At 71.4% G+C, this 110,839-nt stretch carries 115 protein-coding genes and 1 tRNA gene (1 of these 116 cut by a window edge); 61 read left to right on the top strand and 55 right to left on the bottom strand.

The genetic code is table 11. The features are described from left to right. The 14 genes from hpt to ASG28_RS12350 all read left to right on the top strand — a co-directional run. Positions 1-239, top strand: the final stretch of a protein-coding gene (gene hpt, locus ASG28_RS12415) for a hypoxanthine phosphoribosyltransferase (RefSeq protein ID WP_043593236.1). 313 nt of this gene lie to the left of the window's left edge; only the last 239 of its 552 coding nucleotides appear in the window; its start codon lies off the left edge, out of view; its stop codon occupies positions 237-239. Between the two features lie 125 nt (positions 240-364). Next, positions 365-2,356 carry an ATP-dependent zinc metalloprotease FtsH gene (gene ftsH / locus ASG28_RS12410; RefSeq protein WP_055975596.1) on the top strand — a complete coding sequence of 664 codons (1,992 nt, stop codon included), beginning with the start codon at positions 365-367 and terminating at the stop codon, positions 2,354-2,356. A gap of 781 nt (positions 2,357-3,137) precedes the next feature. After that, the gene (folP, locus tag ASG28_RS17110; protein ID WP_055977586.1) at positions 3,138-3,971 is read left to right on the top strand and encodes a dihydropteroate synthase; all 834 of its coding nucleotides are present in this window, start codon (positions 3,138-3,140) and stop codon (positions 3,969-3,971) included. Then, positions 3,968-4,417, top strand: coding sequence for a dihydroneopterin aldolase (gene folB, locus ASG28_RS12400; protein WP_235477780.1), 450 nt, complete (start codon positions 3,968-3,970; stop codon positions 4,415-4,417). The genes folP and folB overlap by 4 nt, the downstream gene beginning before the upstream one ends. Continuing rightward, positions 4,414-5,046 (top strand): 2-amino-4-hydroxy-6-hydroxymethyldihydropteridine diphosphokinase, encoded by a 633-nt coding sequence (gene folK / locus ASG28_RS12395; protein WP_235477779.1) that lies wholly within the window; start codon positions 4,414-4,416, stop codon positions 5,044-5,046. Before folB ends, folK begins: the two co-directional genes overlap by 4 nt. Then, positions 5,043-5,519: a DUF3180 domain-containing protein gene (locus tag ASG28_RS12390; RefSeq protein ID WP_055975593.1), complete on the top strand. Its 477-nt coding sequence runs from the start codon at positions 5,043-5,045 to the stop codon at positions 5,517-5,519. The genes folK and ASG28_RS12390 overlap by 4 nt, the downstream gene beginning before the upstream one ends. A gap of 122 nt (positions 5,520-5,641) precedes the next feature. Beyond that, positions 5,642-6,121 (top strand): PH domain-containing protein, encoded by a 480-nt coding sequence (locus ASG28_RS12385; RefSeq protein WP_055975590.1) that lies wholly within the window; start codon positions 5,642-5,644, stop codon positions 6,119-6,121. After that, positions 6,118-8,037: a PH domain-containing protein gene (locus tag ASG28_RS12380; protein ID WP_055975587.1), complete on the top strand. Its 1,920-nt coding sequence runs from the start codon at positions 6,118-6,120 to the stop codon at positions 8,035-8,037. The genes ASG28_RS12385 and ASG28_RS12380 overlap by 4 nt, the downstream gene beginning before the upstream one ends. Positions 8,038-8,117: 80 nt before the next feature. Beyond that, positions 8,118-8,849, top strand: a complete 732-nt coding sequence (locus tag ASG28_RS12375; RefSeq protein ID WP_055977580.1) for a Rossmann-like and DUF2520 domain-containing protein — start codon at positions 8,118-8,120, stop codon at positions 8,847-8,849. Between the two features lie 49 nt (positions 8,850-8,898). Further along, complete coding sequence (gene lysS, locus ASG28_RS12370; RefSeq protein WP_055975583.1) at positions 8,899-10,419, top strand: lysine--tRNA ligase; 1,521 nt, start codon at positions 8,899-8,901, stop codon at positions 10,417-10,419. Positions 10,420-10,532: 113 nt separating this feature from the next. Continuing rightward, positions 10,533-10,787: a hypothetical protein gene (locus tag ASG28_RS16145; RefSeq protein ID WP_082454628.1), complete on the top strand. Its 255-nt coding sequence runs from the start codon at positions 10,533-10,535 to the stop codon at positions 10,785-10,787. Between the two features lie 372 nt (positions 10,788-11,159). Next, positions 11,160-12,182, top strand: a complete 1,023-nt coding sequence (locus ASG28_RS12360; RefSeq protein WP_054145811.1) for a sigma-70 family RNA polymerase sigma factor — start codon at positions 11,160-11,162, stop codon at positions 12,180-12,182. 405 nt (positions 12,183-12,587) lie between these two features. Next, a complete protein-coding gene (locus ASG28_RS16480) occupies positions 12,588-13,640 on the top strand; it encodes a hypothetical protein (RefSeq protein WP_157485718.1) in 1,053 nt (350 codons plus the stop codon). Positions 13,641-13,952: 312 nt separating this feature from the next. Beyond that, complete coding sequence (locus tag ASG28_RS12350) at positions 13,953-14,798, top strand: serine protein kinase RIO (RefSeq protein WP_235477777.1); 846 nt, start codon at positions 13,953-13,955, stop codon at positions 14,796-14,798. 396 nt (positions 14,799-15,194) lie between these two features. Here the strand turns inward: ASG28_RS12350 and ASG28_RS12345 are convergent, their stop codons facing one another. After that, positions 15,195-16,193 carry an NAD(+)/NADH kinase gene (locus ASG28_RS12345; protein WP_082454624.1) on the bottom strand — a complete coding sequence of 333 codons (999 nt, stop codon included), beginning with the start codon at positions 16,191-16,193 and terminating at the stop codon, positions 15,195-15,197. Positions 16,194-16,375: 182 nt separating this feature from the next. On the opposite strand from ASG28_RS12345, the gene ASG28_RS12340 reads away from it, so the two are divergent. Further along, positions 16,376-18,865 (top strand): ATP-dependent Clp protease ATP-binding subunit, encoded by a 2,490-nt coding sequence (locus tag ASG28_RS12340; protein WP_055975577.1) that lies wholly within the window; start codon positions 16,376-16,378, stop codon positions 18,863-18,865. A 191-nt stretch (positions 18,866-19,056) separates the two neighbouring features. Next, the gene (locus ASG28_RS12335; protein ID WP_082454623.1) at positions 19,057-19,644 is read left to right on the top strand and encodes an amino-acid N-acetyltransferase; all 588 of its coding nucleotides are present in this window, start codon (positions 19,057-19,059) and stop codon (positions 19,642-19,644) included. Between the two features lie 124 nt (positions 19,645-19,768). Here the strand turns inward: ASG28_RS12335 and ASG28_RS12330 are convergent, their stop codons facing one another. From ASG28_RS12330 to ASG28_RS12315, 4 genes are all read right to left on the bottom strand, one after another. After that, positions 19,769-20,266 (bottom strand): dehydrogenase, encoded by a 498-nt coding sequence (locus ASG28_RS12330; RefSeq protein WP_235497084.1) that lies wholly within the window; start codon positions 20,264-20,266, stop codon positions 19,769-19,771. A 14-nt stretch (positions 20,267-20,280) separates the two neighbouring features. Continuing rightward, entirely contained in the window at positions 20,281-20,961 is a 681-nt protein-coding gene (locus ASG28_RS12325) for a hypothetical protein (RefSeq protein WP_055975572.1), read from the bottom strand. Between the two features lie 619 nt (positions 20,962-21,580). Then, the gene (gene radA, locus ASG28_RS12320; RefSeq protein WP_055975569.1) at positions 21,581-22,945 is read right to left on the bottom strand and encodes a DNA repair protein RadA; all 1,365 of its coding nucleotides are present in this window, start codon (positions 22,943-22,945) and stop codon (positions 21,581-21,583) included. A gap of 9 nt (positions 22,946-22,954) precedes the next feature. Further along, on the bottom strand, positions 22,955-23,881 hold the full coding sequence (locus ASG28_RS12315) for an SGNH/GDSL hydrolase family protein (protein ID WP_157485717.1): 927 nt from the start codon (positions 23,879-23,881) through the stop codon (positions 22,955-22,957). Between the two features lie 137 nt (positions 23,882-24,018). Between ASG28_RS12315 and ASG28_RS12310 the strand changes: the two genes are divergently transcribed. After that, positions 24,019-24,109: transfer RNA gene (locus ASG28_RS12310), tRNA-Ser, on the top strand. Positions 24,110-24,345: 236 nt separating this feature from the next. Here ASG28_RS12310 and ASG28_RS12305 read toward each other — a convergent pair. Genes ASG28_RS12305 through arsB form a run of 5 tightly spaced genes read right to left on the bottom strand, consistent with a single transcriptional unit; the run spans position 24,346 to position 28,411 of the window. Next, complete coding sequence (locus ASG28_RS12305; RefSeq protein WP_055977572.1) at positions 24,346-24,840, bottom strand: GNAT family N-acetyltransferase; 495 nt, start codon at positions 24,838-24,840, stop codon at positions 24,346-24,348. 17 nt (positions 24,841-24,857) lie between these two features. Next, positions 24,858-26,201, bottom strand: coding sequence for an FAD-dependent oxidoreductase (locus tag ASG28_RS12300; protein ID WP_055975566.1), 1,344 nt, complete (start codon positions 26,199-26,201; stop codon positions 24,858-24,860). Continuing rightward, positions 26,198-26,869 (bottom strand): arsenate reductase ArsC, encoded by a 672-nt coding sequence (locus ASG28_RS12295; RefSeq protein ID WP_055975564.1) that lies wholly within the window; start codon positions 26,867-26,869, stop codon positions 26,198-26,200. Before ASG28_RS12295 ends, ASG28_RS12300 begins: the two co-directional genes overlap by 4 nt. 23 nt (positions 26,870-26,892) lie before the next feature. After that, complete coding sequence (locus ASG28_RS12290) at positions 26,893-27,303, bottom strand: arsenate reductase ArsC (protein WP_055811500.1); 411 nt, start codon at positions 27,301-27,303, stop codon at positions 26,893-26,895. 22 nt (positions 27,304-27,325) lie between these two features. Continuing rightward, positions 27,326-28,411, bottom strand: a complete 1,086-nt coding sequence (gene arsB, locus ASG28_RS12285; RefSeq protein WP_055975561.1) for an ACR3 family arsenite efflux transporter — start codon at positions 28,409-28,411, stop codon at positions 27,326-27,328. 85 nt (positions 28,412-28,496) lie between these two features. On the opposite strand from arsB, the gene ASG28_RS12280 reads away from it, so the two are divergent. The 3 genes from ASG28_RS12280 to ASG28_RS16475 all read left to right on the top strand — a co-directional run bounded on the left by ASG28_RS12280 (position 28,497) and on the right by ASG28_RS16475 (position 30,976). Continuing rightward, on the top strand, positions 28,497-28,847 hold the full coding sequence (locus ASG28_RS12280; protein WP_043594596.1) for an ArsR/SmtB family transcription factor: 351 nt from the start codon (positions 28,497-28,499) through the stop codon (positions 28,845-28,847). A gap of 114 nt (positions 28,848-28,961) precedes the next feature. Beyond that, entirely contained in the window at positions 28,962-29,579 is a 618-nt protein-coding gene (locus ASG28_RS12275; RefSeq protein WP_055975558.1) for a hypothetical protein, read from the top strand. Between the two features lie 53 nt (positions 29,580-29,632). Continuing rightward, positions 29,633-30,976, top strand: coding sequence for a hypothetical protein (locus tag ASG28_RS16475; RefSeq protein WP_157485716.1), 1,344 nt, complete (start codon positions 29,633-29,635; stop codon positions 30,974-30,976). Positions 30,977-31,040: 64 nt separating this feature from the next. Here ASG28_RS16475 and ASG28_RS12265 read toward each other — a convergent pair whose 3' ends face one another. Next, complete coding sequence (locus tag ASG28_RS12265) at positions 31,041-31,280, bottom strand: hypothetical protein (RefSeq protein WP_055975552.1); 240 nt, start codon at positions 31,278-31,280, stop codon at positions 31,041-31,043. 130 nt (positions 31,281-31,410) lie between these two features. Between ASG28_RS12265 and ASG28_RS12260 the strand changes: the two genes are divergently transcribed. The 3 genes from ASG28_RS12260 to ASG28_RS16465 all read left to right on the top strand — a co-directional run bounded on the left by ASG28_RS12260 (position 31,411) and on the right by ASG28_RS16465 (position 34,097). Continuing rightward, a complete protein-coding gene (locus tag ASG28_RS12260) occupies positions 31,411-31,674 on the top strand; it encodes a hypothetical protein (RefSeq protein ID WP_055975549.1) in 264 nt (87 codons plus the stop codon). A gap of 744 nt (positions 31,675-32,418) precedes the next feature. Beyond that, on the top strand, positions 32,419-33,552 hold the full coding sequence (locus tag ASG28_RS16470; protein ID WP_157485715.1) for a hypothetical protein: 1,134 nt from the start codon (positions 32,419-32,421) through the stop codon (positions 33,550-33,552). A 200-nt stretch (positions 33,553-33,752) separates the two neighbouring features. After that, positions 33,753-34,097, top strand: coding sequence for a hypothetical protein (locus tag ASG28_RS16465; protein ID WP_157485714.1), 345 nt, complete (start codon positions 33,753-33,755; stop codon positions 34,095-34,097). A 125-nt stretch (positions 34,098-34,222) separates the two neighbouring features. Here the strand turns inward: ASG28_RS16465 and ASG28_RS12255 are convergent, their stop codons facing one another. Beyond that, positions 34,223-34,666, bottom strand: a complete 444-nt coding sequence (locus ASG28_RS12255) for a hypothetical protein (protein WP_055975546.1) — start codon at positions 34,664-34,666, stop codon at positions 34,223-34,225. A 160-nt stretch (positions 34,667-34,826) separates the two neighbouring features. Here ASG28_RS12255 and ASG28_RS12250 point away from each other — a divergent pair, with 160 nt between their 5' ends. Together ASG28_RS12250 and ASG28_RS12245 are read left to right on the top strand one after the other, a co-directional pair. After that, a complete protein-coding gene (locus ASG28_RS12250; protein WP_055975543.1) occupies positions 34,827-35,714 on the top strand; it encodes a helix-turn-helix transcriptional regulator in 888 nt (295 codons plus the stop codon). A gap of 77 nt (positions 35,715-35,791) precedes the next feature. Continuing rightward, the gene (locus ASG28_RS12245; protein ID WP_055975540.1) at positions 35,792-37,003 is read left to right on the top strand and encodes an MFS transporter; all 1,212 of its coding nucleotides are present in this window, start codon (positions 35,792-35,794) and stop codon (positions 37,001-37,003) included. Positions 37,004-37,122: 119 nt separating this feature from the next. On the opposite strand, the gene ASG28_RS12240 is transcribed toward ASG28_RS12245, so the two are convergent. The 4 genes from ASG28_RS12240 to ASG28_RS12225 form a co-directional block, all read right to left on the bottom strand. Beyond that, complete coding sequence (locus tag ASG28_RS12240) at positions 37,123-37,494, bottom strand: DUF2255 family protein (protein ID WP_055975537.1); 372 nt, start codon at positions 37,492-37,494, stop codon at positions 37,123-37,125. A gap of 107 nt (positions 37,495-37,601) precedes the next feature. Next, entirely contained in the window at positions 37,602-38,636 is a 1,035-nt protein-coding gene (locus ASG28_RS12235) for a zinc-binding dehydrogenase (protein ID WP_200925295.1), read from the bottom strand. Positions 38,637-38,774: 138 nt separating this feature from the next. Then, on the bottom strand, positions 38,775-39,113 hold the full coding sequence (locus ASG28_RS12230; protein ID WP_055975532.1) for a MoaF-related domain-containing protein: 339 nt from the start codon (positions 39,111-39,113) through the stop codon (positions 38,775-38,777). A 68-nt stretch (positions 39,114-39,181) separates the two neighbouring features. Beyond that, a complete protein-coding gene (locus ASG28_RS12225; RefSeq protein ID WP_055975529.1) occupies positions 39,182-40,129 on the bottom strand; it encodes a quinone oxidoreductase family protein in 948 nt (315 codons plus the stop codon). A gap of 89 nt (positions 40,130-40,218) precedes the next feature. Here ASG28_RS12225 and ASG28_RS12220 point away from each other — a divergent pair, with 89 nt between their 5' ends. Continuing rightward, complete coding sequence (locus ASG28_RS12220) at positions 40,219-41,139, top strand: helix-turn-helix domain-containing protein (protein ID WP_235477775.1); 921 nt, start codon at positions 40,219-40,221, stop codon at positions 41,137-41,139. A 157-nt stretch (positions 41,140-41,296) separates the two neighbouring features. Here ASG28_RS12220 and ASG28_RS12215 read toward each other — a convergent pair whose 3' ends face one another. Further along, the gene (locus ASG28_RS12215) at positions 41,297-41,641 is read right to left on the bottom strand and encodes a DUF2200 domain-containing protein (RefSeq protein WP_055975526.1); all 345 of its coding nucleotides are present in this window, start codon (positions 41,639-41,641) and stop codon (positions 41,297-41,299) included. A gap of 446 nt (positions 41,642-42,087) precedes the next feature. Here ASG28_RS12215 and ASG28_RS12210 point away from each other — a divergent pair, with 446 nt between their 5' ends. The 3 genes from ASG28_RS12210 to ASG28_RS12200 all read left to right on the top strand — a co-directional run bounded on the left by ASG28_RS12210 (position 42,088) and on the right by ASG28_RS12200 (position 43,995). Next, positions 42,088-42,888, top strand: a complete 801-nt coding sequence (locus ASG28_RS12210; protein WP_157485713.1) for a hypothetical protein — start codon at positions 42,088-42,090, stop codon at positions 42,886-42,888. A 5-nt stretch (positions 42,889-42,893) separates the two neighbouring features. Continuing rightward, positions 42,894-43,310 (top strand): hypothetical protein, encoded by a 417-nt coding sequence (locus ASG28_RS12205; RefSeq protein WP_157485712.1) that lies wholly within the window; start codon positions 42,894-42,896, stop codon positions 43,308-43,310. Positions 43,311-43,479: 169 nt separating this feature from the next. Next, entirely contained in the window at positions 43,480-43,995 is a 516-nt protein-coding gene (locus ASG28_RS12200) for a MaoC family dehydratase (protein ID WP_055975517.1), read from the top strand. Positions 43,996-44,124: 129 nt separating this feature from the next. Here ASG28_RS12200 and ASG28_RS12195 read toward each other — a convergent pair whose 3' ends face one another. The 7 genes from ASG28_RS12195 to ASG28_RS12165 all read right to left on the bottom strand — a co-directional run bounded on the left by ASG28_RS12195 (position 44,125) and on the right by ASG28_RS12165 (position 49,518). Next, positions 44,125-44,709 (bottom strand): DUF1349 domain-containing protein, encoded by a 585-nt coding sequence (locus ASG28_RS12195; RefSeq protein WP_055975513.1) that lies wholly within the window; start codon positions 44,707-44,709, stop codon positions 44,125-44,127. Between the two features lie 47 nt (positions 44,710-44,756). Beyond that, positions 44,757-44,978: a hypothetical protein gene (locus ASG28_RS12190; RefSeq protein WP_055975509.1), complete on the bottom strand. Its 222-nt coding sequence runs from the start codon at positions 44,976-44,978 to the stop codon at positions 44,757-44,759. Positions 44,979-45,152: 174 nt separating this feature from the next. Further along, a complete protein-coding gene (locus ASG28_RS12185; protein ID WP_055975506.1) occupies positions 45,153-45,563 on the bottom strand; it encodes a (R)-mandelonitrile lyase in 411 nt (136 codons plus the stop codon). Between the two features lie 8 nt (positions 45,564-45,571). Beyond that, the gene (locus ASG28_RS12180; protein ID WP_055975501.1) at positions 45,572-45,925 is read right to left on the bottom strand and encodes a carboxymuconolactone decarboxylase family protein; all 354 of its coding nucleotides are present in this window, start codon (positions 45,923-45,925) and stop codon (positions 45,572-45,574) included. 357 nt (positions 45,926-46,282) lie between these two features. Beyond that, positions 46,283-47,629 carry an ABC transporter substrate-binding protein gene (locus ASG28_RS12175; RefSeq protein WP_055975498.1) on the bottom strand — a complete coding sequence of 449 codons (1,347 nt, stop codon included), beginning with the start codon at positions 47,627-47,629 and terminating at the stop codon, positions 46,283-46,285. Between the two features lie 117 nt (positions 47,630-47,746). Then, positions 47,747-48,577, bottom strand: coding sequence for a carbohydrate ABC transporter permease (locus ASG28_RS12170; protein WP_055975495.1), 831 nt, complete (start codon positions 48,575-48,577; stop codon positions 47,747-47,749). Beyond that, on the bottom strand, positions 48,577-49,518 hold the full coding sequence (locus ASG28_RS12165) for a carbohydrate ABC transporter permease (protein WP_055975493.1): 942 nt from the start codon (positions 49,516-49,518) through the stop codon (positions 48,577-48,579). Before ASG28_RS12165 ends, ASG28_RS12170 begins: the two co-directional genes overlap by 1 nt. Before the next feature lie 239 nt (positions 49,519-49,757). Here ASG28_RS12165 and ASG28_RS12160 point away from each other — a divergent pair, with 239 nt between their 5' ends. Further along, entirely contained in the window at positions 49,758-50,597 is an 840-nt protein-coding gene (locus ASG28_RS12160) for an inositol monophosphatase family protein (RefSeq protein ID WP_055975490.1), read from the top strand. Here ASG28_RS12160 and ASG28_RS12155 read toward each other — a convergent pair. From ASG28_RS12155 to ASG28_RS12145, 3 genes are all read right to left on the bottom strand, one after another. Then, a complete protein-coding gene (locus ASG28_RS12155) occupies positions 50,583-51,599 on the bottom strand; it encodes a LacI family DNA-binding transcriptional regulator (RefSeq protein WP_055975487.1) in 1,017 nt (338 codons plus the stop codon). The two genes, ASG28_RS12160 and ASG28_RS12155, sit on opposite strands and share 15 nt — an antisense overlap. After that, a complete protein-coding gene (locus tag ASG28_RS12150) occupies positions 51,596-52,252 on the bottom strand; it encodes a hypothetical protein (RefSeq protein ID WP_055975483.1) in 657 nt (218 codons plus the stop codon). Before ASG28_RS12150 ends, ASG28_RS12155 begins: the two co-directional genes overlap by 4 nt. Positions 52,253-52,367: 115 nt before the next feature. Next, positions 52,368-53,387 carry a LacI family DNA-binding transcriptional regulator gene (locus ASG28_RS12145; RefSeq protein ID WP_055977566.1) on the bottom strand — a complete coding sequence of 340 codons (1,020 nt, stop codon included), beginning with the start codon at positions 53,385-53,387 and terminating at the stop codon, positions 52,368-52,370. A 326-nt stretch (positions 53,388-53,713) separates the two neighbouring features. Between ASG28_RS12145 and ASG28_RS12140 the strand changes: the two genes are divergently transcribed. Further along, on the top strand, positions 53,714-54,544 hold the full coding sequence (locus tag ASG28_RS12140; RefSeq protein WP_055975481.1) for an oxidoreductase: 831 nt from the start codon (positions 53,714-53,716) through the stop codon (positions 54,542-54,544). Positions 54,545-54,627: 83 nt separating this feature from the next. On the opposite strand, the gene ASG28_RS12135 is transcribed toward ASG28_RS12140, so the two are convergent. Next, positions 54,628-55,338 (bottom strand): SDR family oxidoreductase, encoded by a 711-nt coding sequence (locus ASG28_RS12135; RefSeq protein ID WP_055975478.1) that lies wholly within the window; start codon positions 55,336-55,338, stop codon positions 54,628-54,630. 125 nt (positions 55,339-55,463) lie between these two features. On the opposite strand from ASG28_RS12135, the gene ASG28_RS12130 reads away from it, so the two are divergent. Continuing rightward, a complete protein-coding gene (locus tag ASG28_RS12130) occupies positions 55,464-56,066 on the top strand; it encodes a TetR/AcrR family transcriptional regulator (RefSeq protein WP_055975473.1) in 603 nt (200 codons plus the stop codon). Positions 56,067-56,198: 132 nt separating this feature from the next. On the opposite strand, the gene ASG28_RS12125 is transcribed toward ASG28_RS12130, so the two are convergent. Further along, positions 56,199-57,194: an NADP-dependent oxidoreductase gene (locus tag ASG28_RS12125; RefSeq protein WP_055975471.1), complete on the bottom strand. Its 996-nt coding sequence runs from the start codon at positions 57,192-57,194 to the stop codon at positions 56,199-56,201. Positions 57,195-57,458: 264 nt separating this feature from the next. After that, positions 57,459-57,815 carry a VOC family protein gene (locus ASG28_RS12120; RefSeq protein WP_055975469.1) on the bottom strand — a complete coding sequence of 119 codons (357 nt, stop codon included), beginning with the start codon at positions 57,813-57,815 and terminating at the stop codon, positions 57,459-57,461. Between the two features lie 328 nt (positions 57,816-58,143). Here ASG28_RS12120 and ASG28_RS12115 point away from each other — a divergent pair, with 328 nt between their 5' ends. Further along, positions 58,144-59,190 carry an NAD(P)-dependent alcohol dehydrogenase gene (locus ASG28_RS12115; protein ID WP_055975468.1) on the top strand — a complete coding sequence of 349 codons (1,047 nt, stop codon included), beginning with the start codon at positions 58,144-58,146 and terminating at the stop codon, positions 59,188-59,190. Here the strand turns inward: ASG28_RS12115 and ASG28_RS12110 are convergent. The 6 genes from ASG28_RS12110 to ASG28_RS12085 all read right to left on the bottom strand — a co-directional run bounded on the left by ASG28_RS12110 (position 59,154) and on the right by ASG28_RS12085 (position 64,077). Continuing rightward, positions 59,154-60,161 (bottom strand): sporulation-delaying protein SdpB family protein, encoded by a 1,008-nt coding sequence (locus ASG28_RS12110; RefSeq protein WP_055975465.1) that lies wholly within the window; start codon positions 60,159-60,161, stop codon positions 59,154-59,156. The two genes, ASG28_RS12115 and ASG28_RS12110, sit on opposite strands and share 37 nt — an antisense overlap. Beyond that, positions 60,155-60,697 carry an SdpA family antimicrobial peptide system protein gene (locus ASG28_RS12105; RefSeq protein WP_055975462.1) on the bottom strand — a complete coding sequence of 181 codons (543 nt, stop codon included), beginning with the start codon at positions 60,695-60,697 and terminating at the stop codon, positions 60,155-60,157. Before ASG28_RS12105 ends, ASG28_RS12110 begins: the two co-directional genes overlap by 7 nt. Before the next feature lie 72 nt (positions 60,698-60,769). Continuing rightward, on the bottom strand, positions 60,770-61,444 hold the full coding sequence (locus tag ASG28_RS12100; RefSeq protein WP_055975457.1) for a hypothetical protein: 675 nt from the start codon (positions 61,442-61,444) through the stop codon (positions 60,770-60,772). Between the two features lie 257 nt (positions 61,445-61,701). Further along, positions 61,702-62,409: a hypothetical protein gene (locus ASG28_RS12095; RefSeq protein ID WP_055975454.1), complete on the bottom strand. Its 708-nt coding sequence runs from the start codon at positions 62,407-62,409 to the stop codon at positions 61,702-61,704. A gap of 97 nt (positions 62,410-62,506) precedes the next feature. Further along, the gene (locus ASG28_RS17025; RefSeq protein WP_157510471.1) at positions 62,507-63,421 is read right to left on the bottom strand and encodes a CPBP family intramembrane glutamic endopeptidase; all 915 of its coding nucleotides are present in this window, start codon (positions 63,419-63,421) and stop codon (positions 62,507-62,509) included. 35 nt (positions 63,422-63,456) lie between these two features. Next, a complete protein-coding gene (locus ASG28_RS12085; protein WP_055975449.1) occupies positions 63,457-64,077 on the bottom strand; it encodes a DUF3887 domain-containing protein in 621 nt (206 codons plus the stop codon). A 353-nt stretch (positions 64,078-64,430) separates the two neighbouring features. Between ASG28_RS12085 and ASG28_RS12080 the strand changes: the two genes are divergently transcribed. Continuing rightward, positions 64,431-65,354, top strand: a complete 924-nt coding sequence (locus ASG28_RS12080) for an EamA family transporter (protein WP_055975446.1) — start codon at positions 64,431-64,433, stop codon at positions 65,352-65,354. 122 nt (positions 65,355-65,476) lie between these two features. Here the strand turns inward: ASG28_RS12080 and ASG28_RS12075 are convergent, their stop codons facing one another. Continuing rightward, positions 65,477-65,917, bottom strand: coding sequence for a hypothetical protein (locus ASG28_RS12075; protein ID WP_055975443.1), 441 nt, complete (start codon positions 65,915-65,917; stop codon positions 65,477-65,479). A 253-nt stretch (positions 65,918-66,170) separates the two neighbouring features. On the opposite strand from ASG28_RS12075, the gene ASG28_RS12070 reads away from it, so the two are divergent. From ASG28_RS12070 to ASG28_RS12045, 6 genes are all read left to right on the top strand, one after another. Further along, the gene (locus tag ASG28_RS12070; protein WP_055975440.1) at positions 66,171-67,097 is read left to right on the top strand and encodes a phosphate/phosphite/phosphonate ABC transporter substrate-binding protein; all 927 of its coding nucleotides are present in this window, start codon (positions 66,171-66,173) and stop codon (positions 67,095-67,097) included. Between the two features lie 110 nt (positions 67,098-67,207). Beyond that, the gene (gene phnC / locus ASG28_RS12065; RefSeq protein WP_082454621.1) at positions 67,208-68,113 is read left to right on the top strand and encodes a phosphonate ABC transporter ATP-binding protein; all 906 of its coding nucleotides are present in this window, start codon (positions 67,208-67,210) and stop codon (positions 68,111-68,113) included. Then, positions 68,110-69,840 carry a phosphonate ABC transporter, permease protein PhnE gene (phnE, locus tag ASG28_RS12060; RefSeq protein WP_055975436.1) on the top strand — a complete coding sequence of 577 codons (1,731 nt, stop codon included), beginning with the start codon at positions 68,110-68,112 and terminating at the stop codon, positions 69,838-69,840. The genes phnC and phnE overlap by 4 nt, the downstream gene beginning before the upstream one ends. After that, complete coding sequence (locus ASG28_RS12055) at positions 69,837-71,096, top strand: TIGR03364 family FAD-dependent oxidoreductase (protein ID WP_082454620.1); 1,260 nt, start codon at positions 69,837-69,839, stop codon at positions 71,094-71,096. Before phnE ends, ASG28_RS12055 begins: the two co-directional genes overlap by 4 nt. After that, on the top strand, positions 71,093-71,869 hold the full coding sequence (locus tag ASG28_RS12050) for an HAD family hydrolase (protein ID WP_082454619.1): 777 nt from the start codon (positions 71,093-71,095) through the stop codon (positions 71,867-71,869). Before ASG28_RS12055 ends, ASG28_RS12050 begins: the two co-directional genes overlap by 4 nt. Beyond that, positions 71,866-73,047, top strand: coding sequence for an alcohol dehydrogenase catalytic domain-containing protein (locus tag ASG28_RS12045; RefSeq protein WP_235477773.1), 1,182 nt, complete (start codon positions 71,866-71,868; stop codon positions 73,045-73,047). The genes ASG28_RS12050 and ASG28_RS12045 overlap by 4 nt, the downstream gene beginning before the upstream one ends. Before the next feature lie 79 nt (positions 73,048-73,126). Here ASG28_RS12045 and ASG28_RS12040 read toward each other — a convergent pair whose 3' ends face one another. Next, positions 73,127-73,876 (bottom strand): GntR family transcriptional regulator, encoded by a 750-nt coding sequence (locus ASG28_RS12040; protein ID WP_055975433.1) that lies wholly within the window; start codon positions 73,874-73,876, stop codon positions 73,127-73,129. Positions 73,877-74,051: 175 nt separating this feature from the next. On the opposite strand from ASG28_RS12040, the gene ASG28_RS12035 reads away from it, so the two are divergent. The 3 genes from ASG28_RS12035 to ASG28_RS12025 are packed head-to-tail and all read left to right on the top strand — an operon-like array spanning position 74,052 to position 76,167. Continuing rightward, positions 74,052-74,981, top strand: a complete 930-nt coding sequence (locus tag ASG28_RS12035) for a helix-turn-helix transcriptional regulator (protein WP_082454618.1) — start codon at positions 74,052-74,054, stop codon at positions 74,979-74,981. Continuing rightward, positions 74,978-75,202: a hypothetical protein gene (locus tag ASG28_RS12030; protein ID WP_055975431.1), complete on the top strand. Its 225-nt coding sequence runs from the start codon at positions 74,978-74,980 to the stop codon at positions 75,200-75,202. The genes ASG28_RS12035 and ASG28_RS12030 overlap by 4 nt, the downstream gene beginning before the upstream one ends. After that, a complete protein-coding gene (locus ASG28_RS12025; RefSeq protein ID WP_055975429.1) occupies positions 75,199-76,167 on the top strand; it encodes an aldo/keto reductase in 969 nt (322 codons plus the stop codon). The genes ASG28_RS12030 and ASG28_RS12025 overlap by 4 nt, the downstream gene beginning before the upstream one ends. A gap of 10 nt (positions 76,168-76,177) precedes the next feature. Here the strand turns inward: ASG28_RS12025 and ASG28_RS12020 are convergent, their stop codons facing one another. Genes ASG28_RS12020 through ASG28_RS12005 form a run of 4 tightly spaced genes read right to left on the bottom strand, consistent with a single transcriptional unit; the run spans position 76,178 to position 79,621 of the window. After that, complete coding sequence (locus ASG28_RS12020; RefSeq protein ID WP_055975426.1) at positions 76,178-77,371, bottom strand: ABC transporter permease; 1,194 nt, start codon at positions 77,369-77,371, stop codon at positions 76,178-76,180. Next, positions 77,368-78,063 carry an ABC transporter ATP-binding protein gene (locus ASG28_RS12015; protein WP_043594658.1) on the bottom strand — a complete coding sequence of 232 codons (696 nt, stop codon included), beginning with the start codon at positions 78,061-78,063 and terminating at the stop codon, positions 77,368-77,370. Before ASG28_RS12015 ends, ASG28_RS12020 begins: the two co-directional genes overlap by 4 nt. After that, positions 78,060-79,118, bottom strand: a complete 1,059-nt coding sequence (locus tag ASG28_RS12010; RefSeq protein ID WP_055975423.1) for a peptidoglycan-binding protein — start codon at positions 79,116-79,118, stop codon at positions 78,060-78,062. Before ASG28_RS12010 ends, ASG28_RS12015 begins: the two co-directional genes overlap by 4 nt. Then, positions 79,115-79,621, bottom strand: coding sequence for a hypothetical protein (locus ASG28_RS12005; protein ID WP_055975421.1), 507 nt, complete (start codon positions 79,619-79,621; stop codon positions 79,115-79,117). Before ASG28_RS12005 ends, ASG28_RS12010 begins: the two co-directional genes overlap by 4 nt. Positions 79,622-79,825: 204 nt before the next feature. Between ASG28_RS12005 and ASG28_RS12000 the strand changes: the two genes are divergently transcribed. The 3 genes from ASG28_RS12000 (at position 79,826) to ASG28_RS11990 (ending at position 82,866) form a co-directional block, all read left to right on the top strand. Next, a complete protein-coding gene (locus tag ASG28_RS12000; protein ID WP_055975418.1) occupies positions 79,826-80,497 on the top strand; it encodes a response regulator transcription factor in 672 nt (223 codons plus the stop codon). Further along, positions 80,494-81,798, top strand: a complete 1,305-nt coding sequence (locus ASG28_RS11995) for a sensor histidine kinase (protein WP_055975415.1) — start codon at positions 80,494-80,496, stop codon at positions 81,796-81,798. The genes ASG28_RS12000 and ASG28_RS11995 overlap by 4 nt, the downstream gene beginning before the upstream one ends. Positions 81,799-81,966: 168 nt before the next feature. Beyond that, on the top strand, positions 81,967-82,866 hold the full coding sequence (locus ASG28_RS11990; RefSeq protein WP_157485711.1) for a helix-turn-helix transcriptional regulator: 900 nt from the start codon (positions 81,967-81,969) through the stop codon (positions 82,864-82,866). Between the two features lie 69 nt (positions 82,867-82,935). Here the strand turns inward: ASG28_RS11990 and ASG28_RS11985 are convergent, their stop codons facing one another. Next, on the bottom strand, positions 82,936-83,439 hold the full coding sequence (locus tag ASG28_RS11985; RefSeq protein ID WP_055975409.1) for a hypothetical protein: 504 nt from the start codon (positions 83,437-83,439) through the stop codon (positions 82,936-82,938). A gap of 290 nt (positions 83,440-83,729) precedes the next feature. On the opposite strand from ASG28_RS11985, the gene ASG28_RS11980 reads away from it, so the two are divergent. The 3 genes from ASG28_RS11980 to ASG28_RS11970 are packed head-to-tail and all read left to right on the top strand — an operon-like array spanning position 83,730 to position 86,384. Then, positions 83,730-85,283, top strand: coding sequence for an acid phosphatase (locus tag ASG28_RS11980; protein WP_200925293.1), 1,554 nt, complete (start codon positions 83,730-83,732; stop codon positions 85,281-85,283). A gap of 40 nt (positions 85,284-85,323) precedes the next feature. After that, the gene (cmtR, locus tag ASG28_RS11975) at positions 85,324-85,677 is read left to right on the top strand and encodes a Cd(II)/Pb(II)-sensing metalloregulatory transcriptional regulator CmtR (RefSeq protein ID WP_055975403.1); all 354 of its coding nucleotides are present in this window, start codon (positions 85,324-85,326) and stop codon (positions 85,675-85,677) included. Beyond that, positions 85,674-86,384, top strand: coding sequence for a cation diffusion facilitator family transporter (locus tag ASG28_RS11970; RefSeq protein WP_055975400.1), 711 nt, complete (start codon positions 85,674-85,676; stop codon positions 86,382-86,384). Before cmtR ends, ASG28_RS11970 begins: the two co-directional genes overlap by 4 nt. A gap of 120 nt (positions 86,385-86,504) precedes the next feature. Here the strand turns inward: ASG28_RS11970 and ASG28_RS16670 are convergent, their stop codons facing one another. The 4 genes from ASG28_RS16670 to ASG28_RS11950 all read right to left on the bottom strand — a co-directional run bounded on the left by ASG28_RS16670 (position 86,505) and on the right by ASG28_RS11950 (position 89,059). Continuing rightward, positions 86,505-86,993 carry a PIN domain-containing protein gene (locus ASG28_RS16670; RefSeq protein ID WP_055975397.1) on the bottom strand — a complete coding sequence of 163 codons (489 nt, stop codon included), beginning with the start codon at positions 86,991-86,993 and terminating at the stop codon, positions 86,505-86,507. Next, positions 86,990-87,196: a type II toxin-antitoxin system VapB family antitoxin gene (locus tag ASG28_RS16665; protein ID WP_162235709.1), complete on the bottom strand. Its 207-nt coding sequence runs from the start codon at positions 87,194-87,196 to the stop codon at positions 86,990-86,992. Before ASG28_RS16665 ends, ASG28_RS16670 begins: the two co-directional genes overlap by 4 nt. A gap of 181 nt (positions 87,197-87,377) precedes the next feature. Next, the gene (locus ASG28_RS11955; protein ID WP_082454616.1) at positions 87,378-87,977 is read right to left on the bottom strand and encodes a TetR/AcrR family transcriptional regulator; all 600 of its coding nucleotides are present in this window, start codon (positions 87,975-87,977) and stop codon (positions 87,378-87,380) included. A gap of 56 nt (positions 87,978-88,033) precedes the next feature. After that, positions 88,034-89,059, bottom strand: coding sequence for an SDR family NAD(P)-dependent oxidoreductase (locus tag ASG28_RS11950; protein WP_055975391.1), 1,026 nt, complete (start codon positions 89,057-89,059; stop codon positions 88,034-88,036). A 187-nt stretch (positions 89,060-89,246) separates the two neighbouring features. Here ASG28_RS11950 and ASG28_RS11945 point away from each other — a divergent pair, with 187 nt between their 5' ends. The 8 genes from ASG28_RS11945 (at position 89,247) to nhaA (ending at position 97,338) form a co-directional block, all read left to right on the top strand. Further along, a complete protein-coding gene (locus ASG28_RS11945) occupies positions 89,247-90,122 on the top strand; it encodes an SDR family NAD(P)-dependent oxidoreductase (RefSeq protein ID WP_055975388.1) in 876 nt (291 codons plus the stop codon). 161 nt (positions 90,123-90,283) lie between these two features. Continuing rightward, complete coding sequence (locus ASG28_RS11940) at positions 90,284-90,739, top strand: hypothetical protein (RefSeq protein WP_055975386.1); 456 nt, start codon at positions 90,284-90,286, stop codon at positions 90,737-90,739. After that, positions 90,736-91,038, top strand: coding sequence for a winged helix-turn-helix domain-containing protein (locus tag ASG28_RS11935; protein WP_055975383.1), 303 nt, complete (start codon positions 90,736-90,738; stop codon positions 91,036-91,038). The genes ASG28_RS11940 and ASG28_RS11935 overlap by 4 nt, the downstream gene beginning before the upstream one ends. Positions 91,039-91,231: 193 nt before the next feature. Continuing rightward, positions 91,232-91,927: a TetR/AcrR family transcriptional regulator gene (locus ASG28_RS11930; protein WP_055975381.1), complete on the top strand. Its 696-nt coding sequence runs from the start codon at positions 91,232-91,234 to the stop codon at positions 91,925-91,927. A gap of 111 nt (positions 91,928-92,038) precedes the next feature. After that, positions 92,039-94,678 carry an MMPL family transporter gene (locus tag ASG28_RS11925; protein WP_055975378.1) on the top strand — a complete coding sequence of 880 codons (2,640 nt, stop codon included), beginning with the start codon at positions 92,039-92,041 and terminating at the stop codon, positions 94,676-94,678. A gap of 427 nt (positions 94,679-95,105) precedes the next feature. Continuing rightward, positions 95,106-95,618, top strand: coding sequence for an FBP domain-containing protein (locus ASG28_RS11920; RefSeq protein ID WP_055975375.1), 513 nt, complete (start codon positions 95,106-95,108; stop codon positions 95,616-95,618). A 180-nt stretch (positions 95,619-95,798) separates the two neighbouring features. After that, positions 95,799-95,972, top strand: coding sequence for a hypothetical protein (locus ASG28_RS11915; protein WP_157485188.1), 174 nt, complete (start codon positions 95,799-95,801; stop codon positions 95,970-95,972). A 73-nt stretch (positions 95,973-96,045) separates the two neighbouring features. Continuing rightward, positions 96,046-97,338, top strand: coding sequence for a Na+/H+ antiporter NhaA (gene nhaA, locus ASG28_RS11910; RefSeq protein ID WP_055975370.1), 1,293 nt, complete (start codon positions 96,046-96,048; stop codon positions 97,336-97,338). Positions 97,339-97,520: 182 nt separating this feature from the next. Here nhaA and ASG28_RS16770 read toward each other — a convergent pair whose 3' ends face one another. Both ASG28_RS16770 and ASG28_RS11900 read right to left on the bottom strand, forming a co-directional pair. Next, complete coding sequence (locus tag ASG28_RS16770; protein ID WP_200925291.1) at positions 97,521-98,771, bottom strand: hypothetical protein; 1,251 nt, start codon at positions 98,769-98,771, stop codon at positions 97,521-97,523. Next, positions 98,761-99,303, bottom strand: coding sequence for an RNA polymerase sigma factor (locus ASG28_RS11900; RefSeq protein WP_055975366.1), 543 nt, complete (start codon positions 99,301-99,303; stop codon positions 98,761-98,763). Before ASG28_RS11900 ends, ASG28_RS16770 begins: the two co-directional genes overlap by 11 nt. A gap of 126 nt (positions 99,304-99,429) precedes the next feature. Here ASG28_RS11900 and ASG28_RS11895 point away from each other — a divergent pair, with 126 nt between their 5' ends. Beyond that, entirely contained in the window at positions 99,430-99,837 is a 408-nt protein-coding gene (locus ASG28_RS11895; RefSeq protein WP_055975363.1) for an arsenate-mycothiol transferase ArsC, read from the top strand. 197 nt (positions 99,838-100,034) lie between these two features. Here the strand turns inward: ASG28_RS11895 and ASG28_RS11890 are convergent, their stop codons facing one another. The 6 genes from ASG28_RS11890 to ASG28_RS11865 all read right to left on the bottom strand — a co-directional run bounded on the left by ASG28_RS11890 (position 100,035) and on the right by ASG28_RS11865 (position 107,863). Continuing rightward, positions 100,035-101,000: a carbohydrate ABC transporter permease gene (locus ASG28_RS11890; protein WP_082454615.1), complete on the bottom strand. Its 966-nt coding sequence runs from the start codon at positions 100,998-101,000 to the stop codon at positions 100,035-100,037. Continuing rightward, positions 100,997-101,956, bottom strand: coding sequence for a carbohydrate ABC transporter permease (locus tag ASG28_RS11885; protein WP_056228315.1), 960 nt, complete (start codon positions 101,954-101,956; stop codon positions 100,997-100,999). Before ASG28_RS11885 ends, ASG28_RS11890 begins: the two co-directional genes overlap by 4 nt. Before the next feature lie 58 nt (positions 101,957-102,014). Continuing rightward, complete coding sequence (locus ASG28_RS11880; RefSeq protein ID WP_055975358.1) at positions 102,015-103,370, bottom strand: ABC transporter substrate-binding protein; 1,356 nt, start codon at positions 103,368-103,370, stop codon at positions 102,015-102,017. A gap of 106 nt (positions 103,371-103,476) precedes the next feature. Next, a complete protein-coding gene (locus ASG28_RS11875; protein ID WP_055975355.1) occupies positions 103,477-105,714 on the bottom strand; it encodes a beta-galactosidase in 2,238 nt (745 codons plus the stop codon). Positions 105,715-106,259: 545 nt separating this feature from the next. After that, positions 106,260-107,258: a LacI family DNA-binding transcriptional regulator gene (locus ASG28_RS11870; protein ID WP_055975352.1), complete on the bottom strand. Its 999-nt coding sequence runs from the start codon at positions 107,256-107,258 to the stop codon at positions 106,260-106,262. Between the two features lie 125 nt (positions 107,259-107,383). Beyond that, complete coding sequence (locus ASG28_RS11865) at positions 107,384-107,863, bottom strand: SRPBCC family protein (RefSeq protein WP_235477772.1); 480 nt, start codon at positions 107,861-107,863, stop codon at positions 107,384-107,386. Between the two features lie 129 nt (positions 107,864-107,992). On the opposite strand from ASG28_RS11865, the gene ASG28_RS11860 reads away from it, so the two are divergent. From ASG28_RS11860 to ASG28_RS11850, 3 genes are all read left to right on the top strand, one after another. After that, positions 107,993-108,922, top strand: coding sequence for an aldo/keto reductase (locus ASG28_RS11860; RefSeq protein WP_055975347.1), 930 nt, complete (start codon positions 107,993-107,995; stop codon positions 108,920-108,922). A gap of 528 nt (positions 108,923-109,450) precedes the next feature. Then, the gene (locus ASG28_RS11855) at positions 109,451-109,903 is read left to right on the top strand and encodes an S-ribosylhomocysteine lyase (protein WP_043597358.1); all 453 of its coding nucleotides are present in this window, start codon (positions 109,451-109,453) and stop codon (positions 109,901-109,903) included. Continuing rightward, entirely contained in the window at positions 109,900-110,760 is an 861-nt protein-coding gene (locus ASG28_RS11850) for a 5'-methylthioadenosine/S-adenosylhomocysteine nucleosidase (protein WP_055975344.1), read from the top strand. The genes ASG28_RS11855 and ASG28_RS11850 overlap by 4 nt, the downstream gene beginning before the upstream one ends. Positions 110,761-110,839 lie beyond the last annotated feature (79 nt).

Raw genomic sequence — 110,839 nt, 5'->3', positions numbered from 1 at the left:
TCATCGACTCGGGCCTGACCCTGTCGTGGTTGCTCGAGAACCTGCAGAAGCGCGGCGCCGCGTCGGTCGAGATCTTCGCCCTCTTCCGCAAGCCGGCCGCCGCCAAGGTCGCGGTCGACGTCAAGTACGTCGGCTTCGAGATCCCCAACGACTTCGTCATCGGCTACGGCCTCGACTACGACGAGAAGTACCGCAACCTGCGCGGTGTCGGGGTGCTGGCCCCGCACGTCTACAGCTAGCGGTCCGCTCCCCGGCGGGGCGGATCAAGCCCTCGGCGAACACCCATCCAGGGCATAGCAGCCCCGATGTACCCTTTTGCTCACGTTCTTCCTGCAGAAAGGTGTCGGGCGTCGCCCGTACTGACATGGACTTCAAGAAACTCTTCCGCGGTCCGATCATCTACATCGTGATCGCGGTCATCGGCATCGGCATCGGGTGGAGCCTCATCAGCGGGGCGGGCACGACCCAGATCTCGACCCAGAAGGGCCTCGAGGCGATCCAGACCGACAAGGTCAAGTCGGCGACGATCTTCAGCAACGAGCAGCGCGTCGACCTCGTCCTGAAGGACGGCGACAAGGCCGAGCAGTTCTACTACGCGACGCCGCGTGGCTCCGAGGTCGTCGATGCCGTCAACGACGCCAATCTCGAGAACTTCGACGACACCGTCACGCAGACCAGCTGGTTCATGTCGCTGCTCAGCATCCTGCTGCCGTTCCTGATCATCGGCGTCATCTTCTGGTTCCTGCTCTCGTCCATGCAGGGCGGCGGCAGCAAGGTCATGCAGTTCGGCAAGTCCAAGGCCAAGCTGGCGTCGAAAGAGACGCCGCAGGTCATGTTCACCGACGTCGCCGGGGCCGACGAGGCGATCGAAGAGCTCGAAGAGATCAAAGAGTTCCTGAAAGAGCCGGCCAAGTTCCAGGCCGTCGGCGCCCGCATCCCAAAGGGCGTGCTGCTCTACGGCCCTCCCGGCACCGGCAAGACCCTGCTCGCGCGCGCCGTCGCCGGCGAGGCCGGCGTCCCCTTCTTCTCGATCTCGGGGTCGGACTTCGTCGAGATGTTCGTCGGCGTCGGCGCCAGCCGCGTCCGCGACCTCTTCGAACAGGCGAAGCAGAACAGCCCCGCGATCATCTTCGTCGACGAGATCGACGCCGTCGGTCGTCACCGCGGAGCCGGCATCGGCGGCGGCAACGACGAGCGCGAGCAGACCCTCAACCAGCTGCTGGTCGAGATGGACGGCTTCGACGTCAAGACCAACGTCATCCTGATCGCGGCGACCAACCGTCCCGACGTGCTCGACCCGGCCCTGCTGCGCCCCGGCCGCTTCGACCGTCAGATCGGCGTCGACGCTCCCGGCCTCGACGGCCGCAAGCAGATCCTCGAGGTGCACGGCAAGGGCAAGCCCCTGGCCGCCTCGGTCAACCTCGAGGTCTTGGCTCGCAAGACGCCCGGCTTCACCGGTGCCGACCTGGCCAACGTCCTCAACGAGGCCGCCCTGCTGACGGCGCGTTCGAACGCGCAGCTGATCGACAACCGTGCCCTCGACGAGGCGGTCGACCGCGTCATGGCCGGCCCGCAGCGCCGCAGCCGCATCATGAACGACCACGAGAAGCTCATCACCGCGTACCACGAGGGTGGTCACGCCCTCGCCGCCGCGGCGATGCGCCACACCGACCCCGTGACCAAGATCACGATCCTGCCCCGCGGTCGGGCCCTGGGCTACACGATGGTCCTCCCTCTCGAAGACAAGTACTCGGTCACCCGCAACGAGCTGCTCGACCAGCTCACGTACGCCATGGGCGGCCGTGTCGCCGAAGAGCTCGTCTTCCACGACCCGACCACCGGCGCCTCGAACGACATCGAGAAGGCCACGGCGACCGCCCGCAAGATGGTCACCGAGTACGGCATGAGCAACAAGGTCGGTTCGGTCAAGCTCGGCCAGGCGTCGGGCGAGATGATGATGGGCCGCGACGGCAGCTCGCGCGACTACTCCGAGAACATCGCCGAGACGGTCGACGCCGAGGTGCGTGTCCTGCTCGAGCAGGCGCACGACGAGGCGTGGCAGGTCATCAACGACAACCGCGACGTGCTCGACTTCCTCGCCCGCGAGCTGCTCGAGAAAGAGACCCTCGACCACGACGAGCTCGCCGAGATCTTCAAGGACGTCCGCAAGCTCCCCGAGCGTCCCCAGTGGCTCTCGAGCGACAAGCGTCCCGTGTCGGACCGTCCGGCCATCCCCATGCCGACGAAGTCGCCCGTCGACGCCGAAGCCGTCGACGGGGGCGTCGACTCCGAGCCGACGACCAAGCCGGCCCGCACGCGCCCGCCCCGCACGACGCCCGGCATCGCCACGGCCTGACGGACGATCGACCCGACCGGCTGCGCCGAGGCGCAGCCGGTCGCTAGCCTGAGGGCTCGTCCCGAGCACCGAACGGAGGTACCGCTTCGTGACCGACCCGTCCAGCGGCACCCCCGCCGCCTCCGGTGACGGCGGCCGCCCGGCCGCTGCGGCCCGAGAGGGAAGCGGCGCACCGACGAAGCGACCCCGCGGTCGTGAGCGCTACCCGGCCGACGTCGTGGTCGACGCGCCACCCGCCTCCGCCCGGGCGGCCGCCGACGAACTCGCCGCGGGTCCGATCACGCAGGGACGACTCGTCCTGGCGCAGAACGAGACCGCAGCCGTCCGTCCACCGGCCCAGTTGCCGCCCGTCACGCACACGCCGGCGACGACCCCCGCGACCAGCCTTCCCGCCGAGGTGCCGGCCGCTGCGCAACCTGTTGCTGCGCAGCCGGCCGCTGTGCAGTCGGCCGCCGTGCAGCCGCCCGCCGTGGCGGCCGACGCGCGCCCGACGACCGGCGACCTCGGTCCTGCGACGTCCGAGGCCCCCGCGGTCCGCTCGGGTCGTCGGCTCGTGGCCGGTGGCCGGTTCGAGGGGCCGCTGCACGAGCGGTCGTTCGACGACGTCCACCCCGTGCTCGAGACCCGGCCACGACCCGAGCGGCAGCGCAGCGGTTCGCACGCGGCACCCGCGGTGCGTGACCGGGTCGCGACCGGCCCGGGGTCGCACACCGCGCCTCCTGAACCGGTCCTCCGACGGTCGCGCGACCGGTCCACCGCCCGGCGGCCGGGCCCGGCCGTCATGGGCGTGCTCAACGTCACGCCCGACTCGTTCAGCGACGGCGGTCGCCATCTCGACCTCGACGCCGCTCTGGCCCACGCTCGCGTGCTCGTCTCGCGGGGGGCCGACATCGTCGACGTCGGCGGGGAGTCGACCCGGCCCGGTGCCGTCCGCGTCGAGCCCGCCGACGAGCTCCGTCGGGTGCTGCCGGTCGTCCGCGAACTGGCGTCCGAGGGGGTGCGCGTCAGCATCGACACGATGAACGCGTCGACCGCCGCCGCCGCGCTCGAGGCCGGTGCCGAGATCGTCAACGACGTGTCGGGCGGTCTCGCCGACGGTGACATGGCCCGGGTCGTCGCCGAGAGCGGCCGCACCTTCGTGGTCATGCACTGGCGCGGTCGGCTCGACGGCTCCGGGCACGCACCCGCCGCCGCGTCGCGTGACTACGACGGCGACGTCGTCGGCACCGTCGCCGACGAACTCGCCGCACGCGTGGACGACCTCGTGGCCCGGGGCGTGGACCCGTCGACGATCGTGCTCGACCCGGGACTCGGGTTCTCGAAGGACGCCCTGCAGAGCTGGCAGCTGCTCGCCCACCTCGACGTCCTCGGGCGGCTCGGCCTTCCCGTGCTCGTCGCCGCGTCGCGCAAGCGGTTCCTGGCCGACCTCCTGCCCGAGGGGGCGCCGCCCGTCGACCGCGACCCCGCGACCGCCGTGATCAGCGTGCTGGCGGCGCAGGCCGACGTCTGGGGCGTGCGCGTCCACGACGTCGCCGGCACCCGGGCCGCCCTCGACGTGCTGCAGGCGTGGACCGAGGCCGCCGCGGCTCCCCGACGACCGGCGAGGCACGCGTGAGCGGCGGCGAGCCCGGGCCCGTCGGTGCGACCGGTCCCGTCGGTGCGACCGGTCCGGCCGACGTGCCGGTCCTCCGCGCCCGTGGGCTCGACGTGCTGCGTCTCAGCGGCGTGCGGGCGACCGGCCACCACGGCGTCTTCGACCACGAGCGCCGCGACGGGCAGGAGTTCGTCGTCGACGTCGTCGTGCACCTCGACACCACGCCCGCGGCGTCCGGCGACGACCTCGGCGAGACGGTGCACTACGGCGTGCTGGCCGAAGAGCTCGTGGCCGCCGTCGAACGCGACCCGGTCGACCTGATCGAGACCCTCGCCGAGCGCCTCGCCGGCGTCGTCCTCGCACACCGAGCGGCCGTCGCCACCGAGGTCACCGTGCACAAGCCGGGTGCCCCCATCACCGTGCCGTTCGGCGACGTGTCGATCACGATCAGCCGGGAGCGCGCGTGAGCGGCCCGAGCGCGAGCGTGAGCATGGGCGGCCCGAGCGTGAGCGTGCCGCGCGTCCGCCGTGCCGTGATCGCCCTCGGCTCGAACCTCGGCGACCGCGACACCCTGCTGCGCGAGGCCGTCCGGGCCGTCGACGAGACGCCCGGCATCACGGTGGTCGCCGCGTCGGCCCCCGTGTGGTCGACCGCCGTCACGCTCGACGGCCTCGATCCGAGCAAGCCGACCTACCTCAACGCCGTGCTGCTCGCCGACGTCACACTCGACGACGACGCCCTGCTCGACGCGCTGCAGGCGATCGAGGCCACGCACGGTCGGACCCGCGACGTCCGGTGGGGTGACCGGACCCTCGACCTCGACGTCGTCGCCCTCGACGACGAGCGCATCGACACCGAGCGCCTCCAGGTGCCGCACCCCCGCGCCGCCGAGCGCGCGTTCGTGCTCGAGCCCTGGCTCCAGCTGGACCCGGAGGCGCGGCTCGCCGGGGCAGGGCGGGTCGCCGACCTCGCGTCCCGGCTCACCGAGCGCACCCGTCCCGTGCCGGGGGCGACCTCGCTGCTCGACCCGGCGCCGGACGCCTCGACCGACCCCGCCACCGACCTCGCCCCCGACCGCAGCCCAGGAGCCCCGTGAAGCACACCCGCCCCTCCACCCTGGTCGGCCTGATCATCGTGGCCGTGGCCGCCGGCTTCGTCCTCGACTCGGTGCTGGTCGCCATGCGTCAGCCGTCGATCGTGCTGCCCGTCGCGCTCGGCCTCGTGCTGCTCGGCATCGGCGGTGTCGTCGTCTCGATGGCCGTGCCCGTGCACCGCGTCGCGACCGGGTCGAGCAAGGAGCGTGTCGACCCCTACTACGCGACGCGCGTGCTGCTGCTGGCCAAGGCGAGCAGCCTGGCCGGTGCTCTGTTCGGCGGCTTCGCCGGGGGAGTCCTGCTGTTCGTCCTCTCCCGTGGCGTGGGGGTCGCTGTAGGCTCGCTCGTGCCCGCGATCGTCGCCGTCGTCGGCGGTGCGGGGCTGCTCGTGGCCGGCATCGTCGCCGAACGCATGTGCACCGTCCCGCCCGCCGACGACGAGCACGGCCAGGGCCCGGGGACGCAAGCGGTCTGACCGCCCGCGGCCCCACCGCCGTCGCACGACGAGACCGTCGCACGACGAGACGGCCGCAGGGCAAGACCGCGACACGACATCGCTGCCGCACGACACAGACGCCGACCGGAAGAGACGCCGACATGGACCGACTCGACATCCCCGACGCGCAGTGGACCCGCGTCTCGCCCCGGTACGTCTGGCCCGAGCTGATCGGCTACCTCGTCACCGGGCTGATCGTGGCCGCCGCCACCGTCCCGCTCTGGTTCATCGGCGAGTGGTGGTGCTACGGGATCACCGCCGTCGTGGTCGTCGTCACCGTGATCGTGGCCGCCCTGACCCCGCGGCGCGTGCGGGCGATCGGCTACCAGCTGCGCGAGGACGACCTGCTGCTGCGCAAGGGCATCCTGTACCTGCGGGTCGTCGCCGTGCCCTACGGGCGCATGCAGCTCATCGACATCAACCGGGGCCCGGTCGTCCGGGCGCTCGGTCTCAGCGACCTCAAGTTCGTCACCGCCGCCGCCGCGTCGGCCGTGACGATCCCGGGCGTCCCCGCCGACGAGGCCGAGCGGCTGCGCGACCGCCTCGTCGAGCTGGCCGAATCGCGGCGGGCCGGCCTGTGAGCGACCCCCGCACCGGTGCGGACGGGGGCGGGGGCCGACCCGCGCCTCCGGACGTCGCCGCCCTCACCGACGGCGAGTGGCACCGCCTGCACCCGGCCACCCCGCTGCTCAAGGGCGGCATCGCGCTGGCCGCGGTGCTCGTCATCCTGTTCAACAACGCGCGCGAGTACGTCGTCGAGCTGTTCGTGCCCGGCGGCCGGCGGGGCGACGAGGGCGACCCGTTCGGCTACGTCGTCGACCAGGGCTGGCTCGGCCTGCTGCTGCTGGCCGTGGTCGTCGTCATCGCCCTGTTCGTCGGCGGGTTCTGGCTGTCGTGGCGCATGCACACGTTCCGGGTCGGCGACGACGTGGTCGAGGTGCGCAGCGGCATCGTGTTCCGCACCAACCGGCGGGCACGGCTCGACCGCATCCAGGGCATCAACATCCAGCGCCCGCTCCTCGCCCGCGTCTTCGGCGCCGCCAAGCTCGAGGTCAACCAGGCCGGGCAGGACGCCAACGTCAACCTCGCCTACCTGCGCTCGGCGTCGGCGGACGACCTGCGTCGCGAGATCCTGCGGCGCGCGGGTGGGGCGCAGCAGCCGCACGCACCGGCCCCGAGCGCGGCCGGTGCGCCGGTCGATGCGACGGCCGGGGGCACGGGCGGTGCGACCCACGCCGCCGCGGTCGCCGGGACCGCGACCCCAGCAGCTCCCGGGCACCCCGACGCCCAGGCCCCGCACCGGCAGGGCTTCGGCGGCCTCGTCGAGCAGCGCGCGAACGAGTTCCTCGCGCCCGAGCTCGACCCCGACGAGGCGCCGCCGCAGTCGGTCGTGGCCCTCTCGCCCGGCCGCCTGATCGGGTCGACCGTCCTGAGCGGCTACACGCTGTTCCTCCTGGCCGCCGTCGTGGCGATCGTGATCAGCGTGGTCACGACGGGCGAGTGGTTCCTACTCTTCGTGCTGCTGCCGGCCGTGCTGGGCTCGGGCGGGTTCTACGTCAACCGCATCACGAAATCGCTGCGCTACACGATCGCCGGCACGCGCGACGGGGTCCGCATCGGCTACGGCCTGTTCTCGACCTCGAACGAGACGCTGCCGCCCGGCCGCATCCACTCGGTCAAGGTCAGCCAACCGCTGCTCTGGCGCCCGTTCGGCTGGTGGGACGTCAAGATCAACCGCGCCTCGCGCTCGAGCACCAAGGGTGCCGCCGGGCAGGAGAACACGACGATCCTGCCGGTCGGCGACGAGGACGACGTCCGCCGCGTCCTCGAACTGATCCTGCCCGAGCTGGTCGGCGTGGCCGCCGTGGGCGTCGCCACCGAGGAGGCGCGGGCCGGGTCGAGCGCGTCGGCCGACGTCCCCGAGGCGGTCGCCTCCGCGACGGGCGCGCCTGCGACGGGCGCAGCCACGGACGCCTTCTCGAACGACGAGGCCGCGCCTCCTGCCCTCGGTGGCGAGGTGCTCGGGGACGCGACGTCCGTGGCCGGCGAGGCCGCGCCTCCTGCCGTCCGCGACGCCGTCGAGGCGACGACCGAGCACACCCTCTCGCTCGTCGAGGGCGGCCTGAGGTCGAGCGGCACCGACGGCGGGTTCACCGTGTCGCCGCGGCGGGCCGCCGTGCTGCGCTGGTTCTCGTGGCGCCGCAACGGATTCCGCACGGCGCCGGGCGCGCTGCTGCTGCGCAAGGGCGCGATCTGGCGTCAGCTCGTCATCGTGCCGCTGCCCCGGGTGCAGAGCGTCGGGCTCGTGCAGGGTCCGTTGCGCCGCCGGCTGCGGCTCGCGACCGTGCACCTGCACACCGTCCAGGGGCCGATCGTGGCCGAGATCGGCGCGCTCGACCAGGACGACGCCCTCGGCTTCTTCACGACCGCCGGCCGCGAGGCGGTCGCCGCCGCCCACGCCGACCGAACCCACCGCTGGAGCGAGGAGACCCCGTGACCGACCCGTCCCCGCGTGACCCGCGCGACGACCCTCGCCGGCCCGCGGGCGGCTCCGACCGCCGCAGCGGCCGCCTCGGTGTGGGCATCGTCGGTGCCGGCCGCGTCGGGCCCGTGCTCGGCGCCGCACTCGCCGCCGCGGGTCACGCGATCGTCGGCATCTCGGCCGTGTCCGAGCGCAGCCGCGACCGGGCCGAGGCGATCCTGCCGGGCGTGCCCGTGCTGACCGTGCCCGAGATCGTCGAGCGCAGCGAACTCGTGCTGCTCGCCGTCCCCGACGACCAGCTCGCGGACCTCGTGCAGGGCCTCGCGGCGACGGGCACCTGGCAGCCCGGCCAGCTCGTCGTGCACACGTCGCCCCGTCACGGGCTCGAGGTGCTGCGGCCCGCCCTCTCGTCGGGGGCGATCCCGTTGGCGATCCACCCGGCCCTCGCCTTCACCGGCACGACCATCGACCTCGTCCGGCTGCGCGACGCCTGGTGTGCCGTCACCGCGCCGACCCCGGTCCAGCCGATCGGGCAGGCGCTCGTCGTCGAGATGGGTGCCGAGCCCGTCGTCGTCGCCGAGGCCGACCGGGCCCGCTACGCCGAGGCCATCGCGACGGCCACCGAGTTCTCGGCCGCGATCGTCGCCCAGTCGGTCGGACTGCTGACCGAGCTGGGCCTGCCCGAGCCCGGCCGCCTGCTCGCGCCGCTGATGCGGTCGGCCATGGACGCCGCCCTCGGCGAGGCCGGCGGCGCGGTCGGCCCCGGTACCATCGACATGGCCTCGTTCGACGACGGCCCCACCGCGTTCGGTGACCCGCGCGCCTGACCCGGCCCGCGCCTCCCGCCCCCTCCACCACCCCAGGAGCACCTGACACATGACCGCCGCGCCCGACCCGACCACCACCCCCGACGACGACGCGGCCACCGCCGCGCGCGAGGCGTCGGAGCAGAAGCAGGTGCGGCTGGACAAGCGCGCCCGCCTGCTCGAGGCCGGCGTCGAGGCGTACCCGGTCGGCGTGCCGATCACCGACACGATCGGTGCGGTCCGCGCCCGGTACGCCGAGCTCGAGACCGACAGCCGCTCGGGCGACGTCGTCGGGCTCGCCGGCCGCGTCGTGCACGCCCGCAACACCGGCAAGCTCTGCTTCGCCGCGCTGCAGGCGGGCGACGGCAGCCGCATCCAGGCCATGGTCTCGCTCGCCGAGGTGGGCGAGCAGCGCCTCTCCGACTGGAAAGAACTGGTCGACCTGGGCGACCACGTCTTCGTGAAGGGCGAGGTCATCTCGTCGCGTCGCGGCGAGCTGTCGATCATGGTCAGCGAGTGGTCGATCGCGGCCAAGGCGATCCTGCCGCTGCCGAACCTGCACTCCGAGCTCAGCGAAGAGACGCGCGTGCGCCAGCGCTACCTCGACCTGATCGTGCGCGACCAGGCCCGTGCGACCGTCCGCGCCCGGGCCGCCGCGGTCTCGTCGCTGCGCCGCACCTTCGACTCGTACGAGTACCTCGAGGTCGAGACGCCCATGCTGCAGACGATGCACGGTGGCGCCGCGGCCCGGCCGTTCCAGACGCACAGCAACGCCTTCGACACCGAGCTCTACCTGCGCATCGCGCCCGAGCTGTTCCTCAAGCGGGCCGTCGTCGGCGGCATCGACCGCGTCTTCGAGATCAACCGCAACTTCCGCAACGAGGGCGCCGACTCGACGCACTCGCCCGAGTTCGCGATGGTCGAGGCGTACCAGGCCTACGGCGACTACGACCAGATGGCCCGCCTCACGCAAGAGCTCGTGCAGAACGCCGCCATGGCCGTCTCCGGCTCGCACCTCGTCACCCTGGCCGACGGCACCGAGTACGACCTCGGCGGCGAGTGGGCCCGCGTGCCGATGTACGAGTCGCTCAGCGAGGCGGCGGGCGTCGAGATCACGCCGTCGACCGCGGTCGCCGACCTGCAGGCGCTCGCCGCCACGGTCGACCTGGTCGTGCCGCACGAGACCCACGGCAAGCTCGTCGAAGAGCTCTGGGAGCACTTCGTCAAGCCGTCGCTCGACCGCCCGACCTTCGTGGTCGACTTCCCGGTCGACACGAGTCCGCTCGTCCGCCAGCACCGCTCGAAGCCCGGCGTCGTCGAGAAGTGGGACCTCTACGTCCGCGGCTTCGAGCTCGCCACCGCGTACTCCGAGCTGGTCGACCCGGTCATCCAGCGCGAGCGCTTCGTCGAGCAGGCCGCCCTCTCGGCCCGCGGCGACGCCGAGGCCATGCGCCTCGACGACGACTTCCTCACCGCGCTCGAGCACGGCATGCCGCCGAGCGGCGGCATGGGCATGGGCATCGACCGCCTGCTGATGGCGATCACGGGTCTCGGCATCCGCGAGACGATCCTCTTCCCGCTCGTCAAGTAGGGTTCGCGCGTCGAGTGCAGGAGGCGCGGTGCCGGTCGGGCACCGCGCCTCCGTCGTCTCGTCGTCGAGAGGTGCACGTGGTTTTCCCCGGGAGGGCGACGTACCCTGGTCGGGTGCCTGAGTCCCTTGCCGGAGCCATCGTCTTCTCCGTGACGCCCACCATCGTCGTGGGCCTCATCTTCTGGTTCATCGTCCGGGCACTGCTGCGCTCCGACCGCACCGAGCGTGCCGTCTACGCGAAGGTCGAGGCCGAAGAGCGCGCCAAGGCCGAGGCCGAGGAGCGCGCCGAGTCGCGCGACCTGGCCGAGCGGGCCGGCGTCGCGGCTCGGGCCGACCGAGCCGACCGCACCGGCCGCAGCGCGGTCTGACCCCGCTCCGTCCCACCACCGGGGGCGTCGCCGACGCGCGCGTCCTCGGGTCACGGCACCGCGCCTCCCGGGCTCGCGGTGCCGTTCGTCGCACCCCGACAGATCAGCGGCCGAGTTTCCGGTGAGCAACCTGAGAATGTGTACCCCCGCCGTGCTAGCACCCGCCTATACCCGTTCCGGGCTGCTGTCAAACGTCGTTCGCCTTCGTACCCCGTCGGTGTCGAAACTCTGGATGTGCGCTCCGAGAAGTCCCGCGAGGGCCTGCGCCAGCTTTTGGCGGCCCGCTCCCGCACGCCAGACTTTGAGTACGCCGACGAGCTTCACGAACTAATCGACGCGACACCAGGTCAGTACTCGAGCAGGGAGAGAACGATGACGACCACTTCCGTCACCACGCGCAACACCACCACAGCGACCGACGACACCGAGGTCGAGGTCCTGTCGCAGGTCCGAGGGGCCTCCACCGACCAGGTCGGCGACTACCTCCGCCACATCGGTCGCATGCCGCTGCTCGACGCAGCCGAAGAGACCGAGATCGCCCGCCGCATCGAGGTCGGCCTGTTCGCCGGCGAGAAGCTCAAAGAGCTGCAGGCGGCCGACGCGGTCAAGAAGAACCGCACCAAGGCCCACGCCGAGATGCTCCGCGACCTCCGCTGGCTGCAGCACGACGGCGAGCGTGCGAAGGACCGCATGATCACCGCGAACCTCCGCCTCGTCGTCAGCATCGCCAAGCGCTACACGCAGCGCGGTCTGCCCTTCATGGACGTCATCCAAGAGGGCAACCTCGGGCTGGTCCGTGCCGTCGAGAAGTTCGACTACACGCAGGGCTACAAGTTCTCGACCTACGCCACCTGGTGGATCCGTCAGGCCATCGCCCGCGGCCTCGCCGACAAGGCCCGTGCCATCCGCATCCCGGTGCACACGGTCGAGCGCATCAACCGCATCTCGCGGGCCGAGCGCGACCTGACCGTCGACCTGGGCCGTGCGCCCACCGTCGACGAGGTCGCCGAAGAGGTCGCCATGGAGGTCGCCGACCTCATCGAGCTCAAGTCGCGGTCGCACGAGCCGGTGTCGATCCACACCGTCGTCGGCGATGCCGAAGACAGCGAGCTGGGCGACTTCATCGAGGACGAAGAGACCCCGTCGCCCACGCAGGCCACCGAGAGCTCGCTGCTCAACCGCGACATGCACGCCCTCGTGGCGACGCTGCCCGAGGACGAGGCGCGCGTGATCCGCATGCGCTTCGGCCTCGACGACGACCAGCCGATGACCCTCGACGAGATCTCCAAGCGCGTCCACTCGTCGCGCCAGGCGGTGTCGCGGGTCGAGAGCCGTGCACGCCTCCGCATGTTCGCGAAGGCCGTCAGCCAGGACCTGCAGCTGTACCTGCAGTAGGTCGCACGTCGCACCACGCAGGGGCCGTCGCCCCGGGTCATCCCGGGCGGCGGCCCTTCGTCGTGCCCGTGCCCCTCGCCCCTTGCCCCTCGTGTCGGCCCGCCTCGCCGGTCGTGCGTGGTCTCTCGCACCGCGCCTCCTCGGCCTCGGACCCTCGAGTGGGCAGAAACTGCTCTTCCGGGGTCGCCCAGCAGCATCTTCTGCCCACTCGTCATGGATCGGTCCTGCCAGCCGGGGCCCAGTTCTGCCGAGTGGGCAGATGGTGCTCTTCGGCGGGCACGGAGCAGCACCTTCTGCCCACTCGGGCGGTGGGTCGTCTGGTCCCCAGGGCCGATGTGCTCGCACCTGTCCCGAGGTGACGACCTCAGGAGGCGCGGGCCGCGTCCCAGCGGTCAGTCTCGATGGGTGCCGCGCATCGTCGTCCCCCTCCCGCTTGCCGATCGCCCCTTCGCCGTCGACGAGGCCCGCCGTGCAGGTCTCGGGGTAGGGCGTCTCCGGGGAGCCGACCTCGAGGCTCCGCACCGCGGCGTCCGGCGCCTCGTCGGCCGGGGCTCCGACCCGCACGACCCGTACGACCCGTATGACCCGTATGACCCGTATGACCCGTATGACCCGTATGACCCGTACGACCCGTACGACCCAGAGTCCGCCCTGCTGGCAAGTGCCCGGGCGTTGCTTCCGGTGATGCTCGACGACTGGCGTTTCTCCCGGGTAACGGCCCTGGGTCTCTGGGGGCTCCCGGTGCCGTGGCGGGTCCGCGACGGCAGAGAACCCCTGCACGTTACCTCGACCGACGGACGGGGTCCACGTCGGCCGGGCGTCGTGACGCACCGGGCGCGGTCGCCCCTCGACGTCCAGGGTGTGACGAGTGCGGGTGCGGCATCGACCGGGTCAGCTCGTCCCAGGTTGCTGGCCGACGGTCTGCCGGTCGACGATCCTGTCGTCGCCTGGGTGGAGAGCGGGTCTCTGGTGACGGTCGACGACCTCGTCCGTGCCGGTGATGCGCTCCTCGGCTCCTGGTCCGAGCACGACGTGGCGCGGGAGCGCACCGTCGACGAACTCCGACGCGCGGTGGCGTCTGCACGGGGTCGACGTGGTGTGGGCCGTGTGCGCGAGGCCTTCGAGCTCGTGCGGCCAGGGGTCGAGTCGCCGAAGGAGACCGAACTCCGCCTGCTCCTGACCCGGGCGGGGCTCCCTGAACCCGAGATCAACGTCCGCACGTACGACCAGGCCGGGCGATATCTCGGCAAGCCCGACCTCCGGTACGCGTGGTGCAAGCTCGCCGTCGAGTACGAGGGCGACGAACACCGCCGCGACCCGTGGAGGTTCCGCACCGACATCCTCCGCCGCGAGCGTTTTGCCGACGCCGGGTGGCGGACCGTCCGATGCACGGACGACGACCTCCGCGGCCGCCGGGCTGACGAGCTCGTCGCCCGCGTGCGTAGGTGTCTCTCGTGACCCGATCGAGTGGGCAGAAGATGCTGTTAGTCGGAGTCGAAGCAGCACCTTCTGCCCACTCGCGAGATCGTCGGTCGGCCTCTTGGGCCCGGACGACCGTCGACAGGGGAGGCGCGGGGCGGTACCGTGAGCGGACCAGGGCCACGAGGTGGCCGGGCCACGAGAGGCTCCACGAGAGGGGTGATGAGCATGACTGCCGTCAACGCACACCACGCGTACCCCACTCACCCCGAGACCCTCCGCCCGTAGCGACAGCCGCGCGACGCTCGTCGCGCCCGCCGGGCCGGTCTCACGCCTCCCCTGGAGCACCGCTTGACCTTCTCCGACGATTTCGTCGTACCCACCTTCTCCACCGTCGACCCCGACGCCGACCAGCGCTGGTCCACCTGGCCGGCCGCCACCCCCACCGAACGCGGGCCCCGGCCCTGGCCCGCCTGGGTCGTCACCTCCGCCGCCGCGATCGACACCGAGCTCGGCGTCGTCAAGAGCGGCAAGGAGGCCGACGTCCACCTGATCGACCGAGCCGTGCCGGCGGACGTCGTGCTGGGCGCCGGTGACGGAGCCCGCGCCTCCTTGCTGGCCGCGAAGCGGTACCGCGGGCCCGAGCAGAGCGACTTCCACCGCTCGTCCGAGTACCGCGAGGGCCGTCGCGTGCGCAACACCCGCGACGGCCGGGCGATGGCGCGCGGGTCGGCCCACGGGCGCCGGGTGCAGGCCGGACTCTGGGCGGCGGCCGAGTTCGACGCCCTGAGCCGCATGCACGCCCTCGGCGTCGCCGTGCCGTACCCGGTGCAGATCAGCGGCACCGAGATCCTGATGGAGTTCGTCGGGCACGGGACCGAGGCCGCCCCACGTCTCGCCCAGGTCAAGGACGACGGCGCCACGCTGTGGCCGTTGTTCGAGCAGGTGCACGAGATCGTGATCGGCTTCGCCCGGGCCGGCTTCGCGCACGGGGACCTCTCGCCGTACAACCTGCTCGTCCACGACGGACGGATCGTCGCCATCGACGTCCCCCAGCTCGTCGACGTCGCGAGCAACCCGACCGGACTCGACCTGCTCGAACGCGACTGCCGCAACGTCTGCGCCTGGTTCTCCCGACGCGGGTTCGTGCGTGACCCCGAGCAGGTCCTCGCCGAGGCGCTGGGCGAGGTGTACTAGCCGGGGGCCTGCCGGGGCCGGGGCCGGGGCCGGGGCTGGGGCCAAGGACGGGGCCGGTGCCGCAGGACTCGGGCAGGGCGGGCGTGTCCGTGGGAGTCGGGCGTGCGTGACCGCCCGTCGTCGCCGGACCCGCCCGGGTTCGTGGCGGGCAGCACGGGGCCGAGCCCCACGACGGCGGCAGACCGCAGGAGGTGCGGTGCGCGACCACCGCGCCCCGCGCCTCCTGCGGGCGGTCGCGTCCGAGCACCGGGAGTCACGCACGGCGGCGGCGGTCGAGTGGTCCCGAATCGTCCTTCACAGCCGGGCGAACGACGATTCGGGACCACTCGACCGGCGACCCGTGGCACGGACCCGTCGTGTCGCCTCCGTGCCCCGCGCCTCCTGCAGGCGGTCGCGTCAGTGCACGGGGCTGATGCCGGTGACGGCGGTGTCGTCGTCGTGGGCGACACCGGCGATGCCGCCGGCGCGTTCGGCGCGCTCGCGGAAGCGGGCTCGCACGTCGGTCGGGACGAGCTCGAGCAGCTGGTCTTCTCGCAGCGGCAAGTCGAGCAGGCTGAGCTTGAGGCGGCCCTTGCGACCGTGCCGGTCCGCGTCGAGCCGGATCACCTGGCCCGCGTCACGCCGCAGCACGAGCTTGATGACGCAGCCCTCGCTGACGTCGGCGACCACGCGGCCGTCGACCTCGAGCGCCGCCGAGTGGGTGCCGTCGCCGATCTCGAACCGCAGCTGCTCGCGCGGGCCGAGGACGACCGAGCGGTCGATGCCCGACATCGGCGCCACCGGGGTGACCACGACGGCGGCGATCGCGGGCGACAGGATCGGCCCGCCCGCGGCGTAGTTGTAGGCGGTCGACCCGGCCGGCGTCGCCGCGACGATGGCGTCGGCCTTGTAGTAGCCGTAGGGCGTCTCGTCGAGCACGAGGTCGGCCGAGACGACGCCCTCGCCCGGGCGGCGGGCCACCGAGGCGTCGTTGAAGGCCAGGTAGGTGTTCTCGAAGCCGGTCGTCGAGTGCGTGACCTCGAGGGCGTGGTGCGGTTCGAGCGAGAACTGCTTCTGGCCGACGCGGTCGAGCGCCTCGGGCAGTTCGTGCGGCTCGACCTCGACCAGGAAGCCCACGTTGCCGTAGTTGACGCCGAGCACGGGCACGGGCCGTTCGGCGACGAGCCGCATGGCGCCGAGCATCGTGCCGTCGCCGCCGAGGGCCACCACGACGGTGACGCGCTCACGGAAGGTGCGCTCGTCGACCAGCTCGACGCCGTCGCCGACCCGGGCCGCGTCGGAGGTCATGGCGACGAGGTGCGCCTGTGAGCGGGTCGTCCAGCCGCGGATGATCTCGACGCTGTCGAGCACCGACTTCGTGGGGTGCGGAACGAGGCCGACCGTGAACTTGCCCATGGACGCGAGGCTAACCGGTACCCCTGTCAGCCCGCCTGCGCACTGCTCTATGCCCCCAGCGAACAGGGGCAGATTAAGCCCCGAGGCCTGGTTACTCTCTCTGTAAACCGGTGCCGAACCCTGCGGGCGCCAGATGCACATTCGGTGGCGACAACCACCCCGCCACCTAGGGAGCAAAGAAGATGTTCGAGAGATTCACCGACCGTGCCCGTCGCGTCGTCGTCCTCGCCCAAGAAGAGGCGAAGATGCTCAACCACAACTACATCGGCACCGAGCACATCTTGCTCGGTCTGATCCACGAGGGCGAAGGCGTCGCCGCCAAGGCCCTCGAGTCGCTGGGCATCTCGCTCGACGCGGTGCGCGAGCAGGTGCAAGACATCATCGGCCAGGGCCAGCAGCAGCCGACCGGCCACATCCCCTTCACGCCCCGGGCGAAGAAGGTCCTCGAGCTGAGCCTGCGCGAGGCGCTGCAGCTCGGCCACAACTACATCGGCACCGAGCACATTCTGCTCGGCCTCATCCGCGAGGGTGAAGGCGTCGCCGCCCAGGTGCTCGTGAAGCTCGGCGCAGACCTCAACCGGGTCCGCCAGCAGGTCATCCAGCTCCTCTCCGGCTACCAGGGGAAAGAGGCGGTGGCCGTGGGCGGCGAACAGACCCAGGGCGCGCAGGGCGGCAGCCAGGTGCTCGACCAGTTCGGTCGCAACCTGACGCAGGCCGCGCGCGACAACAAGCTCGACCCGGTCATCGGGCGCGAGAAAGAGATGGAGCGGGTCATGCAGATCCTCTCCCGTCGCTCGAAGAACAACCCCGTGCTGATCGGTGAGCCCGGCGTCGGCAAGACCGCCGTCGTCGAGGGCCTGGCCCAGGCGATCGTCAAGGGCGAGGTTCCCGAGACGCTGAAGGACAAGCAGCTCTACTCGCTCGACCTCGGCTCGCTCATCGCCGGCAGCCGTTACCGCGGTGACTTCGAGGAGCGCCTGAAGAAGGTCACCAAAGAGATCCGCACGCGCGGCGACATCATCGTCTTCATCGACGAGATCCACACCCTGGTGGGTGCGGGTGCCGCCGAGGGCGCCATCGACGCCGCGTCGATCCTCAAGCCGCTGCTCGCCCGTGGCGAGCTGCAGACCATCGGTGCGACCACTCTCGACGAGTACCGCAAGCACTTCGAGAAGGACGCCGCCCTCGAGCGCCGCTTCCAGCCCGTCCAGGTCAACGAGCCCTCGCTGCCGCACGCGATCAACATCCTCAAGGGGCTGCGCGACAAGTACGAGGCCTTCCACAAGGTGTCCATCACCGACGGCGCGATCGTCGCGGCGGCGAACCTCGCCGACCGCTACGTCAGCGACCGCTTCCTGCCCGACAAGGCCATCGACCTGATCGACGAGGCCGGCGCCCGCCTGCGTCTGTCGATCCTGTCCGCACCGCCCGAGCTGCGCGAGTTCGACGAGCGCATCGCCGGCGTCCGCGGCCAGAAAGAGGGCGCGATCGAAGACCAGGACTTCGAGAAGGCCGCCTCGCTGCGCGACGAAGAGAAGAAGCTGCTCGGTGAGCGCCTCCGTCTCGAGAAGACGTGGCGCTCGGGCGAGGCCGGAGCCGGCGGAACCGTCGACGAGGGCATCATCGCCGAGGTGCTGGCCCAGGCCACGGGCATCCCGGTCTTCAAGCTCACCGAAGAAGAGACCTCGCGTCTCGTCTTCATGGAGAAGGCCCTGCACCAGCGCGTCATCGGTCAGGAGCAGGCCATCGCGGCCCTCTCGAAGACCATCCGCCGCACGCGTGCCGGCCTGAAGGACCCCAAGCGTCCCTCCGGTTCGTTCATCTTCGCCGGGCCCACGGGCGTCGGCAAGACCGAGCTGGCCAAGGCGCTCGCCGAGTTCCTGTTCGACGACGAGGGCGCGCTGATCTCGCTCGACATGTCCGAGTACGGCGAGAAGCACACCGTCTCGCGTCTGTTCGGTGCCCCTCCCGGGTTCGTCGGCTTCGAAGAGGGCGGGCAGCTGACCGAGAAGGTCCGCCGCAAGCCGTTCTCCGTGGTGCTGTTCGACGAGATCGAGAAGGCCCACCCCGACATCTTCAACTCGCTGTTGCAGGTGCTCGAAGAGGGTCGTCTCACCGACGGTCAGGGTCGTGTCGTCGACTTCAAGAACACGGTCATCATCATGACGACCAACCTCGGCACGAAAGACATCACGGGTGGCCCCGTGGGCTTCCAGATCGAGGGCGACACGGCGACCTCCTACGAGCGCATGCGGTCGAAGGTCACCGAAGAGCTCAAGAAGCACTTCAAGCCCGAGTTCCTGAACCGCGTCGACGAGACGATCGTGTTCCCGCAGCTCAACCAAGAAGAGCTGCTGCAGATCGTCGACCTGTTCATCAAGCGCCTGTCCGACCGCCTGCTCGACCGCGACATGACGGCCGTCCTCTCGCAGTCCGCGAAGGAGAAGCTCATCGAGATCGGGTTCGACCCGTCGCTCGGTGCGCGGCCGCTGCGTCGTGCGATCCAGCACGAGGTCGAAGACCGCCTGTCCGAGCGCATCCTGCAGGGTGAGCTCAACGCGGGCGACCACGTCCAGGTCGACTTCGTCGACGGAGAGTTCACCTTCGCCACCTCGCGTCAGCCGGGTCGCGAAGAGGTCCTCGTGGGCGACGCCCCCGAGATCGAGAGCTAGGCGCGACACCAGCACGACAGCGACACCAGCACGACAGCAACACCGAAGGAGGCGCGGGTCGCCTTCGACGCCCGGGGCGGTCTTCCACGACGGAGGCCGCCCTTCGGCGTACCCGGGGCCGGGTCGCGAACGCGTCGCTAGGCTGGGCGGCGGCCCGCGCCTCCTCGGGTCGTGGTCTTCGAGGGAGTCCCATGTCAGACGCGGCAGACGCGCCCACCGGTGCCGAACGGGTCGGCGACGCCGACCGACTCGGCGGTGCGGACCGACACGGCATCACGGTGCGGAACGCGGTCGTGAGCGACGTGCCGCACATCCAGCGGCTGTGCGAGCCGTTCGTGCAGAAGCGCATCCTGCTCGGCAAGGATCTCGTGACGCTGTACGGCGACGTCCAGGAGTTCCAGATCGCGGTCGGGCCCGACGGGGTGCCGATCGGCTGTGGTGCGCTGCACGTCATGTGGGACGACCTGGCCGAGGTGCGCACGCTCGCCCTCGACGCCGCGTGGATCCGCAAGGGGGTCGGCCACCGCCTCCTCGAGTCGCTCGAAGGGGCGGCCCGGAAGCTCGAGATCGGCCGGCTGTTCTGCCTGACGTTCGAGGTCGACTTCTTCGAGAAGCACGGGTACCTCAACGTGGGCGACGAGGGGCTCGTGCCGCCGGACGTCTACGGCGAGCTCGTCCGCTCGACCGACGAGGGTGTCGCGGAGTTCCTCGACCTGGCTCGGGTGAAGCCGAACACGTTGGGCAACTCGCGGATGCTGAAGGCGCTGCCCGCGCTGTAGTCGCTCGCGCGCGAACTCGCGTTCGTTGCGGCCGGTCGAGTGGTCCCGAATCGTCCCTCGTCCCGCTGGGAAGGACGATTCGGGACCACTCGACCCGCGCCTCCTGGGCTCTGGGGGTCTGGCGCTAGCCGAGGGCCTTGAGGAGGTCCTCGGGGTTGGCGGCCATGGTGTGCGGGCCGGCGATGTCGAAGAAGACCTGCTCGATGACGTCGAGGTGGGCCTCGAGGAAGGCGCGCAGCGAGAGCGCGTCGTAGAGCATGACCTGGCGGTTGGGGTCGTCGGGGACCATCGCGGCGTAGGTGTCGTCCGACGAGAAGAGCAGCAGGATGCGCTTGTCGGTGTTCTCGCGGCCGAAGACGCGGACCTGGTCGCCTTCGTCGGGGAGGGCTCCGTCGTCGGGGCCGCCGGTGGAGGGTGCGGCGTCGGCGGCGGCGGTGTCGCTCGTGCCGGTCGGCAGCACGAGCTTCGGGACGACGACCACGTCGTGACGCAGGGCGAAGGCGACGGCGGCGGCGTCCTGGGCGGCGAGGGCCAGCTCGAGCGACTCGGAGCGGAAGGTGCCGTTGCGGTCGGCCGGGTCGACGGGCTCGGAGGGCGTGGGGGCAGCAGGGGTGGCGTTCACAGGGTGGGTCACTGTCAGTTCAGGATCATCTGGGCGGTGTCGGCGGACGTGATGTCGCCGACCGAGACGGCGAGGCGGTACGTCGCGCCGCCGGCGGTGACGGGCTCACGCGAGGTCGACTCGCAGGTGTCGACGGACGAGCGCGTGCGGTCCCAGGCGATGGGGGGCGTGCTGAGGGTCTGGCCGGCGGTGAGCGTGACGACCTGGTTGGTGCCGTTGACCTGGCAGTCCTTCGACGACCAGTACTGCTCTTCGCCGCTCGTGATGACGAGCGTCTGCTGCGCGGAGCCGAGGTCGATCGAGCAGTCCGCGCGACCCGAGTTGGTGATCGACATCGAGATCTGCGGCAGCTCGGTCGCGGCGTAGCTCGTCTTGTCGGTGACCGGCTTGAGCTCGATGTCGCGGGTCGAGCAGGTCGCGGCGTCGGAGGCGCCCTCGGTCGAGGTGTCGGCCGGGTCGGCGGTGGCGTCGGCTGCGGGGGCGGTCTCGGTGGCGGCCGGTTCGCTGGGGGCGGCATCGGCCGGGGGTGCGGAGGTCGTCGCGGCGGCGCCGGGTTCTGCCGAGCCGGACCCGGGGCGGACGACGATCAACACGATGATGACCACGACCGCGATCAGACCGAGCGCGAGCACCGCACGACGACGCCAGTAGACCGAGGGCGGTTGCGGCCCGACCGGGTTCTTGAACGTCGACATGGGCACAGGTTAAGGGCCGGTCAGGGGGTTGGCCGGGACCAGCGCGGCGTGTGGGCTGAGAATCCGCGTGGAGCGGGGTGCAGGTGCCTGGTGAGGCGGTCGACCCGGGTGTACCCCGGTGTGGGAGATGTCGGGTGGGGGTGGGTGCTCGGGTCGTCGGGACGTGGGGCCGAGTGGGCAGAAGATGCTCGTCGTGTGCGGGGGAGGAGCATCTTCTGCCCACTCGTGCCCTGGCCTCGTGCGGGTCGGGCCGGCTTGGGCAGCTCTCGTTCCGGAGGCGCGGGTCGAGTGGTCGCGGATCGTCCGCCGGGTGCGTCGGAAGGACGGTTCGGAACCACTCGACGGGCTGGTGCTCGTGTGCGGGCGTGCAGGTGCGGGTGCGGCCGTCGAGTGGGCAGAAGGTGCTCGTCGGGTTGGTGGGAGCAGCAACTTCTGCCCACTCGCACCCGGCGTCGGACGTGCGGGACCGTACGTCCGCCGGCCGGCCCGGGCCCGGCCCGGGGCCCGGGTCAGGAATCACGGGACGCGTCAGCACACCCGAGTCGGCCTCGGGTCACGAGGCGCGGGTCGGGCCGAGAGACGCGGGTGTCCTGGGCGAGGAGGCGCGGGTCGAGCCGACTCAGAAGGCCCGGTCGAGCTCGCGGTCGCGTTCGGAGCCCGCGGCGCTGAATGCTCGGCGGAGCGCTTCGCGTAGGTTGCCCGATTCGGCGTCGACGAGCTGGGTGAAGCCGAGGCGGCGGGCTTCGGAGGCGCGCTGCTTGGGCGAGGAGACGGGGCGGATCTCGCCGGCGAGGCTGATCTCGCCGACGGCGGCCATGGTCTGGGGGAAGGGTTTCTCGCGGCTGGCGCTGGCGAGGGCGAGCGCGATGGCGAGGTCGGCGCCGGGTTCGGTGATCTTGATGCCGCCGACGGTGCTGACGTAGACGTCGGCGTCGCCGAGGCGGATGCCGGCGCGGCGTTCGAGCACGGCGAGCAGCATGGCGACGCGGGAGGAGTCGACGCCGTTGACGACGCGGCGGGGTTGGGGTGTCGAGCTGGCGACGATCAGCGCCTGGACCTCGACGGGGAGGGCGCGGCGGCCTTCCATGGCGACGGTGATGCAGGTGCCGCTGACGGGGGTGCCGTTGCGCGACATGAAGAGGCCGCTGGGGTCGGCGACTTCGGCGATGCCGTCGCCGGTCATCTCGAAGCAGCCGACCTCGTCGGTGGGGCCGAAGCGGTTCTTGTGGGCGCGGATGAAGCGGAGGGCGGTCTGCCGGTCGCCTTCGAACTGGCAGACGACGTCGACGAGGTGTTCGAGCAGGCGCGGGCCGGCGATCGTCCCGTCTTTCGTCACGTGCCCGACCAGCAGGACGGGCAGATTGCGGTCTTTGCTGACGCGGATGAGGGTCGACGCCACTTCGCGCACCTGGGAGGTGCCGCCGGCGATGCCGTCGATGGTCGATGAGGAGACGGTCTGCACCGAGTCGACGATGACGAGCTGGGGGTCGACCTGGTCGATCTGGCCGAGGATGACCGAGAGGTCGACCTCGGCGGCGAGGAAGAGGTTGTCGTGCATGGCGCCGGTGCGTTGAGCGCGGAGGCGGACCTGTGATGCGCTCTCTTCGGCGGTGACGTAGAGGACGCGGGCGCCGGTGGCGGCGGCGCGGGAGGCGACCTCGAGCAGCAGGGTGGACTTGCCGACGCCGGGTTCGCCGCTGAGCAGGATGGCGGCGCCGGGGACGATGCCGCCGCCGAGGACGCGGTCGAACTCGGCGATGCCGCTGGGCCAGTAGGCGACGCTGTTGGCTTCGACCTGGGTGATGGGTCGGGCGACGCGGTCGCCTTCGACGCGGACCGAGGCGGTGCCGCGCGCGCTGACGAGGGCCGAGGTGACGTCGACGACGGTGCCCCACTTCTGGCACTCGCCGCAGCGCCCGGCCCACTTGAGCGACGTCCACCCGCACTCGGTGCAGCGGAACGGGGGAGTGGTGGTGCGAGCCATGCCGTCAGCCTAGGAGGCGCCCCCGACATCGGCGGAGGCGTCCGTCGGGGACGTGGTGGCGCCTCCTGCGGTGTCCGTCGTCGGGGTGTCGCTGCTGGTGTCGGCGGTCGGGGCCGCGGCTGCTGCGGCCGTGTGGGCCGCGACGGCTTCGGCCTCGCGGGCCTCGTGGGCGGTGGCGGCCTCGTCGGCGGCGATGCGGGCGAGGCGGGCGGCGATGGCGGGTTCGAAGGCCGAGGCCCAGACACGGTAGCCGCGGTCGTTGGGGTGGAAGAGGTCACCGGCCGAGTTGCGGTAGGTGCGGAAGAACCCCTGGCGGCGGGTGGTCTCGTAGAGCGGGGCGACGGTGAGGCCGAACTCGCCGGCGACGCGGCGGACGATGGCGTTGGCCTCGACGAGCTTCTTCTCGCGGTCGGGAATCCACATGGCGGGCAGATCGCCGACGATCGCGTGTGAGGGCAGGGCGCCGTAGATGACGCGGAGGTTCTTCTCGAACGACTCGGGGTTGAACTGGATGATGTCGTTGGCGCCGATGGCCACGGTGACGACGTCGGGCTCGTACTTCTCGAACTTCGGCAGCTGGTCTTTGCGGCAGAGCCAAGTGGTTGAGCCGCTGACGCTGAGGTTGACGACGCGCAGAGAGGTGTGGCTCTGGCGGCGCATGTACGCCGAAAGTCGGCCGACGTAGCTGCGGGCCGGGCTCGAGGCGCCGATGCCCTGGGCGGCGGAGTCGCCCATCGCGACGTAGAGCAGCTTGCCCTTGCGGTCGAAGCGGTCGCGCCACCAGGCGGAGTGGACAGGCAGCAGCGCGTTCAGCTCGGAGGCGGCCGCGTTGCGGCGCTGCATGAAGCGGCTGACGCCGGCGCCGGCGGCGGCCGTGGTGGCGAGGGTGACGCCGACGCCCGAGAGGAAGGCGGTGACGGTGTGGCGTGAGGGCATGGGCCGAGGCTACGCCGGGCTTCGATGCCCGTGCCGGGCGTCAGTGCACCCTGTGCACAACCCCGAGGAGGCGCGGTGCGGTGGACGAGCAATCCCCCGGTTTCGTCCCTGCCGCCGGATGTACTAAACTCCTTCTCGGTACCGTGTCCGAGCGGCCGAAGGATCATGTCTCGAAAACATGTGTGGGGGTTAACTCCACCGTGGGTTCAAATCCCACCGGTACCGCCAAAGAAAACCCCTGCTGAGGCAGGGGTTTTCTCATTTCCTCATCGGCTCGTGGTGCACTTGTGGTGCATCCTGCAAGAAGGACCGCTCAGTCGACGCGTCGCGCGGCGGCAGCTGGGTGCCTCGCCTCGGCTTGAGATGCTCTCGGTTCTGAGCTCAGACGGTCTTGTCTCGTGCCGATCGAGTCGGGTCCTGAGCGCTCAGTCGAGTGAGCGGCACCGCGTCGGCCGGCGAAAGACCTAGGAGGGGTCAACGCGGCGACGTCGCTCGATGAAAACGGTGTCACGCCATATCCCGGCATACGGGCCCGTGTCGGAACGCGCGATCCGTTCCCGCGTCCCGATCCGGCGGAACCCCGCCCGGTCGTGGAGGGCCAAGCTCGCCCCGTTCTCGGGGAAGATCGTTGACTGAACGGTCCAGATGCCCCCGGCATCGACTGAGGCGAGGAACGAACTCAGCAGTTCACGCCCGATGCCTCGGCCCTGGGCCGAGGCGGCGATGTAGACGGAGTGCTCGACGACACCGGCATAGGCCGGCCTGGCCGACGTGGCGGACGCCGCCACCCAGCCGAGGACCGAGCCCGTGGTGTCGTCGACGGCGACGAACCGGTGCGCGGCGAGCTTGCCGGCATCGAACACCTCCCAGGTGGGGGTGTGGGTCTCGAAGGTGGCGTTACCGGTATCGATGCCCTCTTGATAGATCCGCTCGACAACAGGCCAGTCGCCCGGAGTCATCGCCCGGACGGCGACGCTCACGAGCAGCACGCACCTACTGCCGGCCCGTCGACGGCGCACCCGGAGGCGTCCGGGAGGTTCGTCGAGCAGACACCCGTCTCAGGGAGTTCGAGCTGAACCAGACGGGCGGCTTCGTGGTTGCCGGCGAGTTCGTCCGCGATGGAGCGGACCTGCTCGTAGCCAGTGAGGAGAAGGAACGTCGGGGCACGGCCATAGGACTTCATGCCGGCGATGTAGAAGTTCGGCTCCGGGTGCCCCAGCTCCGCGACGCCGTGCGGGTAGACGGTGCCGCAGGAGTGCAGGTTCGGGTCGATCAACGGCGCGAGCTGCCGGGGTGCTTCGACGATCTCGTCCAGGGACACCCGGACCTCACGGAGCATGTCGAGGTCAGGGCGGAACCCGGTCGCGTTCACCACCACGTCCGCAGCGACCGTCAGGGGCTCACCGCGGCGACGCCCGATGAGCTGCACGCCGTCGTTGATCTTGGTGACGTCGTCGACCTCGAACCGGTCCACGAGGGCGATCGCGCCCGCACGGACGAGGTCGCGGACGGCGCTGCCGAGGTCGCCGCGGCCTTCGAGCTGGTCGGCTGCGGACCCGTAGACCCGGGCGGGAGTGCTGCTGCGGATCGCCCACGTGATCGTCGTCCCGGGGGCTTCCTTGGCGAGGGCCGCGAGCTTGATGAGGGTGTTCGCGGCCGAGTGACCGGCGCCGACGACGACCGTGTGGCGGCCGGCGAACCGGTCCCGGTCCTGGCCGAGGACGTCGGGCAGGGCGTGGCTGATGCTGCCGGCGACGTCGTCGCCGTGGGAGAGGCCGACCCCAGAGGAGGTGAGGGTGTTGGGGGTCGTGTAGGTGCCGGAGGTGTCGATGACGGCGCGGGCGAGTTCGTCGCGCACCTCGCCGTCGTGGTCGAGGCGCAACAGGAACGGGGTCTCGGCACGACCGGTGGAGCGGGTGCGGTCCATGCCCTGCCGGGACACCGCGGCGACCCGGTGCCCGTACCGAATACGGCCGGACAGCTCAGGGGTCGCGGCGAGGGGTTCGAGGTAGTCGCGGACGAAGTCGGCACCGTAGGGGAGCTTCTTCGCTGCCGGGGCCTCCCAGTCGGTGGTGTCGAGGAGGCGCGCGGCGGCCGGGTCGACGAGGTGCTCCCACGGGGTGAACAGGCGCGTGTGGCCCCACGCACGGACCGCCGTCGCGGCGCTCGGGCCGGCTTCGTAGATCACGACGTCGACGCCACGTTCGAGGAGCTGCGCGGCAGCGGCGAGGCCGACAGGGCCGGCGCCGATGACGGCGACGGGGAGCCCGGCGAGGGTGGGGGCGTCGGTGCGGGGCGGGACAGAGAGGGTGAGGCTCATGCGGGGAGGCCCTTCGATTCGATGCCGAGTTCGGTCAGGAGCGATTCGACGAGCTTGCGAACGTCGTCGCGGATGAGGCGCACCTTCTCGAGGGGGAGACCTGCGGGGTCGGTGAGGTGCCAGTCGCGGTAGGTCTTGCTGGGGTAGATCGGGCACGCATCGCCGCAGCCCATCGTGATCACGACGTCGGCTGCCTGCACGACGTCGTCGGTCAATGGCTTCGGGAACGCCTCGTCAAGGTCGAGGCCCAGCTCCCGCATCGCTTCCGCGACGACGGGGTGGAGATCCCGGGCAGGCATCGACCCGGCCGAGCGGACGTGGACGCCACCGCCGGAGAGGACCTTGGTGAACACGGCTGCCATCTGGGAGCGGCCGGCGTTCTGCTCGCAGACGAACAGCACCTCCGGCACCGTCCGCTCGATGGCCCCGGTGGCCTGCCCGAGGGCGGTCAGCCGATCGACGGCGAACCGGGTCGCGTTGGTGGTCAGGTGCGCCCGGACCTGCGCTGTGCGAAGGAGCGCCGTGTAGGACTCGAGCACGTACCGCTCGATCGTCTCGGGCCCGAAGATGCCCTCGAACCGGGTGGCGAGGTCGCCCGCGGCACGCTTGAGTGCGTCCTCGGGGAAGGCAAGGCCCGGCAGGCCGCGCCTCGTGGTCAGGTCCGTCATCGTCGTCTCGTCGCAGCTCAGGGTCAGGCGGTCGCGGGTGCGATCTCGGCCAGGAGGGCCTGGATGCGGCCCTTGATGTCGTCGCGGATGGGGCGGACATCCTCGATGCCGCGGCCGGCGGGGTCGGTCAGCTCCCAGTCCTCGTAGCGCTTGCCGGGGAAGATCGGGCACGCGTCGCCGCAGCCCATCGTGATCACGACGTCGCTGTCCCGGACGGCCTCGGTGGTGAGGACCTTGGGCTGGTTGCCGGCGATGTCGATGCCTTCCTCGGCCATGGCCTGGATCGCGATCGGGTTGATCTGGTCCTTGGGCTCGCTGCCGGCGGAGAGGACGTCGACGCGGTCGCCGGCGAGGGCCTGCATGTAGCCGGCGGCCATCTGGGAGCGGCCGGCGTTGTGGACGCAGACGAACAGGACGGTGGGCTTGGTGCTCATGACGGGTTCCTTCGGGTGGGTGTCAGATCCGTTCAGCGATGCGCGCTGCCGGGGCGGGGGAGGGGAACAGGCGTGGCCGCAGCCACAGGGACAGGTACACCAGCGCCACGAGCGCCGGGACCTCGATCAGGGGGCCGACGATGCCGGCGAGGGCTTGGCCGGAGGTTGCCCCGAACGTGCCGACCGCGACCGCGATCGCCAGCTCGAAGTTGTTCCCCGCGGCTGTGAACGCCAGCGTCGCCGTCCGGTCGTAGGCGAGGCCGATCGCCCGTCCGGTGAAGAACGCGACGAGGAACGTGACGGCGAAGTAGACCAGCAGGGGCACGGCGATGCGGACGACGTCGAGGGGCCGGTCGACGACTTGCTGCCCTTGGAGGGCGAAGAGCATCACGATGGTGAACAGCAGCCCGTAGAGGGCGAAGGGGCCGATCTTCGGCAGGAACCGTGTCTCGTACCAGGTGCGTCCCTTGGTCGCTTCCCCGATGCGGCGGGAGAGGTAGCCGGCGAGGAGGGGGATGCCGAGGAACACCAGGACGCTGAGGGTGATCGACCAGATGCTGAACGACGCGCTCGTTGTGGGGAGCCCGAGCCAGGCGGGGAGGATCTGGAGGTAGAACCAGCCGAGGCCGGCGAACGCGACGACCTGGAACACCGAGTTCAGGGCGACGAGGAAAGCGGCGGCTTCTCGGTCGCCGCAGGCGAGGTCGTTCCAGATCAGCACCATGGCGATGCACCGGGCGAGCCCGACGATGATCAGCCCCGTGCGGTACTCCGGCAGGTCGGGCAGGAACACCCACGCCAGGGCGAACATCAGCGCAGGTCCCACGACCCAGTTCATGACCAGTGACGACACCAGGAGGCGCCGGTCACCGGCAACAGCTCGGGTGTCGGAGTAGCGGACCTTCGCCAGCACCGGGTACATCATCACCAGCAGCCCGACCGCGATCGGCAAGCTCACCTGCCCCACCTGGAACGAGTGCAGCAGCTCACCGAACGCCGGCACGAACACCGCCAGCAGCAGCCCCGCACCCATGGCGGCGAGAATCCACACGGGTAGGAAGCGGTCAGCGGTCCCGAGCCGGGCAGGCGCGGTGGTGGTGGTCGTCATGCAGCTCCGTAGATCGATGAGTGTCGATGTGTTGAGCCTGCCCCAACCCATCGACGACTGTCAATCTGTGTGGAAGAGTGTTCACATGCCCGTCGCCGAACTCCTGCCCCTCACGGACGTGACCGCGTGCTGCGCACCGCTGGCCCGTGAGGCGATGGACGCGGAGAACGCCGAGAAGTTGGCCCGCAGCCTGAAGGCGATCGCAGACCCGGCCCGGCTCCGGCTCATCTCGATGGTCGCTGCCCACGACGGCGCCGAGGCGTGCGTCTGCGACCTCACCGAACCCCTCGGGCTCAGCCAGCCGACCGTCTCGCATCACTTGAAGGTCCTCGTCGACGCGGGCATCCTCACCCGCGACAAACGTGGAATCTGGGCGTACTACGCACTCGTCCCTGGAGCTCTTGACTCGCTCGGGAAGCTCCTCGTCACCGCATAGGCCACAGAGCATCTGTGCGTCCGGGAGTCGATCGCCTATCGGACGTTCCTGGAGCGTGCTGCAAGCTCGACGTGTTGGTCGGAAGTCGAATGAATCTCGTAATAGCATCCGAGGGTGCCAGCACTGACCGACGACGTTCCCGGCGAACTTATCCAGAAGCTCGGAGAGGACGGCGCGCGCAGGGTGAAGGTGTGGCTCGATTCCACAACTCGCGTCACGTCCACCTGGTCGGTCTACGACCGCTTCGGAGCGGATCGCCTCATGTATCCGTGGCCGAAGGGCGGCAAGTCTTACTCCTACGACATTGGTGGACTCTTCTTTGGAGGCGACCTCCACCAACAGTCGTTTCTGGTTGAGTGCAAGAAGTACTCCAACCCGAATCAGGGTGGAGCCTTCGATAAGTTCCTGGCGCAGAGCTACGTCACGCTGAAAGATCATCCTCAGCTCGCGGATCATTTTCTTTGGGTCACTTGGCACCCGTTTAGGCAGACAACGTGGAACGACCTTGCGAGCGAAGACAACATTCGTACCGCCCTCATCGCCGAGAAAAGTCGGGTATTTGGGGACGTCACTGATGACGAAGCGCTCGACGCCGTTGACGCGTCGATCGTGGCTGATCTTGTGGACCGCGTGTGGGTAATTGTTCTCTCCGATAAGCAAGAGACTCTCGTCATCAGTCGCGAAGACCGGGCCGACCTAATGAGGATTCGCATACTCAAGGAAGAGCAGTAGCCACCGTGGACACCTCTCGTTCAGCACTTGACGCGGCTTCTTCCATCGATGCCGTGCAGCAAGAGATCATCGAGTCCTTCACGCAGGTGGACTCCAACGTAGGTGTGCACAAAACTGGATACTTCAACCACACATACACCCCTGACCTCGTGCTCCAGTGGCCGGGGCAAAAAGCCGAAAGGCACGTGTTCCTCCGAGCGTCTGACAACGAGGGCTACCTGCGAGAAGACATCGACCTCCTGGGAGATAAGGACCCGATTTTCGTGCCGCTCAACGGGTTGAGCGACCGAGACGAGGAGCAGCTCACCCATGCGTCGGAAGACGGGTCCGTCGCAACCCTTGAAACGGCCTCTCGGACCGCTCGCGCGCTCATTACAGAGCCGCGCAGTATTCGAGCCCTGGGTGAGACGACGCCGCAGGTCCAACGAATTAAATCACTTTCAGCCCGGGCAGTCCTGCAGGGAGGGGCAGGCGTCATCAGCCCGGAGTTCGCGAGCTCGTTCAACGAAGCAATAGCCGGCGGCTTCAGAGGAGCGCTTCTTGGAGACGAGGCTGCCACAAGCGACGCCGTGCGACTGACCTTCGACGTGCTAGATGAAACAAGAACAGCGCAGCTCAACGAACTGCTGCAGGCCGCTTGGGTCGGTGGTGGACAAGTCAGCTCGTCCTTCCCTGGTGTTGGCTTCCCCGGCAGTGCCCTAGAGCCCGAAGCGCTGCTCCTACTTCTCGACACAGTGAGTGTCGATGACAACGAGTTCTGGCAGCGACTCGCTCGCAATTTAGAGATGAAGCATTTCTCTGGCTTGACGATTGCTGGCCAGAACGAAGGTTTTCAGCAGCTCATGCGAGCCGCAGCGCCGCGTCTGCGTGCAAAGGCGGCCAGGACTGTAGGCGTAGATGCCTCTGCGAATGCCTCCGCGGCTGTATGGGCACTAAACAAAGGGGTGCTCTCGCTAGGGCTGGGCCGTGCCCGTCTCGACTTCGCAGCTCGAAGCGTCACAGATTTTGGTGCAGAAGGCTATGAGGCGTCTCCGTCAGTTCGAGCGTTCGTGAAGCGGGCGAAAGGCGCGGAGCTCGACGTTCGGCGCGTTGTCCTCAGCGACGGCGACCGAAGCCTCGAGTACGTCAGCGAGGACGGAACATCCGTTGTGGACGACGCTCGCATTCAGAGTATCGCCGAGGACTTCGACGGCTCCACCGTGGCAAGAGCAGTTGTGGCCGTGGAAGGCCGCGACCTCGGCATCGCCTTCGATTCGTCGACTGGCTCCGGGCACACGCGCTCAATTTTCTATGTGTCGACACTTGCGCAGGCACTTCTGCCGCTCGTCGTCGACCTCAGCGCGGAAGAGGTCAGTGAGCTACGGGACTTGTTTGAGGGGGACGAAGGCGACGAGTAATGCTGCCTGACAGGACGGCTGCCCCGAGGGGCGGCCGTCCTTGTGCTCAGGAAGGGTTAGGGGGCTACCTCACCAGTAGGTCGAGGAGGTTGTCGGCAGCGTTGGCGGCGGCAGGGCTTATGGACAACACCTGCCGGGCCTCGCTCAGGGAGAACACGGCTTTGCTATCAATGTCCGAGTCATCACTCAGAATCAGGTCACGCAGGGCGGAGTGGGCTTCTTCACGCGGCGCGTTTTGGTTAGTTGTGTCGTATGCCCGCAGGGCTTGCTTGGCGCGGGTAAGGGTCGCGCTGTCTCGGCTCATAGCTCCCGAGGCTAAGCCGGAACGATGCACCGACGCGGGAGCGACTTAGACCCCGGCCGTGGGAGTCCGAGGATCAGGTGAGGCAACGGGGTGGATTCTGCGCCGGCCGATCTCGACGTGCCCGCTGGCAGTGCCGCCGATCCCGGGTACGTTCGGTGTCTGGCAGGTCCGTTGGGACCGTGCCGCGCCTCTCGGCTACGTCTTCTCGAGCCCCGAGCCGGGCGGCATCGTCAACCACTGCTACGCCCATGCCCGAGACGACGCCGGTGGCCGCCCCCGGCTACGACGAGAGAACAGTCTGAACAGCGCCGTCGAGCGGATAATTCAGCACGAGCGCGAGCTGTCGGCCCTCAAGGGCCGGCTGCACCCCGAGCCGGACGAGTGGCCGTCATGACGACGGGTAGCGTTGAGTTATAAACTAATTCGTCAGTCACCGCCCCGAAGGGCGAAACGAGCTCCAACGCCGCGGTCGTTAGGGTGAACGCCCCGACGAAGGCCGACACGGGTCGCTCCCTTCTGAGTCCGAGAGGGTCACTAGGGGCCGCCGCTAGCTTGGCTCCGGTCAGCTCTCCCCCTAAGTTGGCCGAGAGCTGCCGGGCGGTCCCTGATCCGCTGGGCAGCAGCAGCCCTCGCCTTCCGAATCCCCCCGTCGGATAAGGGCTTCTTCGTGCGCGTCAACGGTTTTTCGAGTCAGGTGCCGGCGAGAGCTCGCGTCAGATGACGGCGTAGGCGATGGACGCGACCCCGAGGAGGCCAGCCGCGCAGTGCGTCATGAGGGTGGGCGAGACTTAAGGCGATTTGCGCGGATATCCAACATGACGTTTTCGCCTCACAGAATCGCGACTCGCATCATCACTGTTCGACCGTAGGGGACGGTCCGCTGCGCGGTCCGGGGGAGTGGCTTCGCTCCCGGGGCGACGTGGGCGCAGCTGGGCAGGCGGGAGAGTCAACCGCTAGTCGTTGCGAAAGTTTGATCGCTTCCGCGAGCTCAACTGCTACCGCCACCAGGGAATCCCAGTCGCAGGGATCGACCTTGCGGGGCCGGAAAAATAGGCTTGCACGATGGTTGGCGGCACCCAATAGCTTTCAACGGCGGCGAGCGCCTCGCGGTGTCTGAGGTGTTGCATACAATTCTGGCATGTCGAACTGGAGAGCACGCAGACCGAAGAGCCGACGTCTAAAGACCCAGCTGTTCGTCCCGCTCTCGATAACGTTTGTCGGGGTTGCATTGACCTACATCACGGTCTACTGGGTGCTGATCACGAGTGGATTGGCCGAGTCGACGTTCGAGAAGGCCTTCGAACGGCTGCAAAATCTTGGGCAACAGGTTGCTATTGATAGCAGTGCCCTGATCGCCATCGCGTGGCCCGTTGTGCTGTCCCTCGTCGCAGCGGTCTTTTTCGTCAGCCGGTCAAGCGGCCCGAAACGACATTCCATCGAGCGGCGAATCGTCGCCCTGATTTCGATTGTCGTCACAGGTGTAGTGCTGAGCGCGTTGCTCTTATCTCTTGTGGGTTCGATCGGCCATCAGGCGACCGCAAACCGACTGTGGCTACTCGTCATTGCGACCCTGTTCATCGGTGCCCTGGCTTGCTGGTTAGGCAACGATGCCCTCGCGACTCGTCGTAGGCTTCGGGCGAGCGCTCGATCGGACATGCGAAAGTTCAGTCGTTTGGTTCGACGTCACCGACCCGCTGTTGGCAGCACAGTGCAGAGTGCGGGGTGGTGGCTGGTGTTGCTGCCGACAGTTGCCGTCGTCCTCACGGTTTTGGCCGTGACCACGCTGTTGGCGTGTGCCTCGGGAGCGACTTTCCAGCAAGTCGCGAGGTCGCTCGATGCACTCGCCAGCTACGGCCGGTTCGCCCTCGGGTCCGCGGTCGCCGCCGTTGTCGCGTGCGCGTTGATCGCGACACGAAGCGCAGTTTCGACCGAAGCTAACAAGCGCCGACTGCTGGGTGGCGCCGTCATCACGCTGCTTCCCTCGTCCCTGATCCCGGTCCTGTTCGCGCTTCTGCAAGAAGATGGTCCGCTGGTATGGGCGGTTCGTGGTGCGCTGATCGTCGCGGGTTGGGCGCCTCTGCTGCTAGTAGCGGTGCCTGCGCGCTCCCGCTGGTCGATCATTTGGTGTGCCCGATGCGTTCAGATGCAAGCTTTCGCCAAAGCAGCGCACGATGCTCGTCGGGACTGGGCAGCGCTCCGGGGACGTGGAATGAGGAAGGGAGCGCGGCCGCGCCCACTTCGCACGACACCACGGCAACTTCGAGAACAATGAACCGTGGCCGCTCCTGTCCTCAAAGCGAATGCCAGTTCAACTGCAAACACCGTAAGAGGGCGAATGCGCGCCTATCGAAGCCATGCACCAGTTGTAGGAACGCCGAGCTCAAGGGCCGCACGACGCCAAGCTTCTCAGAACTCCGGCCGCGCCACCACCAAAGCGCGTTCGTAGCAAAGAAGCGCTGTCAGCTGCCCAGCATGCGTCGCCGCATCAAGCCGACCAGTGCTGTGCTTCTCCCCGCGCACGAGCGGTTCCCGCTCAGCCAAACCCGGCGTGAGGAAGCGGAAGTGAGGATGCGGGTGAGTATTGCGAGCAACAGGAGGGTGTCTAGCAGGACACTGCGTTTCGAACGTCCGTCGGTACGCGTGATCGCGCTGACGGTCTACTACGCGCAGATCAAGGGACCGCTCCTGAAGTCGTTGGCACCGCTGGTCGCCGATGTGAAGAAAGGCTGCGCAGTCGTCAGCGAACGATTCGCTGGGCTTGGAAGCTCCGCTGATCTCCACTTGGCTGTGCACTCGGGTCATCTCTTATTTCGCTGAAAGGCCCCGCCAAAACGGAGCACTGTAGAGAATTCAGTCCCTTGACTAGGCAGTCGAGCAGATGCCGTCCCGCCACTGGCTGGCAAGAAGTCCACCGCGCCTCCGCTCGGGATTGCTCACGCAGCTCAGCTGCAGGTGTAGGTGACTCCGTCGACGACGTGGGTGCCCGGGCCGAGGTCCGCGCAGGTCTCGAGGAGGGTCGAGGCGCCGACGATGGCTGCGACGATGAAGGCGAGGGTGAGCAGGAGCACCACGATCGAGATGATGATGCCGGCGAGCGAGAGGCCTCGGGGCTGACCGGCTCGGCCGAGGCGGCGGAACGAGATCGTGCTCATGATGAGGCCGGCGATCGCCAGGAAACCGAAGAACGACAGTACGAAACCGGCGATCTCGAACCCCCGCGACGGACGCTGGACCGCCCCTCCGTCGGGCCCCGCCCCGGGGGCCTGCGGCACGCCCCCATACTGCTGACCTCCGTCCTGCGGCCCGCCGTACTGCTGCCCCTGCGGCCCGCCGTACTGCTGGCCCTGCTGCCCCTGCTGTCCGTTGTAGTCGCGTCCGTCAGTCATCTCGGTCCCCCGTCGTCGAGTGGTGCTGCTGCCACGACCCTACCGAGGTCCTGAGCGAGCGTCACGACCACGGCAACTTCGCGACCCCGCCCCAGGCCTAGCCGAACCTGGCCCCGACAGGGCCTGGTTGCCCCGAACCACCGACCGTAGGGTCGAAGCCATGGACAACCGAGCCGAGGTCCGCGACTTCCTCGCCACCCGCCGCGCACGCCTCTCGCCCGAACAGGCCGGCGTCGTCAGCGCGGGCGGTCAGCGACGCGTCCCCGGGCTCCGACGCGACGAGGTCGCCCGCCTCGCCGGCGTCAGCGTCGACTACTACACGCGCCTCGAACGCGGCAACCTCGGCGGCGTCTCCGACAGCGTCCTCGACGCCATCGCCCGCGCCCTCGGCCTTGACCAGGCCGAAACCGACCACCTCTACGACCTCGCCCGCGCCTCCGTTCCCTCCCGCCGCAAAGCCCCGGTCACCGGCGTGCAGAAGATCGCCCAGTCCCCGGTGCAGCACATGCTCGACGCCATGACCGGCGCCGTCGCGATGGTCACCAACACCCGCATGGACCTCGTCGCCGCCAACGCCCTCGGCTTCGCCCTGTACTCCGACATGTACCGCAGCACCCTGCGCCCCGCCAACCACTCGCGCTACATCTTCCTCGACCCGGGCGCCCACGACTTCTACCCCGACTGGGAGCGCGCGGCCAACGTCAACGTCGCCATCCTCCGCCGCGACGCCGGCCGCAACCCCCACGACGCCGGCATCGCGGCCCTCGTCGGCGAGCTGTCCATCCGCAGCGACGAGTTCCGCGCCCGCTGGGCCGCCCACGACGTCCGCCGCCACTACACCGGAGCGAAGGAGTTCGGGCACCCGGCCGTCGGCCTGCTCGAGCTGGACTTCCAGGTGATGGAACTCCAGGACACCCCCGGGCACTCGCTCACGGTCTACACGGCCGCCCCCGGCTCCGCGTCCGACGAGGGGCTGCGCCTCCTCGCCTCGTGGGCGGCGACCGAGAACGTCGTCGAACGCGCTCGGTCCGCCGACCCCGTCACCTGACCCGCGCCTCCTTCTTCTTCCCGCACCACTGGACTCACCCCCAGGAGGCGCATCCCCGCGCCCGAAAGGACCTCACCATGTCGACAGCCCGCGTCCCCACCCGCGTGCCCCGCGCCTCCGTCGCCGGAGGGCCCGTCGAGCGGCTGCCGGTGTTCTCGCTGGTCGTCCTGGCGACGATGGGGTTCATCCTCGTCGCGATGGAGACGATGCCGGCGGGCCTGCTGCCCGTCATCGCGGACGGCCTCGACACGAGCGAGGGCGCCGTGGGGCTGCTCATCAGCGCCTACGCACTCGGCACCGTGGTCGCGACCGTGCCGGCCATCACGCTCACCCGGGGGATGCGACGCAAGCCGCTCCTCCTGATCGCGATCACCGGCCTGGTCGTCGCGAACACGGTGACGGCACTCTCGCCCGTCATCGCCCTCGCCCTGGTGTCGCGGTTCGTGGCCGGCGCGTTCTCGGGCGTCATCTGGGGCATGCTCGCGGCCTACGGACGCCGGATCAGCCCGCCCGACCGTGCCGGACTGTCGCTCGCGATCGTCTCGGCGGGTGCGCCCGTCGGGTTCGCGTTCGGGACGCCGCTGGGCTCGTGGCTCGGGATGACCTTCGACTGGCGGTGGTCGTTCGGCGGGCTGACCCTGCTCGGGGTCGTCGTCTTCGCGCTCGTGGCGAGCATCGTCCCCGACGCGGCACCGGCACCCGCGGGGGCACGGCTCTCGCTCGGGCGCGTGTTCCGCATCCCGGGGATCGCCGTGATCCTCGCCGTCATCGCCGCGTGGATGCTGGCGCACAACACGATCTACACGTACGTCTCGCCGTACCTGCGGGCCGGTGGGTCGGGGCTCGGCGTCGACGTCACGCTGCTGATCTACGGCATCGCCTCGATCGGCGGGATCGTCGTCACCGGGGCGCTGCTCGACCGGCACCCGCGGGCGCTGCTGCACGGCAGCGTCGCCGTGTTCGTCGTCGCCGGGGTCGTCCTGCTCGTCGGCCACGCGTCGGTGCCGGCGGTGGTCGTCGCCGCGGTGCTCTGGGGCGTCACGTTCGGCGGGGCGTCGGCCCAGCTGCAGGCGGCTCTCACCACCGCCGGAGGCGACAACGCCGACGTCGCGAACGCCTTCCTGCCGGTGGCGTTCAATGTCGCGATCTTCTTCGCCGGCATCGTCGGCGCCGCTCTGCTGACCATGGCCGATGGCCTCGTGTTGCCCGTGCTGATGATCGGGTTCGGGGTCGTGGCGTTGGCGCTGACGGTGTACGGGCGGCGGAACGCGTTCCCCGGGACGCTCTGACCGGCAGTTCCTCGACCCGGTGGTCCGGCGGCCCGGCGGGCTGCCGGGATCACGACGACGGCGAAGGGGCTCCGCAGATCGTGCGGAGCCCCTTCGTCGAGCCGGTGTCGCCGCGGCGGTCAGCGCGGGCTGATCTTCACCGTCGCCGCGATGGTCTTCGCGGTGAGCATGGGAGGCAGGTACGGGCTGCCGTGGTACTTCGCCTCGTACGCGGCGTCGACCAGGTCGTCGGCGACGCCCGCAGCGGCCTCGAAGGTGACGTCGTGTTCTTCGCCCGCGGCGCGGATGCGTCCTGCGCCCTGCTTCATGGCGGCCTGGTACCACCGGGACGAGGTCCCGTTGTAGGCGCGGACGAAGAGCGCGTCGTCGACGACCACGGACCAGATCCAGGTGGGGGTGCCGTGGGTGACGCCGTCGTCCCGCAGGGGAGAGACGTGCAGATCGTCGGTACCGCCGATGGCGGCCAGGGTGGCGGGGTCGAAGGTGGGCATCGTGAGACTCCTTCTGAGTTCGAGGGGAGGGGGAGGGGGAGGTGCGAGACCGTTCGTCCACGGGGAGGAGGAGGCGCCCGCTCGCTGGACAGGCGCCTCCTCGGTCGTCACGGGCGGATGAGCACCTTGAGTGCCTCGCGGGAATCCATCAGGCGGTAGCCCTCGGCGATCTCCGACAGGGGCAGCTCGCGGTCGAACACCCGGCCCGGGTCGATGGTGCCGTCGAGGACCTGGGGGATGGCGGCCTCGAGGTAGGCGCGCACCGTGGCGGGGCCACCGGTGAGGGTCGCGTTCTTGCCGAACAGCGAGGTGAAGCCGACCGGCGCCTCCTCGTATTGGGGCACGCCGACGCGGCTGATGGTGCCACCGGGACGGACGATGCCGTAGGCCTGCTCGTAGGCGGGCATGTGCCCGACGGCCTCGAGGACGACGTGCGAGCCCTCGCCGCCGGTGATCTCCATGACCTTCGCGACACCCTCGTCACCGCGTTCGGCGACGACGTGGGTGGCGCCGAACTCGCGGCCGAGGTCGGTGCGGGCGGTGTGGCGGCCCATGAGGATGATCGTCTCGGCACCGAGCTGCTTCGAGGCGAGGACGGCGGAGAGCCCGACGGCGCCGTCGCCGATCACGGTGACCGTCGTGCCCGGGCCGACCTGCCCCTGCACCGCGGCGTGGTAGCCCGTGAGGTAGACGTCGGACAGGGTCAACAGGCTCGGCATGAGCGCCTCGTCCGTGCCGGCAGGGACCTTGACGGCGGTGCCGTCGGCCTCGGGGACGATGAGCTTCTCGGCCTGGGTCGCCGAGGGCGCACCGTCGAAGAAGCCGCCGTGCACGCACGAGGTGGTGATGCCGTCACGGCAGAACGGGCAGGTGCCGTCCGACCAGGCGAAGGGCACGATGACGGTGTCGCCGACGGAGAGGGTGCGGACGTCCGCACCGATCTCCTCGACGACGCCGATGGCCTCGTGGCCCATGCGGCGGCCCTCGGGGGTGTCACCGAGGTCGTGGTACGGGTGCAGGTCCGAGCCGCAGACGCAGGCGTAGGTGACGCGGATCAATGCCTCGGTGGGCTTCTGGACGACGGGGTCGGGGACTTCTTCGACGCGGACGTCGCCGGCGCCGTACATGACTGTTGCCTTCATGGTGTTCCTTTCAGGGGTGTCGAGTCGGGCTCGACGGTAGGCGGGGCGCCACGAGGCAGGGAGGCCCGCTCAGGGCCTCCCTGCCTGGGCACGGGTGGTCGGCGGAGGCATCGGAACCAGTGCCGGTGCCGGCCGGGGTCAGCGGACGCGGGTCCAGGTGCCGTGCAGCTGCACGAACTCGCCACCGATCACCGAGCTGGCCATGCATGCACCGTTCGTGTAGTCCTCGATGTGGGTGACGTGGTCGCCCGAGTCGGGCTCGGTCCAGCGCACGACGTGCAGGCCGTCACGGAGCTTCGTGGTCGTGTACTCCATGGTCTGCTGGCGGCCCTCGATTGCACCGCCCGTGACGAGGAACGAGACCTGGGTCTCGGTGTCGAAGGTGATCTCGACGGTGAAGTGGCCGAGGGGGGTGTCGGGGCCGAGGTCGGCGAGCCAGGTCTGTCCGACGCTGGGGAGGGGTGCGGCGATGTCCATGGGATGTCCTTCTCTGGTGGTGGTGGTGGTGGTGGTGCTGGTGGGTCGGGGAGCGGGGATCTGGTGGGTCAGAACTCGAGGACCAGACGGCCTCGGACGCCGCCCTGCTCGAGCCGGGCGTGGGCGGTCGAGGCGTCGGCCGCCGGGAGGGTGCCGGCGACACGGGTCGCGATCTCACCTCGGTCGGCCAGCTGCGCGAGGGCGCTGATGACGTCGTGTCGACGGTGGGACCGCATCACGTACGACGAGAAGACGCGGACGCCGCGACCGGGGGTGCTGTCGGTCGGGAGGTAGAAAGCCGCCTGTCCACCATCGCGGACGGCGCCGAAGACGGACTCGCCGACGATCGCCGGGTCGGCGAGGGCGTCGGCGCCACGGCCGTCGGTCAGGGCGAGGACTCCGGCGGCGAAGTCCTCGCCGCGGTCGATGACGTGGGTCGCCCCGAAGCCCCGGACGAGTTCCGCTTCCGCCTCGGATGCCGAGGCGATGACGGTGACGCCCCGGCGGGCGGCGAGCTCGACGAGGTAGCCGCCGACGGCTCCGGTGGCACCGGTCACGGCGAGGGTCGAGCCGGGGCCGAGTGTGAGGTGCTCGAGCGTGATCTCGGCGGTCAGGGCGTTGGAGAGGAACGACGCACCCTCGACGAACGTGAGGTCGCCGGGCAGCCGGGTGACCGACTCCGCCGGGAGGACGACGTGTTCGCTGTAGCCTCCGTGGCTGCCCTCGGGGACCACGAACCCGATGACCGCATCACCGAGCTGCCAGCCCTCGTCGGTGGCGAGGTCGTCGCCGAGCTCGTCGACGACGCCGGTGACGTCCGTTCCGGGGACGACCGGTTCGACGACGGCGCCGTCGTTGCCGGCGAAGCCGCCGGAGCGGATGATCGTGTCGACCGGGTTCACGGCCGCGGCGCGGACGCGGATGCGGACCTCTCCGGGCCCTGCGTGGGGCTCGGGGACGTCCACGGGGTGGAGGACGCTCGGTCCTCCGAATTCGGTGAGGCCGATGGCCTTCATGGTGTCCTCCTGTCGCCACCGGAAGAGGATCTTCCGGTGTCGTGAGATCACGTTGCCACTCGGATGCGACGCTCCACAGGGGAAGGAAAATGACCCCCCAACCCGCCTCGCTCTTCTTCATCGGCGGTCGATGCGTCGCCGTGGGGGTCTGGCAGGATCGGCGCATGGCAGCGGAACCGAAATGGCGAGAGCTCGGCGACTTCCTCCGTGCCCGGCGAGCGGAATTGCAGCCCCACGACCTCGGTCTGACGGAGGACGAACACCCCCGACGCGTCCCCGGCCTCCGCCGCGAGGAGGTCGCGCGGGCCGCCTCCATCAGCACGGATTACTACACGCGTCTCGAGCAAGGACGACTCCCGGCGTCGGCGCCCGTGCTCGACGATCTCGCTCGGGTCCTTCGGCTCAGCCCGGATGAGCGGGCTTACCTGGCCGGACTGGCCGGGAAGGTCCTGCCCGACGACGCGCCTCCTGTGTCGGTGGGAGTCGCCCCCTTCGTCCTGAGGATGATCGACGACCTCGGCGCCACGCCCGTCTTCGTCATGGGCCCCCGGACCGAGATCGTCGCGTGGAACTCCATGGCGGCGTCCCTCATCACCGACTTCTCGGCCGTCCCCGAGGACGAGCGGTACTTCATCCGCCTGCTGTTCACCGACCCGGCCCTGCGCACCCTGTACACGGACTGGCTCGGGGTGGTCGACCTCGCCCTCGCGCAGCTGCGGATGGACAGCGCTCGGGACCCGGAGGACCCGCGGCTCCGGGCGCTGATCGCCGAGCTCGTCGACCTCGGCACCGAGTTCGAGGGGCTGTGGACGGCGCACGAGGTGGCGACGCGCGGCACGGGCACCAAGGTGTTGCGGCATCCCGTCGTGGGGGAGCTGACGCTCGACTGGGGAGCCCTCGATGCCGGAGGCGGCCACACGGCCATCGTCTGGACGGCGGAACCCGGGTCGCCCTCGCAGGAGGGGCTGAGGCGCCTCGCCGACCTCGGCGGTGCTGGACGACGTTCGTGATCAGCGGTGAGCTTCGCGCGAGCGGTCGACCCGCACCGCGCCTCCTCGGTGTCCAGACCCCAGGAAGTCGCCGAGACCCCTGCTCGCGAGTGCGGGTCTCGGCGACTTCCTGGGGTCTCGGCGTCACCGCCCACCTATCACCCCGCGGCGCGACGCCTTACCCCCGCCGCAGCACCTTCGCCATCGGGCGGCCGCGCGCGACCTCGTCGACGAGCTTGTCGAGGCGGCGGATGTTCGCGGTCAGCTCGTCGTCGAGGGTCTCGATGCGGACACCGCAGATGACCCCGGTCACGAGTGAGGCGCGGGGGTTGAGGTCGGCGCCGGCGAAGAAGTCTCGGAAGGTGGTGCCGTCGGCGACGTGCTGGTCGATCTGCTGCTGGTCGTAACCGGTCAGCCACGTCACGACCTCGTCGACCTCGGCCTTCGTGTGGCCCTTGCGCTCGACCTTGGCCACGTACAGGGGATGGACCCTGGCGAACGGCATGTCGTCCAAGCGACTCATGCCGGAATCGTACGCGGGCCGGTCGACCGGCACCGCGCCTCCTCGGCTCAGACCCCAGGAAGTCGCCGAGGCCCCTGCTCGCGAGTGGGGGTCTCGGCCAACGTGGTGGCCGACCTAGGGTGAGGTCGTGCCCTACGAACCGGACGCGACCGCAGCGGCGGCCGACGACGCGTAGCCCTTCGCTCATCGGCTCGCCGATCGCTTCGTTGACGACTACGTGCCCGGGATCACGCTCGAGCACGGCTCGTACCGCATCACGGCGGCGGAGATCGGTGTCTCGCGTCAAAGGTGCGCCCCGCGAGCCCAAGAACACCAGGAAGGGTGCCGCGGCAGTGAGCGTTCGACGTCCCGCGAGCGAGGCAACCTGTGGAACTAGATATTTCTCATTTGTCACAGTTAGTGTGAAATGAGATCGCCGCACAGTCGCGGCGACGTGAGGAGGAAAGATGAAAGACGTCACCTCGATCGCAGGTGTCTTCATTGCTACTGCGGGGCTCGTTCTGGCTGCGCTACCTGCACATGCTGTGGAGCCCTCGACGAGCCTCGGGGTAGATCATCCAGCGAGTACCGCGAGGGCCATACCTTCGCTCGGGGACATCGAGCTTCATGTCAGTCCTCGCGGTGCGGGCCTAGTGAAGTCGGGCCCTGGTACCGACCTGTGGTCACTGGGTGACGGCCGGGCAGTCGTCACAACATTCGACGCCGATCAACCTGCAGCCTTGTACGGCTCCATTCCCGAAGCAACGTCCGGAGAATCGGCTTTCGAGTTCGACCTGACTCTGGATGACACTTCTGCTGTTCTCGAGCTCGACGAGCGCGGGACTGTCTCTGTCGAGACTGCCGATGGCGCTCTCGTGAACCGTTTCTCGGCCCCTGTCGCCACGAGCTCAACTGGCGCCGTCGTGGAAGGCCGATACGAGATCCACGGCAGCGTGCTGCGAGTGGTCATCGACTCTCCGGCTCACGCCGGCGACGTCACCGTGCAGGCATCGCTCGAGTGCAACGCAGGCTTCTGCACCAGCGTCATGACCCGTGCCGAGACCCGCGCTGTCGCCAACGGCGACTACGCCGTGGCGATGGCAGTCATCGCCCTGGCTTGCGGACCTGCTGGTGGGTTCTGCGGCCTGGCTATGACCTATCTCGTTCAGCAGGCAAAATCAGCGGTGAACAAAGGCGTGTGCGTCGGCGTGCGCAAGAGCCATGTGTCCCCGGTCGCCTGGATCGTGCACGAGTCCTGCAGGAGGTAGCAGCCATGGCTGAAACTCGCGACGTCGACGCGACGCCAGGCGCCTGGCGGTACGCGCCAGGAGCACGGGGTGGTCTGCTCGTCGCCGTGATAGGAATCGCGGCTCTGGTGGTCGTCAACCAAATGGCGGTCGACAGAACGGTTTCCGGTGACTCCTCACGCGGCCTGACGACTCTTGGCGCCGTCCTCGGGTTCCTCGTGGTTGCGTTCGTTGCCAGACTGGTCCCGCTCGGAGAGCACCCTCTCCGGCGCGATGTCGGCCGTCGTTTCGGGGCTGCCATCTACTTGTCGGCCCTGGCCGCTGCCCTCGTCGCCGTACTCGTGGGCGACATCCTGCTGACCGGGTTCTGCGTGGTCGGTCTCGCGCTTCTCGCGGGACTCGTCGTGACCCGTCGGGTGCCGGCACACGACGAGACGTCCTGATTCGAACGGGTGCGCGTCGTGACGACGCGACCACCGCAGGAGGCGCGGTGCCGGTTCGAACCGCACCGCGCCTCCTCGGTGTTCAGACCCCAGGAAGTCGCCGAGACCCCTGCTCGCGAGTGGGGGTCTCGGCGACTTCCTGGGGTCTCGGCCGACCTAGGGTGAGGTCGTGCCCTATGAACCGGACGGGACCGCAGCGGCGGCCGACGACACCTCGCCCTTCGCTCATCGGCTCGCCGAGCGATTCCTCGACGACTACGTGCCCGGTCTCACGCTGGAGCACGGCTCGTACCGCGTCACGGCGGACGAGATCGTCGACTTCGGCCGCCGGTTCGATCCACACGACATGCACGTCGACGCCGAACGGGCCGAGGCGACGCCCCTGGGTGGGCTCGTGGCCAGCGGCTGGCACACCACCGCCGTGATGATGCGCTTGATGGTCGAGTCGTACCTCAACCAGGCGGCCAGCGTCGCGTCACCCGGCGTCGACGAGTTGCGCTGGTCGGTGCCCGTCCGGCCCGACGACGTGCTCGGAGCCCGGTTCACCGTCGTCGACTCTCGCCGTTCGGCGTCCCGTCCCGACCGGGGCGTGGTGCGCACCCGGATCGAACTCGTGAACCAGCACGATGTGACCGTGATGACCCAGGTCATGACGAACCTGATCTTGCGCCGCCCCGACGCGTAAGCATTCGGTGCAGGGTGACGACCCGCGCCTCCGTGTCGCACCGCCGACCGGACATCGCACCGTCCACATCGGCGGTGCGATGTTCAGTCGGCGGTGCGACAGGGGGCGTCACCGCCGGCTGCGCGGTGGTCAGCCCTCGGGGTGGAGGCTCTCGTCGGCGGCGGACGTCGTCCACGAGGTGAAGTGCACGGTGAGGTCGGCGCGCGAGGGGGCGCAGCAGAAGGGGCCGGCGCTCGCCGCGGCGTCGGGGGCGAGCGGGGCCACCCGCACCAGACGCCAGGGCTCGGCGTCGACGCGGGCCCGCACGGTGAGCGCGTCTCCCGATCGGCTGGCGCGGATCGTGACGGTGCGGCCGGTCCAGTCGACCGGCGAGAGCGACCAATCCGACTGGCCCCGCGTCACGACGGCGCCGAGGCTCTGCTCGCCGTCGCTGAGCTCGACCCCGGCCTTGACCCAGGTCTCGGGGTCGACCGAGACGAAGATCCCGGCCTGGTCGAACTGGGCCGAGAAGTCGAGCACGAACGACACCTCCATCGCGGTGCCCTGCGGGAAGGGCGCGACCAGGGCGTGCTCGGTGTCGTGCACGAACCCGTACGACGTGATGCGCCAGGCGTCGCTGCCCTCGGCCGCCGTGACGCGCATGCCGTCGTCGGCGACGTCGACGGCGGTCGGCTCGGTGGTCCAGGTGCCGGTGGTCCAGGGGATGTCGGTCATGGCGTCCTCGTGCTCGATGGTCGTCGGGGGTGGCGTCGGTGCCGGCGTCAGCGCTCGTGCGTCGGGGCGTCGCCGGCCTCGAGGGCGGCGTGCTGCCTCTCGACCCGGCGGTTCACGGCCATCGTCCGCAGCCCGACCACGATCGAGAACGAACCACTGATGATCATCAGCACGCCCACGAGGTCACTTCCGCCCCGCGTCAGCAACGCGCCGCACACGACCACGCCGGCGGAGAGGATGAGCTGCAGGGTCGTCCACGTCGTCGTCATCCCTCGACCCTACGAGCCCCCGGCCGCGAACGGCTCGCCCGCGCGGCGGAGCGAGCCGACGACCCGAGGAGGCGCGGTGCCGGATCGAACCGCACCGCGCCTCCTCGGGGTGGCGTGGGCTCAGACCCCAGGAAGTCGCCGAGACCCCTGCTCGCGAGTGCGGGTCTCGGCGACTCAGCCGGCGTCCGAGCCGGCGTAGTCGGCGTCGGTGATGCGCTCGAGCCAGGTGGTGGTGGTCGCCGGGTCGTCGGCTGCTTCGAGGATGGCGATGTGCTCCATGAAGCTGCCCTCGGAGGCGGCGTGGAAGTGCTCCTCGCCGGGAGCCACGAAGATCGTCTGCCCGGGGTGGACGTCGACGACCTTCCCGTCACGGGTGCCGAATCGCGCGACGCCCTCGGTGACGTACAGGAACTGGCCTCGGGCGTGGTGGTGCCAGGCGGTCCGCGCGCCGGGCGCGAAGCGCACCTTCGCGACCGTCGTGCGCTGGTCGTCGGTCTGCGGGGTGGCGATGGGGTCGAGCCACACCTGGCCCGGGAACTGCTCGTCGGGGTTGAGGGTCGTGGGCTGCGGGGGCAGGATCTGCACGGGGTTCCTTACTTGTCGTCGGTGTCGTCGTCTGCGTCGTCGGTGAAGAGGGCCTTCGCGACGCCCATGGCGGCCATCCCGCGGGGCCAGCCGGCGTAGAGCGTCACGTGCGTGATCGCCTCGACGAGCTCGTCCCGGGTGACGCCGTTCTCGACGGCTCGGCCGAGGTGGAACTTCAGCTGCTCGGTGTTGCCGCCGGCGGTGAGCACCGCGACGGTGACGAGGCTGCGGTCGCGCGCCGACAGCTCGGGGCGGTTCCAGACGTCGGCGAAGAGGACGTCGTCGGTGAGCTCGGCGAGCTTGGGGGCGAAGTCGCCGAAGAGCGCGCGCCCTCCGCCGACCTGGACGGGCTGATCTGACATGGCTGCGCTCCTGGTGGTGGGTGTCGGGACTGGGATGTCCGGTGCCGGACGCCGGCTCCGGGCGACGAGGTGTCTGCCGGGCCGGGTCGTGCTCGACGCTAAGCCGATCGGGGCGGGGCAGGGAGGCCCCGCCAGGGTCACCCTGCCCGACACGCACGCGAGAGGAATGCCGCTCGGGGCGACGCGACCACCGCAGGAGGCGCGGTGCCGGTCCGACGGACACCGCGCCTCCTGCGGGCGGTCGCGCCTCGCGGCGCCGGTGTCGCACCGCCGAACGGACATCGCACCGCCCAATTCGGCGGTGCGATGTCCATCCGACGGTGCGACGGGCGGTGCGGCGGGCGGTGCGGCGGGCCGCTACTTGCCGGCGGCCTCGTTGTACGACGCGATCTGCTTCGCGGCCGACTTCTCGGCGTCGGCCATCGTGCTCTCGACGTCGGCACCCTCGACGACCTGGTTGAAGGCGCCGATGACGGTCGCCCGCACGCTCGGGAACGCCCCGGTGACGCACCCGGCGGCGGCGACGCTCGTCGCGTTGTCGGCGAGCTGCGCGTACATGGTGGCGACGTTGGGGTCGGTGAGCGACTGCTTGCCGACAGCGGTGTCGGCGGCTCCGGTGTTCATCGCGAGGTAGCCGGTGGCCTTCGCCCACTCGGCCTGGACCTCGGGGGTCTGCAGCCACTCCGCGAACTCGTACGAGGCGCGCTGCTCGGCGTCGGAGTGTCCCTTGCCCGAGATCCAGAGGGCGTTGCCGCCGATGACCTGACCGGCATCGGCCGAGTCCGCCGTCGTCGGGAACGTCGCGACGACCGACTTCGTGCCGTCGGGGTCGACGGTCGTGTACGCGCCGGACGACGTCAGCAGCATGCCGACGCGGTCGCTCGAGAAGGCGCTGTTCTGCGCGGCCGAGTCGGTGCCGGGGTTGAGGGCCGAGCCGTCCTGGTAGAGCTTCTGCAGTCGCGTCATGAAGTCGAGCTGCGTGTCGGTGGTCAGCGAGACACCGTCGACCGGGTCGGAGCCGCGGCCGTTGTCGGGCGTGCAGAAGTCCTCGCCACCCGAGGCCGAGAGCTCCTCGAGCATCCACGAGTCGGCCATGTTCATGCTCATGCCGTAGCCGCCGGTCGCGGCGTGGATGGCCTCCGCCCAGGTGGCGACCTCGTCGAGCGTGGTCGGCGGGTCGGTGACGTCGAGGCCGGCCTTCTCGACGAGGGCCTTGTTCAGGTACAGCACCGGCATCGACACCGAGAACGGCATGGCGGCCAGGCCGTCGGCCCCGGAGTAGTACTGCGCGGCGGCCGGCGCGATCGCGTCGGGGTCGAACGAGTCGTCGTCGGCGGTGAAGGTCGAGACGGGCACGGTCTGCTGCGAGTCGATCATGAACCCGGTCGAGGTGTCGTTCATCATCAGCAGGTCGGGGGTCGAGCCGGACTGCACCGAGGCCGTGTACTTCGTCTGGACGTCGGCGTACGCGCCCTGGAACGACGCCTTGACGGTGATGCCGTCGTCGTTCTCGGTGTTGAAACGATCGACGAGGGTGTCGAGCTCGGTGGCGGCCGGCCCCGACATGGCGTGCCAGAAGTCGATGGTGACGGGGCCGGAGACGGTCGCCTGGTCGGAGGCCTGGCCCGAGCAGGCCGTGAGGCCGAGCAGGGTGACGGCGCCGGCGGCGACGAGGGTCAGCGTGGTGGAGCGGCGAGAGGGCATGGCTGTTCCTTCGGGGTGAGGGGAGCGAGAGGAGGGGCGGGTCGGGTCGTGCGGTGGAGCGGGGGCGAGGGAGCGGGGGAGTGGGCGAGCGGGGGAGCGGTGGGCGGGCGGGTGGTGCTACTTGAGCGCACCGGTGGTGAGGCCGCCCGCGAGGAACTTCTGGGCGACGAGGACGAGCAGCAGCACGGGCAGGGTGACCATCGCCGCGCCGGCGAGGACGACCCCCACGTCGGCGCCTTCCGACGCCGCGAGCTGGGCGATGCCGACCTGCACCGTGCGGTTCTCGGGCGAGTTCGTGACGAGCAGCGGCCAGAAGTAGCCGTTCCAGGCCGCCGTCGCGCTGACGAGCGTCACCGAGACCAGGGTGGGACGGGTGAGCGGCAACAGCATCGACCGCACGAAGCGGACGTGGCCGGCCCCGTCGAGCACCGCGGCCTCGCGCAGTTCGGCCGGGAAGCTCAGGAACGCCTGGCGGAACAGGAAGATGGTCAGGGCCGACGCCACGAACGGCAGGAAGACCACCAGCAGGGTGTCGATCAGGTGCCACGACGACACGGTCAGGTAGTTCGCGATCAGGGTCGTCTCGCCCGGGATCATCATGCTCGCGAGCAACACCAGGAAGATGGCGCGGGTGCCGCGCAGTCGGCAGAAGACGAGCGCGTACGCCGTGATGATGCCGATGGCGACCTGCAGCACGGTCTGCGCGAGGGTGACGACGACGCTGTTGACGAACTGGTGGCCCAGCGGCACCACCTGGGCCGCCCGCACGAAGTTGTCGAACCCGAGGTGGATCGGCACGAGCCCCGGCAGGCCCTCGTTCAGGTACCGCGTCGGTGTCAGTGCCCCCTCGAGGATGTAATAGAGCGGGAAGCAGACCACCACGACGGCTACCACGAGCCAGGCGTAGACGAGTCCGCTGCGGACGCGGCGGGCGGTGCTCGGGCGCATCAGTAGTTCACCCGCTTCTCGAGGATGCCGAACTGGACGAGCGAGAGGGCGAGGACGAGCACGAACAGCACGACGCCCAACGCGGCCGCGAGCCCGAAGTTGGCGCTGCCCGAACCGAAGGCCTGCTGGTAGATCGCGAAGACGAGCGTGCGAGACGAGTCGGCGGGCCCGCCGCCCGTCAGGATCTGGATCTGCCCGAACGTCGTGAGGGCCTCGACCGTGCCGGTGACGACGACGAAGAACAGCGTCGGGGTGACGAGCGGCAGCGAGATCGACCAGAACGAGCGCAGGGGCCCGGCACCGTCCAGGTGAGCCGCCTCGACCACCTCGGGGTCGATGGCCCCGAAGGCGCCGAGCAGCAACAACACGGTGAAGCCGAGCGAGCCCCAGACGGTGACCAGGATCACGCTGGCCAACGCCCAGTGCGTGCTCGTCAGGAAGGGGATCGACTCGCCGCCGAACTGCGTGATCACCGTGTTGACCAGCCCGGTGCCGGGTGACAGCATCGCCGCGAACGCGACCGAACCGGCCGAGACCGACACCACGAGCGGCGACGTGAGCAGTGCCCGGAAGACGGGCATCCCCCGCAGCTTGACGGTCAGCGGGACGACGACCAGGAGGCCGAGCACGATGCGACCGCCGACCACGCCACCGCAGAAGATCGCCGTGTTCAGCATGGTCTTGAGGAACGTCGGGTCGGTGAAGGTCGTCACGTAGTTGCGCAGGCCGACCGACCCGGCCGCCTGGCCGAAGATGTCGGTGCCCTGCGTGCTGAGCACCAGGACGCGGCCGAGCGGGTAGAAGACGAACACCGCGAACACCAGCATCGCGGGGATGAGCAGCACGATCCCGAGACGTCGATCCGAGCGAGCCCAGGCGGGCGAGGTCGGGGCGTGGCGTGCGGGCACGGTGGCGAGACCGGGCCGGACGGAGACCGTCATGAGGCAGGGCACCTTCGTTAGGGAACGTTCCCTATCCGGGAACGGAGTCAACGATGGGGCCGCCGCGAACGCAGATCAACCCGCCCGGGCGAGCTGCCGTCGACCGTTCACGCCGCGTTCAACTCGCCCCGTGCCGGAGCCCGGCCGTTCACCTCGCGGTGTGATCTGTTCACCCCACCGACCCCCGTCCGACCCGAGCGGTCGACCGTCCAGGAGGCGCGGTGACGTAGACAAGGGCCATGAGCACCCCACCCCCGTCCTCCGACCTGCGCGAGGCCGCCGAGGCTGCCGCCCGCGACGTCGCCCCCGCGCTGCTCGTGGCGTTCCGCTCGGACATGAGCGTCGCCACCAAGAGGGACGCCCACGACGTCGTCACCCTGCACGACAGTCGGGCCGAGAAGGCGATCACCCGCTCGCTGACCTCGGCTGTGCCGGGCTCCGTCGTGCTCGGCGAAGAGGGCGGCAGCACGGGCGACGCCCGGCTGCGGTGGATCGTCGACCCCATCGACGGCACGGCCAACTTCGCCCGGGGCCTGGCCTACTGGTGCGTCTCGATCGCGGCCGAGGTCGACGGTGAGATCGTCGCCGGGGTCGTCCTCGACCCCGTGGCCGACAACCTCTTCGCCGCCGACGAGCACGGGGCCTGGCTGAACGGGGTACCGCTGCGCTCGGCCTCGGCGCCCGACGAGCACTCGACCGTCGTCACGAGCTTCCCGGTGCAACGCGACGTCGACCTGCTCGGCGAGGGCGCCTTCGACCTGGTGCGCGACCTGACAGCGCGCTACCGGCACCACCACAGCCTCGGCAGCGGCGCGCTCAACCTCGCGCACGTCGCTGCCGGGTGGTCGGACGCCACCCTCGGTTTCGTCACCCACCCCTGGGACGTGGCCGCGGGCGCGCTCGTCCTCGAACGGGCGGGTGGGTGGTTCCGAGGGTTCCGGCACGGCGTCCCGGTCGAACGACCGCACGAGGCCGACGACTACGTCGCGGGCGGGGCGGGCAACGCGCACGACCACCTGGTGCGGCGCGTGCGTGAGCTGTCGGCCACGATCGACCCGGCCGCACTAGGCCGGAGCTGAGACCCCGGTCGTCGAGCCGCGCGTCACCAGGCGCGTCGGCAGCACCTCGTGCCGCTCCGTCCGGCGCCCACGCAGGCGTTCCACCACCAGTTCGACGGCCCGGGCACCCAGGCGGTCACGGGGCTGTTCGACCGTGGTCAGGTCCATCAGGGCGGCGGGCGTGGTGTCGTCGAACCCGGTGACCGCGGCGATCCCCGGCAACCGCAGCCCCGCCTCCCGGGCCGATGCGACGAGGCGGGCGGCGGTCGAGTCGTTCGCCGCGACGAACGCCGTCACGCCCTCGCCGACGTGCCGGGCGATGCGCGTCGGGTCGGCGGCGAGCCCGGAGATGTCGTCGACGTGCAGGTCGGTCGCCGACCAGAGCCGCCTCGCCGTCACCGCGTGCTCGTGGGCACGCCGGGTCGTCGACGGATGGCGGGACTCGGCGACGAAGCAGGTGCGCACGTGCCCGAGCGCCGCCAGGTGCATCATCACCTCGTGCATGCCCGACTCCTCGTCCGAGCGCACGGTGTCGACGCCCAGGCCGGCGAGCCGGTCGCCGCTCGACCCGACGACGGCCACCGGCACGTCGCGGGCCGCCGCGGCCAGTGCCTCCGACGGCAGCCGGCTGCTCAGCACGACCAGCCCGAGCACCGCGTCGCGGGCGGTCGACACGGCCGACGCGTGCAGCTCGGCCAGGCCCGACCGGAGGCGCGCCTCGTCCCGGTTCCCGTCGACGACCCGCAGCTCGAGACCGAGGGCGGCGGCCGAGGCGACCGTGCTGCGCAGCACCGCCCCGTGGAACGCCCCGGCTCCCTCGGTGACGACGACGCCCAGCACGAGGGGTGCGCCGTCGGCGCGGCGGCGGGCGAGGGCGCCGACGGGCAGCCCGAGGGCGTCGGCTGCCCGCACGGCCTGCGCACGACGCTCGGCCGAGACTCCGTCGTCCCCGCGCAGGGCGAGCGAGGCCAACGATCGCGACATGCCCGTGCGGAGGGCGACCTCGGCCAGGGTCGCCGTCACGCCGAGGTGAGCTTCCAGGTGTGCACGTGCTGCCAGGTCATCGAGTGCCACCAGCGCCCGGACCAGTCGTCGCAGGCCGTTCGGTAGAGGACGACCGTGTCGCCCGGGAAGCCGGCCGGCACCTCCTGGTCGAGTTCTCGGATGAAGTCGCCGACCTCGTCGTGCAGGTCGGGCCGCCCGTAGAGGTCGTGCGAGGCGAGCGAGAGGTGCGCCCGGTACGACGACGCGTCGTAGTCGTTGCCGAGGGGCGAGGCCATCGGGCGGCGGAAGGGTGCGACCGCCGCGTCGACGTCGGCGGCGAGGCGGACGAACTCGTCGTTGAGCGAGCCGTCGGGTCGCGTGGCCACGTCGTAGACGTAGCCGATGCCTTGCTCGCGGACGCCGGCGTTGTGGACGTCGAAGGCGGGTCTGCCGTCGAGCAGGGTGCCGAGCGCGTCGACGACCTCGGCCTCGGAGCGGCCGAAGGGTTGGCTGCCGACCAGGGTCGCGTGGGGAGGGAAGGCGCCCGCCGAGACGAGTCCGTACTGGGCGCGCAGCTGGTCGGTGACGACGGTGACGGCTCGGCAGGTCCGGGCGTCGGGGCGCAGGTAGACGCCGTAGCGGTACGGGTCGCTGTCGTCGAAGGGGCGCTTGGTGGGGGAGTCCTGGTGCATGGTGTCCGATCGGAGAGGCGTAGGGAACGTTCCCTACTCTGATCGGGAACGTTCCCGGGCGCACTCGACTGGACGGCGACCATTCGGTGAACGGCAGGTGGTCGGGGCCTGGACGTCAGCGCCTGGCCGTGGATCGGCCGGTCACCAGCTCGCCGGCGACGGCCGAGTGCAGGGTGCCGACCGAGCGACCGTCGATCTGGTCGACGACGGCGTCGATCGACGCGGCGCCGATGACCGACAGCGGCTGTCGCCAGGACGTGATGCCGAACAGCTCGGCGGCGTAGGGCATGACGCCGTCGTACCCGGTGACCGAGAAGTCGCGCGGCGCCTGCAGGCCCCGACGGTGCATCGCCTCGAGCACGCCGATCGCCCAGAGGTCGCTCGGCGCCATCAGGGCCGTGACGCCACCGAGACCCACGACGGCGTCGACGACGGGGTCGAGGGCTCGCGGGTCGGTGCCGTGTTCTTCCGAGCGGATGACGACGACGTCCGCACCGCGCGAGCGCAGCCGCCTGATCATGGCGTCGGTGCGTGCCCATTGGGTGATCGAGTTCGACCGGTCGACGGTCAGCACCGCCACCCGCCGGTGTCCCTGATCGACGAGGTGGTCGGCCAGGCCTTCTCCGCCGCCCTGTTCGTCGCAGTAGACGCTGCTGATCGAGTCGTCGACCTCGGGGCGACCCGCGACCACGGTGGGGATGCGTCGCGCGAACGGCAGGATGTCGTCGACGGGCAGCGCGCCACTGCAGACGATCAAGCCCTCGACCCGCAGCGAGACGAGCGTCTCGAGGGCCTGGCGTTCTTCGTCGATCGAGAACGAGCCGGCCCCGGTCGCCGTGACCACCCGGTAGCCGCGAGCCGAGGCCTGCAGCTGGAACGCCGTGAGCAGGTGCCCGTAGAACGGCGTCGCCGCGTCTCGGACGAAGACGCCGAGGGTGTGGGTGCGATGGGCCGACATGCCCCGGGCGTTCGCGTTGGCGACGTAGCCGAGCTCGATCGCGGCCGAGCGGACCCGGTCGGTCGTCGCCGGGGCCACGCCGTACGAGCCGGCCAACGCACGGGACACGACCGACTTCGACACCCCCGCGCGTGCGGCGACGTCGTGGATCGTCGGCACAGCTCCCAGGCCGCTCACGCCGGGCTCCCACAGCATCGAAAGGTCACCGGCCCAAAGTATCGGCTCGCGCCGTCGAACGAGCGTCGTCGCCGGTGAACTCTCGGGGCGGACCGGCGGGCGGGCGTACATCGCCGCGTAGGCGTGCCCGTGTCGCACCGCCGACTGAACGTCGCACCGCCCACCTCGGCGGTGCCATGTTCAGTCGACGGTGCGACTCGTGGCAGCCACGCGAGAGGGGTGCGGCTGGGACCGGGGGCGGCGGGGCCCGACGCGCACCGCGCCTCCTTGGTTGTCTGGGGGTGCGGCGCGTCAGCGACCGCAACGCACGAGAGAGAAGAGACCACATGTCGACCTGGTTGATCACCGGATGCTCCACGGGGCTGGGGCGCGCCTTCGCCGAGGAGGCGCTGGCCCGCGGGCACGACGTCGTCGTCACCGCGCGCGACGCCTCCGCCGTGCAGGACATCGCCGACGCCCACCCCGACCACGCCGTCGCCACCGCGCTCGACGTCACCGACGCCGACCAGGTGACCGCGGCCGTCGGCCTCGCCACCGAGCGGTTCGGCGGCGTCGACGTGCTCGTGAACAACGCCGGCTACGGCTACCGCTCCGCCGTCGAGGAGGGCGACGACGCCGACGTGGCGCGCCTGTTCGACACGCACTTCCACGGCAGCGTCCGCACCATCAAGGCCGTGCTGCCCGGCATGCGCTCCCGTCGCAGCGGCACGATCGTGAACCTGTCGTCGATCGGCGCCCGCCGCACCGGCCCGGGCTCGGGCTACTACGGCGCCGTCAAGGCCGCCCTCGAACAGATGACCATGGCCCTGCGCACCGAGCTCGCCCCGCTCGGCATCACGGCGACCGTCGTCGAGCCGGGCTCGTTCCGCACCGACTTCTCGGGCCGGTCACTCACGCAGTCCGCCACCCCCATCGCCGACTACGCCGAGACGGCCGGCAAGCGCCGCATCGAGGCCGACACCTCGGACGGCACCCAGCCCGGCGACCCCGCCGCCGGCGCGCGGCTGCTCGTCGACGCGGTCGAGTCGGGCCGGGCGCCGTACCTGCTGCTGCTCGGCTCGGACGCCGTCGAGATCGTCACGGGCGCGCTCGACGACCTCCGCGGTGACATCGACGCCTGGGCCGAGCGCAGCCGCGCGACCGACTTCGGCGCCTGAGGGGGCAGGCGACGTCGTGAAGGAGGCGCGGCCGCGTCGGCGGTCGGCGTGCGGTGTCGAGGGTGGGTGCGTGGTCCGGCGGGTCAGCGCGCGGTGAGCTGCGGGTAGACCGCCTCGAGCGGGGCCGAGAGGCCGGCCTTGAGTTGACGCGAGGTCTCGTCGGCGAGGATCTCGTGCTGACCGGCCTCGAGGGCGTCGAGCACGTCGGCGACCAGGGCTGCGGGGTCGGTCTTCGCGTCGGTGACGCCCGCGGCCATGGCGGTGTCGACGTAGCCGACGTGCACGCCGACCACCTGCACGCCCGCGGGCCGCAGCTCGAGACGCAGTGAGTTCGTGGCCGACCACAGGGCCGCCTTGGTCGCGGAGTAGATGCCCGCGACGGCGAACCACGAGAGCGCCGAGTGGATGTCGATGATCGCCGTGCCGCCACCGTGCGCGCGGAGGAGGGGCGCGTAGGCGCGGGCGAGGAAGAGCGGCCCGAAGAAGTTGGTCTCGACGTTGGCGCGGATCTCGTCGTCGGTGTTGGCGAGGATGCCCGGTTCGGGCGCGTTGGCCCCGGCGTTGTTGATCAGCACGGTGACGTCGGGCGCCGCCTCGACGACGGCGGCGATCGAGGCCGGGTCGGTGACGTCGAGGGTGAGGGGCACGACGCGCTCGTCGTCCCAGGTGCGCGGGGTGCGGGCGGTGGCGTAGACCTTGGCGGCGCCGCGGGCGAGGGCGGCCTCGACGAAGCGGGTGCCGATGCCCCCGTTCGCTCCGGTGACGAGGACGACGGAGCCGGTGATGTCGGTCATGGGTGTTCCTTCCGAGGGTGATGCGAAGATGAGGCGACCCGTGACCGAGCCGCCCATAGGTGACTCCTGTCATAATTGAGTTCAGTCAGTTTCTATTCCGGCCACCGTCCACCCCAGGAGATCGCATGTCGCCGACAGCCCCGCCCCTCGGCCGTCGTGAGCGGAACAAGCAGGAGAAGCTCGAGCGCATCACTCGAGCCGCGTCCGACCTGTTCTCGCGGCACGGGGTCGACGAGGTCACGACCCAGCAGATCGCCGAGGCCGCTGACGTCGGCGCCGGCACGCTGTTCCTCTACGCCCGCACCAAGGGCGAGCTGTTGCTGCTCGTGCAGAACGCCAATTACGCGCGTTCGCTCGATCGCGGGGTGCGCGACGCCGCCGGCCTGGCCGACCTGGTCGACGCCGTGATCGCCCTGATCACGCCGATCGTCGAGTGCAACCGGGCCCAGGTCGAGAACGGTCGCACCTACCTGCGCGAGATGGTGTTCGGGGACCCCGCCGAGCCGCACCACGCGGAGGCTCTCTCGATCGTCGCGCGCACCGAGCAGGCGCTCGTCGAGGTGATCTCCTCTCGCGCCGAAGTCGACGATGACGCGGCGGCGCGGCTGGCGCACGTCGTGTCGTCCCTCCAGTTCGTCGCGATGGCGTCGGTGGCGGACGAGTCCGTCAGCGTGGCCGAGATCGTCGCCGACGTCCGGGCGCACCTCGAGCTCGTCCTGCCGCGATGACGGGTACGACCCGAGGGACGGGTACGACCCGAGGGACGGGTACGACCCGAGGGACGGGTGCGACCCGGCCGGTGGGCGCGACCCGGCGGTGACGGGTGCGCGCCTGCGGTGGCGGCACCGCGCCTCCTCGGCCTAGGGGAGCGTGACCACTGCTTTGCCGCGGATGCGGGCCTTCCCGAGCCCGTCGAGCGCGGTCGCCGTCTCGGCGAACGGGTGCGTCGCGCCGACCACGGGGCGGATGGCCCCCGCGTCGACGAGTGCGGCGATCTCGCGGAGCTGGTGGCCGTCGGCGCGCATGAAGAGGAACTCGTACGAGACGCCGAGCTTCTTCGCCTGGGCTCGCACCCCGCGGCTGAGGGCCGCGATCGCGAGGCGCACGACCGGATTGAGGCCGGCTGCCTTCGCAAAGGTGGGCGTGGGTGGACCCTGGATGCCGATCGCGAGTCCGCCGGGGCGGAGCACTCTGAGCGACTTCGCGAGGTTCTCGTCGCCGAGGCTGTCGAGCACGAGGTCGTAGCCGGACAGTGCCTCCTCGAAGTCCTGGGTGCGGTAGTCGACGACGACGTCGGCGCCGAGCTCGCGGAGGAAGTCGGCGTTGGCGGAGGAGGCGGTGGTCGCGACGTGCGCGCCGAGGTGCTTCGCGAGCTGGATCGCGATCGTGCCGACCCCGCCGGCGCCCGCGTGGATCAGCACCTTCTGGCCGGGCTGCACGTTCCCGCGCTCGACGAGGGCCTGCCAGGCGGTCAGGGCGACGAGTGGCAGCGACGCGGCCTCGACGGTGCTGATCGAGGTCGGGGCGAGGGCGACGTCGGCCTCGTCGACGGCGATGCGCTCGGCGAAGGTTCCGATGCGGTGGTCGCGGGGCCGGGCGAAGACCTCGTCGCCGGGCTTCAGGTCGCGGACCGAGCCACCGACCTCGATCACGGTGCCGGCGAAGTCGTGGCCGAGGACCAGGGGCGCCTTGTACGGCAGGATCAGCTTGAACTCGCCCTCGCGGATCTTCGCGTCGAGGTGGTTCAGGCCGGCGGCGGCGACCTCGATCAGGACGTCGTGGTCGCCGACGGTCGGCTCGGCGACGTCGACTTCGTGCAGGGGCTTCTTATAGGCGTCGAAGGCGAAGGCGCGCATCGGGGGTCTCCTGGTGGTCTGCGGCTGACGGTGGCGAGCGGCTGGTTGGTGCGGCCGCGACGCTCGGCCCAGGGACGTCGTCCTGTCGCGCGAGTCCGAGCGCACTCAATAATGAGTGCGCTCAGCAACAATGTCAAGGACCTACGCTGCCCGTCGGCATGCCGCACCCTGTCGTCCTGTCGCACCACGAAATGAACGTCGCACCGCGCGTTTGGGCGGTGCGACGTTCATTCGGTGGTGCGACCCGTCCTGCAGGCCCCGACGTCAGTCGGTCGGGGGCGTGTAGAACTGCAGGTCGTTGCCCTCGGTGTCCTTGAACGGCAGGATGCGGCCCCACGGGTGCTCGCTGATCGTGCCGGTCACGTCGGCGTTGCGCGACTGCAGGTCGGCCAACGCGTCCTCGAGGGTGCCGTCGGGCTGGAACGTGATGACCGCGCCGCCCTCGCTCGACGCCGCGGCCTCTTCGCGCCCGTTCAGGCCGATCATCAGGCCGTCCGCGTCGATCTCGGTCCAGTCGTCGCTCTCGCTTTTCACCGTGAGCCCGAGCGCGTCACGGTAGAACGCCGTCGCCCGCCCCATGTCGGTCACGGGCACCCACACTGTTGCCACTCCGCTTGCCATGTCGACTCCTTCGTCCGCCACCGGAATGCCCGATGCAGCGTCTCGACCCTTGCTACGCCGCGCCCGGTGCGCGCCGTGCCACGAGTCAGGGCACTTTCCCACCCGGAGGCGTGTCCCACGGTCAGCGCTGCGCGACCGGACCACCCGCAGGAGGCGCGGTGCCGGTGGGACGCGCACCGCGCCTCCTGCGGGCCGTCGCCTCGGGGGCACTGGCAGGGCCTCCCACGGTCGGCCCGGGAGCGTAACGTCGGAGACGAGGAGCCCGTCGTCGAGCACCGTGTTCCGACCCGCCCCTCGTCCCCGAACCGAACCCACCCCCAGGAGACCCATGCGCACCGTCAACGCCTACGCGGCCCCGTCCGCCACCGAGCCCCTCGTCAAGACGACCATCGAGCGCCGCGACGTCGGCCCGAAGGACGTCATGATCGACATCGCCTACGCCGGCATCTGCCACAGCGACATCCACACCGTCCGCGGCGAGTGGGGCGAGATCCAGTACCCGCAGGTCGTGGGTCACGAGATCGTCGGCACCGTCTCGGAGGTCGGCTCCGAGGTCACCAAGCACAAGGTCGGCGACCGCGTCGGCGTCGGCTGCATGGTCAACTCGTGCGGCGAGTGCGAGTACTGCAAGCGCGGCGACGAGCAGTACTGCGCCAAGGGCAACGTCGGCACCTACACGAGCGTCGACCCGGCCGACGGCACCGTCACGCAGGGTGGCTACTCGCAGGCCGTCGTCGTCACCGAGGACTTCGTGCTGCGCGTCCCCGAGTCGCTCGACTACGACAAGGTCGCGCCGCTGCTCTGCGCCGGCATCACGCTGTACTCGCCGCTGCACCACTGGGGCGTCACCGAAGGCACCAAGGTCGCCATCGTCGGCATGGGTGGCCTCGGCCACATGGGCGTGAAGATCGCCGCCGCACTCGGCGCCGACGTCACCGTGCTGTCGCAGACCACGTCGAAGAAAGAGGACTCGCTGCGCTTCGGCGCGAAGGCCCACTACGCGACCAGCGACGAGCAGACCTTCACCGACCTGGCGAACTCGTTCGACCTGATCGTCAACACCGTGTCGGCGAAGATCGACATGGGCGCCTACCTCGGCCTGCTCGCCGTCGACGGCACGCTCGTCAACGTCGGTGCCCCGTCCGAGCCGCTCGAGGTGCCCGCGTTCGCGTTGATCCCCGCCCGTCGCAGCTGGGCCGGTTCGGCCATCGGCGGCATCCGCGAGACCCAGGAGATGCTCGACTTCTGCGCCGAGCACGGCATCGTGCCCGAGACCGAGCTGATCGACGCCGACCAGATCAACGAGGCCTACGAGCGCGTCCTCAAGTCGGACGTGCGCTACCGCTTCGTGATCGACGCCGCGACCCTCGCCTGATCCGACCCCGTTCCGCCGGACGCCCCCGCACCGTGTGTGCGGGGGCGTTCGTCGTCCCCGGGCCGCAGGATGCCGCGGATCGTCGCACCGTCGCGGTATGCGGCCGAGTGCAACGGCAGGGCGAGCAGCAGCAGTCCGCCGAGCATCGTGATCTGGAAGCTCCAGAGGCCGATGGCCACGATGATGCCGAGGTGGAGGGTCACCCCGGCCAGGGCCAGGACCAGCCGGAGGCGCCCCCTCGTCAGCAGGATGGCCGCCAGTCCCAGCTCGAGCAGCATGGTGCCCCAGGTCAGGGCCGCGGCACCGAGCGACGTGCCGGCCACCTCGGTGAGGACGAGGCGGGGCAGGCCGCTCGCTCCGAAGAAGCCCTGGACGATGTAGTAGAGGGCCGTCCCCTCCGCCCATTCGGTGACGAAGAGCTTGCCCGCGCCCGAGTAGAAGTAGAGGACGCAGAGCTGCAGCTTGATCGCCACCACGAAGGTGACGGCGAAGCCGGTCCGCCAGGGTCGTGCCCGCAGGCCGGGCCGTGCGGGCGACCAGTGGTTCCACCGGGGGTCGGTCAGGCAGACGGGCACGAGCAGCAGGGCCATGATCGTCGCGATCTGGTCGCCACCCTCGGGGATCGAGATGCTCGAACTGATGCTGAAGGCGACCCAGACGTGCAGCAGCGAGGTGACCTGGGGCGCGAAACCGACGATGACCGCCACCAGCACGACGACGGCCACGACGCGGGCGGCGTCGAGGTCGCCGCGCATGGCGCAGAAGAGACCGGCCCGGTCGGCGTGCGTGCACAGGGGGTACGAGCCGAGACCTGCGACCGGGCGGAAGAGGAAGTCGCTCGACGTGAACAGCACCGTGAGGAGGTTGCCGAGCGCGATCAGGGACCGCGCGAGACCGAGGAAGGGCGACCAGAGGACGGGCTCGGGCAGGGCGCGCCAGGACGACGGGCGGAGGTCGAAGCGCTTCAGCACGAGACGTCCGTCCTGAGGCCGCGGACGGCCGAGCGTTCCAGTCGCGTGTGGTCCCGGTAGGCCCACGAGACGGGGGTCGACTCGACCAGCACGACCTCGCCGCAGAGGGAAGGAGACGGCACGACGTTCTCGACGGGGTGCGCGGTCGACGCCACGAGATCGGACGAGCAGACCTCGAGGGCGGGGGAGTCGCAGTCGACCCAGTCGGCCTCGGGCAGGCTCGTCATGAGCAGGGCGACCTCGATGCCCTGCGACCGCCCTTCGCGACTCAGCCCGAACAGGTTCTCAGCCCGGGTGTTCGGGAACCCCGCGACCGAACGCAACTCGTCACCGTCGACCACGAAGGGCTCGATCTGCGGGTCACGCGGCGACTTCGTGAAGAACGACCAGCCCTGGGGCGCCACCGACATGATGTCGGCGCGATGGTCGGTGAGCCCCGGTGGGTCGAGCACGGTCTCCTCGAGCGAGGCGAGCCCCGAGTAGAGGGCGAACACGACGACGAGCGTGCCGGGGACGAGCAGGTGTCTGATCTTCATCGGAGGTCTCCTGGTCAAGGGGGCCGGCCTCCCCGACGAGCGAGGAGGCCGGTCCGTGTGGTGCGCGAGAGATCAGTACGCCGACAGGCTGTCGGTGAGCGAGACCACGCCCTTCTCGGTCGAGAGCGCTTCTCCCGAGGTGACGTTGGCCGACCAGAAGGCGTTCTGGGTCCAGGCGACGTTCATCTGCACGGCTGCGGTGAGCGCGTGGACGGCACCTGCCGCCGACACGACCGCGACCCACACCGCGAACACCGGTACGGCGGCCTGCGGGTTCGCCATGCCGGGGTCCGCCTTGCGCTCGGCAGCCGAGGCGTCGACGACCGACGCCTCGTCCACCGACGCGGCCAAGTCGCCGGCGGAGGCGCTGAAGGCGGCCTCCACGCGGAGGACGTCACCCGAGGTCATCTCACGGGCGAAGTCGTCGAAGTAGGCCGCATCGGACGCCTGAAGATCGTCGAGGATGGTGTCGATCGCGGTCAGGTCGGTGCCCTGCTCGGCGACGCTGTCGCGGAACGCCGTGTACGACGCGTCGTCGAGCTCGCCCTCGAGCTCGGCGGCGAGAGCACCCGTGCCGAAGTAAAGGGCGCCGAACAGCTCGCGGCCGTCCGTCGACTCGGTGCTCTGCTCGGTCGTCGACGTCGACGACGTGGGGGTCCAGCCCGTGGCGACCGCCGCGGTCGAGGGCAGGACGACGGCCAGCGCTGCTGCGGTGGCCACCGTGATGATCTTGTTCTTCGCGTTCATTCTCGTTCTCCTTCGATGGATGTCGCTGAGGCGTCGATCGCTCGTCGTCGCCCGTCCCGGCGGCCGGTCGGCCGCCTCGTGTGCCCGTGGGCCGGTCCCCGTGCCGGCCGCCTCCTCGTCTGTCGTCTTCTCGGGCGCGCCGAAGCGACCGCGCGCCATCGGTCGTGGTGCCCGGCGGTGTGATCACCGTGTCGCGGGCAGGGGCGTGCGTGACCGGGGCGTCAGTGCGCCCGGGCCCGCTGCCGGTCAGTGGGGCGTCAGGCTGCCAGCGGTCGGCGTAGGGCGCGCAGTGCGGCCCCGGCGGTCGCGGCCGTCGCTCCGGCGACGAGGGCGAGAGGCCACGGCACGATCGTCAGCGCGGCTAGGACGACGACGGCCAGGGCGGCACCGACCGCGGCCGCGCCTCCGATCGTCCGAGGTGCGCGGGACGTGTCCGCGCCCCGCGGGACCCGGGTGTCCGTCGCGCCCGGCGTGCCCGTCGCACCCGGTCGACCCGCCCCGATGGCTACCCCGACCGCGACCAGCAGGCCGACCACACCGAGGGCGATCAGGGGCAGGACGCCGGGGTCCGGTGCCGACCAGGGGTCGCTGGTCGCGAGCGACGGGGCGACGAGCAGCGGCAGGGCACCGGTCAGTGCGAGTGTCAGCCCAGCCAGGGCGCCGACGGTCGACCGGTGGCCGAACTTCACCGAGTCGCTGGTCACCCGGGCGAGGGCCAGCAGCAGCCAGGCGGCGAGGGCGGGGACGGCGACGGAGGCGATCGTCACGGCCAAGGGCCGGACGGTGGTGACCTCACCTGCGGACCACTGGTTGGCCACCTCGCCGGGCAGGCGGGGGGCCCACGACACCACGGTGACGACGCTGGCCAGCAGGGCTCCCGCGAGGGGGAGCTGCACGAACGACCACAGGCGGTCGCGTCGTGCCGGTGCATCGGTGCGTCGTGTGGTCTCGGTGAGAGTGCTCACTGTGGTCCTCCGGCCTTGTCGCGGTCGGACCGTCCCGCCGTCGCGGCATCCTCGGAAGGAACCGTACTGACCGGTCCGGTCATCTCATGACAATGTGTCAGGAAGAAGCGATGGGCGTCAAGCTTTTGTTTCGCATCTCCCCCGCGAGGAGGAGCCCGACGACGATCGCCACCATGACGGCCGTCGTGACGAGGCCGAGGGGGCCCGTGACGGCGGGATCGCTGGCATCGGACGCGTCGGCGACGAGGGCCGAGAGCCCGGCGGTGGCGTTGAAGGCCGAGTGGGCGAAGACGGGTGGCCAGATCGACCCCGTCCTCAGTCGCAGCCACCCGAGCAGCACGCCGAAGGCGACGCACGCGCCCACCATCAAGACGACACCGTCGGCGCCGGTCCGGTCGAAGTTGTAGCCGAGCAGGATGATCGGGGTGTGCCACAGGCCCCAGACGGCGCCGGATGCGACCAGGGCGACCCCTGTTCCGAGCGGCGTCAGTGCGGGGAGCAGCCACCCCCGCCAGCCGATTTCTTCGCCCAGTGCGAACGGTGCGCTGACGACGGCGTTGAGCGGGATGGCGAGCAGCTGCAGGCCCACCAGGAGGCCGGCGGGCAGGGCGAGTTCGCCCATCCCGAGGTCGTCGAACGACCGGGCGTAACCGCTGAAATCGATGAGGTCGATCACCAGCAGGCCCAGGGCGGCCGCGGCGGCGACGCCGACGACGACCACGACCACCGCGCTGACGAGGCCCCCCGCCGACCAGGCGAGGGTGCGCCGCACGGGGCGGATCGGCCAGAGGCCCAGCTGCCTGACGGCCTGTCGCCACGACGTGCGTGTCGATGCGAGGGCGACCGCGGCGCCGGCCGCCGGGGTCAGCATCAGCAGTGGCAGCAGCACGCCGGCCAGGGGTGCGGCCAGCCCGTCGTCGCTCAGCCACAGGGGGATGGCGAGGGCCCAGCAGAGCCCGAACGACACGACGACGAAGAGCACGAGCGCCCGACGCGGGGCGGCCCGCGTCACGACGAGGCCGTCGGGTCGAGGGGTGTCGGCCCGTGTCACGACGACGCGGCGGGGTCGAGGAGGAAGAGCCCTGCGAGGCGCCCGTCGGGGTGGCAGGAGACGCGACCGACCATGTCGCCGGCCTCGAAGTGGAGGGGGACGTCCACGACGGTGAAGTCGCCGGAACGCCGCGCCGTGGGTGTGCCGCTCGACTCGAACGCCCCGACGGAACCGAGGACGTGGCTCCACACGTCGCCGAGCTGCGTCGGGTCCATGGCCTTCTTCATCTCGTCGTCGAAGAGGGCGTGGACCTCGTCGGGGCGCCCCGTGCTGAGCAGGTCGAAGACCGCCGTCGCCCGCTCGACGGAACCTGACGTGACGTCCTTCTCGAGCGGGCGTCCCGTCCTCGGGTCGATCACCTGGCCGAACCTCTGGTACGCGGCTTGACGTGAGATGGACATGACGTCTCCTACTTCCTGCCAGGTCGCCCCGGCGTCGCGGGCATCGGTCACGAGGGCCGCGAGGACGGCCTCGAGGTCGGCTTTCATCCCCGCCGCGCGCTGCACGGCGACGAGGGTCGAGGACCGGTCGTGTCGACCGTGCACCGACGCCGCGAGGCCCTGGACCCGGGCGAGGAGGCTCGCGAGCAGGGACGGGGTGCGGGACGGGGTCGACATGTGTAAAGACTAGATTGACGCGTGTCGTGGCGTCAAGATCGGCTTTCGTCCCGCTGATCCATGTAGACCGCGGCTCAACCGCTCCGCTGCCGCCCTCGCACCGGGTTTCGAACGATGCACCCGGAAGCTTCCGGGTTCATCGTTCGAAACGGGGTTCATCGCGACACGAGTTCACCCACCGGACACCCGCCACCCCTACGCTCGCCACGACAGCGCCTAGGGTTCCGGGGTCCCACGATCCGACTGGTCCGAGCGGCGCCACGGTCGGGCGCCATCGCCGGGCCGTCATCTGAACGGACAAAAGCCTGGAGGACCCGTTCGGCGCGCCCCGCGCCGAGCCGATGGGTCCTCGCATGTCCACCACCGCCCTCCTGCTCGTCCTCGCCGCCGCCGTCTGCCACGCCGGCTGGAACGTCGTCGCCCACGGCGTGAGCCGCCTCGGCACGCCCTTCCTCTGGTGGGGTGCCGTCGCCAGCACCGTGCTCTGGCTGCCGGTCGTCCCGTTCACGGGCGGCCTCGGTGCGAGCGTCGGCGGCCTCGCGGTCGGAGCAGGCGTCTCGGCCGTGCTGCACGTCGTCTACATGACGGTGCTGCAGCGCGGCTACGCGGTCGGCACCCTGTCGACCGTCTACGCGACGGCTCGCGGCAGCGGCCCTGCCGTCAGCGCCGGCCTCGCCGTCCTGCTGCTCGGCGAGCAGCTCTCGGTGACGGCCGTCGTCGGCATCGCCGTGGTGGTCGCGGGGGTCGTGGCGACCGGACTGATCGACCGGCGGCCGGCCGGCTCTCCGGCACCGCGCCTCCTGCACGGGCCGTCGACCGCGTCGACGCCGTCCGCCCCGGGCCGTCGGTCCCGCCGCCTCGACCCCGGCATCGCCTGGGGCCTGCTCACCGGCCTCGCCATCGCGAGCTACACGATCTGGGACGCCCACGCCCTGCGCACCTGGGACCTCTCGCCCGTGTCGTTCATGGTCGGCGTGACCCTCGTCGAGGTCGGCTTCTACAGCGCGTCGCTCGGTCGGCGGCGGGGCGAGCTCGTCGCCGTCGCGCGTGCCCACTGGCCGCGCGTGCTGGCCTTCGGGGTGCTGTCGCCGCTGTCGTACATCCTCGTGCTGACGGCGATCCGGACGGCTCCGGTCGCCCTCGTCGCCCCGGCGCGCGAGACGAGCGTCGTGATGGTGGCCGTGTTCGGCGCCCTCGTGCTGCGTGAGGGCTCGCTGGTGAAGCGGCTGGCCGCGTCGGTGGTCGTGCTCGGCGGCATCGCCCTGCTCGCCCTCTGACGGGCCTCGCCCGGGCCGCCGCCCACCATGAACCCGGTTTCGAACCATGAACCCAGAAGCTTCCGGGTGCATCGTTCGAAAGCGGGTTCACGGACGCACGAGCCCAGGAGGCGCGGGTCGGCCTACAGGAATCCGGTCACCGCGACGGCGACCGCCGCCAGCAGCGCCACCGCGGCCAGCACCTTCGACGACCCCATGACGAGTCGGCGCCTCGGCCCACCGTCGTACGGCTCGTCGTCGGCGTCACGCAGTTCGGGCGGGAGCTCGGCCTCACGGTGACGGCGCTCCTGCTCGAGGCGGGCGGCGCGTTCGGCACGCTCGACCCGGGCGACGCGCTCGGCCTCGTGCCGACGGGCCAGTTCGGCCTCACGGTCACGGGCGACGAGCAGCTCGAGTTCACGGTGCGCCTCGTCCGACCAGGCTTCGAGGTCGTCGTCCGAGGCGTCGGGGGTGCCCGGAACCGGGAAGTCGCCCAGAGCACCGGACGCGCCCGGAGCATCGGGGACGCGGGGCGCGTCGGGCGGAAGGGCCGGGTCGTCGGGGGTGCCGTCGTCGTGTCGCATGCGGAGGCCTTCGTCGCGGGAGCAGGGCGGGGTGGTCGTCCGAGGGTAGACCGCCGCACCTGGACCCGTCATGGCCGCGACGGCACTCCGTCTCGGCCCGGTGGCCACCCCCTCCGTCTCGACTCGGCGGACGCCCCGCCCAGGTTAGGCAGACAAGAGGTGAACTCTCGTTGAACGAGGCCGAAGGTAGGTTCCTATGTCGGTCGGGCGCGTGCCAGCATCGTCACGTCCTGCTCCCACCCGAAAGGCCGTCATGACCCTCCGCCGTCCCCGCGCCGCGACCGCCCTCGTCGGCGCCGCCCTGCTCGCCGTCACGCTGTCCGCCTGCTCGACCCCCGCCTCCTCGGCCACCGGTTCGGCCGACGCGGCCGGCGGCTACGCGGTCGACGACAGCACGCTCGTCTTCGGCGTCGTGCCCGACTCGGTCGACACCGAGACGAACTACCAGCCTCTGATGGACTACATCGCGAAGGAGACCGGCAAGACGGTCGAGTACCACGAGTCCACCGACTACGCGGCCCTGATCGAGGCGAGCATCGCCGGCCAGATCGACGTCGCGTCGTTCTCGGGCTTCACCTACGTCACCGCCACGAACAACGGTGCCGAGCTGACCCCGATCTCGTCGATCACGACGGCCGAGGGCCAGGAGCCCGGCTACTACTCGCAGGCCATCGTGCCGAAGGGCAGCGACATCACGTCGATCGCCGACATGAAGGGCAAGAAGATCTGCTTCGTCGACCCGTCGTCGACCTCGGGCTACCTGTTCCCGAGCTACGCGTTGCTCGAGGCCGGCATCGACCCCGAGAAGGACATCACCCCGGTCTTCGCCGGCAAGCACGACGTCAGCGTGCAGAAGGTCGGCGAGGGCACCGAGTGCGACGCCGGCTTCGCCGAGGACAGCGAGGTCGCCAAGAGCGACGCCGTCGAGGTCATCGACCAGCAGATGGTGCCCGGTGCCCCGATCGTCGAGTCGAACTCGCTGCCCGACGACGTCAAGGCCCAGCTGAAGGACATCCTCTCGAACGTCACCGCCGACGACATGGTCGCCGCGGGCATCGAGGGCGCCGACAGCGAGGGCTTCCGCGCCGTGTTCTTCCAGACCACCCCGGTCGACGACGCGTACTACGACCAGATCCGCGACATCTGCGAGAAGACGAACGCGTCGCAGTGCAAGGCCTGACCCGCACGACGTAGCACCTCCCACACCCCAGGAAGTCGCCGAGACCCTCGCGCGCGCGTGAGTGTCTCGGCGACTTCCTGGGGTCCGAGCACGACGAACCGGAGACGAACATGAACCCGCACACCGCCCCCGCCGAGACCGTCGTCCGGCTCGACGGCATCACCAAGCGCTTCGGCGACACCGTCGCGCTCGACGACGCCTCGCTGAGCGTCCGACGCGGCGAGGTCGTCGTGCTGCTGGGCCTGTCCGGCTCCGGCAAGTCCACCCTGCTGCGCCACGTCGACGGCCTCGAGCGTCCGACCGGAGGCCGCGTCACGGTGCTCGGCCGCGAGGTCACCGACCTCACCGGTCGGGCCCTGCGGCGGCTGCGCAGCGAGGTGGGGTTCATCTTCCAGCAGTTCGAACTCGTGCCGTCGCTGACCGTGCTCGAGAACGTGTTGACCGGCTCGCTCGCCACCGTGCGCGGGCCCCGCCTCGGGCTCTGGTCGTACGGTCGCGCCGCCAAGGCCGAGGCCCTCACCCGGCTCGACCGCGTCGGCCTGCTCGACCGCGCCTACCAGCGCGCCGACACCCTCTCGGGCGGCCAGCAGCAGCGCGTCGCCATCGCCCGGGCGCTCATGCAGCGTCCCCAGGTGCTGCTCGCCGACGAGCCGGTCGCCTCGCTCGACCCCGAGTCGAGCGACCAGGTGATGGCGCTGATCCGCGAGATCGCCGCCGACGAGGGGCTGACCGTGATCTGCAGCCTGCACCAGGTCGACCTCGCCCTCTCGTGGGCCGACCGCATCGTCGGCCTGCGCCACGGCCGCGTCGTGCTCGACACCGAGACCGAGGGGCTCACCAAGGCGCAGGTCATGGAGATCTACGGCCGCGTCGCCACGAGCACCGACCAGTTCGAGGCCATCGAGCTCGAACTGAGCGCCGTGGGGGTCGCGGGCGCCCCGGGCGCCGCGGGCACCCGAGTCACCCCGGGCACCGCAGGAGGCGCGGCGTCCGTCTCCGGGGACGCCGTCCGATGACCGCCGTCACCGAGCGTCCGCGCACGACCGGGGCCGCTCCCGCTCCCGTCACCGCGCCTCCTCGTCGCCGGGTCTCGCCCGAGCGCGTCGCGGCCGGCCTCACGCTGCTCGCCCTGCTGATCGCGAGCCTCGTGGCCCTGCGGAGCGTCGACATCGACCTCGCGCGCATGCTGCAGAGCTGGGCCAACGCCGAACGGTTCTTCGGCCGGGTCGGGGCGATCGAGTTCCCGCCGGTCGGTGAGCTGCTGCAGCTCACCGCGCTCACCCTCGGCCTCGTGATCTGCGGCACCCTGCTCGCGGCCGTCCTGTCCGTCCCGGTCGCCGTGCTCGCCGCCTCGAACACGACCCCCGGCCCCGTCTGGCGCGCCGCCGCCCGCTTCGTGACCGTGCTCGCCCGGGCCGTGCCCGACGTCGTGCTCGCCATGGTGTTCGTGCTGCTCTTCTCGCTCGGCACGCTGCCCGGAATCCTCGCCATCGGCCTGCACTCGGTCGGCATGATCTCGAAGCTCTTCGCCGACGCGATCGAGCAGATCGACGAGGGGCCGCGCACCGCGATCCGCGCCGCCGGAGGCAGCCGACTGCAGCAGTTCACCGCCGGCGTGCTGCCGCAGGTGCTGCCCTCGTGGGTGGCGACCGTGCTGCACCGCAACGACATCAACCTGCGGGGCAGCGTGATCCTCGGCTACGTCGGCGTCGTCGGCCTCGGCATGGAGATGTCGTTCGCCTTCAAGTCGCTCGACTACGGGCTCGGCCTCGGCTACGCCCTCGTCATCTTCGTGCTCTGCGTCGTGATGGAGGTCGTCTCGAGCAGCGTCCGCGCCGCCATGCTCGGCATCGCGCCGACCGGCCGCGGTCTCGGCGACCGCGTCGTCCGTCGGGCCACCAGGAGGCGCGGTGCCGGTCACCCCGCTCCGTCCCGTCCCGCGGTCACCACCGTCGAGGCCGCCCTGCGCCGCCCGTGGGACCGCACCCGCCGGCGCGACGTCTCGTGGGGGTGGCTCGCCGCCGCCGTGGTCGTCGCCAGCATCGCCGTCTGCGACATCGCCTGGTCCGACCTCGTCACCGTCTGGGCGAAGGTGCCCGCCGTGGCGACGCAGTTCTGGCCGCCGTCGTTCGGCAGCTACGAGGCCTCGACGATGGTCGCCGCCATGGGCGAGACGATCGCCATCGCGCTCGCCGCGACCGTGCTGACCCTCGTCGCCTCGATCGTGATCGGATCGCTCGCGGCCCGCAACGTCGCCCCGAGCCGCGGGGTGCGCAGCGGCATGCGCCTGCTGCTCGTCGGCATCCGCGGCGTGCCCGAGGTGATCCTCGCCATCGTGCTGATCGTCGTGACCGGGCTCGGCACGCAGGCAGGGACCCTCGCCCTGGCCCTCGGCGGCGTCGGGCTGCTCGGCAAGCTGCTCGCCGACTCGTTCGAGGAGGTCTCACCGGGCCCCGAGCGCGCCCTCTCGGCCACCGGGGCCGGCCGCGTGCAGGTCTACGCGGGGGCGACCCTGCCCCAGGGCACCCGTGCCCTGATCGGCCACACCTTCTACATGCTCGACACCAACCTGCGAGCCGCGACCCTGCTCGGCATCGTGGGCGCCGGGGGAGTCGGCTACTACCTGCTCAACGCCAGCCAGGGTTCGAACTACGGGACGGTCACGGCGATCGTGCTGATGATCCTCGTCACGGTGCTGGCCGTCGAAGGGCTCGCGATCTGGATGCGGAGGGTGTTCCGATGATCACGTCACACGACACGGCCCGGCACGCGGCGGCTCCGCACGACGTGGTCGTCGTCGGGTCGGGCATCGTCGGCCTGGGGGCCGCGCTCGCCGCCGCCGACCGCGGGCTCTCGGTGCTGGTGGTCGACCGCTCCCCGGTGATCGGCGGCTCGACGGTGCGCAACTTCGGCCACCTCTGCCTCACCCCGCAGAGCGGCGAGGCCCGCCGCCACGCCCTCACCGCCCGTGAGCTCTGGCTGCGGCTGGCCCGCGACGCCGGCTTCTGGCTGTCGGAGCGCGGCACGCTCGTCGCCACCCGGCACGTCGACGAACTCGACCTGCTCGACGAGCTGGCCCTCGCCCGCACCGACCGCGTGCTGGGCGACCGGCCCGAGATCGAGCGGCTCGACGCGGCCGAACTGTCCTCCCTGGCCCCGGTCGCTCCGGGTGCGGTCGTCGGCGGGGCGCTCCTGCCGTACGACCTGCAGGTCGACCCCCGACAGGCGGCGGACGCGATCCGCCGGCACCTCGAGACGCGAGGGGTGCGCTTCCTGACCCGCACCTCCGTGGGGTCGGTCTCATCGGGACGCGTCGAGACGAGCCGCGGCCCGATCTACGCCGGGACGGTCGTCGTCGCGACCAACCACGACCTCGACCAGCTGCTGCCCGACCTCGCCGACCGACACGCCCTCGAGCGGTGCGGCCTCGACATGCTGCGGGTGCGGGCCGACCTCGCCCGACCGCTCGTCGCTCCGCTGCTGACCGGGTGGTCGCTGATCCGCTACAGCGCGTTCGCGGGCACCGGCGCGGCGGAGGCGGTGCGGTCCCGACTGCACGCCGAGCGCCCCGACCTCGCCGCGATGGACCTCAACCAGATGTACACGCAGCTGCCCGACGGTTCGGTGATCGTCGGCGACAGCCACCGGAAGGGCGCCGCGATCGCGCCGTTCCAGGACGAGCGGGTCGCCGACGCCTTCCTCGACGAGTTCCGGGTGCTGTTCGGCGCCGAGCCGGTCGTCACCGAGCGGTGGCAGGGCGTCTACGCCTCGGGCCGCGACGAGTTCGTCGTCGACGAGGTCGCCCCGGGCGTGCTCGTCACGGTCGTCTCGACCGGCATCGGCATGACCACCGGACTCGGGCTCGCCGAGCACGTCGTCGGGGCGCACCTCGACGGCGGGCGCGACCGGGCGCTCGACCCCGCCGCCCTCACCTCGACCCTCACCTCGACCGTCACCTCGACCGTCACCTCGCCCCTCACAGAGAGCCTCACCGCATGAGCACCGCGACCCCCGCCACCCCCACCGCCGAGGCCGCGATCCTCGACGCCGCGACCGCCGACGCCGCCACCCCGATCGAGCTCGTCGTGCTCGACATGGCCGGCACGACCGTCGTCGACGACGGCGTGGTCGAGCAGGCCTTCGCCCGCGTCGCCGACCGGGTCGACCTCGGGCCGACGCTGACCCGCGACGAGGCCCTGCAGTACGTCCGCGACACGATGGGCCGCTCGAAGATCGAGGTCTTCCGCCACCTCACCGGTGGCGACGAGGCGCTCGCGCGACGGGCGAACGACGAGTTCGAGGTGGCCTACGGCGAGCTCGTCGACGAATCGGGAGTCGAGCCGATCGAGGGCGCGGGCGACCTGATCGACGCACTCCGCGCCTCCGGGGTCTCGGTCGTGCTCGCCACCGGGTTCTCGCCGGCCACCCGCGACCGGCTGCTCGACGCCCTCGGCTGGACCGTCGACGCCGCCCTCTCGCCCGTCGACGCGGGTCGCGGACGCCCGGCGCCCGACCTCGTGCTGACCGCCTTGCTGCGCACCCGGGCGTCGTCGGTCGCCGCCGTCGCGGTGGTCGGTGACACCGTCAGCGACGTCCTCTCGGGGCGCTCGGCCGGCGCCGGTCTCGTCGTCGGCGTGACGACCGGCGCCCACACGCGCGAGCAGCTGCTCGGCGCGGGGGCCGACGTCGTGCTCGACAGCGTCCGTGACCTCGTCGGGTTGCCGGCCTTCGCCGCGGTCCCCGCCTCCGTGTCGTCGACGTCCGCCGCGTGACGGCGGCCCTGCCGCGGACGACGGACCAGGAGGCGCGGGTCGCCTCCCCGACGCCCGTCGCCTCCCCGGCCGCCCTGCCCCTCGACCCGGCCCCGACCGCCATGGTCTGGCTCGAGCCCGGCCGTCCGCACGAGGCCGTCGCGGTGCCCTCGGTCGTGCTCGCGCCCGGCGACGCCCTCGTCGAGGTCGAGCTGGCGACGATCTGCGGCTCGGACGTGCACACCACCCGGGGCGACCGGACCGCGCCCGCGCCGCTCGTGCTCGGCCACGAGCAGGTCGGCCGCGTGGTCGCCCTCGGGCCGGGGGCGGTGGCCGTCGACGGGACACCGCTCGCCGTCGGGCAGCGCGTCGTCTGGTCGTTGACCGTGTCGTGCGGTGACTGCGCGACCTGCCGACGCGAGCTGCCGCAGAAGTGCGAGTCGGTGCGGAAGTACGGTCACGAGCGGCTCGTCACGGGGTGGGAGCTCAGCGGAGGCTTCGCCACGCACGTGCACATGCGATCGGGCACGGCGATCGTGCCGGTCGCCGACGACCTGCCCGCCGAGCTGCTGGCCCCGGTGTCGTGCGGCACGGCGACCGCCGTGGCCGCCCTCGACGCCGCCTCGACGATCGTGCCGCTCGACGGCGCCGTGGTCCTCGTGACGGGCGCCGGGCTGATCGGCCTCGCGGCGACCGCGCTGGCCACCGACGCCGGGGCCCGGGTGGTCGTCGTCGACCCCGATCCCGCCCGCCGGCGGCTCGCCGTCCGCTTCGGCGCGGTCGCGACGGTCGACCCGTCGGCCGCTCCCGACTCGGACGACGGCCTCACCACCGCGTTCTCCGTCGCGGGCGGTGCGCCCCTCGTCGCCGTCGAGGCCTCGGGGTCACGGCACGCGGTGGCGTCGGCGCTCGCCGAACTCGGCGTCGGCGGCGTGGCCGTGCTGGTCGGCAGCGTCTTCCCCGCCCCGGCGGTGCCGCTCGACGCCGAGAGCGTCGTCCGACGTCTCGTGACCCTCCGCGGCGTGCACAACTACGCCCCGCGGCACCTCGTCGACGCCGTCCGGTTCGTCGAGGAGCGGCACGGGGCCTGGCCGCTCGACGCGCTCGTGGGCGAGGTCGTCGCCCTGCGCGACCTCGACGCCGGGATCGCGGCGGCCGCCGCGGGCGGGTCGGTGCGGGTGGGCGTCCGACCCGAGTGACCGGGTGCGGTGGCGGCCTGCGGGGGCCGCGCCGCGCCTCCTGCGTTCTCGGACGGGGTGATGGGGCGGGTGCCGCCGCTCAGGGGCCGATCGCGCGGATGAAGTGGTCGCCCTCGCGGGCCCGGCCCGACGCCGAGACGGTGAAGCGGACGATGTCGCTGCGGTAGCGGTCGTCCGAGGCCTCGAAGGTGCGGCCGTCGGGGCCGCGGGTGATGCGGTGCAGCCGCAGGATCGGTGTGCCGGGCTCGACCCCGAGCAGCTCGGCGTCGAGCTCGTCGGCGGCGACCGCGTCGATCTCGTGGTCGATGTCGGCGTAGCCGAAGCCCCGCGAGTCCAGGTACTCGGTGATCGACACCGTGTCGAGGTCGACGTCGAACAGCACGCGGCCGACCTCCTCGATGAAGGTCAGGCGCTCGAGCATGGTCGGACGGCCGTCGACGAGTCGCAACCGGACGACGTCGACCACGAGGGCGCCCGGCTCGATGCCGAGCGATCGGGCCTTGTCGTCGTCGGCGCGGCGCAGCGACACCTCTTGCGTGCGGGCGCCGGGCTCGCCGCCGACGTCGCGCACCCACTTGGTGAAGGGGATCGACACGTCGACCGGATGGTGCGCCTTGCGCGCGACGACCCGGGCCGGACGGCCGCGCCGGGTCTCGACCAGGCCCTCGGAGCGGAGGGCGGCGAGGGCGTTGCGGATCGGCCCGCGGGAGGTGCGCCACTGCTCGGCCAGCTCGCCCTCGCTCGGCACGTCGTCGCCGACCGCGAGGTCGCCGCTCAGGATGCGCCGCCGCAGCTCGTCGGCGATCTGCTCGTAGAGGGTCGAAGGCACGTGCGGATCTTACCGAGCGGCGCGGTCGGGCTCGCGATGAACCCTGATCGGGACGATGCGTCCCGTTTTCTCGTGGTTCATCGTCCCGCATGTGGTTCGAGGCACTCAGGCTCGCCCGAGGGAGGCCCCGCCAGGGCATCCCACCGCGACCCGCCCCTGTCGTAGCGTCGTGGGCATGGACACCGAGAGCGAGATCCGCGACTTCCTGACCAGCCGACGGGCGCGGGTGCGGCCCGAGCAGGTCGAGCTGCCGGGCGGACCCGGGCGCCGCGTGCCCGGACTGCGGCGGAGCGAGGTGGCGCTGCTCGCGGGCGTCAGCGTCGAGTACTACACGCGGCTCGAACGCGGGCGCCTCGGCGGGGTGTCCGAGGGCGTGCTCGACTCGCTCGCGACCGCCCTGCTGCTCGACGACGCCGAACGCGAGCACCTGGCCGACCTCGCCCGCGCCGCGAACGAGTCGCCCGTGCGCGCCCGGCGACGACGCCGTCCGCCCGAGACCGTCTCGCGCAGCATGCAGCTCGTGCTCGACGCCGTGACGGCCGGGCCGGCCTTCGTCCGCAACGGCCGCATGGACGTCCTGGCCGAGAACGCGCTCTTCCGCGCGCTCTACTCCGACCTCTACGCCCTCGACGAGCGGCCCGTGAACCTCGCCCGGTTCGTCTTCCTGCACCGTGAGCTCGCCGAGGCTTTCTACCCGTCGTGGTCGGTCGCCGCCGACATCAACGTCGCGATCCTGCGCACCGAGGCCGGCCGCGACCCGCACGACCGCGCCCTGCACGACCTGATCGGCGAGCTCTCCACCCGCAGCGACGAGTTCCGCACCCGCTGGGGCGCCCACGAGGTGCGTCACCACACGTCGGGCCAGAAGCGCTTCCACCACCCGGTCGTCGGTCAGCTCGACATGGTCTACGAGGCCATGGAGCCGATGGGCCGCCCGGGCCTGAACTTCCTCGTCTACAGCGCCGAGCCCGGCTCGCCCACCGAGGAGCGCCTCCGCCTCCTCGCCAGCTGGGCGGCTCCCCAGGCCGACCCGGCGGTCGTCCGCGCCGACGCGCCGGACCGACCCGACGTCGCGAGCGAACCGCGCGAGGCGGCCGGGTCGTGAGCCGCCTCGCGATGTGGTGGCGCGCCTCCTGCGAGATCTCCGACCTCACACGCGACCGAGAGCAGGAGGCGCGGGTGCTGGACGAGATGGCGGTGCGTCTCGAGCCGGGCCCCTGGGCGATCGCCGCGCTCTTCCACCGCCGCGCGCCCGGCGCGACCGATGCCGTGGACCCCGCCATCGAGACCACATCACCCCCGAACGCCGAGGAGGCACGACCGTGAAGTACACCCGTCTGGGAACGACAGGCCTGCAGGTCAGCCGCATCGGCCTCGGCTGCATGAGCTACGGCGACCCCACCCGCGGCCTGCACTCGTGGACGCTCGACGAGGCGGCCTCGGCACCGTTCTTCCGCCAGGCGGTCGAGCTCGGGGTCACCTTCTGGGACACCGCGAACGTCTACCAGCAGGGCACCGGCGAGGAGTTCGTCGGCCGAGCGATGCGCGAGTACTCGCGCCGCGAGGACGTCGTGCTGGCGACCAAGGTCAGTGGTCGCATGCACGACGGTCCGGGGGGAGCGGGCCTTTCACGCAAGGCGATCCTCGAGCAGATCGACGCCTCGCTCACGCGACTCGGCACGGACCACGTCGACCTGTACCAGATCCACCGCTTCGACCCCGAGACCCCGGTGGAGGAGACGATGGAGGCGCTCCACGACCTGGTCAGGGCCGGCAAGGTCCGCTACACGGGTGCCTCGAGCATGTTCGCCTGGCAGTTCGCGAAGATGCAGACCGCCGCCGTGGTCAACGGTTGGACGCCCTTCTCGACCATGCAGGACCAGTACAACCTGCTGAAGCGCGAGGAGGAACGCGAGATGATCCCGCTCTGCGCCGACCTCGGCGTCGGGCTCGTGCCGTACTCGCCGCAGGGCAAGGGGCGGCTCACCCGACCGCGCGGGGCGACCACCGAGCGGTCCGCCGTCGACGAGGTCGCTAAGGCCTTCGACGTCGACGAGGACGGCCCGATCATCGACGCCGTCGAGCAGGTCGCCGCCGAGCACGGGGTGTCGATGGCCCAGGTCGCCGTGGCTTGGGTGCTGCGGAACCCCGTCGTCTCGGCCCCGATCGTCGGCGCGACGAAGCCGCACCACCTCGCCGACGCCGTCGCCGCCCTGGACGTCGAGCTCACCGACGACGACGTCCGCCGACTCGAGGAGCCCTACCGCCCGCAGGCACCGTTCTGGTGGTGAGGCGCCCGCCTCACGACTGCAGCGCCTCCGTCGGCGGGGTGCGTGCTGCTCGCACCGCGGGCCACAGCCCGGCCAGCGCCCCGATCACGAGCGTCGCGACGAGCCCGGCGGCGAGCACCACGGGCGGGATCGCCAGCGGCCACCCCCGCAGTGCCGCGAAGACCCCGGTCACCGCCACGCCGAGCAGCACCCCGGCCATTCCGCCGAGCAGCGACAGGAACAGCGCCTCGGCCAGGAACTGCTGCCGGATGTGCGATCGCGTCGCGCCGAGCGCCCGCCGCAGCCCGATCTCGCGCCTCCGCTCGAGCACCGAGATCACCATCGTGTTCGCCACGCCGATGCCGCCGACCAGCAGTGCCACCCCTCCGAGGCCGACCAGCAGCCCGGTGAACGCCTGGTCCGCGGCCTGCTGGGCCGCCAGCGCGTCGGACGGCCGCGTCACCTCGACGTCGGACGGGCTCCGCGGCTGGATGGACCGCGCGAGCACGTCGCGCACCTGTGGCACCCGGGCGGGGTCCGCCCGCACGTAGACGGCGGTCGGGTGGACGGGCGAACCGGCCATCGCCTCCGCGGCGCGTTCGCCGATGAGCGCCGACGAGTCGATCTCGGCCGCCAGCGGCACCGGCTCGAGGATGCCCGCCACCACGTACTCGGCACTGCCGATCATCACGTGCCGTCCCGGTTCGGTGACGCCCAACCGGTTCGCCGCCTCGGCACCGAGCACGACCACGGGGTACCGAGCCATGCCGTCGGTCAGCCAGACGCCCTTCGCCACGTGGGCCTCCAGCACGTCCGGCAGCGTGGGTGATGCCGACCGCACCGTGATGCCGTTCGTGTTGCCCTCCGGCACGGCGCTGTTGCGGTACACGCCGACGTCGGCCACCGTGCCGGTGGTCGCGGCCGATCGCACCCCCTCGGTGTGCCCGGCCGACGTCCCCGCGGTCAGGGGCAGGTCGACGGCCTCACCGAAGAAATCCTTCCCCTGGGAGGCCGAGAGCAGGTTCGTGCCGAGCTCGTCGAGGGTCGCCGCGAGCTTCGCCTGGCTCGACGTCGAGATGCCGACCACGGCGATCATGGCGGCGATGCCGATCGCGATGCCGAGCGCCGACAGCACGGCCCTGGTGGGTCGGGACGCCAGCCCCGACACCCCCAGTCGCACGACGTCCGACCCGAGGAGGCGCGAGGGAGTCTCCGAGGCGCTCATGCGGTCACCCCCGCGAGGGTCGCACTGTCGTGCACCAGGTGCCCGTCGCGGATCGTCACCCGCCGGGGCAACCGCTCGGCGAGCTCGACGTCGTGGGTGATGACGACGATCGTGGTGCCCTCCGCGTGCAGCTCGCCGAGCAGCGACACGATGCCCTCGCCGGCCTTCGTGTCGAGGTTGCCGGTGGGTTCGTCGGCCAGCAGCAGCGACGGGCGGTGCACGACGGCGCGCGCGATGGCGACCCGTTGCCGTTCACCGCCCGAGAGCTGGTTCGGCCGGTGGGTCAGGCGGTGGCCCAACCCGACCCGCTCGAGAGCCTCGCGTGCCCGCGCTCGCCGCTGCCGGAGCGGCACGCCCGCGTAGAGCAAGCCGTTCGCGACGTTGTCGGTCGCGCTGACGCCCTCGCTGAGGTGGAACTGCTGGAAGACGAACCCGATGCGGTGCGCCCGGAGAGCCGACAGCTCACGGTCGTTCTGCTCGGCCACGTCGACGCCGTCGACGAGCACGGTGCCCGAGGTGGGGCGGTCGAGCGTGCCGAGGACGTTCAGCAGGGTCGACTTGCCCGATCCCGACGGGCCGACGATCGCGACGAGCTCGCCGCGGTCGATCCGCAGCGACACCGACGACAACGCGGTCGTCGGGGGCCGGCCGTACTCGCGCGTGACGTCGTGCAGCTCGATCACGGCGCTCATGCGGGCACCACGACCTCGTCGCCGGCCTGGACGTCGCCGGTCACCTCGACCCGGTCGCCGGCGAACAGGCCGGCCTCGACCGGCACGGCCGTCGTCGTGCCGTCCGGCTGGAGCACCTCGACGACGAAGCCGTCGTCGACGGCCGCGCCCAGGGCGAGGACCGGCACGTGCAGCACGTCCTCCTTCACCTCCGAGACGAAGTCGACCTGCACCGACGCGTCGGTCAGGTCGCCGGTCGCCGCCGGATCGTCGAGCGACACCGTGACGGGGACCGTCGTCTTGCCCGTGGTCTCGTCGGCCACGGCCGCCCCCACGTCGGACACCCGCCCGGGAACGGTGCCGTGACCGGGCAGCGCGACCGAGACGACCCCGTCGACGGCGGCCAGCGGCGACCCGACGGGCAGGTCGACCGAGACGACCTTGTCGTCGCGTGCCGTGTCGTACAGGTCGCCGCCCGAGGCGTCGCCGACGGCCGCCGTCAGGGTGCTGACCGTGAACGACCCCGTGACGAACTGCAGGGCACCCCGGGCGATCGACCCGGTGCGCTCCTGGCCGGTGTCCTTCTGCCAGGCCGAGACGGCGTTCGCGGTGCGCCGGTCGAACGTGTCGTCCGGGGTGCCCGGGAAGTACCCCCAGGCCTTCAGGTTGTCCTCGAGCTGTCGCACGTCCGGGCCCTTCGCCATGCCCTGCTCGAACGCCCGCCACTGCGGCAGGGCGCCCTCGAACGCGGTGACCGGTTCGTCGTCGACCCGGAAGAGCTCGCTGCGTGCCGAGAGGGCGTCGCCGACCTTCGGCAGCGAGGTGATGGTGCCGGGTGCGGACCCGGTGATCGTCGGTCCGTCGAGGCGGCTGAGCCTGCCCGCCCTGGTCGTCGTGCCGGTCAGCGTGCCCTGTTCGACCACGGCCGTGGCGGGCCTCGTCGTCGTGCTCTCGTCGGCGTCGGCGGCACGGGACGCCCCGGGTGGTCCGACCAGGAACACGGCGGTGACGGCGGCCCCGACCACGGCCACGCCGGCGACGGACGACCAGGCGACGGCTCGGCGCGACGGCCTCACCGCGTCACCGTCGTGGACATGCTGCCGAAGGCGCCGCACTCCTCGAGGACGTCCTCGGGGACGTCGTCCATCGAGTCCGTGCCACCGGTGCCGTCGAGCTGGTCGGGTACGTCGTAGCCGGCGTCCCGGAGGCACTCGGTCGACTCGCGCAGCGTCGCCTCGAACTCGTCCTGGTCCTCTTTCTCGGACGCGGTCACGGGGCGTTCGCCGAGTTCGTCGGTCGTCGACTCCCTGCACTTCTCCGAGGCGGCCGACAGGGCATCCATGTCCATGTCGTCGCCGCGCGAGATCGCCATGCCTCCGCCGTCGCCCGAGGGATCGCCGATGTCGACGCCGGCCTCGCGCATGCAGCTCGCGTTCGCGAGGTCCCAGGCCTGGGCGTCGGCGGCGATCTGCGAGTCGGACCTCGTCTCGGGGGCGTCGTCGGCGGAGGTCGAACAGCCGGCCAGGGCGACGACGAGCAGGGGGAGGGCGGCGAACAGGGCGCTGCGGATTCGGGGCATGGAAGGACTCCTGGCCTCTCACGGTCACGGGCCGTGACCGGTGGTCACGGCGTCGCCCTCGTCGGGCGACGGGGTCCAGACCACCGCACGGCTCGTTGCCAGCCCGTAAACGGCCGGCTTTACGTTTCGGTGACATCCGAGATGTCATCCTCGAGGGGTGGGGGCTTCCGTGTCCCGTCCCCCTCGACCCGAACAGGAGCCAGCGTGCGCGTACTCATCGCCGAGGACGAGGTCTACCTCGCAGAGGCCGTCCAGACGGTGCTCGAGCGCCACGCGATGGCCGTCGACGTCGTGCACGACGGTGACGCCGCCCTCGAGGCGATCGCGGTGAACGACTACGACGTCGTGCTGCTCGACCGCGACCTGCCGGGCACGCACGGCGACGACGTCTGCGCTTCGGTGGCCGCGGCCGGCGACGGGCCGGGCATCCTGATGCTGACCGCGGCCGGTCGCACCCGTGACAAGGTCGACGGGTTCGAGTTGGGTGCCGACGACTACCTCGCCAAGCCGTTCGAGTTCCCCGAGCTGATCGCCCGCCTGCGCTCGCTCGCCCGGCGCCCGCGCCAGGCCCGCCCGCCCGTCACGCTCTGCGGCGACCTGCGCTACGACCCGTTCCGTCGCGAGGTCTACCGCGACGGCCGCTACGTCAAGCTGACCCGCAAGGAGTTCGCGGTGCTCGGGGTGCTGCTCGCCGCCGACGGGGGCGTGGTCAGTGCCGAACGCCTGCTCGAGAAGGCCTGGGACGAGAACGCCGACCCGTTCACGAACTCGGTGCGGGTCACGATCTCGAACCTCAGGCGACGCCTGGGCGAGCCCTGGTTGATCCACACCGTCCCCGGCAGCGGCTACCGCATCGCCGCCGAGGCCGGCTCGTGACCGGCGGCGCCGACCCGGCGCTCGCGAGGCCCAGGAGGCGCGGGCTGCGTCACCGGGGCAGCGCGCGTCTCCGGCTCACCGCCACCTTCAGTGCGGTGCTGACGGTCGTGGGCCTGTCGATCGTGGCCTCGGTCTTCCTCGTGATGCGCTTCGTGCCCGACTACCGCATCACCGCCCTGCGCACGTCGAGCGCCGAGTCGGGCGACCTCGCGTCGCCGACGGCCTCGTGGGCGCCCTCGGTCGACGCCGGCGTGGTCGCCGGGGGGACACCGCCCGCCGCCGAGACGCTGCCCGTCGCCGAGACCGCCGAGTTGCGCGCGGCGCTCACGATCTCGGGCGAGAGCGACCTCCTGCGCGTGCTCCTGACGACGTCGTCGATCGTGTTCGTCGTCGCGCTGGTCGTCGGGGTCTGGCTGAGCTGGGTGGTCGCCGGGCGCCTCCTCCGGCCGGTCGAGCACCTCGCGACCGCGGCGCGCGAGGCCGAGCACGGCGCCGCGGGGTCGTTCCGGCGACGGCTCGCCACGATGGCGCCCGGGCGCCCCGACGACGAGTTCGGACGCCTCGCGACGACGTTCGACGACATGCTCGACCGGCTCGACCGTTCGTACGAGGCCCAACGTCGCTTCGCCGCCAACGCCTCGCACGAGCTCCGCACGCCCCTCGCGACGACGCAGGCGATGCTCGACGCGGCCCTCGCGCCCGACCCGACGGGCGTCGGTGACGCGGCTGGCTCACCGCCGGTCGTGACGATCCACCGCCTTCGCGAGATGAACACCCGCAGCATCGCGACGGTCGAGGCGCTGCTCGCCCTGTCCGACGCGCAGTCCGGCGACGGCGTGGCCGCCGACCGGGTCGACCTCGTCGCCGTGGTCGACGAGGTCCTGGCCGCCACGGCGTCCGCCGCCGCCGAGGCGCGGGTCGAGGTGCGCTGCGCCTCGCGTCCTGCGCAGGTCACCGGAGACCGGGCCCTGCTCTCCGTGCTCGTCGGCAACCTCGTCCGCAACGGCATCGGCCACAACGTGCCCGGCGGCCGGCTCGACGTGACGGTCGGCACCGACGCCTCGGGGGCGCCGATCCTGCACGTGGTCAACGGCGGCGAGGTCATCGACCCGGCCGAGGTCGCGCGCCTGACCGAGCCCTTCTACCGGTCGGCGGGCCGGGTGGCCGGCTCCCACGGCCTCGGCCTGGCCCTGGTCGCGGCCGTCGCCGAGACGCACGGGGCGACGCTGACGCTCGACGCGCCTCCTTCGGGCGGGCTCGCCGTGCGCGTGGTGTTCCCCCCGCCCGCGGTCGTCCGCTGAACCCACCGGGCCGAAGAGGCAATCTTGTCCGCTCGGCACCTCCGGGGGACACCGGGGTCGGCCAGCCAGCCGACTGTGCGGCGTACCGGGCGCTCCTAGGCTCGGTGATGGGCCCGTCAGGCGGGACCGACCGGCCCCGGGGCCGGCTCCGCGACCGGAGGTGAGACGTTGACCGAGCAGGGTGGCGTCCCCGCGGACCGCCCGACGACGACGGCTCGGGCGACGACGACGGGGCGCCCGACGGCGATCATGCGTCCGGGTCAGCCCCTCGGGCTGCGGCTCGACGCCCGGCACGACGAGTTCCGCGACCTCCTGCTCGACTGCTCGCTCGAGGACGTCGGCGCGGCCGGCCGGTCGTGGCTGCGCGACCGGTACGCCGAGATCGTGCCGATCGTGCTCGCCCCGGCCCTCGCGGCGGTCGAGCACGGCCGCCCCCTGCCGGCCTCGTGCCTCGACGACCTGCGTGCCGTCGCCCGCCGCAGCGCGACCTGCCCCGACGTCGACCTTGCCGTCGTCCTGCGCGGGGCCCTGCCCGCTCTCCGCATCTTCTCCCTCGTCATGCACTCGGCGTCGGGCGGGCAGGCCGGCGCCCTCGTCCTCGCCATGGCCCGCGCCGCCCAGGTCGCCCACGAGCTCGGCACCTGCTGGGCCGAGGAGTGGGCGCGACACCGGCCCCGTCTCGTCGCCGCCCCGCCGGGCGGGGGACCAGGAGGCGCGGGCGGCACCCAGCCACCCCCGGCGTCCTCGGGGTCGGACGTCGCGCTCGACCTCGTGGCCGACGCCCCCGACCTCGACGACGTCGAACGGCAGATGCTCACCCTCACCGCCTACGGTCTCTCGAACGCCGAGATCGCCCGCGAGACGGCCTACAGCCGCCAGGCCGTGGCCTGGCACCTGGCGCGACTGATGCGGTCGTGGAGCGCCCCCAACCGGACGGCCCTCGTCTCGGTCGCCTTCGTGAAGGGCGTCATCCGGTCACGCATCGTGCGGCGGGACCGACGACGGGGCGGACCGAGGGCGGTCCAGGCGCCGACCCGACCCGCGCCTCCTGAACTGCCCCCGGCCTGACCGCGCACACAGGAACCCGCCCCGGCGTCCGGTGAGGACGTCGGGGCGGGTTCGCGGTGCCGCGGTGGGTCAGCCGCCGTTGATGCTGATGACGTTGTCGGTCTTGACGTTGTTGCCGAGCACGCCCCAGTTCAGGTAGCCGCCGTCACCGTTGTTGGTGACCTTGCCGGGGCCGTCGAACCAGTAGATGACGTAGCTGCCGCCCTTGATGTCGATCGGCTGGGCGTCGACGATCGAGCCCTCGACGGTGATGTCCTGGTTCTTGTTCACGACCGCGACCGTGAGCCGGTCGGGGTTGCCGGCGTTGTAGTAGCCGACGTCCAGGGCGGCCAGCACGGCGCCCGACCGGTCGCCCTGGTCGTTGACGGCGGCGCTGATCGCGCTGACGATCGCCAGCGGGTCGAGGGTGACGCTGCCCGTGATCGGGCTGCCGGTGCTGGACTCCGGCGAGGCGGGGGCGGTGGTCGCCGCCTGTGCCGGGGCGGCGGCGAATCCGCTCAGCCCCGTGACGGCGACGCCGCTCACGGCGACGGCGGCGATGATCGTGGCGGTCTTCGACTTCAGGTTGCTCATGGTTCGTCCTCTTTCGTTGTCGTAGGAGTTCGAGTTGCGGTGCTTCGTGTTGTCGAGTGGAACTGCCTTGCGAGAACGATCCTGTGGCCGCCGGCGGCGCGATGCACGCGTTCGCCGTCGACGTTGGTCGGGTGACCAACGATGGGTCGGGACGGTGCGTCACCGGTGTAAGACGCCGACGACGAACGAGGTCAGGGCCAGGTCACCTGAGCGTCACCTGTCGTCCAGACGTGCGCCACTCCGCTTCCCTACCGTTCGGCGTGGCCCCACCGGGCCGCCGACGCAGGTCGGTGCACGCACCCACGAGAGGCACGATCATCACGACCACGACCCCCCGCCGCCCCCGACGCGCGGCCGACCGCCGGCCCGTCCGCCGCGCCTCGGTGCTCGCCGCGAGTACGGGCCTGGGCGTGCTGCTCTCGGGCTTCGGCGCCCTCTCGGCCTCGGCGGCCACCCCGTTCGAGCCCGACCGGCTGAGCTACCCGTACGCGTCGAACGCGACGTACGACTACGTGCCGATCATCGACCAGTTCACGACGCTGCGGGCCGAGCGTCCCGACATCATCGCGCTGAACGACGAGAAGACCGTGGCGATCAACCAGGGCGCCACCCCTGCCCGGGTCGACCGGGCGATCGTCGACCAGTACGCCGACATGTCCGTCTCGATGTCGGACGGCCTCGGCACCCGGCTCGGCGAGATCTACCGCGCCGCCCGCGCCGCCGGCGAGCTGCCGAAGACCGCCGCGCTGCTCGCGAAGGACGGCGGGCTGGTCGGCTACTACTCGTCGTCGAACCCCGCCAAGGAGCACTTCGACTACGACCGCCCGTACATCCGGTTCCCCGAGCGACTCACCTACCGAGACAAGCCGGGTGGCGACGCCTGGGCCTCGACCTCGGGCGCGTACCCGAGCGGCCACACCTCGCAGGCCTACTGGCAGGGCACCTCGCTCGCCACGATGCTGCCCGAGCTCGCCCCGCAGATCCTGGCCCGCACCTCCGAGGCCGGTGACAACCGCGTCGTCATGGCCGCGCACTATCCGCTCGACGTGATGAGTGGTCGCATGATGGGCCAGGAGATCGTCGAGCGCCGCTGGGCCGACCCCGAGTTCCGCGTGCTGTTCGAGGAGGCGGGCGCCGAGCTGCGCGACGTCCTCGAGGCCGGATGCGGCGCCTCCTTGGACGTCTGCATCGCCGCCGACACCCCCTACCTCACGGACCAGGAGGCGCTGGCCGTCTACCAGGACCGCATGAGTTACGACTTCCCCCTCGTCGGAACGGCCGGGCAGGCCATGACCGTCCCCGCCGGAGCCGAGTCGCTGCTGATCTCGAGCCGCCCGACTCTGACCGACGACCAGCGTCGCCAGGTGCTCGCCCTCACCGCCATCGACTCGGGCCGTCCGCTCGACAAGGGAGCCTCGGGCAGCTGGCAGCGCCTCGACCTCGCGGCCGCCATGTCGGTGCCGATCACCGTCGCGGCGGACGGCACGGTGTCGCTGGCCGCCGCACCCGTCGACCCCGCACCGGTCGACCCGGCACCCGTCGACCCGGCACCGGTCGACCCGGCACCGGTCGACCCGGCACCGGTCGACCCGGGCTCGACGACGCCCGTCGTTTCGGCACAGCCCGTCGCAGGAGGCGCGGTGCAGCAGCCCGCGTCCGGCACGATCACCGCGGCCGACGCGGCGACCCGTGACGCCGTCGCTCGTGACGCGGCTGCTCGCGCCGACCTGGCCTCCACCGGCTCCGACCACGTGGTCGGCATCGTCGCCGCCGCGCTGGGGCTGCTCGCCGCGGGCGTCGGCCTGGTCGTCCTCCGCCGTCGTCGGGCCGCACGGCGACCCTAGGCCTCGACGACAGGTCAGCATGCGCTGTACAGTTCAGCGCATGCTGACCATCGCCCCGCGCCTCGACGCGATGAGCAGGCTGGGGCGCGCGTTGAGCGACCCGACCCGCTCGCGCCTCCTGCTCGAACTGCTCGACGCGCCGGGGTATCCGGCCCGGTTGGCCGAGACGCTCGACCTGACCCGGTCGAACGTGTCGAACCACCTCGCCTGCCTGCGCGGCTGCGGCATCGTCGTCGCCACCTCCGAGGGCCGTCGCACGCGGTACGAGATCGCCGACCCGCACCTGACGGCGGCCCTGCGCGCGCTGGTCGACGTCGTGCTCGCCGTCGACGACGGGGTCGACTGCACCGACGAGGCCTGCGACGTGCCGCTCTGCTGCGGGCCCGGCGCATGAGCCTGCCGATCGGGCCCGACGTCGTCGTGGGGCGCGTCCCCGGAGCGTCCGCCCTCACCGCCGCCCGCCGCATCGTCCTGCAGCGCCGCATCCGCTGGATCGTCGCCGCCACCATCGCCTACAACGTCGTCGAGGCGATCGTCGCGCTCGCCGCGGGCACCGTCGCGTCGTCGACGGCCCTGATCGGGTTCGGCCTCGACTCGATCGTCGAGGTGCTCTCGGCCGCCGCGGTCGCCTGGCAGTTCTCGGCCCCCGACCCCGAGAAGCGCGAGCGCACCGCCCTGCGGGTCATCGCCGTCGCCTTCTTCGCGCTGGCCGCCTACGTCGGGGTCGACGCCGTGCTCGCCCTGGCCGGCCTGCGCGAACCCGAGCACAGCGGCGTCGGCATCGTGCTCGCCGCCGTGAGCCTCGCGATCATGCCGTTCCTCAGCCTGCTCGAACGCCGCACGGGCCGAGAGCTCGGGTCGGCCTCGGCCGTCGCCGACTCGAAGCAGACGTTGATCTGCAGCTACCTGTCGGCCGCCGTGCTGATCGGCCTCGTCCTCCACCTCGCCTTCGGCTGGACCTGGGCCGACCCGGTCGCCGGGCTCGTCATCGTCGTGTTCGCCGTGCGCGAGGGGCTCGAGGCCTGGCGCGGCGACGCCTGCGCCGTGCCCGTCTCGGCGCTCACGGGCGAGCGCGACGTCGAGCCCTGCGACTGCTGCTGACGCTCGACCGCCCGCCCGCCCGCCCGCGACGAGGGAGTCGATCCGGGCACCACGTCAAAGCGCCGGCGGTCACCGATACGCTGCGACTGGTGAGATCGGCGAGGCTCAGTCGATCACTGCTCAGAGGCTGCCCTCGGTCACCACCCACTGCTGCCGGAGATCGGGGTAGGCGCGGGCGATGTGGGTGAAATCCCGGTCGTAGTGCACGACGGTGGCCCGGTTCACGACTGCGTAGGCGGCGATGAGGACGTCGACGGCGCCCGCTGCCCTGCCCATGTGAGCGGCGAAGAGAGCGGATCGGATGGCCGCCACGTCTCGCACCTCCGGATGCACCCGGCAGTCCGAGAAGGCACCAGCCAGCGTCAGGACGATCGCGGAGTGGTCCTCGAGGCTTCGGGCGCTGAAGCCGTATTCGGCCGCGACAGGCGGGCAGATGAGGATGTCGTCCGGCGCGGTCGTCCGGATGATCGCCTCGATCGCTGCACGAACCGCCGGCTCGGTGGCGACCCGCTGCCACGCCGAGTTGTCGATGATGAAGCGGTGCCGCCGCACCTCCATCTCGTGCTCGTCGGGCTCGGCGAGGTGGAGCCCTGGACGGCCGGTGCTCACGCGTCGATCGTCCCCGGGCCTGCTGGCTGCGGATCGACGTCGACCTCGATCCCGCTCAACGTGGCCAAGGCCTCGAGCTGCACCTGCCGCTTCACGATGTCGCCGAGTGCCTGGTTGATGGCGTCTTTCGTCGTCCTCACGCCGAGGATGCCCTTGGCGGCTGCCAACAGCTCGGTGTCCACGTCCACGCTCGTCATCGCCATGGTGACCTCCATATGCTTGAGCCTGCGAGTTTATATGTCTCCGGCTCTCGGTGCCAGTCGCATCGATCATGCGACGACGCTTTCGCGACTCGACGCGGCGGAGCCGTCTCTCCACAGGCCGCCGCTCCGCGGCCCGCTCGGCGCGGGTCCGTGGAGGAGGCGACGGGCGGTCGGCGACGCGTCAGGCCGGGCGCGCCGCGACGCCGTCGAACAGCAGCTCGACGGTGGCCTCGAGCGCGGCGTCCCCGGGGTCGCGGCGGGTCACGACGTGCAGCAGCACCGTGCCGATCAGCGACTCGACCAGGGCCTCGAGCGGGGCGTCGTCCCGGATCTGCCGCGCGCGCCTCCCGGACTCGAGGCGGGCGAGCAGCGCCGCCCGCGTGACCGAGGTGACGCGCTCGTCGTAGTGCTCGGCGACGGCGGCGTCCTCGGCGGTCGCCGCGATCGACGCCCGGATCAGCCCGCCCGCAGCGGGCGAGGCGAAGGCCGAGAAGGAGGCGCGGAGCCAGTCGAGCACGTCCCCACGCACGTCGCCCGTGTCGGCCACCTCGAGGTGGGGCAGCAGGTGTCCCGTGAGCATGCCCTCGGCCACCAGCGCCGCCTTCGCCGGGTACCAGCGGTAGATCGTCGCCTTGCCGACCCCCGCCGCCGCCGCGATGCGGTCGAGCGAGAGCTTGTCGTAGCCGCGCTCGGCCAGCTCGTCACGGGTCGCGTCGAGGATCGCGAGGCGGGCGGCCTCGCTGCGGGCGCGGCCGGGGCGGGTGGGGCGTGCGGTGGTCACCGGTCCATCCTCGTGCACGTCCTGCCGCCCCCGGCCTCGCTGCGGATCGTCCGGCCCTACTGGACCGACCAACCGCCGTCGCTCGCCAGGATCGCGCCGTTCACGTTCACCGCGTCGTCGCTCAGCAGGAAGGTGATCGACGCCGCGAGCTCCTCGGCCGTCGCGATCGTCGGGATCGCCGCCTGGAACGGACGCAGCCGCGCCGACCCCGCCTCGGACACGTTCGCCGGGAAGGGGATGCCCGTCGCGACGCCGCCGGGCGCCACCGCGTTCACCCGGATGCCCTGCTGCGCGTACATGAAGGCCGCCGACTTGGTCAGGCCGACGACGCCGTGCTTCGACACCGTGTAGGCGTTGCCCGACGCGTTGCCGCGCAGCCCCGCCTCGGAGGCCACGTTGACGATCGAGCCGCGGCCGGCCCCGAGCATCACGGGGATCACCGCGCGGGACAGCTTGAACCCGCCGGTCAGGTTGATGCCGATGACGCGGTCCCACATCGCGTCGCTCGTCTCGTGCAGGGGAGAGAAGTCGTCGTTGATGCCCGCGATGTTCGCCAGGGCGTCGATGCGGTCGCCGGCGGCCGCGACGATCGCGTCGATGTCGTCCTGCTTCGTGATGTCGCCTGCCACGGGGACCACGTCGGCGTCGGGCAGGGAGGCGACCAGCGCCTCCAGCTTGTCGGCGAAGAGGTCGACGGCGACGACGCGGCCGCCCTCGCGGGCCACGCGGGACGCGGTCGCGCGGCCGATGCCGGAGGCCGCACCCGTGACGACCACGGTCTTGCCGGCGAACCGACCGGGGGTGATCGTCTCGCGCCACGGGCCGTCGGCGTCGACCGTCTCGTCGGGCACCACGCCGTCGTTCACCTGCAGCACGAGAGCGTCGACCAGCTCCTGCGGCACCTGTCCCTGGCTCATCGCGACCAGCTGCTGCAGCGGCAGACCGCGGACCGGGGCGAGCGCGCTCTCGTCGAACGCGCCTCCCTGCCCGAGTGCGGCGCGGATCGCGGGCCCGCCCTCGGGGTGGTCGAGCCAGGTGCCGATGGTGCTGGAGCCGGTCAGGGGAACGGTGACGTCGGACATGTCGTCTCTTCTCTGAGGAGGGTCGGGTCGGGTGGGTCGGGGCGGGCACGGGAGCGGCACCCTGATTCGAAACAGATTGTCTCGCATTGCGACGGTACCGCGGGCGGAGGACTTCGCGGCTGAGCGCCTGCCGAGAGAACGCCGACCGCCGACCCACCCCCGCCGCATCCCGCCTAGCGTCCGATGCATGACCGTCACCCTGCCTCCCGCCGCCCGCCTCGACGACCGGACCGTGGTCGTCACCGGAGCCAGCTCGGGCATCGGCCGCGCCGCCGCCCGCGAGCTCGCCCGCCGTGGTGCCACCGTCGCCGTGGTCGGTCGCAACCCCGACCGCACCCGCACGGTCGCCCACGAGATCGGTGGCACCGCCTACCTCGCCGACTTCTCCGACCTGTCGACCGTGCGCGAGCTGGCCGACCAGCTGCTCGCCGAGAACCCCCGCATCCACGTGCTCGCCAACAACGCGGGCGCCACGATCCCCGAGCGTGCGCTCACGGTCGACGGGCACGAGACGACGTTCCAGGGCAACCACCTCGCTCCCTTCCTGTTGACCGCGTTGCTGACGCCGCGCCTCCTCGAGACGGCGAAGGAGGCGCCGGCCGGGTCGGTCCGCATCGTCCAGACCTCGAGTGCCGGCAACCTGTTCGGCAAGGTCGACCTGGACGACCTCGACAACGCACGGGGTGCGTGGGCCGGCGGCTTCCGCGCCTACGGCACGTCGAAGCTGCTCAACGTGCTGTTCACCCGCGAGCTGGCCCGACGCCTGCCCCGCGCCGGCGGCGGGGTCGACGCGTTCGCGTTCCACCCCGGATTCGTCGCCTCGGGCTTCGGTGGCGACGGCGCCTTCATGACCGCGGCCAAGCGCCTCGCGGTGTCGACCGAGGACGGCGCCGAGCCGCTCATCCGCCTCGCGGGTGCCACGACCGTGCCGGCACCGAGCGGCAACTACTTCGACCGCCTCAAGGCCCCCGGCCGCGTCGCCCGCCAGGCGAACGACGCCGATCTCGCCCGTCGCCTCTGGGACGAGAGTGCCCGCCTGCTCGACCTCGACGAGACGATCTGACCGAGCGCCCGCCGGTCTCGCGGCCCGTCGAGTGGGCGGAAGATGTCCTTCCCCGACGAGGGAAGAACATCTTCCGCCCACTCGATCGAGTTGGACAAGAAAGTACTTGCTTAACGGGAAAGTGCTTTCTAGAGTGAGAGTCCTACGAGAGGACGATCACGATGACCGCTGACATCACCGGTAGTACCGGCACTCCCGACTCCGCCGAGGCCCGGCGTCTGCTCGACCAGGCCGCCGCCGTGGGCCGAAGCGCGACGTCGGCGGCGAGCTGGCCCGCCGTGGCCTTCCTGCTCGGCCTCGGCGCCGCGGCGTCGATGGGAACCCTCGCCATGGGCCTCACCACAGGCACCGCCTACTTCGTCTCGATGGGCGGCCTGCTGGTCTGGGTCGCCGTCCTGGTCGTGGCGCTCGTCGTCCTGAACAGGTCGGCCCGGGCGGGTTTCGGTCGACGCTGGATCGCGTATCTGGCCGCGTTCTTCGCCTGCTACGTCGGGGCCATGCTCGTCGTCGGCTTCTCACAGGGCCAGAACGTCGTCGGCAGTGCGGTGATGTCGGCTGTGCTGCTCGTGGTGTCGGTCGCCTGTGCGATCGTCGAGGTGCGCGAGGCGCGACGATGACCGCCCGACCGCACCCGCGCCTCCGGCTGTCCGAGTTGCTGCACCAGCCCGTCCGCTTCTCGATGATGGCGGCCCTCGCCGCGGCCGAGGGTCTCGACTTCCGTGACCTGCGCGACGCCGTGCAGGTGACCGACTCGACCCTGAGCAAGCAGGTCAGCGCCCTCGAGGCCGCGGGCTACATCGCGGTCACGAAGGGGTTCGTGGGCAAGCGACCCCGGACGAGCCTGAAGCTGACCCCGTCCGGGCGCGAGGCCTGGGCCGAGCACCTCGCCACCCTCCGCGAGATCGCCGCCGGCTAGTCGCCGGACCAGTCGAGTGGTCAGAAGATGTCCTTCCCCGACGAGGGAAGGACATCTTCCGCCCACTCGATCGGTCGGACGAGGAGGCGCGGGCCCCGGGCGGTGGGCATGCCGCGTCGCGGCCGCGCAAGTCCCAGCAAGTGCCCAGCCGTCGTGGGTGCACCGAGTGCGTCGCTGCACTTAGTGTAGGCAGGTGACCGTCAAGACCCTGGTGCCCGACCGCCGTGCCGCCCTCAAGGCGAAGCACCGTCAGGCCATCGTCGACGCCGCCGACGCGCTCATCGCCGAGCGCGGGGCACCCCGCTTCAGCGTCGACGAACTGGCCGAGCGCGCCGACGTCTCGCGTCGCACGGTCTTCAACCACTTCTCGTCGCTCGACGAGGTCGTCATGACGGCCTGCACCCGCGTGCTCACCGGGGCCGTCGACGAGTTCCGGGCCGCGACCGCCGCGACGCCCGTCGGTGACGGCAGCCGCGCCTCCTTGTTCGCCGAGGTCATCCAGGCCATGCAGGGCATCGACCTGCCGGCCGTCGTCTCGTACCTCTGGGGGGTCCTCGGCGACGACGGCAGCGACCCGCGGTCGCACAGCCTGATCCAGGACGTCTTCACCCGCGTCACCGAGCAGCTCTCGATCGAGATGGCCGAGCGCAGCCCCGCCACCGACCCGCTCGAGGCCGAGGTGCTGGTCAGCTCGCTGATGAACGGCATCGCCGTCGTCGCCCGCCACTGGATCATGCGGACCGGCGCGGTCGTCGACGCCGACAGCCGCGACGTCTGGGCCGACCTGCTCGACCGGATGACGACGAGCATCCGCACCGGCTACGGGCCGTCGGCGACGCCGACCCCTGCGGCAGCTGCCCCGACGGCGCCCGGCCCGACCACCCCCTGACCCGTCGGCCGGCGTCCCCGGCCGACCCGCACCTCCTTCTCGACGACGCGACGTGAGGCCCACCCCCGCAACCCGCATCACCCCGCACCATCCCTGGAGGAACAGACACCCATGGCATCCCTGCTCTATCGACTCGGCCGGTTCTCGGCCCGGCGGGCCTGGCTCGTCATCGTGGCCTGGCTGGTCGTGCTCGGCCTCGCCGGCGGCGCCTTCGCGCTGTTCGGCGGCACGCTGACCACCGCCGTCAGCATCCCCGGCACGGCGACCCAGAAGGTCAGCGACGAGCTCGCCGAGAAGTTCCCCCAGGCGAGCGGCGGCACCGGCACGGTGGTCTTCACGACCACCGACGACTCGGCCTTCACCGACCAGCAGAAGTCCGACATCGCGGCCCTGCTGACCGACGCGAAGGAGCTGGACGACGTCAAGGGCACCACCGACCCCTTCGCGACCCAGCAGCAGATCGACGACCAGGCCCAGAAGATCACGGACGGCCGCACGCAGATCACCGCGGGCGAGGCCCAGATCACCTCGGGCCAGGCACAGATCGACGCCGCGAAGGCCCAGATCACCGCCGGCCAGCAGCAGCTCGACGCCGCCAAGGCCCAGGCGCAGGCCGCCGGTGGGGCCGCCCTCGCGGCCGCCACGCCGCAGCTCGAGGCGCAGCAGGCCCAGCTCGACGCGGGCACGCAGCAGATCGCCACGCAGCAGTCCGAGCTCGACGCGGGCAAGGCCGAGCTCGAGACGCAGAGCGCCACGCTCGAGCAGGGTGCCTCGTTGCTCGAACTGACCGACGGCATCCGCCAGGTGTCGACCGACGGCACCACGGCCGTCGCCAGCATCCAGTTCGACAAGGCGCTGAACCTCGTCACCAGTGAGAACAAAGAGGCCGTCGTCGAGGCGATGAACGACGCCGACATCGACGGCGTCGAGGTCGAGGTGTCGAACGACATCGCGGCCAGCATCCCCGAGATCCTCGGCCCGGGCGAGGTGGCCGGCGTCGTCATCGCCGCCATCGTGCTGTTCGTCATGCTCGGCACCCTGATCGGTGCCGGCCTGCCCCTGATCAACGCCCTGATCGGCGTCGGCGTCGGCGTGCTCGCCTCGCTGTCGCTCTCGGGCGCCGTCGAGATGCTGTCGGTCACGCCCGTGCTGGGTGTGATGCTCGGCCTCGCGGTCGGCATCGACTACTCGCTGTTCATCCTCAACCGGCACCGCACCCAGCTGAAAGAAGGGGTGCCGCTGCACGAGTCGATCGGCCTGGCCAACGGCACCTCGGGCAACGCGGTCGTCTTCGCCGGCTCGACCGTGCTGATCGCCCTGCTCGCGCTCAACCTGACCGGCATCCCGTTCCTCGGCCTGATGGGCACCGTCGGCGCGGTCTGCGTCTTCGTCGCGATCCTGATCGCCATCACGCTGACCCCGGCGCTGCTCCGCCTCGTCGGCCTGCGCATCCTCACCAAGAAGGCGCGGAAGGCCGTCGGCAACACCGGGGCCGTCCGGGTGCCGACCAAGCCGATGAGCACCACGCGTGCCGTGCTGACCCTCGTGGCAGGCGTCGCCGTGCTGCTGATCGTCGCGATCCCCGCGCTGTCGATGCGCCTCGGCCTGCCCGCCGGGTCGTCCGAGCCGGTCGACTCGAGCGCCTACAAGGCGTACAAGCTGATCGACGAGAAGTTCGGCGCCGGCGTCAACGGCCCCCTGGTCGTCGTCGCCGACCTGCCGACCGCGATCTCGGACGACGACCTCGTCTCCGAGCAGGTGCGCATCGGCACGATCCTCAAGGACCAGGACGACGTCGCCGCGGTCGCCCCCATCGGCGCCTCGGACGACGACACCCTGCTGGCGTTCCAGGTCGTGCCGAAGGGCGGGCCGACCGCCGAGTCGACCGAGCAGCTCGTGCGCGACCTGCGCGGGCTCGACATCGACGACGTCTCGTCGCTCGGCGTCGCCGGCAACGCCTCGGGCAACATCGACGTCAGCGAGAAACTGGCCGGAGCCCTGCCGCTCTACCTGCTCGTCGTCGTCGGGTTGTCGTTGATCATCCTGATCTTCGTGTTCCGGTCGATCCTCGTGCCGATCACCGCCACCATCGGGTTCGTGCTGTCGCTGTTCGCCGCGTTCGGCGGCGTCACCGCGGTGTTCCAGTGGGGCTGGCTGGGTCCGGTCTTCGGTGTGCACGACCCGGGGCCGATCCTGAGCTTCCTGCCGATCCTGATGGTCGGCGTGCTGTTCGGGCTCGCGATGGACTACCAGCTGTTCCTGGTCAGCGGCATGCGCGAGGCGTACGCCCACGGCTCGTCGGCCCGCCTGGCGGTGCAGCGCGGCGTCCACGCCGGTCGCACGGTGGTCACGGCCGCGGCCCTGATCATGACGGCGGTCTTCTCGGGCTTCGTGTTCTCGAACTCGGTGATGATCCAGTCGATCGGCCTGGGGCTGGCGCTGGGCGTGCTCGTCGACGCGTTCGTCGTGCGCCTGCTGCTGATCCCGGCCGTGATGCACCTGCTCGGCGACGCCGCGTGGTGGCTGCCGAAGTGGCTCGACCGCATCCTGCCCGACGTCGACGTCGAGGGCGCCTCCCTCGAGCGGTCGCAGCCGCACGCCTCGTCCGGTGACGCCGCGGGTGCGGGTGCGGGTGCAGGCGCGGGCGCGGGCTCGGCTGACGGGCACGTCTCGCACGTCGACCCGGCGGCTCCCGTCGACGCCGTCCCCGACGGCAGCGACCCCGACCACCACGGGCGCCACGCGGGCTGACCCCGCGCCTCCGGAACCGGCGAAGCGCTCCGGGTCGAACCGTCGATGCGCCGTCGAACCGCGCATCTGCATGGTTCGACGGCGCACCGGTGGTTCGACCCCGATCACAGGAGGCGCGGCCCCGTTGCCGCCGGAGCCCCACCGCCCTAGGGTGGCCCGGTGATCATCCCGTCCGCACCCGTGACGCCCTCCGGGCGTGAGGGGGTCGTCGGCGCCGCGTGCGCCGGCTGCAGGTAGTCGCGTCTCCGCAGCGGATCGACCGTCCGGGTCGATCCGTGCTCCGCCGTGCCGCGCGGGCTGCAGCCCCGGCACGGTCCCACGAGAACACCCGGGCCGATCGACGCGTCGACGGTGGGCACGGGCGGTCGCCGGCCGCCCGTGCCCGTGGACGTCGTCGCCGCCCCGGGCCCGACGACCGGAGAACCACATGATCCCCCTGACCGAGAAGACCGTCCGCGCCTCGTTCGTCAACGCGAGCCGCAAGGAAGCCACCGACCTCACCCTGCCCCCGGGCTTCGCCGACCTCGACTGGGACGACCTCGAGTACCTCGGCTGGCGCGACCCCAAGATCGCCCGCCGGGCCTACGTCGTCGTGCCGACCCTCGACGCGGACGGCAGCCCGGGCCCCGCGGTCGCCGGCGTCGTGCTGCGCCAGGCCGAGGCCTCACCCCGCCAGCGGGCGCAGTGCACCTGGTGCCAGGACGTCCGGCTGCCGGCGGACGTGCTGTTCTACAGCGCCAAGCGGGGGGGCGCGGCCGGACGCAACGGCGACACCGTGGGCACGCTCGTCTGCGGCGGGTTCGAGTGCTCGGACAACGTGCACGTCGCACCGCCCGAGGCCTACCTCGGGTTCGACGTCGAGGCGGCGCGGCTCGAGCGCATCGCGAGCCTGCGCGTGCGGGCCGCGGGCTTCGTCGAGAACGTGCGCCGCGCCTCCTGACCGGGCCGCGCCTCCCGACCCGGCGAGACCGGGACGCAGGAGGCGCGGGTCGGCACCGCGGACTGAACGTCGCACCGTCGGAACAGGCGGTGCGACGTCCAGTCGGCGGTGCGTTCCGCCCGCACAGCGCAGGAGGCGCGGGTCGGCCCGCTCACGGACCCCGGCGGTACCCTGGTGGGCATGTCGTCACCCGCCTGCCCGTCCCGCGCCCCGCGCCGGGCGCGCACGGCGCAGCAGGCGTTCCCGAAGCGGCTCGTGCTGACGAAGCGCACCTGTGGCACGAACGGCTGGATGAGCCTGTGGGGCAGCAACGCCCACGGCGAGATCGCCGGGTGCCCGCCGCCCGTGGCGTAGCGCCGCTCCTCGTCGTCGACGGGTCGAGCGGACGCCCCGCCCTGCTCACCGACGCTCCCGAAGGACGACACCCATGACCGACCCCACCCCCGCCGACCTGACGGCCGCTCCTCCTGCTCCCGCCCACGCGCCCCACGCCGAGGGTCGGGCCGCGCGCTTCTCGCGCTTCCTCAGCCGCGACACGACCGGCGGCCTGCTGCTGCTCGCGGCGACCGTGCTCGCGCTCGTCCTGGCGAACAGCCCGGCCGGCTCGTTCTACGCGGCCGTGCGCGACGTGTCGTTCGGTCCCGAGGCCCTGCATCTGCACCTGAGCGTCGGCACCTGGGCGGCGGACGGCCTGCTGGCGATCTTCTTCTTCGTGGTCGGCCTCGAACTCAAGCAGGAGTTCGTCGCCGGATCGCTGCGCGACCCCCGCGTCGCGGTCCTCCCCATCGCCGCGGCGGTCGGTGGGGTCGCCCTGCCGGCACTGATCTTCACGCTGGTCAACCTCGGTGCCGGGCCCGACGCGCTCCAGGGCTGGGCGATCCCCGCCGCGACCGACATCGCGTTCGCCGTCGCCGTGATCGCCGTCGTCGGCAAGCGGCTGCCCCCGGCCCTGCGCACCTTCCTGTTGACCCTCGCCGTGGTCGACGACCTGATCGCGATCACGATCATCGCGGTGTTCTACACGGCGGGCATCGCCTTCGTCCCCTTGCTGCTGGCGCTGCTGCCGCTCGCCGCGTTCGCCGTGCTCGTCCGGCGTGGCGTGCGGGCGTGGTGGCTGCTGATCCCGCTGGGCGTCGTCGCCTGGGCGCTGGTGCACGCGTCGGGGGTGCACGCCACGATCGCCGGGGTGCTGCTCGGCCTGCTCGTGCCCGCGGTGGCCACGGCTCGGGCCGGCGTCACGCACGTCAGTCCCGACGGCCACGAGGTGCGGCACCCGCTGACCCACCACTTCGCCGAGCGCTGGAGCCCGGTCTCGTCGGGCGTCGCCGTCCCGATCTTCGCCTTCTTCTCGGCCGGTGTCACCGTCGGCGGGTTCGGCGGGCTGGTCGAGTCGCTGAGCGACAGCGTCGCCATCGGCATCGTCGTGGCTCTCGTCCTCGGCAAGTCGATCGGCATCACCGGGGCGTCGCTGCTCGTGACCCGCCTGCCGGGCATCCGGCTCGACCCGAGCCTGCGCTGGGGCGACGTGCTCGGGCTGTCGTTCGTGGCCGGCATCGGGTTCACCGTGTCTCTGCTCGTCGGCGAGCTCGCCTACGGCACCGGCAGCGAGCAGGACGACGTGGTCAAGGTCGGCGTCCTCGTCGGCTCGCTCGTCTCGGCCCTGATCGGCGGCACGATCCTCGCCGTGCGCGGTCGCGCCCGGGCCCGCCTCGACGCCTGACGGGCCGCCGTCCGCCGAGACCCCAGGAAGTCGCCGAGACCCCGGGGCGCGCACGAGGGTCTCGGCGAGGTCCTGGGGTCCCGCCGCCCTCCGCCGGCCGCCCTCCGCCGGCCGTCCCGCGCAGGCCGGGCCGCGCCTCCTGCGGTCGCGTGCCTCGGTCACGGCAGCGCAGGAGGCGCGGGTCAGCTCGCAGGACGCGTCGCGAGGATCGCCTCGGCAGCCGCGACGAGCTGAGCCTGCAGATTCGTCTCGCCGACGTCGCTCGCGCTGACCTGCAGCCACGAGCCGTCGGTGACCACGTTCACGGAGCACGCGCTTCCCTCGTCGGAGACGCAGACGTACTCCGCCTCGTCGGCACCGGCCACCGACACGGGTGACCGTTCGAGGGAGGCCATCGAGTCCACCGCCTCGACGGCCCAGCCGCTTCCCGGGCTCAAGGACACGGTGACGTCTGCGATCTCGGAGACGGGAGCGCTCTCGAGGTAGGGCGTCGACCAGAAGCACGCGAGCGATCGGTCGGCAGCGCCGACGATCCCGCTCAGGTCGTCGCGGTGCAACGTCTGAGGGCCCTCCAGGCGAGGGGAACCCAGGATCTCGCTCAGGGGTGCCTCCGGTGCCAGCGCTTCGCACCCGTCGACCTGGTTCCACGACGACCCCGGGCGAGTCCAGGGGGACGTCGCGGACAGCCCGTCGAGCTGAGAGGCCACGCTCGACAACGCCACGATCGTGTTGGCCGCGCGTGTCTCGGTCGACACGGTGTCCGACGTGGCGTCGACGTCGGACGACGAGAACTCGACCCACCACGGGCCTGCGACGAAGGAGGCGTCACAGCCGTACTCGGAACAGATCATGGCGGACGCCTCGCCGACACCGGCACGCGTGGAACCTGTCGTGCGCAAACCGTCGACGCTCGTGAGACCGCTGTCGCGGTCGCTCGAGACCGAGATGTGGACGCGTGAGTACGGCTGCTCGGCGGAACCCCACTCGCAGCGCAGGACGCCGGATTCGAGGAGGGCGGCGTCAGACGTCCTGAGCAGGCCGACCCGGCCCTGCACGGGTGACGGGATGAAGAGGTCCATCCGCACGCCACTCGCCAGCGTCGCGCAGTCGATCGGCGCCGACGGCACCGGCGCGACCACGGGTGCCACCGTCGGCGTGGGTCGTGGCGTCGCCGTCGGTGTGACGGTCGGCGTCGGGGTGGGCGTGCTCGTCGGCGTCGCCGGTGCCGAGGCCTGGAACGGGGAGGGCAGCATGCCGAGCGCGAGGGCTCCCGAACCGCCGCCGATCGCCAGCAGGGCGGCCAGTCCCAGGCCGAGACCGAGGGTGCGGTTGCGCTTGCGGCGCGGGGACTCCGTGGTGCGTTCGAGGACGTTCTGTTTCATCGTGACGAGCATGCTTCTCAGCTCGTCTCCGGTGGGGGGCTCAGAGTTCATCGTTCATCACCGCCTTCTTCTTCAGTCGCGATCGGGTGCGCGACACGCGTTGGGTGACGGCGCCGATGCTCAGCCCGACCTGGGCGGCGGCCTCGCCGTAGGGGCGTCCCTCGATCAGGCAGAGCTCGACGATCTGCCGGTCGACCGGGCCGAGGGCGTCGATCTCGTCGCGGACCCACCGCAGCCGGTCACGCGCCTCCTCGCCGTGGTCCGGGGCGACGAGGTCGTCGGGCAGCTCGTCGGTGATGGCGCGGGCCTGCTTGCGGCGCAGGTTCGCGGCGTGGTTGCGGCAGACGACCAACAGCCAGGGCAGCAACGAGTCCTCGGGCAGGTCGATCTGGTCGACCTTCTTCCAGAGGGTCACGAACGTGTCCTGAACGATCTCCTCGACGTCCATCCGGGTCGCCGCCAGCGCCCACGCGTAGCGGGTCACCGTCGCGGCGTGCCGGTCGAACAAGGCCGACAGCGCCCGTTGGTCACCCCCGACCGTGCGTCTGACGAGCTCGTCGTCGCCTTCCGTGTCGTGATCCACGTCCACCCCCTTCACTAGAGGAGTGTCGCGGAACCGGCGAACCTGACACGGGACCTCCGGCGGATCGGCGGGCGGCCCGTCACGACGGCACGGGGCCCGGCCACCTGGGGTGGGTACGGTGTCCGCATGACCCCGACCCGCGCCTCCGTCCTGTTCGTCTGCCAGAAGAACGGGGGCAAGTCGCAGATGGCCGCCGGGCTGATGCGTGACCTCGCCGGCGACGAGGTCACCGTCGTCTCGGCCGGCACGAAGCCCGGCACCGACCTCAACGCGCAGTCGGTCGAGTCGCTCGCCGAGCTCGGCATCGACCTCGGCGACGAGCACCCCAAGGCCCTCACCGAGCAGATGGTGCGCGACGCCGACGTGGTCGTCGTCCTCGGTCAGGAGGCGCGGGTCGACGAGGTCCCCGGCACCCGGTTCGAGACCTGGGTCACGGACGAACCCTCCGAGCGCGGCATCGAGGGCATGGAGCGCATGCGCCTCGTCCGCGACGACATCCGCGCCCGCGTCGCCGACCTGCACGCCCGCCTCTGACGCCGAGACCCCACGAAGTCGCCGAGACCCCTCGGCGCGCGCGGGGGTCTCGGCGACTTCCCGGGGTCTCACGCACGAACGGAGGCGGTGGCGACCTCTCAACGTCACCACCGCCTCCCGGGCCGCCGCTGCCACGGCCACGGCCCACCCGCGCCGACCTCCACCGTGAACCGGGGGCCGGGCGGGAGTCGGACCGCCTACCCCTTGACGCCGCCCGCGCTCAGGCCGGACTGCCAGAAGCGCTGCAGGAACAGGAACGCCACGACCAGCGGCAGGATCGACACGAACGATCCGGTCAGCACGGTCGAGAACAGCACCTGGGCGCCGCCGCCTCCGGTCGCGGCCTGCTGCCACTGCGCCAGGCCGACCGTCGCCGGGAAGAGCGACGGGTCGTTCAGCATGATCAGCGGCAGGAAGTAGTTGTTCCAGGTCGAGACCAGCGCGAACAGCAGCACCGTGACGATGCCCGGCGCGAGCAGCCGCGACGCGATCGTCAAGAAGATCCGCAGCTCGCCGGCCCCGTCGATCCGGGCCGCCTCGAGCAGGCTGTCGTCGACCGCCTCGCTCGCGTAGACGCGCATCAGGTAGACGCCGAACGGGCTGACCAGCGACGGCAGGATGATCGCCCAGGGGGTGTCGACGAGGTTCGCCGCGCTGAACAGCAGGTAGGTCGGGATCGCCAGCGCCGTCAGCGGCACCATGACCGCCCCGAGGATCAGGCCGAAGACGAACGACTTGCCCTTGAAGACGTACTTGGCCAGCGAGTAGCCGCACATCGTGGCGAGCACCGCGGCACCGACCGAGCTGACGACGGCGTAGAGCACCGTGTTGCCCATCCACTGCACGAAGATGCCGTCCTGGAACGTGAACAGCTGGGCGAGGTTGTCGCCCAGGGCGAAGGTGCGGCCGAAGGCCAGGCCGAACGTCGAGAAGATGTCGCCGTTCGTCTTCGTCGCCTGGATCGCCAGCCAGATCAGCGGCAGCAGGAAGTACGCCAGCGTGATCCAGAGGATCACGGTGAGGATCGGCGTCTTGCGCTTCGACCGCTCGACGCGACGTCGCGGGCGGCGCCGACCCGCGCCTCCTGAAGCTTCGAGGCGGCGGACGGGACGGTCGACCGACGTGGCCCCGGCGGTGTCGACGGGTGCGGGTGCGATCGTCACGACAGGCGCTCCTTGCGTGAGGTGGCGAGCTGCACCACGTAGCTGATGATCATGATGAGGAACCCGAGCAGGAACGCGATGGCCGCGGCGTAGTTGACGTCCTGGTTCTTGAACGCGACGTTGTACGCGTAGAGGTTCGGGGTGAAGTCCGAGCCGATCGCGTTGGGCGCGATGCTGTAGAGCAGGTTCGGCTCGTTGAAGAGCTGGAACGACCCGATCACCGAGAAGATCACGGTCAGCAGGATCGCCGAGCGGATCGCGGGGATCTTGATGCTCCACGCCACCCGCCAGGGCCCGGCGCCGTCGATCTCGGCGGCTTCGTACATCTCGGTCGGCACGCTGCGCAGCGCGGCGTACAGCACGATCATGTTGTACCCGATGAACTCCCAACTGACGATGTTCATCGTGCTGCCGAGCACGTTCTGCGGCGACAGCAGGTCGGGCGGGGTGAGGCCGACACCGCTGATCACCTGGGCGATCAGGCCGGACTCGCGGCCGTAGAGGTAGCCCCACATCAGCGTCGCGACGACGCCGGGCACGGCGTACGGCACGAAGATCGCGAGGCGGACGAACTTGCTGCCGGCCACGCGGCCGGTGTCGAGCGCGAGCGCGACGAACAGGGCGATCACGAGCATGATCGGCACCTGCACGAAGAGGAACAGGGCGACCCGGCCGAGGCCGGCCCAGAAGCTCGGGTCGTTCAGCGCGCGGCTGTAGTTGGCGAGGCCCGAGAAGACCTGCCCGCCGACGAGCTGCGAGGTGAAGGTGCTCAGGTAGCCCGCGTAGCCGAGCGGCACCAGGAACATCGCCGCGAAGACGACCAGGAACGGGATCGCCAGCGCCCAGGCCGCGACGAGCTGCGGCCGGTGCAGCGAGCTCGTGCGCCGCGGGGTGGCGGGCTGACGGGACGAGGAGGCGCGGGTCGCGTCTCGACGAGGGGTGACGGAGGTGGACATGGGGCTCCTTGCCGGGCCGAGGGGGTGCCGCCCGAGGGCGGGCGGCACCCCGTGAGCGCTACTTGACGGTGAAGCCCTGCTGCTTCGCGTAGGCGGTGACGTCGTCCTGCCACGCCGTGAGGGCGGCGGACAGGTCGGAGTGGTCGGCGATCGCCTTGCCGAGCGTGTCGTTGAAGCTCGAGTAGACGTAGTCCATGAACGGCAGCCACTGGAAGTCGGTGCTGACCGTGTCCGAGACGCCGGCGAAGAGCTCGTTGACCTTCTGGCCGCCGTAGAAGTCCGAGGCGGTGTCGGTGAAGTCGCTGCTCGACAGGGTGTCGGTCGTCGTCGGGAACAGGAACTGCTCGTTCGCGAAGGCCAGGGTCGACTCGGGGTCGCTGTTCAGGAACTTGCTGAACTCGGCCGCGGCGATCGGGTTCTGCGTGCCCGTGATGACGGCGTCGCTCGATCCGCCCCAGTTGCCCGAGACGTCCTCGCCGGCCTTCCACTGCGGGATCTTCGCGGCGGTCCACTTGCCGCTCGTGTTCGCCGCCGTGCCCTGCAGGAAGACGGGGCCCCAGGCGGCGGTCTGCCAGCTGGCGTACTTGCCCGACGAGAAGCCCTGGTACCAGGCGTCGTTGAAGTCGGCGTCGGTCGAGACGAGGTCCTTGTCGATGAGGTCCTGCCAGAAGGTGACGACCTTCTGCGTCTCGGTCGAGTCGAGGTCGATGCCGACGGTCTTGTCGCCGTCGTACGAGAACGGCTTGGCGCCGGCCTGCCAGAACAGCCCGACGATCTGCCCGGGGTCGTTGCCGGGCAGGTTCGAGATGTACGAGTCGGTCTTGTCCTTGATCGTCTGCGCGTCGGTCGCGAAGTCGGCCCAGGTCTCGGGTGCCTTCGTCAGCCCGGCCTGCGCGTAGATGTCCGAGCGGTAGAGGTTGCCGAGCGGGCCCGAGTCCTGCGGCACCGACCAGACGCCGGTGTCGTCCGCGACCTGGTTCCAGACCCACGGGACGTACTTCGACTCGAGGTCCGCGCCTCCGTAGGGGGTCAGGTCGACGAGGCTGCCGGTCTGACGGAACGACGGGATGTACTGGTACTCGATCTGGGCGACGTCGGGTGCGCCCTTGCCGGCCTTGAGCGCCGTCCGCAGCTTCGGGTACTGCGCGGTGCCGGTGCCCACGTTGACGACGTCGACCTTGATCTTCGGGTACTTCGCCTCGAACAGGTCGACCTCCTTCTGGACGTCGGGCACCCAGGTCCAGAAGGTCAGGGTCGTGTCGGTGTCCATGGCCTTGTCGATGTCGGCCTGCGAGACCGGCGCGGTGTCGCCACCGCCACCCGCGCCTCCGCCGGACGGTGCGCAGCCGGTCAGCACGAACGCCGACACGACGGCGAGTGACACGAGCGCCTTTGCTGTGGTCTTTCTCTTCATGGTGGTTCTTCCTCGAGGGGGTGGGGGAGTGGTGCGGGGGTCGGGTGGTGCGGTCGGAGGGGTGCGGGGGTCGGGTGGTGCGGGTCGGAGGGGCGGCGCGGCTCGCCTAGGACGTGGCGCCGGCGGCGGCGGCCTCGTCCGGGGCGGCGGCGTCGGCCTCGGGGCCCGCGTCGACGAGCTCGTAGACGTGGGCCGCGCGCGGGGCGAGGGTCAGGGTGGTGCCGGCGGCGACGACCTCGCGGGTCTCGAGGTCGCGGACCGCGGAGGGGGTGGTGACGGTGGCCTCGTGGGCCGACCAGTTCGACACGAACGCGAGCCCGGGGGCGTCGGCTCGTGAACCGGTGGTGACGGTGACCGTCTCGGTCGCCGCCCACGCGCTCGCCGCCGTGGCCGGCACGAGCCACCGGGCGATCGAGCGCGAGAGCTCGGGGTTGGGCACGGTCGCGACGTAGCTGACACGACCGGCTCCGGAGGTGCGGGTCGTCAGCACCGCGTCGGCCCCGATCTCGGTCGGTTCGGCCCGCAGCACGACGGTGGCGTCCTCGACGTGCAGGACGTCGGCCCAGCGGGTGCCGGCCGAACCGGGTTCGAGGGTGAAGGGTGCGGCGGCCGGGTCGGTGGCGGCGTCGGGGACCGTGCCCGCGCCTCCTGCGGTCGTGTCGTCGGAGCGCTCGGCGGTGCCGGCGTCGGCGACGTGGACGGCGAGGGGTTCGTCGAGGTTGGTGTACTCCTCGTACCAGACGCCCGCGGGGCCCGAGAGGCGGGCGGGGGCGGGGTCGCGGCGGGCCCGGGCGAGCTCGTCGCCGTAGGCCGTGCGGATGCCGATCACGAGGTGGCCGCCCGCCTCGGCGTAGGCGGTGAGCGCGGCGAGGGTCGCGTCGTCGACCACGTAGAGCGCCGGCACCACGAGCACGGGGTGCCTCGTCGCCAGCTCGGCCGGGTCGGCGGCGACGAACTGCGCCACGTGCTGGATGCGCACCTGCACGCCCGCCTCGGCGAGCCCGCGGTAGTGCGCGTCGAACAGGTGCAGGTACGACTCGGGGTCGGGGCCCCCGTCGGGCAGGGCGAGCGGCGGGTAGGTCTCGAACGACCACTTGGTCTCGGTCGACCAGAGCATCAGCACGTCGGCGTCGGGTTCGAGGCCGTCCACCGCACCGCCGACGGCCTTGAGCGTGGCGCCCAGGGCCGCGACCTCGCGGTGGATGCGGCCGGGGCGCTGGCTGTGCGGCAGCACGCCGCCCCAGTAGGTCTCGACGCCGAAGTGCAGCGTGTGCCAGTGCCAGTACTCGACCATGCGGGCGCCGCGGGAGACGAGCGCCAGCGCGGCCTGCTTGATCTGTCCGTCGAACGGCGGGTGGTTCTGCCAGGGGCCGCCGATCGACTGGGCGTTGGTCTCGGTGACGAGGAAGGGGGCCTGCGCCGACGAGAACGCCCGGTCGCCCCACTGCTGCAGGGCCCAGACGCCGGTGTGCCACCAGCCGGCCTCGCGGGGCACCTCGACGCCGAGCGTCAGGCCGTCCTGCATCTTGTAATAGGGGTTGCCGGCCGTGACGTCGAGGCTCTCGACGAGCCTGTCGTCGGCCACCTGCGGGCGCGAGTACGAGATGCAGGTGGTGACGAACTGGTCGTCGCGGGCGTACTCGCGGACGACGTCGGCCTGCCAGGCGATCAGCTCGTCGGCCAGCTCGCCCTGGAAGCGCCGCCACTCGAGGTCGTACTGCGGTTGCACGTTGCCGTCCGGACGCCAGAGCTGCGACCACTCGGTCAGACGGTGCGACCAGTAGACCAGGCCCCACTCGTCGTTGAGGCGCTCGACCGTGCCGTACTTGCGCTGCAGCCAGGCCACGAAGCGGTCGAAGACCTGGTCGTTGCGCGGGCGCTCGTTGCCGGGCTCGTTGTCGACCTGCCAGCCGATCACGGCGGGGTGCCCGGCGTAGCGCTCGACGACCTTGCGCACGACGCGCTCGGCGTAGAAGCGGTACGCGGGGTGGCTCTGGTCCATCTCCTGCCGGGCGCCCCAGCCGGCGCGGACTCCGGTCGTGCGCTCGGCGGCGATCTCGGGGTGGCGCACCTGCAGCCACGGTGGCACCGCGTAGGTGGGGGTGCCGAGCACGACGGCGATGCCGCGGGCGTGGGCGCCGTCGAGCACGGGCTGCAGCCAGTCGAGGTCGAACTCGCCTTCGCGCGGCTCCCACGTCGACCAGACCGACTCGCCCACCCGGATCACCGTGAAGCCCGCCTCGACCATCAGGTCGAGGTCGCGGTCGAGGGTGCCCGCCTGCTGGTACTCGGCGTAGTAGGCGGCCCCGAAGAGAACCCCGGAGTGGCGTGGTGCTGACGTCATCGTTGACCCGTTCGTGTGTGTCGGCTGCGGTGGCGACCGCCGATGTCGTCCCGCGTGTGCTCGGGACGTCGATGGATGTTCCTTGGATGTTGTCGATAACATCGGCGTCTGCGGAGAACGTAACCCACGCCGCGCCGCCTGCGCAAGACCCCACTTCCGACCCGCTCCCCGCGCTCCCCGCGCCGCGCCTCCTGCCCTGCCCTCCCCCTGTCCGTCCCCGTCCTGCTCGCGTCAGCCGCGCGCCCTCCGGTGTGCAAATCGCGACAACCGCGCCCTCGATCGGACGTCTGCGCGGAAACGAGCGGCGTGTCGGACGCGCTTCGTCGCGATTTGCACGCCGGGGACGTCACGGGAGGTCGGGTTCGGCACGCCGGCGCGCGCGGCGGCGGACCGGAGGCCGGGAGGCGCGGGTCGGGTCGGGCGTGCGCGGCGGCGGACGGCGGCGGACGGCGGCGGACGGGCGGCGAGGAGGCGCGGGTCGGGTCGGGCGTGTGCGCCGGCGGACCGGAGGCGAGGAGGCGCGGGTCGGCCCGCGCCCCGGGGCGTCAGCCGCGCGCGGGTGCGGTCGAGGCGCGCGCCACGAGGGACGGCACCGGCAGGCGGCTGGCCGTGTCGGGGCTCCGCCCCTCGATGCGGGCGATCAGCGACGTCATCACGTGCGCCCCCTCGAAGCCGAAGTCCAGAGCCACCGTGGACAGCGACGGCACCATGAACCGCGCCTCGGGAGTGTCGTCGTTGCCGACCACGCTGACCTCGTGCGGCACGGAGACCCCCTCGGCGGCGAGGGCGGCGAGCAGCCCCATCGCCATGGCGTCGTTGGCGACGGCGACGCCGGTGAAGTCGTCGGTGCGGGCGGCGAGCCGCAGCCCGATGTCGTAGCCGGCCGCCGCGGACCAGTCGCCGACGTCGGTGACCGTCACCGCGCCTCCGGACGCGGTCGTGGCCCGGTGGAACCCGTCGGCGCGCTCGCGGGCGGCCAGCCACTGGTCCGGCCCGGCGACGTAGGCCACGCGGCGGTGGCCGAGGCTCGCGAGGTGCTCGGCCGCGACCCGGCCCGCGTGCTCGTTGATCGACTCGGTGGTGCCCTCGACCATCAGCCCGAAGTCGCGCGCCACGGGCACCGAGATCGCGCGGCGTTCGAGCGCCGACCGGGCGACCGCGGTCTGCGCGGTGACGACGATGCCGGCGATCTGCTGCCCGAGCATCAGGTCGAGGGCGTCGTCGACCGAGCGTTCGTCGACGCCGTCCATCGACACGATGTCGGTGACGTAGCCGAGCGAGCGTGCGGCCTCGGTGGCCCCGGCGATGGTGCGGGCGGGGCCCGACTGCTGCATGTTGTCGGCGAGCAGCCCGATGCGGTTCGTCCGCTGCAGGCGCAGGTAGCGGGCCGCCGAGTTGGGGCGGTACTCGAGCTCGGCGAGCGCCTGCTCGACCTTCTCGCGGGTGGCGGGACGGATGCCCTCGAAGCCGCGCAGGAACCTGCTGACGGTCTGGTGCGAGACGCCCGCGCGCTTCGCCACGTCGTAGATCGTGGCGTCCTTCATGCCCCGAGGGTAGCGGTGCCTCGTGCCCCGCCGGGGTGTCGGATGCACGAGACCCCACGAAGTCGCCGAGACCCTTCGGCGCGCGCGGGTGTCTCGGCGCGTTCCTGGGGTGTGGGCGAGTCCGGCTAGGCGGTGCGCTCGATCTCGCGGGTGATGCCGACGAGCACGCGGCGCATGTACGGCGCCCAGGCGAAGCGCACGATGCCGCGCACGATCGCCCCACGTCCCGGTCGGGCGAAGAACGAATAGGTCCAGTCGACCCGGGTGCGTCCGCTCGGAGTGGCCTGGTAGCTCCAGTCGGCGCGGCCGCCGGTCACCAGCCGCCCCAGCAGTCCGGTGAACTCGCTCAGCTCGTAGACGAAGGCCCTGTCGGGCTCCACGCGCACCAGGCTCTCGACGACGCTGCTGCCGTCCGACAGCTCGAGCCGGCGGGTGCGCCCCACGGCGTCCCACGGGCCGGACTGGTCGTGGACGGCCACGACGGCCGGGATCACCCCCGCCCGCGGATAGAACCCGACGGGGGTCAGCGGCGTCGCGATGCTCCACGCCCGGTCGAGCGGGGCGGCGGCGACGCGCGCGGTGCTCGCGCTCGCGGTGACGGTCATGCCGGGCATTCGGAACGGAGGGCGCGAACGACGGGACGGGTCCTCCCCAGGCGCCCCGCGCCTCCTGGCCGTCCCCCGAGGAGGCGCGAGTCGGCTCCCGGGGACAGCGAACGAGAGCAGACTGGCCGCGTGAAGACGACGACGTTACCCACCACCGACCGCCCCGCCTCGACCATCGTCCTCGGGCTCATGCGCATCTCGGGCATGACCGAGGACGCGATCCGCGAACTCGTGGCCGAGGCCCGAGACCTCGGCATCGACTTCTTCGACCACGCCGACGTGTACGGCGACCACCCCCACCACTGCGAGCAGCGCTTCGGCGATGCCGTCACCATGACCTCGTCCGAGCGCGACGCCGTCCAGTTGCAGAGCAAGGTCGGCATCCGCGACGGCTTCTGGGACTTCTCGACCGAGCACATCCTCGAGTCGGTCGACGCCTCGCTCGCCGCCCTGCGCACCGACCGCCTCGACGTGCTGCTGCTGCACCGGCCCGACGCCCTCGTCGAACCCGACGAGGTGGCCGCGGCCTTCGACCAGCTGCACTCGAGCGGCAAGGTGCGCCACTTCGGCGTCTCGAACCACACGCCCGCCCAGGTCGAGCTGCTGAAGCGCAGTGTGACGCAGCCGCTGATCGTCAACCAGGTGCAGCTCAGCATCACCCACGCGCCGCTGATCGCCGCGGGCGTCGCGGCCAACATGGCGGGGCTCGACCAGTCCGTCGACCGCGACAACGGCATCCTCGACTACAGCCGCCTGAACGACATGACCCTGCAGGCCTGGTCGCCGTTCCAGAAGGGCTTCTTCGACGGCGTGTTCCTCGGCGACCGCGACGGCTACCCCGAGCTCAACGACGTCATCGACGAGCTCGCCACGAAGTACGACGTGCCGCCGTCGGCGATCCCGGTCGCCTGGATCACCCGGCACCCGGCCGAGATGCAGGTCGTCCTCGGCACGACGAGCGTCGCGCACCTCCGCGACAGCGCCGCCGGGTCCGACGTGCCGCTGACCCGGCCCGAGTGGTACCGGCTCTTCACGGCGGCCGGCCACACGCTGCCGTAGCGCTGCGGGCACCGCCGGGCGGCGCTGCGCTGCGCCCGTCGGTCCGCACCCCCAGCCCCTTCCCCCGCTCGCCGCCACGAAGTGAACACACCGCCACGAAGTGGTCACCCCGCCATCTTTTTTCGTGGCGGGATGACCACTTCGTGGCGGGGTGGCGGGGTGGCGGGCTGGCGGGGTGGCGGGGTGGGCTACGCGGCGCAGCTCCGCGCGGCGCAGCCCCGTGCCCCGCACAGAGCAGCCCTGCGCGGCGCCGGGCGGCGCTGCGCTGCGCCCGTCGGTCCGCACCCCCAGCCCCTTCCCCCGCTCGCCGCCACGAAGTGAACACACCGCCATCCTTTTGTGTGGCGGATTGTTTACTCCGTGGCGGGATGGCGGGGCGGTGGGCCGCGTGCGGGGTCACACGCCGACCGGCGCAGGGGGAATGTCCTAGGGTCGACAGGGCGTTGGGACGCACAGATCGGTGCAGAGGCCGAGGTGCCTCCCGCGCCCCGCCCGCACCCCGAAGGGACCATCGTGACCCAGCCCAAGATGAACGTCGAGTCGTTCAACCTCGACCACCGCACCGTCGCCGCGCCCTACGTGCGCGTCGCCGACCAGAAGACGCTGCCGCACGGCGACGTCATCACCAAGTTCGACGTCCGGTTCACGCAGCCGAACGAGGCTCATCTCGACATGGCGTCGGTCCACTCGCTCGAGCACCTCTTCGCCGAGCACTCGCGCAACCGCTCGGGCGACGTCATCGACTTCTCGCCGATGGGCTGCCAGACCGGGTTCTACCTGATCCTGCAGGGCGACCCCGCGATGGACGACGTCCTGTCGCTCATCGAGGGCACCCTCACCGACATCACCACCGCCACCGAGGTCCCCGCGGCCAACGAGGTCCAGTGCGGTTGGGGCGCCAACCACACGCTCGAGGGTGCGCAGGGCGTCGCCCGCGACTTCCTCGCGGCCCGCGACGAGTGGTCGACCGTCACCCGATGACCGGGACGCACGCCGCGCCTCCTGCCGACGGTGTCGCGGCGCTCGCCGCACCGGCGATCATCGTGATCGTGGCGATGAGCGACGAGGCCGAGCCGTTCGTGTCCCGGGCGTCGCGCGTCGACGAGCCGGTCGCCGTCGGCGGGTCGCTGCAGCGCGTCGTCGAGATCGACGGGGTCGAGCTGCTGCTCGTGCAGAGCGGCATCGGGTTCGTCAATGCCGCCGGGGCGGCGACGTCGGCCATCGTGCGGGCGGGCTCGCTCGAGGGCGTCGTGCCGACCGTGATCAGCGCCGGCACGGCCGCGGGCATGGGGATCGGCATCGAGATCGGCGACGTCGTCGCGGGCTCCGAGTACGTCAACCTCGACGCCGACGCGCGCGTGTTCGGTTACCGGCTGGGACAGGTGCCCGGCATGCCGGCCAGCTTCCACGCCGACGAGGCCCTCATGGAGGCGGCGGTCGCCTACGACACGTCCGTCTCGTCGGTCTCGCCCGGCACGTCGATCGCGGGTGAGGCCTCGGGCGACGGTGTCGCGTCGAGCGCGTCGAGCGCGTCGGGCGGCGGCTGGGCCGTGCGGCCCGGATTGATCGCCTCGAGCGACGCGTTCATGACCGCCGAGCGCGTGATCGGCGTGCGGAGCGCCTTCGCCGACGTCGTCGACGTGGACGCCGTCGACATGGAGTCGATGGCGATCGCCCAGACCTGTCACGTCCACCACGTGCCGTTCGTCTCGGTGCGCGGCATCAGCGACCTCGCCGGTCCGGATGCCCACGACGTGCACGACGAGAACCTCGCCCTGACGGCGGGGCGGTCGGCGGACGTCACCATGCACCTCGTCCGGGCGATCACCGCCCGCTGAGCGTCTGGCCGTGGCGCGGTGCGGCGTGCGCCGTGCGCCGCCCGCTGCGCGCCGCGCTGCCCGGTGATCGCGCCGGGTG

This window comes from Frigoribacterium sp. Leaf415, assembly GCF_001424645.1.
Taxonomy (GTDB): Bacteria; Actinomycetota; Actinomycetes; order Actinomycetales; family Microbacteriaceae; genus Frigoribacterium.
This window is presented reverse-complemented; position numbering and strand designations above follow the sequence as displayed.

Excerpts from the sequence above, each read along its gene's own strand:
- ASG28_RS12175 (WP_055975498.1), bottom strand. The coding sequence starts at position 47,629 with ATGCCCTCTCGCCGCTCCACCACGCTGACCCTCGTCGCCGCCGGCGCC.
- arsB (WP_055975561.1), bottom strand. The coding sequence starts at position 28,411 with ATGACGACCACCACCACCGCGCCTGCCCGGCTCGGGACCGCTGACCGC.
- phnE (WP_055975436.1), top strand. The coding sequence starts at position 68,110 with ATGACCGCCGTCACCGAGCGTCCGCGCACGACCGGGGCCGCTCCCGCT.
- ASG28_RS12180 (WP_055975501.1), bottom strand. The coding sequence starts at position 45,925 with ATGTCAGATCAGCCCGTCCAGGTCGGCGGAGGGCGCGCGCTCTTCGGC.
- phnC (WP_082454621.1), top strand. The coding sequence starts at position 67,208 with ATGAACCCGCACACCGCCCCCGCCGAGACCGTCGTCCGGCTCGACGGC.
- ASG28_RS12115 (WP_055975468.1), top strand. The coding sequence starts at position 58,144 with ATGCGCACCGTCAACGCCTACGCGGCCCCGTCCGCCACCGAGCCCCTC.
- ASG28_RS12190 (WP_055975509.1), bottom strand. The coding sequence starts at position 44,978 with ATGACGACGACGTGGACGACCCTGCAGCTCATCCTCTCCGCCGGCGTG.
- ASG28_RS11940 (WP_055975386.1), top strand. The coding sequence starts at position 90,284 with ATGACCGCTGACATCACCGGTAGTACCGGCACTCCCGACTCCGCCGAG.
- ASG28_RS12295 (WP_055975564.1), bottom strand. The coding sequence starts at position 26,869 with ATGACGGACCTGACCACGAGGCGCGGCCTGCCGGGCCTTGCCTTCCCC.
- ASG28_RS12165 (WP_055975493.1), bottom strand. The coding sequence starts at position 49,518 with ATGACGGTCTCCGTCCGGCCCGGTCTCGCCACCGTGCCCGCACGCCAC.
- folP (WP_055977586.1), top strand. The coding sequence starts at position 3,138 with ATGGGCGTGCTCAACGTCACGCCCGACTCGTTCAGCGACGGCGGTCGC.
- ASG28_RS12085 (WP_055975449.1), bottom strand. The coding sequence starts at position 64,077 with ATGTCGACCCCGTCCCGCACCCCGTCCCTGCTCGCGAGCCTCCTCGCC.
- ASG28_RS12195 (WP_055975513.1), bottom strand. The coding sequence starts at position 44,709 with ATGACCGACATCCCCTGGACCACCGGCACCTGGACCACCGAGCCGACC.
- ASG28_RS12080 (WP_055975446.1), top strand. The coding sequence starts at position 64,431 with ATGTCCACCACCGCCCTCCTGCTCGTCCTCGCCGCCGCCGTCTGCCAC.
- ASG28_RS11895 (WP_055975363.1), top strand. The coding sequence starts at position 99,430 with ATGACCCCGACCCGCGCCTCCGTCCTGTTCGTCTGCCAGAAGAACGGG.
- ASG28_RS12120 (WP_055975469.1), bottom strand. The coding sequence starts at position 57,815 with ATGGCAAGCGGAGTGGCAACAGTGTGGGTGCCCGTGACCGACATGGGG.
- ASG28_RS11920 (WP_055975375.1), top strand. The coding sequence starts at position 95,106 with ATGATCCCCCTGACCGAGAAGACCGTCCGCGCCTCGTTCGTCAACGCG.
- ASG28_RS12290 (WP_055811500.1), bottom strand. The coding sequence starts at position 27,303 with ATGAGCACCAAGCCCACCGTCCTGTTCGTCTGCGTCCACAACGCCGGC.
- ASG28_RS12360 (WP_054145811.1), top strand. The coding sequence starts at position 11,160 with ATGACGACCACTTCCGTCACCACGCGCAACACCACCACAGCGACCGAC.
- ASG28_RS12325 (WP_055975572.1), bottom strand. The coding sequence starts at position 20,961 with ATGTCGACGTTCAAGAACCCGGTCGGGCCGCAACCGCCCTCGGTCTAC.
- ASG28_RS11850 (WP_055975344.1), top strand. The coding sequence starts at position 109,900 with ATGACCGGGACGCACGCCGCGCCTCCTGCCGACGGTGTCGCGGCGCTC.
- ASG28_RS12150 (WP_055975483.1), bottom strand. The coding sequence starts at position 52,252 with ATGCACCAGGACTCCCCCACCAAGCGCCCCTTCGACGACAGCGACCCG.
- ASG28_RS12265 (WP_055975552.1), bottom strand. The coding sequence starts at position 31,280 with ATGAGCCGAGACAGCGCGACCCTTACCCGCGCCAAGCAAGCCCTGCGG.
- ASG28_RS12215 (WP_055975526.1), bottom strand. The coding sequence starts at position 41,641 with ATGAGTCGCTTGGACGACATGCCGTTCGCCAGGGTCCATCCCCTGTAC.
- ASG28_RS12140 (WP_055975481.1), top strand. The coding sequence starts at position 53,714 with ATGTCGACCTGGTTGATCACCGGATGCTCCACGGGGCTGGGGCGCGCC.
- ASG28_RS12210 (WP_157485713.1), top strand. The coding sequence starts at position 42,088 with ATGAAAGACGTCACCTCGATCGCAGGTGTCTTCATTGCTACTGCGGGG.
- ASG28_RS12055 (WP_082454620.1), top strand. The coding sequence starts at position 69,837 with ATGATCACGTCACACGACACGGCCCGGCACGCGGCGGCTCCGCACGAC.
- ASG28_RS12345 (WP_082454624.1), bottom strand. The coding sequence starts at position 16,193 with ATGGGCAAGTTCACGGTCGGCCTCGTTCCGCACCCCACGAAGTCGGTG.
- ASG28_RS12170 (WP_055975495.1), bottom strand. The coding sequence starts at position 48,577 with ATGCGCCCGAGCACCGCCCGCCGCGTCCGCAGCGGACTCGTCTACGCC.
- ASG28_RS12245 (WP_055975540.1), top strand. The coding sequence starts at position 35,792 with ATGTCGACAGCCCGCGTCCCCACCCGCGTGCCCCGCGCCTCCGTCGCC.
- ASG28_RS11855 (WP_043597358.1), top strand. The coding sequence starts at position 109,451 with ATGAACGTCGAGTCGTTCAACCTCGACCACCGCACCGTCGCCGCGCCC.
- ASG28_RS11880 (WP_055975358.1), bottom strand. The coding sequence starts at position 103,370 with ATGAAGAGAAAGACCACAGCAAAGGCGCTCGTGTCACTCGCCGTCGTG.
- ASG28_RS12005 (WP_055975421.1), bottom strand. The coding sequence starts at position 79,621 with ATGCCCCGAATCCGCAGCGCCCTGTTCGCCGCCCTCCCCCTGCTCGTC.
- ASG28_RS12230 (WP_055975532.1), bottom strand. The coding sequence starts at position 39,113 with ATGGACATCGCCGCACCCCTCCCCAGCGTCGGACAGACCTGGCTCGCC.
- ASG28_RS12100 (WP_055975457.1), bottom strand. The coding sequence starts at position 61,444 with ATGAACGCGAAGAACAAGATCATCACGGTGGCCACCGCAGCAGCGCTG.
- ASG28_RS11925 (WP_055975378.1), top strand. The coding sequence starts at position 92,039 with ATGGCATCCCTGCTCTATCGACTCGGCCGGTTCTCGGCCCGGCGGGCC.
- cmtR (WP_055975403.1), top strand. The coding sequence starts at position 85,324 with ATGCTGACCATCGCCCCGCGCCTCGACGCGATGAGCAGGCTGGGGCGC.
- ASG28_RS12075 (WP_055975443.1), bottom strand. The coding sequence starts at position 65,917 with ATGCGACACGACGACGGCACCCCCGACGACCCGGCCCTTCCGCCCGAC.
- ASG28_RS16470 (WP_157485715.1), top strand. The coding sequence starts at position 32,419 with ATGTCGAACTGGAGAGCACGCAGACCGAAGAGCCGACGTCTAAAGACC.
- ASG28_RS12220 (WP_235477775.1), top strand. The coding sequence starts at position 40,219 with ATGACCCCCCAACCCGCCTCGCTCTTCTTCATCGGCGGTCGATGCGTC.
- ftsH (WP_055975596.1), top strand. The coding sequence starts at position 365 with ATGGACTTCAAGAAACTCTTCCGCGGTCCGATCATCTACATCGTGATC.
- ASG28_RS12130 (WP_055975473.1), top strand. The coding sequence starts at position 55,464 with ATGTCGCCGACAGCCCCGCCCCTCGGCCGTCGTGAGCGGAACAAGCAG.
- ASG28_RS12385 (WP_055975590.1), top strand. The coding sequence starts at position 5,642 with ATGGACCGACTCGACATCCCCGACGCGCAGTGGACCCGCGTCTCGCCC.
- ASG28_RS16770 (WP_200925291.1), bottom strand. The coding sequence starts at position 98,771 with ATGAACTCTGAGCCCCCCACCGGAGACGAGCTGAGAAGCATGCTCGTC.
- ASG28_RS12335 (WP_082454623.1), top strand. The coding sequence starts at position 19,057 with ATGTCAGACGCGGCAGACGCGCCCACCGGTGCCGAACGGGTCGGCGAC.
- radA (WP_055975569.1), bottom strand. The coding sequence starts at position 22,945 with ATGGCTCGCACCACCACTCCCCCGTTCCGCTGCACCGAGTGCGGGTGG.
- ASG28_RS12205 (WP_157485712.1), top strand. The coding sequence starts at position 42,894 with ATGGCTGAAACTCGCGACGTCGACGCGACGCCAGGCGCCTGGCGGTAC.
- ASG28_RS12020 (WP_055975426.1), bottom strand. The coding sequence starts at position 77,371 with ATGAGCGCCTCGGAGACTCCCTCGCGCCTCCTCGGGTCGGACGTCGTG.
- ASG28_RS12015 (WP_043594658.1), bottom strand. The coding sequence starts at position 78,063 with ATGAGCGCCGTGATCGAGCTGCACGACGTCACGCGCGAGTACGGCCGG.
- ASG28_RS12250 (WP_055975543.1), top strand. The coding sequence starts at position 34,827 with ATGGACAACCGAGCCGAGGTCCGCGACTTCCTCGCCACCCGCCGCGCA.
- ASG28_RS12240 (WP_055975537.1), bottom strand. The coding sequence starts at position 37,494 with ATGCCCACCTTCGACCCCGCCACCCTGGCCGCCATCGGCGGTACCGAC.
- ASG28_RS12225 (WP_055975529.1), bottom strand. The coding sequence starts at position 40,129 with ATGAAGGCCATCGGCCTCACCGAATTCGGAGGACCGAGCGTCCTCCAC.
- ASG28_RS11875 (WP_055975355.1), bottom strand. The coding sequence starts at position 105,714 with ATGACGTCAGCACCACGCCACTCCGGGGTTCTCTTCGGGGCCGCCTAC.
- ASG28_RS11950 (WP_055975391.1), bottom strand. The coding sequence starts at position 89,059 with ATGTCCGACGTCACCGTTCCCCTGACCGGCTCCAGCACCATCGGCACC.
- ASG28_RS11985 (WP_055975409.1), bottom strand. The coding sequence starts at position 83,439 with ATGAGCAACCTGAAGTCGAAGACCGCCACGATCATCGCCGCCGTCGCC.
- ASG28_RS11935 (WP_055975383.1), top strand. The coding sequence starts at position 90,736 with ATGACCGCCCGACCGCACCCGCGCCTCCGGCTGTCCGAGTTGCTGCAC.
- ASG28_RS11915 (WP_157485188.1), top strand. The coding sequence starts at position 95,799 with ATGTCGTCACCCGCCTGCCCGTCCCGCGCCCCGCGCCGGGCGCGCACG.
- ASG28_RS12035 (WP_082454618.1), top strand. The coding sequence starts at position 74,052 with ATGGACACCGAGAGCGAGATCCGCGACTTCCTGACCAGCCGACGGGCG.
- ASG28_RS11945 (WP_055975388.1), top strand. The coding sequence starts at position 89,247 with ATGACCGTCACCCTGCCTCCCGCCGCCCGCCTCGACGACCGGACCGTG.
- ASG28_RS11865 (WP_235477772.1), bottom strand. The coding sequence starts at position 107,863 with ATGACCGTCACCGCGAGCGCGAGCACCGCGCGCGTCGCCGCCGCCCCG.
- ASG28_RS12135 (WP_055975478.1), bottom strand. The coding sequence starts at position 55,338 with ATGACCGACATCACCGGCTCCGTCGTCCTCGTCACCGGAGCGAACGGG.
- ASG28_RS11870 (WP_055975352.1), bottom strand. The coding sequence starts at position 107,258 with ATGAAGGACGCCACGATCTACGACGTGGCGAAGCGCGCGGGCGTCTCG.
- ASG28_RS16465 (WP_157485714.1), top strand. The coding sequence starts at position 33,753 with ATGCGTCGCCGCATCAAGCCGACCAGTGCTGTGCTTCTCCCCGCGCAC.
- ASG28_RS16665 (WP_162235709.1), bottom strand. The coding sequence starts at position 87,196 with ATGGCGATGACGAGCGTGGACGTGGACACCGAGCTGTTGGCAGCCGCC.
- lysS (WP_055975583.1), top strand. The coding sequence starts at position 8,899 with ATGACCGCCGCGCCCGACCCGACCACCACCCCCGACGACGACGCGGCC.
- ASG28_RS11885 (WP_056228315.1), bottom strand. The coding sequence starts at position 101,956 with ATGTCCACCTCCGTCACCCCTCGTCGAGACGCGACCCGCGCCTCCTCG.
- ASG28_RS12255 (WP_055975546.1), bottom strand. The coding sequence starts at position 34,666 with ATGACTGACGGACGCGACTACAACGGACAGCAGGGGCAGCAGGGCCAG.
- ASG28_RS12300 (WP_055975566.1), bottom strand. The coding sequence starts at position 26,201 with ATGAGCCTCACCCTCTCTGTCCCGCCCCGCACCGACGCCCCCACCCTC.
- ASG28_RS12050 (WP_082454619.1), top strand. The coding sequence starts at position 71,093 with ATGAGCACCGCGACCCCCGCCACCCCCACCGCCGAGGCCGCGATCCTC.
- ASG28_RS12340 (WP_055975577.1), top strand. The coding sequence starts at position 16,376 with ATGTTCGAGAGATTCACCGACCGTGCCCGTCGCGTCGTCGTCCTCGCC.
- ASG28_RS12125 (WP_055975471.1), bottom strand. The coding sequence starts at position 57,194 with ATGCGCGCCTTCGCCTTCGACGCCTATAAGAAGCCCCTGCACGAAGTC.
- ASG28_RS12160 (WP_055975490.1), top strand. The coding sequence starts at position 49,758 with ATGAGCACCCCACCCCCGTCCTCCGACCTGCGCGAGGCCGCCGAGGCT.
- nhaA (WP_055975370.1), top strand. The coding sequence starts at position 96,046 with ATGACCGACCCCACCCCCGCCGACCTGACGGCCGCTCCTCCTGCTCCC.
- ASG28_RS12280 (WP_043594596.1), top strand. The coding sequence starts at position 28,497 with ATGCCCGTCGCCGAACTCCTGCCCCTCACGGACGTGACCGCGTGCTGC.
- ASG28_RS12235 (WP_200925295.1), bottom strand. The coding sequence starts at position 38,636 with ATGAAGGCAACAGTCATGTACGGCGCCGGCGACGTCCGCGTCGAAGAA.
- ASG28_RS12070 (WP_055975440.1), top strand. The coding sequence starts at position 66,171 with ATGACCCTCCGCCGTCCCCGCGCCGCGACCGCCCTCGTCGGCGCCGCC.
- ASG28_RS12105 (WP_055975462.1), bottom strand. The coding sequence starts at position 60,697 with ATGAAGATCAGACACCTGCTCGTCCCCGGCACGCTCGTCGTCGTGTTC.
- ASG28_RS11970 (WP_055975400.1), top strand. The coding sequence starts at position 85,674 with ATGAGCCTGCCGATCGGGCCCGACGTCGTCGTGGGGCGCGTCCCCGGA.
- ASG28_RS12305 (WP_055977572.1), bottom strand. The coding sequence starts at position 24,840 with ATGACTCCGGGCGACTGGCCTGTTGTCGAGCGGATCTATCAAGAGGGC.
- ASG28_RS12315 (WP_157485717.1), bottom strand. The coding sequence starts at position 23,881 with ATGCCCTCACGCCACACCGTCACCGCCTTCCTCTCGGGCGTCGGCGTC.